We start from the raw sequence: 115,343 nt of genomic DNA, 5'->3' as shown, positions 1-115,343 counted from the left end.
GTGTTTCAGCCATCTCTTTTCTTACATTTTTTATAAGATCCTGCATAAGCGCAGAACGCCATGTATCAAATGTAGAATAAGCATCACGCGCAATATTTGGAACTTCTGTTAAAAACTTTTTACCGGTATCAGAATTGTAGAATGCCGTTATTGCATCAAGCTCTTTTTGAGTAAAATATTTTGCATAAACATGGGCAATCTCTTTTTCTAAATCAGAGCGTCGTTTAGCCAAAGCAAGTGCCTGCTTATCAACAATATCAGAAATAGCCGCTGCCAAATTGGGATCATCCCTCATCAGTTCAGTTTTGAGATCATCTGCTGCATTTGGTAAAAAACTATCAAATTGATCAGTTGCGTGAATGGCACTTATAGCTTTTCTAGCTGAATCTAAATGTTGATCACTCACACCTTGTGCATAAGCCATTCCAATATTCAAAACAAAAACGGCAACTACACCTAAATATACGACAAAACGCTGAAAAGAAAATATTGTTTTCATTTAATGATTACCCCGAAATTAATTATAATTCAAATGCGTTATTTATTCAAAATTTCAATACTCTTTGATTTATATGTGCTAACATATCGTCATGAAACTGTCTTCTCTAAAAATCAAAAGATTCTAAAATTTTTGTTTGACCATCAGCCATAGCTACAATTGCACGCGAAGCTAATCCCAAAAAAAGTCCATGCTCTACAACACCAGGAATTGCAAGAAGCGCTTCTGATAATGGTTTTGGTTGCAAAATACATCCCCAAAACGCATCAAGAATAAAGTGACCACCATCTGTCTCAAAAGGATTTTCTCCATTCATCCGTAATACAATTTTTCCAGAAAGCCCTAAATCATCAGCTACTTTTTCGATGGCTCTGCGTGTCGCATGCATACCAAACGGATTGACTTCTATTGGCAGTGCAAAAGCACCAAGTCTTTTTACTACCTTTGTTTCATCAGCGATAATAAGCATTGTATGAGATGCTGCTGCTACAATTTTTTCATACAACAACGCCCCACCTCCCCCTTTAATGAGAGACATCTCTGGACCAATTTCATCTGCCCCATCAATATCAAGATCTAGTTCAGGTATTTGTTCTAAAGTGCTAAGAGGCACTCCAAATTTACGACAGAGTTGTTCAGAATACCGTGAGGTAGCAACACCTGTTACGCGCAGACCATCTGCAACACGCTCACCAAGAAGGCGAATAAATTCATTGACTGTCGAACCAGATCCGATACCAAGCCGCATATCATCTTCAACAAATTCAAGCGCTTTAAGAGCCGCCATTTTTTTCAACTGATGAACATTCATAGATTATTTTACCTTTGTACCAACCGGATATTTATTAAAGACTGATAAAGAGTAGCCTATTGTATTAATCTGTCATAAATTTATTCGTTACCTTTGATTAAAAAAGTGTTCATTATTATAAAACAGAATAATTAACAATTTTATCTCTTTATAAAATTTATCGACATTTTCCATATCCAATAAGTCTTTTTAGCTTAATTTTTACTATCAAAAAATCGTTCGTTTTTTTGAAAAACCGCGATCAATCGGTTAGCTTTTGTGAAATTTACCTCAAAACAAAAGCATGATCAAAAAATGTGCCTATCATTTTCTATTCTATAGTTCTCTGGAAAAGATGGAAAATGCGATAAATTGTATAATTTTTGTGAATGCTGTCTATGTATATTCCATGGTCTATAAAACCCCATTGACGACCAAATGATATCCCCACTTTTGGTTATCATCACGCTCCCTCGTGATAACAATTGTAGACGCGTAAATATTATTTTTGTCTTTTTTTTGCAGGTTCGATCACTCATTGCAAATGACTTAATCAAAATGTCTGCCTCTACACATTGATCTGTTTCTCCATGTAAGACAATCACTCTTAATCCATTTTCTAATAAGGACGCACATACATGATTATCACAAACAAACTGTCCCTTAAACGAAGGACCATATTTTGTTGGCTTAATTGTCTCATTCACACGAAATGATTTTTCCCATATGGTTGTCGTGAACTTAGAAAGTTGGTAACGATCAACATATAATTTCTTTTTATCAATAACACCCACGAGCCTCATATTGTCTGCTATAATCAGTTGTACCGGTGGATGCATCCAGCAAATATAAAGACCAGCTAAAATAAAGAAACTAAAAAAGAGCCTGATGGATGTTTTGCAAAAAATCAGTCCAGTCAAACCCATGCTCAATAAAACCAACGCAGATAATGGCATAAATCCAGGATTCAAATCAGGGGAAATGGCCTTTATAGCGTGAGCAATTTTTATCACAAGACCAACACCAAAACCCATAATTTGAAGTGGTAACCATTCAAGTCCCCAAAACATTGCAAGAACTGCGATTAAACCAAAAGGTATGACGAGGATTGACACTATAGGTAAAGCTAAAGCATTGCTGATAATGCTAAAAAATGCAATATTGGAAAAATGATAAGCAGCGTAAATTCCGCTAGCAGTTCCAGCTACAAACGAAGACATGGATATTGAAAGTATCGATAAGAACGCAAAATGAAACACTCCACCTCCAACATAAGAGGGTGTTGTTTTTCTTTTACGAAAAAATGATCTTCCACTCCACCAGTCAAAAGAAGCAATTAAAGCTGCGGTTGCAGAAAAAGACATTTGAAAGCTGGGTCCTAATATTTCATGTGGCCTAACAGCCAGAGTTATCAAACCCGCAATAGCAAAATTACGCATTGTGACAGCAGAACGATTACACAATACAGCAACCAACATAACAGCAATCATCACAAAACTTCTCTGTGCTGATACAGCCATGCCAGACAGCAACAAATAAAAAGCTGTCATCATTAATGCAGCAATAGCTGCAAATTTTTTAGCAGAATAATAGGATGAAAAAACTGGGAAAAGTGCTAAAAAACTACGGATGCTCACAAGAACTATGCCACTCAATAAAGCCATATGCAAACCTGATATTGATAAAATGTGCGCTAATCCAGCTGTACGCAATGCTTCATTTGTATCACTTGAAATACCACCCCGCTGTCCCGTTATAAGAGCAGCCGCAACGCTGCCCTTTTCTTGGTCAATTGCTTTACGGATTCTCTGTGTCATGATGGTCCGTAAACTTTCAATCTTTTGTAGGACTATCCCTAATATTCCATCAGGCTGTGAAACTGATATTTTGATTGGCTTTCCCAAGTAAATTCCCTGTGCACCAATTCTTTTAAAATAATTATGGAAACTAAAATCATAGCCTCCTGGACGCACCGGCCCAGATAATGCACGGATTTTGACTTTCCCATAGAGTCCATCACCTATTGCCAATCCATATGGTAAATGTCTTGCCGACAAACGAACACGATGAGGAGCATGATGTAATACTGGCTTTTCTGTGCTCAAAACATCTAGAACTAAACGAAATTCCCCTTTTTTCCTTGATTCAATAGAAAAAATTCTTCCTGTTAACGTGGTAACAATATCATTGCTTAACATGGGTGTAGAAATACGCAGCGTTTCTATTTTTGCAGCCAAAGCACCTAATACAATACAAAATAGAAATCCCGCGATAATCCATACTGACCGATAAGAACGCAAAATAGAGAGTGTTCCAAGAAAGAAACTCACCAATATCCCAAACTGCTTCCAACTTGGCTCTTGCTCTAAACTAAAATAAAAAACGATGCCTATGGAAAAAAAGATTAAAATCAACGAAAAAAGAATTCCAAAAGAGATTTCTTTATTTATGCAATCTACCAACCATTTCCAGAAAAAAATGATTGTCTCTTTTAAAGACATCAACAAAAGAATCTTTTGTTTGGTAAAGCTGTTGTTATTTTCTTCATAAAAGGTAGAAAATGCATCTTGCCGTAGAAGACTCGATTTTTTTCTCTCTGTCACATTGCTTCTAGATAAACCATTCTTAACTTTATTGTGTTTAAACATCTGCAAATCCCCCACTTTACTTGCAATGCAACTATTGTACAGCCTATCATCTATGCTAACATAGTCTTTCCATAAAGTTCTATAAATAACATCTCAATTTTAAAGGAAGATATCCGTGTCTGTTATTACCCGCTTTGCTCCCTCACCAACAGGCTTCCTTCATATCGGAGGGGCCCGCACTGCCCTCTTTAATTGGCTTTATGCAAAACATACTGGTGGCAAAATGCTTCTCCGTATTGAAGATACTGATCGAGAACGCTCAACTGAAGCAGCTGTAAAAGCTATTATAGACGGCTTGCATTGGATGGAACTAAGCTATGACGGCGTTCCTATTTCGCAATTTGAACGAGCAGAACGCCATCGCCAAGTTGCTGAACAATTGGTAAAAGATGGCAAAGCTTATTATTGCTATGCTTCTCCTGAAGAATTAGCTGAAATGCGTGAGAATGCCCGTGCAGAAGGACGCCCACCGCGTTATGATGGACGTTGGAGAGATCGTGATGTCTCTCAAGCTCCTAAAGACATCAAGCCTGTTATTCGCATCAAAGCCCCCCAAGATGGGGAAACAATTGTGCACGACCGCGTTCAAGGTGATGTTCGCTTCCCTAATAAAGATCTGGATGACTTTATCATTTTGCGTTCTGATGGTTCGCCTACCTATATGCATGCCGTTGTCGTTGATGATCATGATATGGGTGTAACCCATATCATACGTGGTGATGATCATCTCACAAATGCAGCTCGCCAAACAATCATCTTCAATGCAATGGAGTGGGATATTCCTGTTATGGCACATATTCCACTTATCCATGGTGAAAATGGTGCCAAACTCTCAAAGCGGCATGGTGCATTAGGTGTCGATGCCTATCGCACAATGGGGTACCTTCCTGCTGCATTGCGCAATTACCTTGTCCGTTTAGGTTGGAGCCATGGTGATGATGAACTCATGTCAATCGAAGATATGATTTCTTGGTTTGATATTGATGATATTAATAAAGGTGCAGCACGGTTTGATCTCAAAAAGCTCGATGCTATCAATGGACACTATATACGCATAAGCAATGATCAAGACCTCTTTGATGCTACTCTTAACATTTTATCAGAAATTGAAGGTGGATTACACATAATTAAAAAGCTTGATGAAAAAGCCCGTGCTCAATTTCTAAAAGCGATACCAAATTTGAAAGAACGTTCAAAAACACTGTGCGAACTCATTGACAATGCCTCCTTCGTTTTTGCAGAAAGGCCATTACAGCTTGATGAAAAAGCACAAATGCTCCTAGATAAAAATGGAAAATCCATTTTGAAGGATCTTTATCTTATCCTGAAAGCATGCCCCTCTTGGGAACAAAAAACGCTAGATGAAACTCTCCGATCTTATGCACAAACACAGGATCTGAAATTTGGATCTATCGCTCAACCACTTCGAGCAGCTCTCACAGGGCGCGCCACATCACTCGGAGTTTTTGATGTCCTTCTTTTATTGGGACGAGATGAATCTCTCAACCGTATCAATGACCAACTCATAAAAATAACATGAAAATAACTTATCAATTCAAGAGGTATTTACAGTTAAATTATTAATTTTAAAGATATTTTTTTGTTTGATATGTTGAATAAGAAAGCCGAATGCTGTAAGGTTTTTTCATTTCAGGTTCATAGTGAATTAGAAAAAACTGCGCTTGCATATCACAAGAGAGCAATGTCTGGATAAAAACATTTAAGAATAGATGTAAAATTCCTCTTATCAGCGTCTATGCCAAAACCAGTCATAAATTGAAAGGAGGAATTAATGATACTATCGGTTTATTATTCATAAGTGTAAAGATGGTTGTACACAACGAATTTTACATTATACTATTAACCTACTAATACCTTCACACAAACAAAAAATTATCTTCTTTCTTAAGTCATTGAAATATACATTTTCTAAAATTGCAGATAAAAAGCATTTTTTAGATTGCATGTGTCAACTTTTAGGGTAAATCTACCTTTCAATATAGGAGGAGAAATTTCAATTATACGTCTCCCCACTTGATAAAGAAAAATCTTGATTTTTAGAAGCGGAGGATCTGAAAGGAATATCTAATGTCTGAGAATAAAACACATATTACAGTGAATAATAAAAAAATAGAACTTCCAGTGCGTAAAGGTACTCTTGGTCCTGACGTTATTGAAATTGCTTCTCTCTACAAACAAACTGATACTTTTACTTACGATCCTGGCTTTACATCAACTGCTTCTTGTGAATCAAAAATCACGTATATTGATGGCGATAAAGGAATATTGCTTTATCGCGGTTATCCTATCGAGCAACTAGCTGAAAAAGGGGACTTTCTCGAAAGCTGCTACCTTTTACTTTACGGTGAACTCCCAACAAAACAGGAAAAAAGTGACTTTGATCGTTGTATCATGCAGCACACGATGGTACACGAGCAATTTGCACGTTTCTTTCATGGATTCCGTCGCGACTCGCATCCTATGGCTGTCATGGTTGCGTGCCTTGGAGCTATGTCAGCATTCTATCACGACTCGATTGATATTACAGATCCTCAACAAAGAATGATTGCTTCTGTTCGCCTCATCTCAAAAGTTCCTACTCTTGCTGCTATGGCTTATAAATACAGTATCGGGCAAGCATTTGTTTATCCACGTAATGATCTTAGTTACGCTGCCAATTTCCTCCGTATGTGCTTTTCTGTTCCTTGTGAAGAATACAAAACCAACCCTGTACTCACACGAGCAATGGATCGAATCTTTATCCTTCATGCAGATCACGAACAAAATGCTTCCACATCCACTGTACGCCTTGCTGGATCATCAGGCGCTAATCCATTTGCATGTATCGCTGCAGGTGTCGCTTGTCTTTGGGGCCCCGCACATGGTGGAGCCAATGAAGCATGCCTAAAGATGTTACAAGAAATAGGTTCTGTTAAGAGAATTCCTGAATTTATTGCACGTGCAAAAGATAAAAATGATCCTTTCCGCCTTATGGGATTTGGTCACCGAGTGTATAAAAATTATGATCCACGTGCAAAAATCATGCAAAAAACCTGCCATGAAGTTTTAAAAGAACTGAATATTCAAGATGATCCACTTCTTGATATCGCTATAGAACTTGAAAAAATAGCCTTAAACGATGAATATTTTGTTGAAAAAAAGCTTTATCCGAATGTTGATTTCTATTCTGGCATTACACTAAAAGCTTTAGGATTTCCAACCGAAATGTTTACTGTTCTTTTTGCATTAGCACGTAGTGTCGGTTGGGTTGCACAATGGAAAGAAATGATTGAAGATCCTGCACAAAAGATTGGGCGTCCTCGCCAACTCTATACAGGTTATACCATGCGTGAATATGTTTCCATAGAAAAACGTATACGTTAAATGAAGTTAAAAAAACAAATATAAAGCTTCAATTTACTGGAGCTTTATTATAAATGGCTAAATGGTACAACCTAACAGTGTTTTTTATAAACCTTGATTTTGAAACCCTTTTTGCAAGTAAGACCATCATAGAAGTTGTGCAGAAAATTTTCGGATAATCTTTTCTCAATAAAGCGATAAAATTGAGAACATTCTTTGTTCATACTAGATAATAATAGCGGAATGACCTTAAATAAATTTTTGCATTGCTCTAGAAGAACTTACAGATTATAAAAAAACATGACAGTCTTATATTTTCCCGCTTATCCAATAGGAGATCATAATGAAATTATTAGCCATAGCTCTTATAATAAGCACAATACTGTTCAACCAATCTGCCAATGCTCAAACGCTGAAAATTGCGAGTGATGCCTCCTATCCCCCATTTAGTTACATTGACTCAAATAATAAACTTCAAGGTTTCGATATTGATATATCTTATGCGCTTTGTAAAAAAATGAACGTCGAGTGTATTCTCATCACTCAAGATTTTGAAGGCATGATCCCTGGTCTTCTTGCAAAAAAATATGATGCTATCATTTCTTCCCTTGCTCCTACACAAGAGCGCTTACAAAAGATTGACTTCACAGATCCTTACTACAACACAGAATTGGCTATCATTGTTACCAAAGATTCAGAAATTAAAGAGATCTCGGCAGAAGCTTTTAAAGGTAAAAATCTTGGTGTACAATCAAATACAACACAAGCTGCATATGCAGAAGATCATTATGCCTCTGAAGGGGCAAATATCAAACTTTATCCTACAATAATAGAAGTTAATCGTGATCTTTTGAGCCATCGGCTTGATGTTGTTATCTCTGATAAAATAAAAGCCCTGAACTGGCTCGAAAATGAAGGAAAAGATTGTTGCCAACTTTTAGGAATTTTAGAAGAGAAAAAATTCCCTATTGCAATTGCTCTACGTCAAAATAACGATGATCTTAAAAATAAGTTTAATAAGGCGATAAAAGAAATCCGGTTGGATGGTACTTATGATAAAATCATGAAAAAGTATTTTACATTCGATATTTATTAAATATCAATATGGATGATTATTAATCACACCGTTTATTTCTAAAAATAATATTCACATTTATCAAAAGATCAGTTCTTATGTGTTCTTCTGTGTTTAAGCTTTTCTATAATATCAGTGAGGCTGTAAGTTTATTTTTATCTTCCTGATATCTAAAATCTTTTTTATGTTTCAACTGGATAACCTTTTCTCAAAGCACAATTTTTGATTTTATAAATGAAATAGTAAAGATAAATCATCTCATGAAAAATAATCTGTAATATAATCAATGAAAAAGCTCTTCCTTCTCCGAATTTTATCGGAGCTACATTCATAAAAGATGTGCATCATCATGATATCAAAATGAACACTTCTAAATTTTTTGCATTGCTCCTAGAAGAGCTTACAGATTATAAAAAACATGACAGTCTTATATTTTCCCGCTTATCCAACAGGAGACCATAATGAAATTATTAACTATAGCTCTTATAATAAGCACAATACTGTTCAGCCAATCTGCCAATGCCAAAACACTGAAAATTGCGAATGAAGGCTCCTACCCCCCATTTAGTTACATTGACTCAAATAATAAACTTCAAGGTTTTGATATTGATATATCTTATGCACTTTGTAAAAAAATGAATGTCGAATGTATTCTTATCACTCAAGATTTTGAAGGAATGATCCCTGGTCTTCTTGCAAAAAAATATGACGCGATCATTGCTTCCCTTGCACTCACACAAGAGCGCTTACAAAAGATTGACTTCACAGACCCTTACTATAACACAGAATTGGCTATCATTGTTACCAAAGATTCAGAAATTAAAGAAATCTCGACAGGAGCTTTTAAAGGTAAAAATCTTGGTGTACAATCAAATACAACACAAGCTGCATATGCAGAAGATCATTATGCCTCTGAAGGGGTAAATATCAAATTCTATCCGACAACAATAGAAGTTAATCGTGATCTTTTAAGCCATCGGCTTGATGCCGTTATTGTTGATAAACTTCAAGCATTAAATTGGCTCAAAAATGAAGGAAAAGATTGTTGCCAACTTCTAGGAACTTTGGAAGAAACAAAATTTCCTATTGCAATTGCTCTCCGTCAAAATAATAATGATCTTAAAGACAAATTTAATAAAGCGATAAAAGAAATCCGGTTGGATGGTACTTATGATAAAATCATGAAAAAGTATTTTTCGTTCGATCTTTATTAAATATCAATAAATATCAATATGGTCTAAAATTGAATAAACTGTTTATTCCTAAAACATTTCTAACTCTTTGTGAGGAGCGAAAGAATGATTGAAAATTTAGCATTGCTATCATTTAGCAATGGTGGATGGGGTGTGGTTATACTTTCTAGTGCGGGGATAACATTATCGCTGGCTTTGTGCTGTGGGCTCTTGGGACTGCCTCTGGGACTTCTGTGTGCAATTATGATTCGATCCAATATTAAGGCAGCTAGAGCTATAGCAACCCTCTTTTCATCAGTATTTCGCAGCTTGCCAGAACTTTTAACCTTGTTTTTAGTTTACTATGGCTTACAAAATATTATTCAAATTGTTCTTGATTATTTTAATATTGAAATAATGTTCAGTATCAATGCTTTTGTCGCCGGTGTTGTTACACTCAGTATGGTGCTTGCAGCATTTTCTTGTGAGGTTTGGCTTGGCGCATTCAATGTTTTTGATAGAGGTCAATATGAAGCAGCTAAAGCTCTGGGACTTTCAAACTCGACTACATTTTTTCGTATTGTCTTTCCGCAACTGTTCCGAAATGCTTTACCAGGACTTTCTAATAATTGGCTTACTTTACTGAAAGATACATCCCTCGTGTCAACCATTTCACTTGTTGATCTCATGCGACAGACAAATTTAGCAGTTGCTGCAACTGATAAACCTATGCTGTTTTACCTTGTGGCATGCTTACTTTATTTGTTATTTTCAGCATTTTTTTCTGCAATCCTACACACTCTGGAGACATATACTCAAATGGGATATAGAAAGGTATTGGGCTAATGATTCCCGAGTGGCTTTATTTCCTTTTTAATCCTGCTCTTCTAAACCGTTATGGGCCCAAATTTATTGATGGCTTTATAGTTACTCTTGAGCTTGTTTTTATTGCTTGCTCTATCGGTTTTTTCCTTGGAATGCTTATTACATTTGCGCGTTTATCAAATAATAAGTTTTTGCAATATTCTGCATATGCTTATGTTTATTTTTTTCGCGGATCTCCTCTGTTAGCCCAACTCTTTCTTTTTTACTACGGACTTGGTTCAATGAACAATTTCTGGCAACAAATTGGCTTATGGTGGTTCTTTCAAAACGCATGGTATTGCTGCCTTTTTATTTTTACACTCAATTCTGCTGCCTATCAATCTGAAATCTTTAAAGGAAGTTTTCTCTCTGTAACAATTGGACAACGTGAAGCATCAAAAGCCTTAGGATTGAGTCGTTCTGTAACATTTTTTAAAGTTATCCTTCCGCAAGCAATGGTCGTAGCATTACGCCCTTTGGGAAATGAATTGATTTTAATGATTAAATCCAGCGCCATTGCTTCACTGGTTACTGTCTATGATTTAATGGGAATTGCCAAGCTCACTTATTCACGTACATTCGATTTCCAAGTTTATGTTTGGGCCGCTCTTATTTATCTTCTTATCGTTGAGCTCATTCGGCGGTTTGTTATTTTCATCGAAAATCGTCTAACCCGATATTTACGGTAAATAAAATGATCGCAAAAACCTTTACCAAATCAAGATATTGAATTAATTTATTTATTTATCAATGAAAGAATATAATAAAATGAATTTGGAAAATAATGAATTTGTCCATACCACTCAAAATTCCGTAATTTCTATTCGAAATTTAAATAAATGGTACGGAGATTTCCAGGTACTTTATGATATTAATTTCGATGTTCAAATTGGCGAACGCATTGTTATTTGTGGTCCTTCCGGGTCAGGAAAATCAACTTTAATTCGTTGTATTAATCAATTAGAAAAAGCGCAAAAAGGTTCAATTTGCGTTCATAATATTGATATTCATTCTGCCCCTCTATACCAGCAAAAAAATGTTCTACGTAAAATAGGAATGGTCTTTCAGAACTTTAACTTATTCCCCCATATGAGCGTTATGCAAAATTGCATTTTAGCACCTATGACAGTTCAAGGACTTTCTAAACAACAAGCAAAAGAACGAGCCATTCGTTATCTTACAGACGTTGGAATTGAAAAACACTGTGACAAATACCCTTTACAACTCTCTGGCGGACAACAACAGCGTGTTGCGATTGCTCGTGCACTCTGTATGGAACCTGAAGTGATGCTTTTTGATGAGCCAACATCAGCTCTTGATCCAGAAAGCGTTGGAGAAGTTTTAGAAGTCATGGTCCAATTAGCTAATACAGGGATGACAATGCTTTGTGTTACCCATGAAATGGGGTTTGCGCGCGAAGTTTCAGAAAGAATACTTTTTCTAGAAAATGGAACGATTATTGAAGATACAGCCTCTGAAAAATTCTTTACTAATCCTAAAAGCCAACGTGCTTGTGATTTTCTTGCTAAAATTAAACATTAACCATCAATGTTGTTTTATTGATACAATTTTAGTCTTGTCTTTTAAAAGAGTCATAATCGTTTGTGCACCAACGACCCCTGATGGTATTTTGGTTTTCATTTTCTGTTCTACCATCTCAAAAGCGTCGAGCTGTGCCTGTCTCACTAAAGAATTATACAAAAGTTGTTCTATCTGCCTTGCTAACATTCCAGGACGTAGAAATTCATTAAAATATTCTGGAACAATAGGCTTATCAGAAATAATATTGGGAAGAGCAGCACTCCACAACAGTATTTGGGGAAAAATGAATAATTTAGAAAAATAATCAAGTTTATAGCAAAGAACCATGGGAATTTTTGCTAATGCCAATTCAAGTGAGACCGTCCCCTGTGCTGCAAGTGCAACATCTGCTTGCGCAAAAGCATGCCATTTTTCATCTTCACCAACAACAATTTCTACATTGCTCTTCCAGCTTTGTACCAAATCACGAATCTCATCCACTAAATGTGGCAAGGTCGGTAAAATAATACGTAAATGAGAAACACGTTGCACAAGAATTTCTACTGCATCTCGAAAAATTGGCATTAAATAGCGTATTTCTAAATTGCGCGATCCTGGCAAAAGAACTAATGTTGGCGATGATATTTCTTTACCATGCAAATGTTTCTTTTCTGATTGGATAGACAAGAGTGGAGGATGAACTAAAAGACGATGCCCAACATAAGTAGTAGGAGGGCCTCCTAAATCCCGTATAATCTTCTCTTCAAAAGGAAAAACTGCTAAAATATGGTCAACGAATTTGCGCATAGCTTTAGCGCGTTTTGGACGCCATGCCCAAACAGTTGGTGCAACATACTTAATAATAGGAATGGAAGGGGCTAAAGCACGCACTTTTTTTGCAACACGATGCGTAAAGTCAGGGCTATCAATAATAATGAGACAATCAGGTTGTTCTTGTGCAATAAATTTAGATAAATTGCGTATATGCATTAACAATAATGGTAGTTTTTTTAAAACTGCGCCTAAGCCCATTAAAGCAATATCATGAGGATTAAAAAAACTTTTTAAACCTAGTGCCTTTAAATGCCTTCCACCAATGCCAATCAAATGAATGTTGCATCCTATCTGTTGTGATAAACAAGAAATTAAATCTGCTCCAAGTAAATCACCAGATTCCTCGCCTGCAACAACAGCAATTTTTAAAGAACAATCATTCATGATCAAACTTTTCAAATGTTTCTATAAAAAGAGAATATTTATTGGCTTTTTCTACCGTTGTTTTCACTGATAAGATCAAACTTTTATTTGCCTCAACCGCAATGCCAGACAGTCTACTCTTTGCAATATTCATTATTGTCGCAGGTCCAATTGACGGTAAATCAACGCGATGATCTTGTTGTGGTTTTGCACATTTAACAAGAACACCACCTTTAGGCGGAATTTGCCCTCTTTCTCGCATTTCACACACCCGCCAGAGCATATTATCAGTTCCCTCTGCTCCTTCAACCGCAACCACTCTTCCATTGATAGCCACAGCTGCTTGCCCAATATCTAATCGACCTAAAAGCTTTGCTGCTTCTACAGCCAAGAAAATATCTTTTTTCTCTTTTTGAGTAGCACGCCGTAAAGTTAGATTAAATTCTATTGGAGCTAAAAGATCAGGAACTATTTCGTGAGCACCAATAACACAAAAACCACGCGCTTCAATAAACCGTATAAAAGCTTTTAATAACGCATCATCCCCACCTCCTAAAGCTCTGATTAATTGAGGCAGAGCTAAAAATGTCGTCCAATCGAATCGTAATTGTGTAATAAGGGGCCGTTTTCTCACTCCACCTGCCAAAACAATATTACAAATTCCAGCTGTTTTTAAAATTTTAATGAGCCGCCCTAACTCCACAATGGATAACTCGCAATGCTCATAGCGATAAAGAACAGTATCCGCCTCACCACGCAAAAGTATAAGAAAAGGATTCTGTCCATCCTTCTCAAGAGCCTGAGCAACGCTGATCGGCAAAACACCATTTCCTGCTATAATAGCAGTGCGGCCGGAAAGAAAACTTCTGGCACCAGAAACAGACACTCTCAATCCTTATTTTCTTTTATTCTATTATCTTCAAATTTTGGTATGCAATAAAAACGTTTTCCTTCTTCTTTAATAAAATTAACGACGTCAATAACAGGCTGAGAAGTAGAATAGAAAGAAGCAACGTCGCTGACACGCTCTTTAAACGGCTTACTATGATCAAAAAGCATAGTAACTGCGTGACGTAAAGCATGAATATCTTTACGCTCAAGTCCTGCACGCTTCATACCAATAATATTTAATCCAGCAAGTTTTGCCTGTACACCTACAGCTGTCCCATAGGGAATCAGATCACCAACCAGCGCAGAAACACCACCAATAAATGCATGATGCCCAATACGAACAAATTGGTGAACAGCAGCACCACCACCAATAATAACGTGATCACCAACAGTAACATGACCAGCTATCATCGCATTATTTGCAAATGTTACACAATTCCCTACATGGCAATCATGAGCAATATGTGCATAACAAAAAAATTGGCAATTATCGCCAACTATCGTCATTCCTATACTCGAATCGGAGCCTCTATGCATTGTTACGCCTTCACGAATCGTACAATTTTTACCAATCGAAAGAGTTGTATGACCTCCCTTATGTTTATTATTTTGCGGATCGGCCCCCAAAACGGCATGTGAAAAAACTTTACTATTAGCTCCTAATGTTGTCTTCCCCATTATTACAACATGACTCATCAAACTGCATCCATCACCAATAACAGCCTGTGAACTAATATGACAAAATGGCCCAACTCGTACATTCTCACCAAGCTGCGCTCCCTGCTCCACAAGGGCAGTTGGATGGATTTTCGTACCGGACATATTTTTAAATTCCCATCAATATCGTTTACTCTTCTTCGATAATCATCGCAGCAATTTCCGCCTCAGCAACACGGACATCCTCTACTTTTGCAACACACGAAAAACGCCTCATACCAGACCTCTTTTTTAAAAGACGCACATGAATCTTTAGCTGGTCACCAGGAACAACCGGCTTACGAAATTTCGCATGATCAACAGTCATAAGATAAACTAAATTTGTTTGCTTATTCCCTAATTTTAAAAGCGAAATTGCCCCCGCTGTTTGTGCCATAGCTTCTAAAATCAAGACTCCAGGCATAACTGGTTTTGTGGGAAAATGTCCCGTAAAATGGGGTTCATTAATCGTTATATTTTTAATACCAATAGCTTCTTGCTCACCATCAATTCCAACAATGCGATCAATCAATAAAAATGGATAACGATGTGGTAAAATTGACAGCAATTTTTCAATATCTACTGCCTCTAAGCTTTTAATTTCTCCGGTGTTGACCATATTAGCCTTTCTCCTTTTTAACTTTGCCAATATTACGCAACGCCGCTACTTCACGGAACCACTGCTTAAATGGTCGGGCTGGACTTCCTCCCCATTTTTCTCCATCCGGAATATCATTCATAACACCACTACCAGCTGCAATCTGAACACATTTACCTATTACAATATGGTCAGCTACTCCTACACTTCCACCAAGTTGAGACATGTCACCTATCGATGTACTTCCAGCAATTCCGCATTGTGCAGCAATAAGACAATAGCGACCAATTTTTACATTATGGGCAATTTGTACGAGATTGTCGATCTTACTCCCTTCACCAATAATGGTGTCTTCAAATGTCCCACGATCAATCGTTGTATTCGCACCAATTTCTACACCATCCTCGATGATAACACGACCAAGCTGTGGAATTTTTTCAATTCCAGAAACACTGCCAACATAACCAAAACCATCTTGCCCAATACAAACACCAGGGTAAAGCTGAACTCTGTCTCCTATTAAAGAGTACTGAACTGTTACCTTTGGGGCAATATAACAGTCACGCCCAATACGACAATTTTCACCAATTACAGCAGTGGAGGAAATAAGTGTTCCAGCACCAATCTCAACATTACGGCCAATAACAGCCCCCGCCTCGATACACACATCATGCGCAAATTTAGCACTTGGATGAATATGTGCTTGTGGTGAGATTTCTTTCTGGCCAAACCAAGGCATTGGCTTTATAGAATCAGGAAATAGGATGCGACCAATCTGTGCAAAATCACGCTGCGGTGTGGATGTGACTAAAATTGCCATAGATTCCGGAACTTTAAAAACAACTTCACTCGTACAAAAAACAGCAACAGCAGAACTGCCTACTAGAGCATCAGAAAACTTCCGATGCTCCACAAACACAAGGGATCCTTCCACAGCCCCCTCAAGTGAAGAAAGAGTATTTATAACTGTGTTAGAAAACTCTGGATTAAGAAGTTTAGCACCTGTTAACTCTGCAACATTAGCAACTGTCAATCGCCGGGACGGCGTAAAAAAAAATGTATCCGCCATCAAAACACTTTCTCTCCCAGCCTAACCCATCCTCTTCAATTTTTCTTTCTCAAGAAAATTCAAATCAGAACTTCGTAGAAATACCAAAGTTTAATTTCTGCAAACGGTCACCTTCCTGCTTCTTTATTGGCCAAGCATAATCAAAACGCAGTGGACCAAAAGGCGAATCCCATATTAAACTTAAACCTGCAGACGCACGCCAAGCATTTTTGGTATGTGTAACAGGCGCCTCACCCTGAAAAACGGGTTGATATTTATTTCCATAGAGCGTTGCAACATCCGCAAATAAAGCACCACGCAATCCTAACCCTTCAGGCACAACAGGTACAGGAAATTGCACTTCAGCAGTCGCATTTATATATGTTGTTCCACCCAAGAAAGAAGCTTCACCTTTATTGGAAACCTGACGAGGACCTATTCCATTGTATTTGAATCCTCGAATCATATCAGTATTTGCTTTAAACATATCGAAGATACGAACACCATCATGACCCATTCCATGAATATAGCCACCTCCAAAAGAAAGCAAACCAACAAGATCCATTGGTTCAGAAAGCGTCTTATACATCATCGCTTTACCAGTTGTCTTCAAGAATTTTGCATTCCCACCAAGCCCCGCATATTCCTGAAGAACACGCACGTACCACCCATCATGTGGATTTTTCATATCGTCAATAGTATTATAGGTCAAACCATAACTAATTGACGAACGCTTCCAAGGACTGTGCTTAGCTGCTTGTACAATTGCCCCAGAATATTTCCCATATAATTCTTTTATATCGGACTCTTTGTTTAAGTCATATTCCTTACCAAAATCATATTCTTCCTGCACATAAGAATAAGCTAAATTAGCAGATAATTGATCATTAATAGGTACCGCAAATCGAAGCGATCCACCTGTTTGGCGTACATCATATGCTTTATCAGCACGGTAAGTACTGCGAAAAATATCCACACCAGCAGATAAGCGATAACCCAAAAAATAAGGGTCAACAAACGACAAATTATAATTACGAGACTTTTCTTGCCCAGCACCTAATCCTAACCGAACATATTGACCTCGTCCTCCAAGATTACGTTCGGTAACAGATACCTCAAGTGACATACCTGGACTTGTCCCACCCGTTGTATATCCTCCAGACAAGGAAAGATCCCCTGTCGGAGCTTCAACTACATCTATAACTAAGGTAACCTGATCAGACTGATCTGTTGGAACCATCGAAATATTAACAGCTTTAAAAAAGCCTAAACTTTCCAGACGACGCTTTGCTCGTTGCACTAGAGTTTGATTGTAAGCATCCCCTTCATTTAAATCAATCTCACGGCGAATAACATAGTCACGTGTCTTTTCATTGCCGCGCACTTCAATGCGTTGAATATAAGCTCGCGGACCTTGTTCAATATTATATAAAATTGAAATTGTATGATTTGCTAAATTACGATTTCCCCGTGGCTCAACCTTAGCAAAAGCATACCCCGAATCAGCAACCTTATTATTGATAATTGCAACAGACTGTTCAATGCTCTCTGCACTGTAAATATCACCTAATCGAGTTTTAAGAATCCCTTTTACAGATTGAACGTCAATCCCATCAACATCACTTTCAACCTGAATATCACTAATTTTATAGCGAACGCCCTCATCAAGAACAAAATAAATTTTATATGTATTACTCGATTCATCAAAAGCTGCTTTAGAAGAAACAACACGAAAATCTGCATAACCACGGTTATAATAAAAGCGACGGAGAGCTTCTTCATCAGCAGCTAAACGCTCTTCACTATAAACATCCCCCCCCAGTAACAAGGAGAACATTCCCGAAGACTTTGTCGAAATTACATCTCGCAAACGACGGCTTCCAAAAGCATGATTTCCCTTAAAAACAATATCACTAATTTTTGTTTTTCGCCCTTCAGCAACATTAAACACTACATTTACACGCCCTTTTCCCAAATTAATGGTTTGAACTTTCACTGCAACATTATTGCGACCAACAGTTTTATACGCTTCACGAATCGTATTAACATCAGCTGAAAGTTTAGCAGAATTAAACGGCTCATTTGGTTTTAAAGAAATAAATCGTTTAAGATCAGGATCTTTGAGAGATTTATTTCCCTGAAACAACACTTGGTTGACTACCTCATATTCTTTGACGAATACGACCAGCTTGTCACCGACCTGATTTATTTTCACTTCATAAAATAAGCCTAATCCGAAAAGCCGCTTTACCGCAGCATCAACATCACCACTGGAAAAGCTCTGTCCAGTTTTAATGTCCATATTGTCCCGAACTGCCTGAGCACTTACAAATTTATTCCCGCGAACCTCAATAGAACGAACCACAGATGCCTGTACTTCTCCAACCATTGCAATCGACATAAAGGCTGTTGTTGGAGCAACTATCCCCATACCTAACACTAATACAGATACTGCATTTAAAAACTTCGAATTTGTAGTCATTGGCTTCTTTTACCTTATCTTATTCCTTGGACATGATGCCTCAAAAGCTAACTGCCATAACAACTCTCTTATTCACAGCAAGACTTTCCACCCCTTAATTCATTATAACACACGATGCCACAATATTTTGTGGACATGGTAAATGACCTTTGATTTACTTTTTCCATTATTACTCTTCTACTATTACCTAATTTATAAAATATTTTCCATCATTTATTAGCTAAACCAACAAAAATAATCATTAAAGAACGCAAAAACCATAAAGAGGAGAACAATAAAAAAACCTATACGAAAAATAATTTCTCGAATTTTAGCAGATACAGGCCTCCTCGTAAAAACCTCAATGACATGAAGTAAAAAGTGTCCACCATCAAGTGGCGGAATCGGAAAAAGGTTGATCAATCCAATACCTATCGAGAGAAAAGCTGTAAAATTCAACAGAGATATAAAACCTGTCTCACTTATTTTCCACGCAATTTTAACGGTCTTAGAAGGCCCACTTAGCTGGCAATGATCTTCTTTTCCTCCTATTAAACGACCAATAAAAAAAATCGTTTGAGTAACAATAAACGTAGCTCGTTCCGATGCTTCTCTTATAGCTCTTACAAAACCATAGTGAATATGTTTTACATAAGCTGGATCTAAACGCGCAGGATTATCTGGATCAACGGGAACACCTACACCGATCATACTACTTTGAACTAAATTACCAAATCCATCATCTCTCTCAATCACTTTTGGTGTAATTATCGCCGTAAATACTTGCCCCATGCGTTCTATTTTAAACTCTATAGGATCTTCTCCATGGAAAGCTACATAATTCATCAAACTTTCAAAGCTTTCAACCCGCTGTCCATCCATCTCAACAAAACGATCCCCTATTTCCAAACCGGATTGAATAGCAGGGAAATCTTTTACCAAAGAACCAACAATTGGTTCAGTCGCTACACGACCATAAATAAAGAAAAAAAATGTTAAAATAACAATGGTAAAAAGAGCATTAAACAAGGGGCCTGCAAAAACAGTTACGGCTTTTTTCCAAGCATGCGCACTAGCAAATGAACCGTTAATAATCGGAGATAGCTGAGATGATGGCACATTCACTCCTTCTTCTTCATCTCCAATAAACTTAACATAACCTCCTAAGGGAATAAGCGATAAACGCCACTGTGTGCCGTGTTTATCTGTATATCCTACTATTTGGGGACCAAACCCAAGCGAAAAAACGGACGCTTTAATACCACACCACCGTCCAATAAGATAATGCCCAATTTCGTGCACAAAAATGATAATCATAACAACAAAAAGAACACTTAAAACTCTTAGAAGCAAATCGCCTACAGTGATCATATGATTTAAAAGTTCCAAAATATTTCCTCCCAATTAAACCATATAAAAGAGATTAAAAGGTGTATCCATATCAGACATAAATGAACCAATTAAATAAAGAAGGAAAGCAGCCCCTACTAAACCATCCATACGGTCCATAAACCCACCATGTCCAGGTAAGAAAGAACTGGAGTCCTTAACAGAAAACTGTCTTTTTAGCCATGATTGTCCTAAATCACTCAATTGCGAAACAATTGATAAAACAAGTGCGAGTAATGGTACAAAAAAATTCGTTAAATTGATGTCAAAAAACTGAAAGGCAATTAATATACCACCGGAGACTCCGACAACCGTACCACCAATCGCCCCTGCCCATGTTTTATTAGGAGAAAATTGTGGTGCTAATTTAGGACCACCAAATGCCCGTCCACTAAAATAGCCGGCAATATCCGTTCCCCATACGATCGTAAATAAAAAAATAACAGCTTGGAATCCTAATGTTTCATAGCCTCGTAAAAAAGATAAAGCAACAACTGGAAAAGATGCATATAAAAAACCTGAAAAAACCCAACCACTCTTTTTCATAGGTCCAATGGACAACACTGCTGCCAAAATTATCAAAACACAAAAAATCAATGAAGCAGAAACGCCCAATAGCAAAAAAGAACCAAAAATCAAATAAAAAATACTTGCTAATATTTTTTGTGAAACATACCACTTTTCTCTAGTAATACTCATCCATTCATAAAGAATAAAACCGCCAATACCCCATACAAACAAAAAAAATAAAGTTCCTCCAAACCATGTTAAATACAAAGCAATAATGCCAAAAACAAAAGCAGTCAAAATACGATAAATAAGATTAGACAAAACAATATCCAAACAATAAAAATAGAAAATACAAATCCAAAAACTGACTCAAACAAAAAACTTTATTATGCAGTCCCTTTGTACTCACACTTTTGCAGACTTTTTACAATCTACCATATATGATCTGATATACCAAGATGGCGTTTATAAGACTAAAAAGTGAAAGAAACATCAAAGATTTATGTATTAAAACTCATTCATACATATGTTTCTTAACATTCTGTCTATCTTAAAGAATGGAAAAACTGCTGTTTATTTTTTACGGGAATTGTGAAATTTAGATCTGATCTTTGCTTCATGTAAAAACATTTTTCTATCAACCTCTCAATCATCTGAAAATAAGCTGTACAAACTGCATTTTTTATAATGAAAAGTAGCAAAGTTAAGATATAGTTTTTACGTTACGTTCTTTTTAAATATCTACCATTCAAGATTTGAAGAACATCCAATGAAAATATTTTTATTACGTAATTCAAAGGAATACGTAAAATTTCTCATTTTCTTATGACATACCCCTCTTTTTAGCAGAAAATCTCTTTTAATATTTAGATAAACATCTAAAAAACGTCTGCTACTTCAAATCAATCTTTATTTTACAGCGCAGAACTGCGCTAAAATGCACGTCTTCCCGCCTCACGCTCTTTTATTAATAGAATATTTACTAGCCATTCTCATCCATAAAAAGATATTACACAAATATAGATATAATATTTTCTAGCGATAAAACCGCCTTAAACATGCATAATTTCGGCTTCTTTCACAGCCAAAATCTTATCAATATCAGCAATAGTTTCATCTGTGAGTTTTTGAACTTTGTCAGATAAGCCATGCGCTTCATCCTGCCCAATTTCACCTTCTTTTTCCAATTTTTTCAAATTATCCATACCATCGCGACGGACATGGCGGGTAGCAACACGCGCTTGTTCTGCATATTGATGTGCAATTTTTACAAGTTCTTTACGGCGCTCTTCATTTAATTCAGGCAAAGGAATACGCAAATTCATACCGTCAGTAATGGGATTCAAACCAAGACCAGAATCACGAATAGCACGCTCTACTGCTCCTACCATTGTTTTATCCCACACAGAAACTGAAAGCATTCGCGGTTCTGGAACAGAAATATTCGCAACTTGATTTATATGTACAACAGAACCATAAGCCTCAACCGTTAAAGGTTCTAATAAACTGACTGAAGCTCGTCCAGTCCGCAAACCACCTAATTCATGTTTAAAAGCGGAAACAGCACCATCCATGCGACGTTTCAGATCATCCATAATAGATATAACATTCATATTTCTGTCTCCTTCAATTACACCTTGAAGATTATCTTCATTCCGATACTATTGTAAACCGTCCAGTTCCATTCAACACTTTAGCTAAACCACCTTTTTCATGAATGGAGTATACAATAATCGGTACATTATTTTCGCGTGCTAAAGTAACCGCTGTTGTATCCATAACAGATAACCCCCATTGCAAAATCTCGACATGTGTTAATTGGTCAAAACGTTTAGCCGTAGGATCTAGCTTTGGATCTGCAGAATAAATACCATCCACTTGTGTTCCTTTCAAAAGAACATCTGCACCAATTTCTGCAGCACGTAAAGTAGCAGCAGAATCAGTGGTAAAAAATGGATTACCCGTACCACCTGCAAAAATAACGACTTTTCCTTGGTTCATATAACCTATTGCTTTACGCTGTGAAAAACTTTCACAAATTTGTGGCATAGCAATCGCAGACAAAACAACTGTTTCAACCCCTAGCTTTATCAATGATGTTCGCAATGCTAAAGAATTAATAGCTGTTGCAAGCATTCCCATATGATCACCTGTCACACGATCTCCACCATGTGAAGCAACAGCAACTCCACGAAAAATATTTCCCCCACCTATAACAATAGCAACTTCTACCCCTAACGCTCGCACTTCAGCAACATCAGCGGCAATACGGTCTGCAACGGAAACATCAATCCCAAAGCTCTGTTTCCCCATAAGGGCTTCGCCAGAAACCTTTAAAAGAATACGTTTATATTGTAGCGCTAATGTCATTGACAATCTCCCCAAAAGCACAGCTGTTTTTTTTGCTTTCGACACCACTAAGGGCACCACCTTATTACGTGACGCCCTCTCAATAATCATACATTTTACATCAGCGATTTTATAACCAATGGTATAATTTTAATCTCTGATAATAATTCACAAATCACTACCCCTTCGCGGCCGCTGCAACCTCTGCAGCAAAATCAGATTCCTCTTTCTCTATACCTTCCCCTAATGCAAAGCGAACAAACCCTGTAATTTTTGCAGGTGCACCAATCAATTGTTCAGCATCCTTTAAAGCAGCTTCAACACTCATATCAGGATTCATAACAAAAGCCTGAGAAAGCAAAACAACCTCTTCGTAAAACTTACGCATACGGCCTTCCACCATTTTTTCAATGATATTTTCAGGCTTTCCAGACTGGCGCGCCTGATCTGAAAAAATCGCTTTTTCACGCTCAACAGCACTAACATCAACATCTTTCGCTGTTAGAGCTAACGGATTAGTTGCAGCAATATGCATCGCAACCTGCCGACCAAAAACAGTAGCGGCTTCCTTATTTCCTGTAGTTTCAATAGCAACCAAAACACCAAGTTTACCAAGCCCATCAGCCACACTGTTGTGTATATAAGTCGCAACGACGCCATTCTCAACAGAGAGTTTAGCAGAACGCCGAAATGTCATATTCTCGCCAATAGTACCAATCGCATCTTTAATTGTAACCTCTACAGTCTTCTCAGAACCAGGATAAAGAGAAGCGGAAACAGCATCAACACCCCCTTTCGCACCTAAAGCAGCTGTAGCCACTTTACGCACAATGTCTTGGAATACGTCGTTGCGTGCAACAAAATCTGTTTCAGAATTAATTTCAACTAAAACCGCGCTTGAATCGTTTGATGCAACTCCGATTAATCCTTCAGCAGCCGTACGACCAGCCTTTTTATCTGCTTTGGCTATTCCTTTTTTACGAAGCCAATCAACAGCAGCCTCCATGTCACCATTGGTCTCCGACAGCGCTGCTTTACAGTCCATCATACCAGCACCTGACAATTCCCGAAGTTCTTTTACTTGTGCAGCAGTAATGCTCATATTTGCCTCTTTATTTTGTAACGATAAAAGCGTGCAAGAAGTAAAACTCTGTGCACGCCCATAATCTCTCTTTAGAAATAAGTACCTTAACAGGCGTTTTTTAATTTACTCAGAAACTGGAACAACATTTTCCAAAACAGGTTCCACAGGTGCATCAACTTGAGCTCCCAAATCAACTCCCATTGCGCCTTGTTGACGTGCAATACCATCAAGCGCTGCCCGAGCAAAAAGATCACAATAAAGGGAAATTGCACGTGAAGCGTCATCATTACCTGGTATTGGATGTGTAATGTTATCAGGATCGCAATTGGTATCAATAATAGCAATAACGGGAATACCTAAACGTTTTGCTTCTTGAATTGCAATATTCTCTTTGTTTGTATCGATAACAAATATAAGATCTGGAACAGAGCCCATATCCTTAATACCACCGAGTGCACGATTAAGTTTCTCACGATCACGCTCAAGATTCAAACGTTCTTTTTTGGTAAAACCCTGTGCTTCAGCAGCAAGAATTTTATCGAGCTTACGCAAACGGTGTATCGAATGGGAAATCGTTTTCCAGTTTGTGAGCATACCGCCAAGCCAACGCGCATTAACATAATATTGCGCTGAACGATTTGCAGCATCAGCAATAATGTCAGATGCCTGACGCTTAGTACCAACAAAGAGAATACGTCCACCACGTGCAACCGTATCGGAAACAAGCTTAAGAGCTTGGTGTAAAAGAGGAACAGTCTGAGCAAGATCAATAATATGAATATTGTTACGCTGACCGTAAATATAAGGAGTCATTTTCGGATTCCAGCGATGAGTCTGGTGACCAAAATGTACACCTGCTTCTAAAAGCTGATGCATAGTAAAATCGGGTAGTGCCATAGTTTATCCTTTCCGGTTTAACCTCCGCGGAAAAAGCAGAAAAACTGCTACCGGCGGACGTTTGCTAAATTTTTCTTGCAAACACCCAAACTCCGCGTGTGGAATAATGCCACCATACTAATATTTGATTCTTTTTCAAGTCATTTTCTGCAATCATTTAATATTTACATTGATCATGATTTTTTCCAAGATCGAGGAATTCAAGACTATTCAATTTTGCGCGCACTGCAAAAGTTCCATAATCTATATGGAGATCACGCATAACACCATTTTCATGTAAGAGAAAACTAGTACGATAGGTTGGTAAGCCATCTTTCTTTTCTACATCATCAAAATAAGAAATTGTAATAGGCCAATATTTTTCTTCATCCAATTTTCTCATTTCTTCCGTTTCACTATCAGACAAAAGTGTTTTCTTTTCCCCAATGACTACACTTTCCTTTATAACTTTATCTGCTTTATTTGTTCCATCAAATACCGTAACATAGTAAAAATTGTGGCCTGCTTTTGCATGGCGGATGATATTTTTAAGTTGCATAATTGGAAATTCAGCTGTTGCAAGTTTATATTCTTTTTCCTTTGGCTTTTTTAATTTAACGACAATCCCATCTTGAATACGCTCAGCTACTCCTTCAGAACGATGTGCAACCTCTTGCCCAACTTGATCTGTAACACTAAAACGGAACGTACGACTATCACCTGTTTCATAACTCGTTGTCTGTTGATCCGTTAAATGTACTGGCATATCTTCAGTATGAAGACGGCTGATAAAACGAAAACGTGTCGTATACCCCTGACATACTGAACCAGTGAGTTCGTAAACCATTCGCCCAGACATCCCTGATATTGTCATTTCATGAGAAACACTATCGAGTTGAAAATCGTAAATTGCTCGATGAGGCACAATAAAAACGGATTCTTCAGCCTTCGCAGGACATAAAAGAATAACATATAAAATTATTATAAATAATGATCTGTTCATTCCCAACTTCCAATTCTATCCCTGTTGCATAACACCATATAACAAGGCAAAAAAGGTTCACTTCTCAGTTAACCACACATTTCCTTAAATCAAAAATTAGTTTATGCAATGGACAACATATTGTAGAACAAGCTATGGAGTTTAAATTATGACCAACGTGATTGAAAACAACCTAAAAACATTTGGAATCACTCTTCCTGAGGCGACACATCCCATTGCTAATTACGTAACAGCCTTACAAAGCGGCAATCAACTCTTTATTTCTGGACAACTCCCTCTTGTTGAAGGAAAGCCACTAACAACTGGTAAAGTTGGCTCAACCGTTAGCGTTGAACAAGCAAAAAAAGCAGCCGAAGTTTGCGCACTCAACATTCTAGCACAAATCAAAACAGCTCTTGGTGATTTAAATAAAATAAAACACGTTGTAAAAATCACTGTTTTTGTGGCTGTAGCTCCTCATTTTACTGATATTCCTCTTGTTGCCAATGGAGCTTCTGATTTACTCGTCAATATTCTTGGTGAATCAGGAAAACATGCCCGTTCTGCTGTTGGGGTTGCCTCTCTCCCTATGGACGTCCCAGTGGAAGTTGAAGCTATTATAGAAATTTAAACTTTCATCGATTGCAGTACAGTTAAGCAACAACCGAATGTGAAATCTGTTTGTTAACCCTATACTAACCATCGCATGCTTCAGTCTTAAAATTAAAGTTCTGAATTAAACGTATAAAAGGAAACACTTGTATGAAACAAACTTATGACAATAATAATGTTTTTGCTAAATTGATTCGCAATGAAATCCCTTCTGTTCGTGTCTATGAAGATGATGATGTCATTGCCTTCATGGATATCATGCCACAAGCCCCAGGACATACGTTGGTTATCCCTCGTAAAGGCTCTAGAAACTTACTGGATGCAGATACTGAAACCTTGTTTCCAGTCATTAAAACGGTTCAAAAAATCGCCAATGCTGTAAAAAAAGCCTTTCAAGCAGATGGTATAACAGTCATGCAATTGAATGAAGCAGCAAGTCAACAAACTGTTTATCATCTTCATTTCCACATTATACCACGTATGGAAGGTGTAGAGCTTTCTCCCCATAATAATGTTATAACACCTACAGAAATCCTTGAAGAGAATGCAAAAAAAATCCGTGCAGCCCTTTAAAGCGCTCTTAAGTCGTGGAACTTTTTTTCTTGACATATTTTCTTGTAAAATGTGTCGTTTTTTTATTCCTTGAACCAACAGATGTACTGGAAGGTGAAATTTCTAACTTCAGCCTCTCTTTTCCCACGTTTGATTTTTGTGTTAATACGCGCACCATGCCACCATTGCGCAACTTTCCAAATAAAATTTCGTCAGCTAATGGCTTCTTAATATGCTCTTGTATAACACGACTCAACGGGCGAGCTCCCATCTGAGAATCGTATCCTTTATGAGCAAGCCAAATCATCGCAGAAGAACTTAATTCAAAACAAATTCCACGATCAGCTAATTGTGCTTCAAGCTGAAAAATAAATTTTTGCACGATCTGATTGATAATTAAATGAGATAAAGGTGCAAACGGAATGATCGCATCTAGCCGGTTACGAAACTCCGGTGTAAAGAGCCGATTAATTGCTTCAATATCATCACCATCGCGATACACTTTGCCAAAACCAATAGCCGACTTTGCCAACTCTGAAGCACCAGCATTCGTTGTCATAATTAAAATGATATTACAGAAATCAATTTTTTTGCCATTATGGTCTGTTAATTTACCATAATCCATCACCTGCAATAAAATATTAAATAACTCTGGATGCGCTTTTTCAATCTCATCGAGCAATAAGACTGCGTGCGGTTTCTGATCAACCGCATCTGTAAGGAGACCTCCTTGATCAAACCCTATATAACCTGGAGGCGCTCCAATTAAGCGCGCGACTGTATGCCGTTCCATATATTCTGACATATCAAAACGTAACAATTCAATGCCTAAAGAAGATGCAAGCTGTTTTGCAACTTCAGTTTTTCCCACACCTGTTGGCCCTGAAAATAAATAACTTCCTATTGGTTTTTCTGATTCACGCAATCCTGCTCGCGCCAATTTAATTGATGAAACCAATGCGGAAATAGCCTGATCTTGTCCATACACAACATGCTTGAGTTCTCTTTCAAGCTTACTAAGCGTCTTTTGCTCATCACCAGAAACTGTTTTTGGTGGGATCCTTGCCATAGTAGCAACAGTTGCTTCAATTTCTTTAACGCCTATACTCTTTTTCCTTTGCTTTTTTGGCAAAAGCTTTTGTGCCGCACCACTTTCATCAATAACATCAATTGCCTTATCAGGTAATCGGCGATCAATCATATAACGGGACGACAATTCTACAGATGCCTTCATCGCCTGATCAGTATATTTAATCTGATGAAAATCTTCAAAATAAGGCTTCAGCCCCTGCAAAATCTTAATTGTATCAGCAATAGAAGGCTCGTTAACATCAATCTTCTGAAAACGGCGCTCTAAAGCACGATCTTGTTCAAAAATTTTACGATATTCTCTATAAGTCGTCGAACCAATACATCGAATAGTTCCGGAAGATAATGCAGGTTTTAAAAGATTTGCTGCATCCATATTTCCTCCCAATGTAGCCCCTGCTCCAATTAAAGTATGAATTTCATCAATAAATAAAACAGCATTTGGAGACTGCTCAAATTCTTTAATAACGTGCTTTAACCGTTCTTCAAAATCACCACGATAGCGTGTACCTGCAACAAGCCCTCCCATATCAAGGGAAAATATTGTTGCATTTGATAAAACTTCAGGGACTTGCCCATCAACAATACGTTTTGCTAATCCTTCAATGATAGCGGTTTTTCCAACGCCAGGATCACCAACCAAAAGCGGATTGTTTTTGGACCTTCTACATAAAACCTGAATCATACGTGATATCTCTACTTCACGACCAATTAATAAATCAATTTTTCCATTTCGTGCCTTACAATTGAGATCAACACAATAAGCCGTCAGTGCACTTGTTACCTTCTCTTCATTGTCTAAAATCTGCTGATCCAATTGCTCTTCAAGCCCTTCAAGTAACATGGATAATCCCTCATCCCGAGTAATACCATGTGAAATGAAACGCACAGCATCATAGCGTGTCATTCCCATCTCTTGGAGGAAATATGCCGCATGACTTTCACCTTCAGAAAAAATTGCAACGAGAACATTTGCTCCTGAAACTTCATCTTTTCCAGCCGATTGAGCATGAATCACCGCACGTTGGATAACACGCTGGAAAAATGTTGTTGGTTTTGTATCCTCATCAGTTTTAATCTGTACATCCAGTTCTAACTGGATATAGTTTATTAAGCGCTCTCGCAGTTCCTCTACATCTACCTGACAAGCCTGAATCACTGAATTTGCATCAACATCATCTAGCAGAGCAAGCAGAAGATGCTCTAATGTTGCATATTCATGCCGCGCTTGAGTAGCAATTGTTAATGCCCGATGCAAAACTTCTTCAAGACTAGGTGTGAAAGATGGCATAACTCCTCACTTCCATTCTATTACACATTGTAATGGATGTTCATTTTGACGTGCACACTCTCTAACTTGTACTACTTTCATTTCAGCTACTTCATAACTGTAAGTCCCGCATTCACCTACCCCATTCTGATGAATATGTAACATGATACGTGTTGCTTCTTCGAAACTTTTTTTAAAAAAGTTTTTCAAAACAAAAACAACAAAATCCATAGGTGTATAATCATCGTTAAGTAAAAGAACACGATACAGCTTAGGCTTTTGAAGTTTTAGTCTAACCTTGGATATTATAAGGGCATCGCGCTTGTCTTCATTCCAATTCTTGCCCTTTTCATCATGCATAATGTGGGCTATAGAATTTGTTATTAGCTTTTGTACCATTACTATTTCCTGTGCTGCATATTTTTATTAATTTTAAGTTCTTTCATAACTATTGCAACAGCTGTTTGTGTAAAGAAAAAACTTTCTTTTGTGGGGTAGATTTAAAATAAGAGAAACGCACAAAATAATTTCTGTAAACAAATTAGTAACATCATTCCTCTAAATTGCATCAACGTAAAGATAAAGAGCTTTACAGAAGTTTTTCAGACTAAATGGAGAAATAGGATACTGCAAGTGTATATTAACTGCCAAAAAATTGCGTGTTTTTACAAAAAGGTAGCAATCGCTTTTATTATTTTAGCTCTTTCTTACTCTTGGGCATCAGCTACTCCCCAAGGAGCTTATCCGGATAAGTATGCTGCTATCGTTATAGATGCAAATACAGGAAAAACTTTATTTCAAGCCAATGCAACTCTGAAACGTTATCCTGCTTCTCTAACAAAAATGATGACACTCTACATGCTTTTTGAAGCCTTGCATATGCGTCGTGTCACACCCAATACACCAATTCCCGTCTCACATTATGCAGCAACAAGGCCACCAACAAAAATCGGATTTAAAGCAGGACAAACAATTTCTGCAGAAGCCGCTGCTAAAGCTCTCATTACAAGATCAGCAAATGATGTTGCAACTGCGATTGCAGAGTATCTTGGCGGTAATGAAAAAAAATTCGCTCGCATGATGACTGCTAAAGCCCGCAAACTTGGTATGGCACATACACATTTTGCCAATGCTTCAGGACTCCCAGATGTGCGCAATTATTCTACAGCACGGGACATGGCTACTTTATCATTAGCCTTGCGCAAAAATTTTCCACAACAGTATAAATTGTTCAAAATCAAAAGTTTTACTTTCCGTGGTCATACAATTAACAACCACAACAAGCTTGTCAAAATCATGAAAGGTGTTGATGGAATTAAAACCGGCTACACACAAATGTCAGGCTCTAACTTAGCGACTTCGATGCGTCTTGAAGGGCGCTCTATCGTTGCTGTCGTTATGGGAGGCAAATCATCTACCGCACGTGATGAGCATATGGCCAGCTTATTGAGCCAATATTTGCCAAAAGCAAGTAGGACGAAAAGTGGTAGCTATTTAATGGCTTCTGTACACTATAATTTACCTACAGGAAAAAATATTCCTATACCAAATGTTAAAGCTGAACCAACCAATTTCGATAACGAAATTTCCACTATGTTAACAGCATTTGCAGAACAGCCTAGAAATTCTAATATGGCAATAGCTGCTGTCAATCAAGCCATTATACCAATCCCTAATCCTCAAAAAGCTATACCCGTTGAAACTCATAAAATTGTTCCAGCTTCTTTGTCCACAAACGCCGGATGGGCTATCCAAATTGGTTCTCTTCCTAGTGAAGAACAAGCAAAAAAACTACTTTTAAAAGCAAAAGACACAGCTTATTCTGCTTTAAAGCGTACATCTTCACATATGCAACTTTTTGAGAAAAGTGGACGTCATTATTACCGAGCTCGGTTTATAGGCTTTCCATCAAAAAAAGAGGCTCTCAATGCTTGCTCTACATTAAAGAAAGCAAATTTTAACTGCTATACTGTAGCTTATTAAAAGTTTTTGAATTCGCGTTAAGGATAGTATCATGACCGATAATGCTCTTGCTTCATCTATTAAAAAAGAAAAATTATTGAAGCAATCATCTCTCCTCTCATTGCGTTCTCTTCACGATGCTGCAATAAAGCTTGCTGGTTTAAAGTATATTCCTATTACAACGCTAGATACGCAATCTCTTGTCAATCTTCTTATTTGTCAAACAACGCGAAATCGTCGTCTTGCCATGCCTCCTGTACGCATTCATTTACGCGTAGCGAGTCAAACCGGTAATGTACCTATTAAAATCCATCTAGGTGCAACAAACATCTAATTCTATAGATCGTTTCCGCAAGAGTTATTTTGTAAATAAGAAGACTCGCACATTGCCTACAGCTTTAAAAAAAATCTTTTGGCGCACACAACTGCTTCCTCAAATTTTAAGCTCACATTCGTAAGGCTCTCTCCAATTATCTGATTAGATTTTCAATAAAGCCATCACTTAAGACGCATAAAAATACCAAATGTTAGGCTTACCTTTAGATTTAATCTAAAAGATTATTCTTGATATTTTTTCATAAGAAAAAATGGTCCCATTGGATGCAAACTTCTGGCATTGTTTGGATACCATCATATAATTCAATGAAAAGAACTCTCTTCAATAAAGCATAATTTCACCCATGTAACATAAGTATTGTATGAAATTTCTTAAATGATTTGACTCAACTTGTGTTTTTTTCAAAAGCAAAACAACTTTCAAATACAACTTTTTATAGTTCCTCACTCCCCATTTCGCACGGTAAACTATAAATCTTATAATGCAGCATCCACTAAGCCTTTTCTCCTCACTCTTCACAGCCAGATCCAAGTACCACCCCTTTTGTATTTACTGGTACTGATGTGTCATCACTATTCTTGCACTTAAGCAATTTTTTGCACGAATGTTCATCCACTTTTGCACTGTAATTAAATGAGTTCTGGTGATTTATTGATGATAATGCGAAAAATAGAAACGTTTCACAATATCGAATGGTTTGGAATAACATGAAAATAATTAATTTGTTAGCTCCTACCGAAGACAGCTTTATAAAGCTCATTCATCATATTATAACTTGAATGAGACCCCAGAATGCAAGAATATTCTCTTACTATAAACTCTCTTATGATAAATTGATATTTGTTCTCTTGCACATTACACGTGAAATAGCTCTGAAGCACTTTAAGCAGAGACTCAATATCCCTCTTTATACACTGTTTTAATACAAAAGCTGCTAGCTAACGCTGGAAACTAACAAATACAGTGACAGTGTGCACTGTTGCTTTCATAAGCAATAGACAGCCTGTAAAAAATTTACCAGATTAAAACCCATTGCTCGCTTCAACAAGATATTGCATTGACTGCGAGACCAGCTTTACTTGTTTCTTTATAGCGTTCACTCATATCATGTCCTGTCTGACGCATTGTTTCTATACAAGCATCAAGAGAAACAAAATGATCCCCATTCCCGTGCAACGCAAGAGAAGAAGCTGTCACTGCTTTAACAGCACCCATTGCATTGCGTTCAATGCAAGGGACCTGCACAAGACCTGCAACCGGATCACATGTCATTCCCAAATGATGTTCAAGCGCAATCTCTGCGGCATTTTCAATTTGAGCCGGTGTACCACCCAACGCGGCTGTTAACCCTGCTGCTGCCATTGAAGATGCTGTCCCAACTTCACCTTGACAACCAACTTCTGCACCAGAAATAGAAGCATTATGTTTAATCACACCACCAATGGCTGCTGCCGTTAACAAAAAATTATGGATTCCCTCTCGATCTGAACCATCATTAAACTGGAGATAATAACGCAAAACTGCGGGCACAACTCCAGCTGCTCCATTCGTTGGTGCCGTAACAACACGACCACCTGCAGCATTTTCCTCATTTACTGCTATAGCATATACCGAAAGCCAATCATTGGCCAAAAGTGGATAATTGCTATTTTTCTTTCGATTTTCCAAAAGCTTTTCATACAGCTTTTTAGCACGCCTTGGAACATGCAATCCACCGGGCAACACACCTTCTTGTGAAAGACCTCTGTCAATACAATTTGACATAGCGGAAAAAATTTCATCAAGACCCGTATCAAGAGCCGAACGCTCCATCTTCGTCTCTTCGTTCATGCGCTTCATTTCAGCAATTGAAAATCCTGATTCTTCTGCCATTGCCAACATTTTACCTGCAGAATCAAAAGGATATGGCACATCAAATACTTCTTGTTGCATATTACCATTCATATGGCTTAATTCATCCTCAGTCACAACAAAACCACCGCCTATAGAATAATAAATCTGCCGCAAAAGAATATTTCCTTCATTATCAAGCCCTTCAAATGCAAGTCCATTAGCATGACCAGGTAGAACTTTCTTTCGTTCAAAAATAAGATCACTTTGCAAATCAAACTGATAAGTAGGATGGCCTTTTGGTTGCACTTTTTTTTCACGTATAACTTTTTCTAATAGGAATCCCATACAATCAGGGTCAACAGTAGAAGCTTTTTCTCCCAAAAGCCCTAATATAATAGCTCTATCTGTAGCATGCCCAATGCCCGTGAAAGCCAAAGAACCATAAAGGTAAACACGTATACGAGAAACTTCAACATCAAATGGCTGAGAGAAATTGCGTGCAAGAATCTCTTGCAAAAACATGTTAGCTGCCGTCATCGGCCCCATCGTATGTGAGCTAGAAGGACCAATGCCAATTTTAAAAAGTTCAAAAACAGATAAAAACACTCACGACCCCCAAATTCCAAAAGGTTTGAGTATACGCTTTTTTATTGCGCTTGTCCCATTCAAAATTAAATTGCAAGATAAGCTAAAAAAATAACAGCAATAAATATGAAAGTCGCTCGTCTTGCTACCACCCAACATTTTCTTTCTATAGCACTTTCCATAGCCAACCTTCAAAATGGACAATGATTACCTTGTTTATGTTATAAACGTAGTAAAACAAACGTTAACATGCAACTTTAAAGTTAATAAGAATGATAAATTCTCACCGAAATGTTTTGATAAATTCCAAGATCTAAAAAATAACACCCACTTACATAAAGCTTACAAAATTCTCAATTGGCTCGCGTTCAGTTTCAAAATTGTTTTCTGGAGCACTTATATCGCGGTAGCCAAGTGCCATACCACAAATAATTTGCCTATCAGAAGGCACTGATAAAAGTGCACGAATTTGCTTATGATAATCAGCAAAAGCAGCTTGGGGACATGTGTCCAACCCAAACCCACGCGCTGCTAACATAATGGTCTGCATAAACATCCCCAAATCAAGCCAGCTTCCCCTTTCCATGTCGTAATCCATTGTAAACAAAAGCCCTACAGGTGCACCAAAAAAGGAAAAATTTCTCGCTTTCTGGTGAAGTATTTTGTCCTGCTCATCTTTTTGAATTCCAAGGCTCTTATAAAGATCCAAACCAATTTTTCGTCGCCTTGAAAGATAAGGTTCACGCCATTGGCGTGGATAATAAGGAACTTCACGTTCGCCTTTTACACCTGAGAGTACGAGTTGTGAAAGCTCTTGCCCTACTTTCTGCAATAGATTTCCTGTAAGAACAATAACTTGCCATGGCTGAATATTTGTTCCAGATGGTGCACGTGCTGCAAGTTTTAAAATTTCTTTGATTGTTTCCTCTGAAACTGGCTGATTGGTAAAAGCTCGTATCGATTTACGTGACAGAATAGATTGGAAAACATTGATCAAAGAGTCATTTGTCATTATTTTTACTTTCTCTTTTGAAAAGTGAATTTTGCTGTTTGCTTGTTCAAAGCCAATGTGTTGCAAGAACACCTTTGCAACCCTTTTTATTCGTTCTACTCTTCCTGAAAAGCTTATACATTCCATACCTTGTCAATACTGACTATTAAAGAATATATAGCCATTTAATAATTAATGGAAAGAAAATCATCAAAAATGAATATGAAATAAATTTTATGACCAATGATTCACTCCTCATTCAGCTAAACTCTTAAAAAATTTCCTCGACGCGTTTTAAATCATATAGGAAATTATTAATATCACGCTGCATCTGCTAACCCGGGTTCTCCAACTCCAAGCCACACACACCGCTGCTGTGCTTGCAAATATCGGAATAATTTTTAGTACAATTTTAATCTGCCTTGTCATCATCAATTAACGGGGCTACTTTTACACGCTCCATCATTTTAATCGCCTCACCATACACACATACCCCGTAATGGCAACACCTGACCAAACAATGCTGAAGAAGCCGCTGGACAATCCATGGCTTGTTCTTCCAAATGAGAGATCAAACTTTCATTGCCTATTTATCGCAAGCATCCTCAGCAACCTTCACCACTACCACTTTACAAAATATAAGTCACTTCATTTGCGCAACCTTTGATAGGATTTTTATCTTTAAGATAAATTATGTTGCCATCTTTATCGCGATCAACCACAGCAATGAAATGCGCTTTGATAAACATGGTTTATAGGCTTCACCACTGTATTTAAAGCTTTCTTCCAGCAATTGAGTTGCCATTTCGCGGTTTTCAAAAACTATTTGTTCCAACTTGCCTATGTCTAGCGGTTATACACCCTGATACGCTGTAGCGCGATGCCGTGATTAAGGGAGGCGATTATTTTTCCCTGTCCCATCAATGTCTTTTTCCCTACTTCATCGATAATGATGATGGTGCTGATGGCGGATTTGGTTTCCTCTTCCACTGTATCCTGAGCTTTTCCATGATTTAAAGCATTTTTAGCGACATTTTTAGTGATGCCGTATGTGCTGTGATTGGTGATGGTGCTATGTCTGCCAGTTTGGACATGGGCACTGTTGGATAATATCCCTAGCTGTGATGCTTCCAGTGGTCAGGCTGTTTTTCCTATTGGAGCCGTGCTGGCAATCAAGACACCAATCAGCGTTGTTTTGTCTTTTTACAGTGATATCAAAACCTCCCGCCCCAGCTTTGCCCACCGATTGCTCCACAACGCTACTATAATGATTGAAGGATTTATCCTTTTTGAAGGAGAAGTTTTTGATGCTGTATCAGCCTTTTATCCGCCATTATAATCGCGTGAAACCGACTTCTGCTTACTAGAGGTTTGCCCCATACATTGCGGCTGGTGATGGTAAAAACATCCTCAACATCCATTTTACATGTTTACCAGAAACCATTACCTCAGCCAGTGTGGTATTTTTCTCACTGTTGGTGTGAACATGCTCGTACCAATGCAATGCCATCTCTCTAGCGATAAAAAAGATTGTAACGTGGTTAGACAAAAAAATATTGTAGAGGAATCGAAAAAACTTAAAGGATTCTATGACAGTATTAAGTTGCATGTCTCTGGTATCACCGAACCTCATGCAAGACAAAATCTCATTATCAAGCTTTATGAAAGTTTTTTTCCAAGGCATTTTAAAAGACAACCGATAAACTTAAGATTGTTTATGCTTTTATTGCGGGTGTGGATTTTATTATTCGTTCTGTTGATGATATTTCAGGAAAGGAATTTGGAAAAAACTTGGGATTACATGGTATTCCTATTCTTGATAAAGAATCAACGGAATGAAAAACCCCGAATTTTTATATAACCTATTGATTTAATTAAATATTGGCTGGGGTACCTGGATTCGAACCAGGGAATGCCGGTACCAAAAACCGGTGCCTTACCGCTTGGCTATACCCCAAAAAATACGATCACGCCTACTTTTGCACCTTATAGCGATTCCTATTAATGTACGCAATATCTGAAAATCAAAGCTTTTACTTTTTATTATAAAATTTTGAAATCTTACGCGTATTAAATTGCTGCAACACTGCAATAGAAAGCTTGCACTCGTTTACACTCCTAACATAAGCAATGGCTATTATCTATCTTTCATTTCATAGCAACATAAAACGTACATTTTATAATTTACCAATGTATTTTAAAAATCATTATAGCATGACATCTTTTCTTGATGCATTCAAATTCAAGCTCTTTAAATGAGACACCAAAACAGAGAGTTTATGTATTAACGGTCTTTTAGCTTCATTAATAGCATTCTTGCTTATTCAGTGTACAATAATTCATCTCTCTTCTACTCATAGATTAGAATAATAACGCATGATGAACACAATTGTTCATCACAGATAAATCCCTCTTTAGTTAATATGTATAAACTATCAGTTGTAATGAGAATTATAAATATCTCTAAGGTTTATTCAAAAGACACCCGCTCGTACTCCATTACAAACACTTAAAGTAACAACACATTTTAGGAATAGGGTAAGTGAAATTTTGCAAAAATTAAAAACATTTTAGATAACAACAATAAGGTATTGATAGCTCTCTACGTCCATTTTTACTTAATAAAGAGGATTACATTTTTTATGCGTTCATGGGTATTAAAGTTTTCTAAGTCATACAAACAGATACTCAACATTTGCTTTTAGATGAAGTAAATGGCACACTAGGTTCATGGAGTGAGCTTAACAAAATAGAATCGAGGAGATTTTCAAATGGCTTTTGAATTGGCCGCGTTGCCTTACGATTATGACGCCCTTTCGCCCTATATGTCCCGTGAAACGCTTGAATATCATCATGATAAGCATCACCTCGCTTATCTTACCAATACCAATAATTTTGTAAAAGAGTTAGGCTTAGAAAACGAAAGCCTCGAAAATATTATTAAAAAAAGCTTTGGAAAAAATATTGGGTTGTTTAATAATGCAGCGCAATATTACAATCATAACCATTTTTGGCATTGGATGAAAAAAGGTGGTGGTGGTCAAAAACTCCCTGAAAAACTAGCAAAAGCTATTGAAGCTGATCTTGGTGGCTATGACAGGTTCCGCACTGATTTTATCTCTGCTGCTACTGCCCAATTTGGTTCTGGATGGGCGTGGATTGCTGTTAAAGATGGTAAGCTTGAAATTATGAAAACACCTAATGGTGAAAATCCTTTAGTTCATGATGCTCAACCTATTTTGGGAATCGATGTGTGGGAGCATTCTTATTACATTGATTACCGCAATGCACGACCGAAATATATCGAAGCTTTCGTAGACCATTTAATTAATTGGGACTATGTTTTGAAACTTTATGAAGATTGTGCATTTTAAGCTATTTGCATAGTTTTTTATGAAAGGCTCCGTAATCTAATGAATTACGGAGCCTTTCTAAAAGAGAACGGAGTTTAAACTAACAGCAGTTTTTTCCTACTGTTTTTAGAATATATGCATAGATATATGCAACTTCTTCTATCTTTGAAAAACGTCCAGCCGCACCTGCATGGCCTGAGTCCATATTAATGCGCAATAAAATTGCATTATCATCTGTTTTCAAGTCTCGTAATTTTGCAACCCATTTAGCAGGCTCCCAGTAAGTTACACGAGGATCTGTTAATCCTGCCGTTACAAGTATAGGAGGATATTTTTGAGCTGTGACGTTATCGTAGGGAGAATAAGAACTGATAAGATTATAGTCCTCTTCTGATTCAAGAGGATTTCCCCATTCTGGCCATTCAGGAGGCGTTAGTGGTAGCGAAGCATCTAACATAGTATTTAAAACATCAACAAAAGGCACATTTGCTACGATTCCAGCAAAATCCTGTGGAGCTATATTAGCAATAGCTCCCATCAACATTCCTCCTGCTGAACCACCTTGGGCAATAAGACGGTCATGAGAAGTGAATTTGTTGTTCACAAGGTAGCGCCCACAAGCAATAAAATCTGTAAATGTATTGTATTTAAAAAGGTGTTTTCCCTTCTCATACCATTCAACTCCTTTTTCTTTCCCTCCACGAATATGGGCTATGGCATAAATAAAACCTCTGTTAACCAAAGAAAGTACATTGCTATTAAAACTGGCTGGAATGGAAATTCCATAGGCTCCATAACCGTAAAGCAAACAGGGTGCACTACCGTTAAGAGCGGTAGTTTTGTGATAAAAAAGTGAAATAGGAATTTTTTCACCATCATCTGCTATCGCTGTAATACGCTGCGTTACATAGTCATCTTTATTATGCCCAGAAGGAATAGTTTGTGTTTTTAAAAGCATCCGTTTGCGACTCTTCATCTCATAGTCAAACACTTGATCAGGTGTTGTCATAGAGGAATAGGAAAAACGAATGGTTTGACTGTTGTATTCTGCAGCACCTTGTAAACCTAAAGAATAAGCCTCCTCATCAAAAGCAATGGAATGAATTTGATTAGTGGTACGCTCCATTATTTTTATACGAGGCAGCCCTTCAAAACGCTCCAGCCAGATAAGAAAATCTTGATAAGCATCATGGGATAGTATCAAGCCTCCACACTGATGTGGCACGAGTTCAGACCAATTTTCTGATTGCGGAGATGCATACGGCGCTACCATAATTTTGAAATCTTTTGCATTATCCAGATTGGTTAGAATATAAAAGACATCACCACCTTCTGTAAGTGAATATTCAATACCTTTTTGCCGCTTCCGTACACATTGGGGAACAGAGAGAGGCGCTTCAGCTGGAATCAACCAAATCTCTGACGTTTCATGATCATGAATATTAATATAAATAACGTCATTCAGTTTAGAACCGCTTACATGTAAAAAAAATCCTGGGTTATCTTCACGAAAAATAAGCTTATCTTGTGATTGATTGGTGTTTAATCGGTGATAATAAAGCTCTGAAGGCCGATGATTTTCATCCATCTTAGTATAGAAAAAACCTTCAGATTTAGCATCCCATACGATTTGTCCTGATGTGTTCGTAATTGTGTCCATACAATCAGATAATGTTTCCAAATTACGAATTTTAACTGTATAAAATTCTGATCCTTTGTCATCATAGCTCCAAACAACATGTGTATGATCAGGAGATTCTTGAACTGAACCAAAATTAAAATATTCTTTCCCTTCAGCCAAAGCATCACCATTAAGGTAAACGTTTTTTTCTTCTCCATTCCTTAAAGTACGAAAATAATGTGGTTGTTGGCCTCCGGTAACATAAGAAAATCCATAAGCAAAAGGACCATGTTTTATAGGAACGGAACTGTCATTCTCTTGGATACGTCCTTTCATTTCGGTAAAAAGCAAATCTTGTAATGACTTTGTATCAGCCATTTGAGCAGCCTGATAAGCATTTTCATTTTCGAGATGATATCGGATATTTAAGTCAAGACAATGAGGCTTTTTTAAAACATCTTGCCAATTAGACGCACGTAGCCAATGATAGGGATCATTACGACTAATACCATGATATATTTGTTCATGTGTGATTTTAGATGCTTTTGGGGGAATTACAGAAAAGAGAGTCATGCATGATCCTAATGTTAAGTAAAAATCATGATTTCGTATATGTTAGAATCGTATTGTTTATGCAAGTGTGTAAATCTATAAATTCCGCTTACTTACAAAAATACAGCTGTAATAATTTCTACAATGACATCATATACTTTCTGTTTATCCACATTACAGGATTACAGGCATTGTCTTCTATGTGTAATGCCCCTTTTATAAAAGTGACAAGCTAGGAAAATAAGGCTATTTTGTAGCAAAATTGAATTTTTCTTCAAATAATAGAACTAACCTTCTGATATAAAAATAGAATTAACTTTAATAATATATCTAGATATGTTGCTCTTACTTTTTAGTAAACAATGATTTACTGTGCCATATTGATAGTTAATTGTATACTATATATTGCACAATCTGATTTTTAAATATATTTTATTTTTTTGATTTATTAAAAGTATTTTTAAAATAAAAAAATATATAATTTAATATTATATTTAACTATATTATTTTTAAATAATAATTATATAAATATAAACAATAAACATTATAAAATAAAATATTAATTTATGTGTTATATTTTTATTTTTGTGATCTATATAAAATAAATTGATTCATATTATATTATTTTTTACATTTATAATATACTTTATTTATGAGATTTTATATAAAAAACTATATTCTAACAGGTCAATAAGTTGGTTCTTCTTGTTGTATATTATGACCAAAAAGAGGTATTTATTTGATTTTTTTGTGTTTTCGCAATTTTATAGAATAATTGAATTGACAAAAAAGATTTTTGTACAATATGAAACCTATGTGCATGGGATCTCATGTCATGAGTATATGTGCTGTATCTAGATTTTAAATTACTCGATTTTAAGTTAAAGGAAAGAAGAATGGAACATCGTCCAGTCTTAGAGACTGAAAGCAATTTAGTTATTACATTGGTTGCTGATATTGTTGCTGCCTACGTGAGTAATAATTCTATTCGACCGACTGAAGTACCAAGTTTGATTGCTGATGTTCATGCCGCTTTTCGTAAAGCGGGGAATGTGGAATTAACAGAAGTAGAGGTTGAAAAGCAGAGGCCCGCCGTTAACCCAAAGCGTTCAATCTTTCCGGATTATCTTATCTGCCTTGAAGATGGGAAAAAGTTTAAATCTTTAAAGCGTCATCTCATGACACATTACGGAATGTTGCCAGAAGAATATCGTGAAAAATGGCAACTGGATAGTTCTTACCCTATGGTTGCACCTAATTACGCCAAAGCACGCTCAGCTTTGGCAAAAGAGATGGGGCTTGGGCGCAAAAGCAAACGGAAGAAAGCAAAATAATAGCGTCTTCTAAAAAACTGGTCGTCTCTAGTATATATGAAATATTTTTTTACATTGTATGTTTTTAAGGGCATTTGTTGTAGTTTTTACAAGATGTTGATTTTTATAGATAACTTTCTTTACGAATCCGTTCAATCATCGATTTAAGACCATTTGACCGTTGTGGTGTAAGATTTTCCTTTAAACCAAGTGTTTTAAAAAGGCCTTCAGCATCAGCATTACGGATTTCAGAGGCTTTTTTTCCTGAATAAAAGGTGAGAAGAATGTAAATAAGTCCACGCACAATATGGGCATCAGAATCGCCTTGAAATGTTATTGTTGGATTATCCGAAGTATTATTACGTGATGATAAAAGCCATACTTGGCTAACACACCCCGACACTTTGTGATCATCATTGCGAGCACTTTCTGGAAAAGGTGGTAATTCGTGTCCAAGTTCAATGACATAACGATAACGATCTTCCCAATTATCCAAAAGAGAAAAGTTTTCTATAATATTCTCAATCGTTTCTGCCATAATCTCAGTCCTGTCTTGCCATGTGTTTTCTTGACAGATAAGTAATTACTCTTCTTATTAGCATAATATCTATAATGCGCGTTTAAAAAATTATTTTAAGGTGATGCTGTATACTTCTGTTTTTGTGTAGGCTCTTGTCCCTCCCTCTTAGACATAATATTTGGAGAGGTTTCCATATTCTTATCATCCAGTATACGTCCAAAATATTCGTAAGCTGCTCTAGCACCATAATAAGCACGCTCGCCAAGTGAACTTAAAAAGGACTTTCCCACTTTGCAGGCTTCTATATTACGATCACAAAATGTTCCTAAATCACTTAAAGCTTCCTTAAAAGCAATAATCACATCGCTCGTTATTGTCTCATTATCTTTTTGAGAAAAGGAATGTTTATTACTCGGCTTTTCTACAAAAAATGAAATGATGACAAAAACAAAAAACAAAAAAAAGAATAATTTGATTAAAAAACGTATCATGAGCAACCAATGCACCGCAGTTGTAAATGAGACAAAAGCAGCAGTCTACACTCTTCTTCTTTATAAAAAATTTATGAAATTGAACATTTGTTTATCAGATATACAGCATTCATTATTTTGTAATAAGACATGATGCAGCTGTACAAAAATGAGAACGCATGAGCTTTTCCTTAAAAAATGAGCGTCAAAATTGCACCGTAAAAAAATAAACGTTGAAGTATGCGAGATTATACTCTCATAACATATCATAAACATACATGTAGTGCGAAAGACAGAATGATACCTCATAACCATGACAAAGTGAGGATTACGGTACTTACCATGTTGTCATTTTCTATTTTATAAAAAAGCATGAATATAAAATTATAAGGATTAAGCCTCCAACCACTTTTCCTGCAGATATTTTAAAAATCACTTCTGTTTATCTTTATGAAATTTATCGAATATTAGTAAAATAAATTTATGCTAGAATATATATGATATGAGAAAAAATTATTCTCATCAACATTGTATGGAAATACAGGTTTATGTACGTACGAGATATTTGAAAAAGATACAAAACTGTTCTCAGCTTGCAGCGTGATAAGGAAATGTGTTTCCATTTGATTTCAAAGACTAGTAAATATATACGCAAAAAATAAAAAATGAGGAAATGACGTAGCACTTTCAATTTAGATGATAATACGTGACGATGTAGTTTTAAGCGTAAAAACGGTGTTGCATAAGCGGAAGCTTTTTATACATACTAGAATGCTGTAGAATGTGAAACTAAGAAAATTGGGTAAGGACTATTGTTAATTTATCAGTTTATAGATTCATATGACGAATTTGTTCATTTTAACAATTTGAAAGGAAAGAGCAACAATATAAAACTCTCTCCCTCTCGTTGGAAGTAAAAATAATTTATATCCTTTTCTGTATAAAAACAATTACTCTTTAAAATAAAAAAATAATGGCAAAAAAACGAAAGATGCGCAGAACAAAAACCACAAAAAAGCGTAAACACTATAGTAGTATTGTTATAACATTTTTTCTTATAAGCTGTCAGTTTCTTTTTTGGATAGCAAAAACACTTTATTTCTATACACGGAAAAATACTCTGTTTTTCATTGGATCACTTCTTTTCATCATTAGTTTTGGATTTGTTTCATTTAATGCTTTATTTTCGCAAATGATAATGCATCAAGATGTCTTTACAAAAATGAAATTTACATTTGCTCCAGAGAGAGAAAAGAACTCTCCTTCATCTGCAAAAGAAGCAAAACTTAGCGCAGTTTCTCGTGATCCTTCTGTAGCTTTTCCAAGCCATCTATACAAAAACTTATCTTCACATGCTTTGTCAGAAAACACATTAAAAATGCAAAAAAAGCTGGCAAAACTGGGGCTTTATGATGGTCCTTTAGATGGAATAGAGGGACCTAAAATGCGTCGTGCTATAGCACTTTGGAAACAACAAACCACTCACGGAATGCAACGCAATATTTTACCCAATACAGAAACGGATGAAATTACAGTATTAATTAAGCGTAGTGAAATAGAAATAGCCAATGAAACAACAAAAACAAAAGCTATGCCACACTCAAAAGAAACTGTTTTAGAGCCTCCTGTTTCAGATATTATGCAAGTGCAAAAAGCTTTGCGTATTTTTGGTAATCAAGAGGTTATTGTTACGGGCATAGAAGACCAAAAGACAATAGATGCCTTAAAACAGTTTCAACAAATTTTTGATCTTCCCATAACAGGTAAGATTGATCATACTGTTCTGATAAAAATGAAAGAAGTTGGTTTGTTAAACTGAAGGAAAATTCTATCTTATAAAGTAAACACTGCAAACATGGTAAGAATATATTCCTCCACTTTATGCTTTTTCTCATAAAGACATCAAAACTATAGCTTCCTTTCTCTCTCCCATACAACTTAGAGTGTATTCTCATTTTTTTCTTTTAGTAAAGAAAAATACGCATTTATTCTGCGTACTGCAATCAACACATTGATTTACAAAGAAAATTCGTCGTTCTTACCAGCAAAAAATTTTGGAATACAATAAGATTCTCTTATTATACTTCCTTTCTCATGAAACAGAAAAAAGGGTATTTTCTTGCAGGTTACAAAAAGGACAAGCGTGTGGGTAAAAATACAAAAAAGTAAACACGCCTCTTATGAACTCTCTAAATGCAAAAACAGTTGCTTCATAATGAAAATTACCTCAAAAAACCTCTATGTTTTTTTGCAATAGCCGACTGTGCCGCTGCTAAACGTGCAATTGGTACTCGGAAAGGAGAACATGAAACATAATCCAGATCATTTTCTTCACATAAAGCAATAGAAGCAGGATCACCCCCGTGCTCACCACAAATACCCAGTTTAATTTTTGTACGCTGAGAACGACCACGCTGTGCAGCAATAGAAATAAGCTCCCCTACTCCATCACGATCAATGGTTACGAAAGGATCTTGTTCTAAAAGCCCTTTTTGAAAATAAGTTGCTAAAAAAGGAGCCGCATCATCACGTGAAATTCCAAAAGTGGTTTGTGTCAGATCATTGGTTCCAAATGAAAAAAACTCGGCAGTTTCGGCAATTTCATCTGCCCGAAGAGCTGCTCTAGGAAGCTCAATCATCGTCCCAACCATGTACTGAATACTCCTCCCCTTTTCCTTCATTACCTCATTAGCAACCTGATCAATACGCGCTTTGACAAAATCAAGTTCAGATTTCAGTGCAACAAGTGGCACCATAATTTCAAGCATAACAGGAGATCCAGATTTTTGATCAGCTTCTGCTGCTGCTTCAAAAATAGCTCGCGCCTGCATTTCTGCAATTTCGGGATATGTAATAGCTAAACGGCATCCTCGTAGTCCAAGCATAGGGTTAAATTCATGTAACTGCTGCGCACGTTCAGAAAGTACATCTACTGACACTCCCATAGCCGTTGCAACCTCAAGAATTTCTGCATCCGTTTTTGGCAAAAATTCATGGAGTGGCGGATCTAGCAAGCGGATAGTAACAGGCAAACCACTCATAATTTCAAACAATTCGCTAAAGTCTGAACGCTGCATGGGCAAAAGTTTATCTAATGCTTTACGACGGCCGCTCTCATCATTACTTAAAATCATTTCACGCATGGCAACAATACGTTCACCAGAAAAAAACATATGTTCCGTACGGCAAAGTCCAATACCTTCAGCCCCAAAGGAACGCCCCATACGTGCATCAGTGGGCGTTTCAGCATTGGCACGAACTCTTATACGCCGCATCCCATCAGCCCACTCCATCAATTTTGCAAAATCGCCACAAAGCTCAGGCTGCAACATCGCAACCTTTCCTTTGAGAACCTCTCCACTTCCACCATCAATCGTGATGACATCACCCTTTTTAAAATTCTGCCCTGAAGAAAACATTGTGTTTGTGTTATAATCAATCCGTACATTGCCAGCACCAGAAATACACGGCTTTCCCATACCACGCGCTACAACAGCTGCATGACTTGTCATACCACCGCGCGTTGTTAAAATCCCTTCTGCAGCATGCATCCCATGAATATCCTCTGGACTTGTTTCTACACGCACCAAAATAACTTTGCGGCCTTCTGCCAACGCAGCTTCTGCTTCTTCCGAAGTAAAAACAATTTCTCCTGTTGCCGCTCCAGGAGAAGCAGGTAATCCACGTGCAACGACAACACGTTCTGCTTTGGGATCAAGTGTCGGATGCAAAAGCTGGTCAAGCGATTTTGCATCTATTCGCATCACCGCTTCTTCACGGCTTATCAACCCCTCCTCAACCATTTCTATTGCCATCTTTAGAGCAGCACGTGCCGTTCGCTTTCCCGAACGAGTCTGCAACATCCACAATTTACCTTTTTCAATTGTGAACTCGAGATCTTGCATATCTCGATAATGCTGTTCAAGTTTCTGGGCAATTTGATACAGCTTCAAAAAAGCTTCTGGCATAATCTTTTCTAAAGATGGCTTATTTGATCCCGCAACAATACGCGCATTTTCTGTAATATTTTGAGGAGTACGAATTCCCGCTACAACATCTTCACCTTGGGCATCAACTAAAAACTCACCGTAAAGTTCTTTTTCTCCTGTTGAGGGATTGCGTGTAAAAGCAACACCAGTTGCCGAATCCTCACCCATATTGCCAAATACCATTGCCTGTACATTAACTGCCGTTCCCCAACTTTCAGGAATATTATGTAAACGACGATAAGTAATAGCACGTGCTGTCATCCAACTTGAAAAAACCGCTCCAATCGCTCCCCACAACTGTTGTTCAGGATCTTGCGGAAAAGGTTTATCTAACTGTTCTTGAACATATGCCTTATAAGAAACAATAACATCTTTCCAATCGTCTGCTGTCATTTCTGTATCGACAACATAACCTTTGCGCGCTTTTGACTCATCAAGAATCTCTTCAAAATACGAATGATCTAAACCTAAAACAACGTTAGAATACATTTGGATAAAACGGCGATAACTGTCGTAAGCAAAGCGTTCATTATTAGTTTGTAAAGCAATTGCTTTTACAGCTTCATCATTCATACCAAGATTAAGTACTGTGTCCATCATCCCTGGCATAGAAGCTCTTGCACCTGACCGAACAGAGAGTAAAAGTGGCCTTCTTTCATCTCCGAATTCGCGCCCTGTTTGTTCACCAATGCGTTTAAGCGCTTGTTTAACAGCTTCCTGTAATTCTTCTGGATATGATCCACTATGTGCGTAATAAAAATTACAAACTTCTGTCGTAAGAGTAAATCCTGGAGGGACAGGCAAACCAAGATTACTCATTTCTGCCAAATTAGCCCCTTTCCCACCAAGAAGATTGCGCTTACTTGCACTCCCTTCCGCATGCCCATCACCAAAACTGTAAACCCATTTCGTCATAGTACAAATCCTCCCATATCAGCATCAAAACATCCTTTGATCTGAGCTAATATCATCAAAACAATATTCGATTCAAAATTGGCTAAAAAAATATTGCTTCATAAATGCATGAAATCAATCCTTCCAAAAGAAAAACGACTACAAGTATCAATACCCATCTCTTGGAAAGAAGATTTAGTCTTTAAGAAAACTATCAATCACCGAAAAGAAGGATTCCACGGACATTGCACCTTCATACTTGTTACCATTAATAAAGAAGGTAGGCGTTGCTGTAACACCAAGCTCTTTACCACGTTCAAAAGAAGCATTCACTTCATCTAAAATGGACTGATTTTTCAGGCAAGCAGTAAAACTTTCATCCGTAAAACCAGCCATTAAGCCAATTTTTTTCAATGGTGTGAGAGCGTCTTTCTCCCAGACCCACTCCTGCTGTTTTTGAAATAAAACCTCTATCATAGGAAAATAACGATCTTCTGGTGCACATCGCGCTAACATAAAACCTGCCGTTGCTCGCGGATCAAAAGCATAATCTCGAAAAATAAGTTTTACTTTTCCCGTTTTGATATATTTTTTACGAATTTGTGGAAGTACATCATTATAAAAATGTGCACAATGGATACATGTCAATGAAGCATATTCAACAATTGTTACTGGTGCGTTTTCCTCCCCCTCAAACCTATCTTTAACCTTGCCTGATTGAAGAAGTTTATCCATATCAACAGTTGAAACTGGCTTCGTGCCACTAGCAATAACAACAGTTGTACTGATTGGCATAGAAGCCATGAGAAAAATTATTGCAAAAGATAAAAAAGAACGGCAGCTCATCATAAATAATACTTTTCTTTTGTTATTAACAGACAAAAATCCAACAGTTCTTATACACTAAAAAAACGTATAAAACAGCTTTCTCTATTTATTATTTTTTTCTGCAAAAATGCAACAACCAAGTTCATAAAGCGATTGACGTAAATTTTCATCTTCAATCTCCTTAAGCATTTTTTTTATACATTTTTTCTCTGTTTCATTTAGATCTGCCTTCATTGGCAAATGTTTCTTCAGAGCACATATAGATCTTTGTTCAATCTTAATGCGACCGACAGCAATATATCCAAAAAAAACATTTATTTTATGCAGCAATTCATCTGTTTCATGCATCAATTTTAAAGCAGAAACCCCTTCACACGCCACCACAAGTGTTGCTGGCTGGAAAACTTCATCTTGATCAGCCCGTCGTTTCCAAATAATTTTAAGCGGCATTGTATGTTCACCGATATCATAACCTACAATCTGTGGCCAATACTCTATCAATGCGACATTAAGCCCTGTCCGTTTACATAAAACAGGATCAAGTATTTTGGATACCGTCTCAGAAAGAGAATAAAAATGGCGCTTTTTAAATTGTTTGCTCATTTTTTTAGATCAACATTCAGTCATGTTCTGAATTATAAGGGATTCTTTCATCTAAAAACCATTTCCCCACATATCTCATCAAATATCAAAAAAATACAATTCTCGTCTAACAAAAGTTTTTATAATTAAAGGAGAAAAAGTAAAATATGAATTGTATGATAAACGCTTTTTTCTTTTGTATTTTATATCTTCCTATGGTGCAAAACAATCATGCATGAAATTTCTTCATACCTCCTTTCTTGGTACGACCAAAAGCACCGGCATTTACCGTGGCGTATTACCCCCGAAGAACAAAGGCAAGGCATCCGCCCTGATCCCTATCGCGTTTGGCTTTCTGAAATCATGCTTCAACAGACAACTGTCGAAGCCGTAAAACCTTATTTTCAAAAATTTCTGAAACTTTGGCCTGACCTCTCTTCTTTAGCAAAAGCCTCACAAGACGATATCATGAAAGCATGGGCTGGACTTGGTTATTATTCACGCGCCCGTAATCTGAAAAACTGCGCTAGGCAGCTTGTTGAAAACTACGGAGGACAATTCCCACAATCCGTAAAAACATTGCGAACCCTTTCAGGTATTGGAGACTACACTGCCGCAGCTATTGCCGCAATTGCTTTTAACCACCCTGTAGCAGTTGTTGATAGTAATGTTGAGCGCGTTGTAACCCGCTTATTTGCTATCGCTTCAATTTTGCCAAAAGCAAAAGCCGAAATCAGAGAAAAAACACAAAAAATTACCTCTTTAAATCGCCCTGGTGACTTTGCTCAAGCGATGATGGATCTGGGAGCAACCATTTGTACACCACGTAAACCATCTTGTTATCTCTGCCCTCTTCAAAATTTGTGTAAAGCTGCAAAGATGAAAATAACAGAGTCTTTTCCTGTTAAAGCTCCTAAAAAAGAACGCCCTTCAAAAACTGGTGTTGCTTTTGTTGTACTGAATAAAAACAAACAAATTTATTTAGAAAAACGACAGGATAAAAAACTTCTCGGTGGAATGACCCAAATTCCCAACAATATTGGAATAAATAACGAAAATGGACTTCAAAACGCACCCTTTATCGCTAACTGGCAGTTCAAAGGACAAATTACACACATTTTTACCCACTTTTCTCTAAAACTCGATGTTTACTATACTAACAGTACACACGAAATGAATCATGAAAATGGCTGGTGGTGCGATATCCATCATCTTGCCCAAGAAGCACTTCCTACTGTTATGAAAAAAGCTATTTCTGTAGCAATCCCTCATTCTTTTCGCTTAAAATAATTCTCATCACTGAAAAAATATTCTTTAATTCACAATGTTTTTTTCATAAAAATTGATTTATAATGACAATTCATACCCTATAGCTTGAATGGAAACCTCAAATACAGTGGACTTTCCCCTTTCAAACCCCTCTCATAAGGTATCACCCAAAAAACGCTCACTTTTACATCACAAGCAGAGTTAACATATGAACAAAAAAACATTTAAGAAAAAAATAAATATACCAAAACATCTAAATACAAGAGTGCTATACTGAAGCTGGCTAACAAATAGTGAGGCAGCTAGCGTAGTTCTTCATATAACACCAGTTTTTAACATCTGTGTACGTATAACCATTCTTAAATCATCTATGGGTTTCAAGCGTCCATTTTCCTCATAATACCAAAAGGTCCATCCGTTACAGCTTTGTGAAGCTTGAGCCTTTCGTCCCATTGCATGAATAGAACCAGCTTCACCACCATGCATGACCGTACCATCAGCCCTTACAATAGCAGATACTTGCTTCTTGCGGTCATAAAGAACTTCTCCAGGATGAAGTAAACCTGCTTCAAGTAAACTGTTGAATGCAACACGCGGCTCTGCTTTCTTTTTATCCAAAATTGCTAATTCTGGTTTAGCTAAAGGTTTAACCGAAGCAATTCTCTCACATGCTGCATCAATGTAGTCTTGCTCACGTTCAATACCCACAAAATCACGCCCCAAAAGTTTGGCAACAGCGCCTGTCGTCCCCGAACCAAAAAACGGATCAAGGATGACATCACCAGGCTTACTAGAAGCCATAATAATACGGGCTAATAAAGCTTGTGGTTTTTGTGTTGGATGTAATTTACGCCCTGCCTCATCTTTTAAACGTTCAGCACCAGTACACAGAGGAAAAAGCCAATCTGAACGCATTTGTAGATCTTCATTCGCAGCTTTTAAGGCATCATAATTAAATGTATATTTTTTATCCTTTTGATCTCGAACAGCCCAAATAAGCGTCTCATGAGCATTTTGAAAGCGACGACCTCGAAAATTAGGCATAGGATTATTTTTACGCCAAATGATATCATTCAACATCCAAAAACCTAAATCTTGTAAAGCCGTGCCCACCCGAAAAATATTATGGTAAGACCCTATAACCCAAATCGTCCCGTTGGGCTTCAACACGCGACGACAAGCAAGCAACCATGCACGCGTAAAAGCATCATAAGCAGCAAAACTCTCAAACTGATCCCATGCATCATCAACCGCATCAACAAGCGAATAATCTGGACGATATAAAGCACCATCCAATTGCAAATTATAAGGAGGATCGGCAAAAATCACATCAACTGAATGTTTCGGAAGTTTTTCCAGTACTGCAACACAATCCCCTTTGAAAATTTTATTGCGCCATGGTATCCGCGAAAAAGTGTGACTGAATTCTTTTTGAAGCTGAATAACTGTCATGAAAAACCCAACGAAGTGAACTGAATTTGCCCTATAATCAATTAAAATAGTTTATAGGCCCGCATTACCACACCATATTTACAAAATAGAGTAAACGTATCGTTAAAATTCCACAAAATTAATATGAATTTTTTCTGTTTCAAGAAAAATAAGAAAGTCTATACTGGTGAATCCTTATTTTTCTTCTCTTCAAGACACCGTTCTTGTATCTTTATTTCATCGCATAAATTAAGAATCACTTTCAAAGCATGTTTTTATGCAATAAAATCCTCTCAATGGCATTTTCATGAAAGTTTTTAAGCTATAATAATATGTAAAGGAATATCTCATGCCTCAGATAGATCTCATTATTTTTGATTGTGATGGAGTTTTAGTAGACTCTGAATATCTCGCAGCAAAAATTGGATCTCAATTACTTAAACAAACAGGATATCAAATATCACCTGAAGAATTGAGTGAACGTTATGCAGGACTTATTTTTCGCGATATTCTTAGACAAGTTGAACAGGAAACAGAAAAACCAGTTTCTGCTCATCTCATAGATCAAATGTCAAATCTTTTTCGAGCACAAATAGCAACTGAATTACAAGCTATTGATGGTATAAAAGAAGCAATAGAGATCATTCAAACGCGTTATCCCTACTGTATTTGCTCTAACGCAAAGAGCGTAGATATAAAAGAGATGCTCTCTACTGTTGGTCTTTACGATCTTTTTGATGATAAAGATAAAATATTTTCTGCCCCTGAAGTCGGAACAAAAAAGACTAAACCCGCCCCTGATGTTTTTCTTTTTGCCGCACAACAATTACATGTAGAGCCTCAAAATACTATTGTGATAGAGGATTCACTTCATGGCGTACATGCTGCATCAGCAGCGGGCATGCGCGTTATCGGTTTTACTGGAGGATCACATACTTATCTTGGTCACTCTCATGCCCTTGCAGAAGCTGGTGCAGAAACCGTTATCACCAAACACGCCCATTTACCAGAAGTCCTAGAAGCAATGGCAGTGTGGCGCGATTTATCATAAAAAGGTCTCTTCGACATTTATCAATTTAAACTCTCTTAAGGAACACTTTTTTCAAGATAGCTTGTCTTGGTAAGGCATATCTACATGAGCTAAAACACAGCTGTATTGGTTATATACAATTAAAGTATATACCATTGTCATACTCTATGAAGTCTTGATCTCTCCTCAATTGGAATTCCCTATTGTGAGAAAACTATTATATTTTACTTCGTATTATAACAAACCACAAAATTCATACACTTAAGAATTGAAATATACTCTTTTCTTCAATATAAATACAGCAATTAAATATTTACTTTTAAATATATAACCTATGATAACTATCATTCTGGATAAAACTCTATAAATCTAGTGTTTTATTAAAGAACCTATTGGTAAAAATTCTATCACATTTTTCAGCTCTATTTCTTATACTATACTCAATAATAAATAAGCATCCATCAGATTATCCTCTCAAGGTTCTGAAACGAAACTTATAAAATCTCTTTTATATCTGATAATCTAAGGTTTTTTTGTTTTCTGCTATTGTTTTATGTTTCAATACTAAATTTTACTTATACGACGTATTGTATACTCCATCTTATGCCAAACACAGCTTGAAATATAGATCACAAAAATAGCACAAAAAGCTTCCTCTTCCCCCCCGGATAGCTCACCTCTCTCTTACAAACTCATCTAGCAACCACTTTAAAAACAGCCTTTTTGTAAATTATATTATATTCAATACATAAATATCTTTAGTAAATTTTTGAACATACTTGTAGTAAATAAAATATAATCTAAAGACATATTATGTACATTTTATAAAAATACATAATGTAAATATTTTATTATTGACTATAAATTCATAATGAAGTATATACACGCGGATTGTGCAGTGATATGATACAATTTGTATTTATTTTATTATACATATTAAGTATCTAAAAATGCACTTGTCTCTTACATATTAATAAAAAAGTATAGAATATTTGAGGTAAAAAATATGGTAAAATTATTTAAGAATTATGTGTTAAATATTTTTATAGTATCCGCTTTTTTTCTTTCACAAATTGCAAGCGTTAACGCAAACTACTTGAAAAATAGTTCTCAACACGATGATGTTACTAATTGCGCATTGGAACAAGTAGCAACTGTAACATCTACAGCAGTTAGTACGACTGCTTCCTATGTTCCAGCTGTAAGTTATGGAACGATAAATGGGGATAGCATTGAAGGAAAAGTTGAAAAGGTTGTTGAACCTATGACATTAGGAGTGGGACTTTTATTTGCTGGATATGCAATAAGCTTCGTAAGCTCAATAATCGGATGGATAAAAGACATAGTCTTAATGTTCAAATAAAACCATCTACTATAAAGCTACAAGAAATAGCTTCACTATGAATTTAATAAAAATATTTAAACAACATAGTGAAGCGATTCAGCCATAACAAATATAGATAATACAGACTATCCTTTATGTTTATTTACTAATGCAATCATAAATTCACATTAGAGGTAGAAAGTATTTGAGGTAAAATTATGACAAAACTTTTTAAAAATTATATATTAAATATTTTTATAGCGATTGTTTTTATTCTCTCGCAAATTGTGAATGTTCATGCAAATCATTTGAGCAATAATGCACAACGAGAAGATATTTCTATCATAGAACAAGCAAAAAAGAAGGTAACTCATATGGCTACTCTCTATGTTCCAAGTTTAAATCATGGAGCCAAAAATGAAGCTACCGTTGAAGGAAGAGTTGAAAAGGTGCTGGAGCCCCTTACACTGGGAACTTTTGGTCTTTCGGTGTTAGTTGGATATGGGACATCTATAGTGGGTATGTTCTTAGCATGGATGATAAAGGGCATAGTATCACTCACAAAATCTCGTGCTTAAATATTTGAAACGTTTATAAAAACAAAATCTTTCAACATCACACCAGAGTACAGCCGCATTACTTGTTCATTATTTAAAATAAAAATGCACAGCGGCCCCCTCTGTCAAAAGCAACAAGAGCCACTCACATTTCCTATAGTGAGCGTGTTGAGCAGCTCTATCAATATATTTGCTTCATTAAAGATAAAATTAAAAAATATTTGAGGTGGAATTATGATTAAAGTTCTTAAAAATCATATGTTAAGTATTTTAATAGCAAGTGCTTTCTTTCTTTCACAAGTTGTAAATGTTCATGCAAACCATTTGAGCAATAACACACAACAAGAAGATGTTTCTATCATAGAGCAGGTAAAAAAGAAGGCAATCAATATCGCTACTCTTTATGTTCCAAGTTTAAATCATGGAACAAAAAATAAAGATGCCACGGAAGGAAAAATTGAAAAAGTATTTGAACCTATTACACTAGGAACTTTTACTACAATAGGATCCATGCTCTTTGGTTACTTTACTGGGTTTCTTATGGCTATCTTCAGTGGGCTAATCGGTATAGGAATAGGAAAAACCAAAAAATAAACCTAAAAAACCAAATAATTCCAAAACATTTTTAAATTCCAACCTGCTTCAAAGAATTGGGGCAGGCTTTTTTTGTGCTTTCTATGGATAAATTCTCTCATTACGCATAATACTACGTAATATAAATAAATACCTCTTAGCATAAAAATAGATAATTTAAACTGAACAAATAACTCTTTCGATACACAGCTTACGCACGAAATACCATGAAATTCTCTCATAAATCCCTCAACATAAATCATAATTGCCATTTTGCAGAGGTTTATTGTCATACGCATTTTGATTATACAAGGTTGAAGAAAAAAGTAAGCACTAGAAATTAAATTTCTCGAGAAATATTGCTTTGTATATTGAGAAAAGTATTTATAAATCAACATAAATTATAAAAGAATTATTTTTTCAAATGTAAAAAATTTTTCTTTATTATTCAATATGTTATTTTGAAACATCTAAAAACGCTAAAGTTATTTATTCTTCTGGCATTGATTTTTCATTATTTACAAGCATAAGCAAATAAACTTTCATTCATTTAATAATTTAAATCTTGTTAAAAACATGAAATATAGAATTTTATCAGCTTACTGAAAATAAATGAAAGAAAAAACTTATGAAATATATCAGCACAAGAGGTGAAGCCCCTAGTTTAGGCTTTACTGAAACTATCATGACTGGTCTAGCTCATGATGGCGGCCTTTATCTTCCAGAAAAATTCCCTCAATTATCACCCGATACATTACGAGCGCTCCGCGGAAAATCTTATACGACAATCGCTAAAACAGTTCTTTGGCCCTTTGTAAATAATGAAATTGAATATACCTCTTTTGAAAATATGATTGCTGAATCTTATGATACGTTCCATCATCCAGCGATCTGTCCGTTACAACAAACTGGAGAAAATGAATTTATCCTTGAACTTTTTCACGGTCCTACTTTGGCATTTAAAGATGTTGCAATGCAATTTCTCTCTAGATTGATGGATTATGTTCTCACTAAAAAAAACAAACGGGCAACAATCATTGCTGCTACATCAGGTGATACTGGTGGTGCCGCGACACAAGCCTTCGCTGAAAGAGAGCATTCAGACATTTTTATTTTATTCCCTCAAGGACGTGTATCACCTGTTCAACAACGACAAATGACTACCAATCAAAGCAAGAATGTTCATGCTATCGCCATCGACGGAAATTTTGATGATTGCCAAGCTCTCGTTAAAGCAATGTTTAACGACCATAATTTTCGACAAAAAAGAGCGCTTTCAGGTGTTAACTCTATAAACTGGGCACGTATCATGGCGCAAATTGTTTACTATTTTTCATCTGCACTCTCCCTCGGTGCTCCTGATAGATCCGTCTCATTTACTGTTCCTACTGGAAATTTTGGTGATATTTTTGCAGGGTATGTTGCAGCCCGTATGGGGTTACCGATTACACAACTGGTCATTGCAACGAATGATAATGACATTCTCGCACGTACATTAACCAGCGGTATTTACGAAACACGGCCGATAACCCACACAACATCACCGTCCATGGACATTCAAATCTCTTCTAATTTTGAACGCTTGCTCTTTGAAAGTGGCGAACGTGATCCGGAATGGATTCGCAATGCGATGAAAAACTTGAAAGAATCAGGACGTTTTTATCTTGAGGAAAAACAACTTAAGAATATTCGTTCTCTATTTTCCGCTGGAAAAAGTAGTATAGCTGAAACAGCACAAATGATTGACCATATTTACAAAGAAAGCGGTTATCTTGCTGATCCACATACAGCTGTTGCTCTTAAAGTAGCGCGCGAAAACAAGCAGCCACATATTCCAATGATTGTCCTTGCCACTGCGCATCCTGCCAAATTTCCTGATGCTATAAAAAGTGCCTGTGGACTTAATGTTCCCCGTCCTTCTTGTCTGAATAATTTAATGGAACGCGAAGAACATTTTATAAGTCTTGCTAATAACGAAAAAATAGTAAAAGATTATATTTCTTTAAAATCATGTGCATCTTATTGAAGTTAGCTGCATTGAGTCAAATCAACAATATTCCAATGCCCTTACAAATAAGGTATTTGGCTTATTAATGGAGTCATAAACACATGCGTGTAGACATCAGTCGCCTTAGTAATGGTTTGACTATCGCCACACATACAATGCAACAAATTGAGAGTGTAGCTCTCGGAATATGGGTTAAGGTTGGCTCTCGCAATGAAATCTGCTCACAACACGGCATTGCACATCTTCTCGAACATATGGCTTTCAAAGGAACGGAAAACCGTACAGCTTTTCAAATTGCAGCTGATATCGAAGATGTTGGCGGTGAAATCAATGCTACGACCAGTACGGAGACAACTGCTTATTTTGCACGCGTCCTCAAGAACGATGTCCCGCTTGCCATTGATATTTTAGCCGATATTTTGATGTGTTCAAAATTCGATGAAAATGAATTAGAACGAGAAAAACAAGTAGTTGTTCAAGAAATTGGTGCCGTTCGTGATGTTCCTGATGATATTGTTTTTGATCACTTTACTGAAACAGCTTTTCGTCACCAATCGCTTGGGCGCTCTATTTTAGGTACCCCAAAAACAATTCAATCATTTACATCTGCTGACCTCCACAATTTCATGAAGCAACAATATAGTGCAGACCGTATGATCGTGGTTGCAGCAGGAGCTGTACAACATGAAAATTTTCTGCAAGAAGTCGAAAGTCGCCTTAGCACTTTTCGTCCCCATGCAACAGCCCCCCTCACCAATCTTGCAAATTATGTTGGTGGCGATTTTCGTGAATATCGCGATTTAATGGATACACAAGTTGTGCTTGGTTTTGAAGGGCGCGCTTATCATGCACGTGACTTTTATGCTGCTCAAATTCTTTCAATTATTCTTGGCGGAGGCATGTCATCACGCCTCTTTCAAGAAGTGAGAGAAAAACGTGGATTATGCTATTCTGTTTACGCTTTTCATTGGGGGTTTTCAGATACTGGACTTTTTGGAGTTCATGCTGCCACTGGACAAAAAGGACTAAAAGAACTGCTTCCCGTAATTCTGGATGAGCTTTCTAAGGCAAGCAAAAATATTTATGCTAATGAACTTCAACGCGCACAAGCGCAATATCGCGCTAACCTTACAATGGCACAGGAAAATCCATCTAGTCAAGCGCACCTCATTGCTCGCCAAATGCTTCTTTATGGTCGACCAATTCCAATATCTGAAACAATGGAACGTTTAGATCTCATTACTCCTGCAAGATTAACTGATTTAGCACATCGTCTTGTTAACAATTCCACTCCAACATTAGCCGCTGTCGGTCCTGTTGGATCCCTCATGAATTTTGATGATTTAACATCAATTCTTTCATACAAAATGAAGTAAGATTAAAAAAGGTTTCTCAAAATATTTTCGTGCATAGTGGAGATGTCATGTCTTATAAAGCAGCAACATCATAACATGCCCAGATTTTATAACAAAATTTACCACAAAAGTTCTTCTCACTAAATAAGTTTGGGAAATATTTATCAAAGCGCTGTACAAAACTACCCAACTTCTGCTTCATGTGATAAAATATTTGATAAGCAAAGGTATATCTATGAAATCTAAAAACTCATGGTTTAATTTTGCCTTACAAAAATATAGGATTCTATTAACTTTAAGCTTCACTGAAGCAAATGAAAGGTTAACTTATTTTTGTATAAAATCGTATAACTTTTCAAAAGAAAATAATAACCGCTTGTTATGTAAAACAAATTATAAAAGGTGGACGTTTTTTCTCGAAAATCTAAATTAAAATGAAATATCCTAAAATACTGAGAGTGGGACATTGTGAAGAGTTTGCGTAAAATCATTGACATCATTTTCATTGTAATCGTCAGTTCTTTTATCCACCTTACGTCAGCACAGGCAGTCGAGCCTGTTAAAATTTCTTCTCAAGATGCTGCTCTTGATCTTTCAAAAGCAATTGAAATTCACCATACAAATAGCTCTATCTTTCAAACAAGTACAGCACCAGGACCAGATGGTATTGTATGGCGCATTGAGGTTCAGGCAAAAAGTGAAAATTTTTCTGGAAACTGGGCTGTATTTTCTCTTGCAAATCCAACAGATGAACAAATTGACCGTCTTATTGTGGCCCCCCATTATCGTATGGCGCATTCAGGATTTCTTTGGCCAGACCTCGGATCAGCACGAATTCAATCCATTACCCCAAGTGAAGGCTTTTCTCTCGATCGCCAGCCTAGTGCAAACTCTGATATCTTTCGTATTACACTGAACCCTGGTGCTGTTATCACATTTGTTGCCGAGCTTAACTCTGCAAATCTACCACAAATCTATTTATGGCAACCTGAAGCCTATAAAGATGCAATCAATTCTTATACGCTTTATCATGGTATTCTTCTTGGTATATCAGGTCTTTTAGCGCTCTTGTTAACCGTTCTTTTTGTCGTTCGTGGAACAGGACTCTTTCCTGCAACAGCAGCTATCGCTTGGGCAGTACTGTTTTATATTGGTATCGACTTTAACTTTTTAAATAAATTCTTTGCAATTACCCTAACAACGCAGCCGATCTGGCGCGCTGGTACAGAGGTAGCACTTGCTGCTACACTCTTCATTTTCCTTTTTACCTATCTCTGTCTTAATCGTTGGCACTATCACTTCAGTTATGGTGCAATTATATGGACCATTGCTCTTTGCGGTCTGGGAGCATTTTCTATTTATGACCCAACCAGAGCAGCTGGCATTGCCCGTCTGTCTTTTGGCCTCACTGCTGTACTTGGTATAATTTTAATCAGCTATTTTTCTATCCGCAACTATGACCGCGCAATTATGCTTATCCCAACATGGTTGCTTATTAGCTTCTGGTGTATCGGAGCTTATGCCTGCATAGCAGGGTATTTAAACAATGATATTATCCAACCGGCATTAGCAGGGGGATTGGTACTCATTATTCTTCTTATCAGCTTCACTGTCATGCAACAAACTTTTTCCAATGATGCTTTCCATGAAGGAATATTTTCCGACCTTGAACAACAAGTGCTTGCAGCAAAGGGAGCTGGAAATATTATTTGGGACTGGAATGTCGAGCGTGACCGCATTGTTGTACATCCAAATATGACCACTCTTTTTGGTATTGAAAGCCACAAACTTAATGGTCCTATGCACAACTGGATTTCAGCCTTGCACCATGATGATCGTGAGCGCTTTCAAGCTATATTGGATATTATTCTTAAAAATAAAAAAGGACGTATCGATCAAATTTTTCGACTGTCTTCCGGTGGTGGCTATTATCATTGGTTTTCTCTTCGCGCACGGCCAGCTATGCAAAAAGATGGAAAGATTACACGTGTTATTGGTACCATTGTTAATATTACCAATCATAAAAAATCTGAAGAACGCTTATTGTGTGACGCCATTCACGATAGCTTAACAGGTCTTCCTAACCAGCAAATTTTCTTCGATAGACTACAAAACTATACTTCTTTAGCTAAAGCAAATATCAAAATTAGACCAACTGTCTTTATGATTGACTTTGATAATTTCCGTCAAATTAATCGCAAATTAGGTATCGCTGTTGGTGATACTGTACTACTCATCATTGCACGTCGTTTGAGCCGGCTTATTAACTTTCAAGATACCTTATCACGCCTTTCTGCAGACCGTTTTGCAATCATTTTACTCAGTGAGACAGAGCCACAGAAAATTGCAGCATTTGCGGATCACCTGCATAAAACGATCTCAGCACCTATTTCACTCACAGAAAAAAAAATAACGCTTTCAACATCAATTGGATTGGTCACATGGAATGAAAGTAGGTCGACGGCTAAAGATATTTTAAATGACAGTGAACTCGCGATGATCCGTGCAAAACAAATGGGTGGTAACCATATTGAACCTTTTAGCCCTAGTTTTCGCACGTTAGGCATTGAACATAACACCATGGGGAAAGACATTCATACTGCCATAAAACGTAATGAAATAAAAATCCTCTACCATCCTATCCTTAATTTATCAGATGGACACATTATTGGTTGTGAAACAATTATAGAATGGCATCACCCAAGTTACGGAAATTTAAATGTCTCTGATTTTATTAAGATCGTAGAAAATGAAAAAATCGTTATGGATTTGGCGCAATTTATTATCGATCATGCTGTTATTGATCTTACAAATATACAAGAAAAATTTTCTCAACAGTCTTTCTTTATTTCAATTAATTTACCAAGTACAGAAATGATTCATCCGCGCTTTATCAGTCAATTGCGCTCGGCTTTACTTCGCCATCCCCTCAACAAAGGAGGCTTGATGATAGAAATATCCGAGTTTGTCTTAAGAAAAAACCCTGAACAATCAGCGCACTTTCTTGAACAAATTAAAGCTCTTGGAATTAATCTTGCACTCGATAATTTTGGAACAGGATATTCGTCACTTGCTTATCTCGTGCGTTATCCATTCGACATGGTTAAATTGGATCGCTCGCTTATCTCAATAGACTCTGTCAAGAAAAAGCTGGTCCTTAAGTCTATTATTAATATGGCAATTGACCTTAATTTGCAAATTATCGCAGAAGGCGTTGAAAATGAAAAAGAAGCAATCTTCCTACGCCAAGAAGGATGTAAATATGTTCAAAGCACACTTGTGACTAAGCCAATTGCCATCGAAGAATTAATCATTCTTATTCAAAATCATTTCCCTTATACAACCAAAACATAGTGAATAGGATACTGTGCACAATCAAATACTTAGAAAATAGTAAAACTCTACGCATGCCCCATTTCAGAAGCGAGATAGGTTGGGTTGATTCCCATGCGATTTAGGCTCTCATCGTATTTGCGACTTAAATCGCTTCCAAAAAGAAAACTAGGCGATGTAGAGCTAATTAACCAACCATTCGTAGAAATTTCTGCCTCGAGTTGTCCAGCTTTCCATCCAGCATAACCTAATGCTATCAATGCATGCTGCGGGCCTTGTTCACAACTAATCGCTTTTAATATATCAATCGTTGCAGTAAAACAGACCTTATCTGCAATAGAAACAGTTTCTTCACAAGCATAATCATCAGAATGCAGCACAAAACCTCGTGAGGGATCGACAGGTCCACCATAGCGTACTGGAAACTTTTTTATCGGTTCAGAAAGTCCTTTTTTTTGACCACTGTTTATAACCCCAAGATGAAGCAAAAGCTCTGGAAAATCAATATGATGCAATTGATTGAGAATAATCCCCATAGCACCAGCATCAGAATGCGCACAAACATAGATAACAGAACGAATAAAACGTTTGTCATTCATCCCTGGCATTGCTATGAGTAACTGTCCCCCTAAAAAGCCATTACACTGCTTCATAACTCTGCTATTCTCCATAATTTACATGATAAAAGTCACTTTAGTGAGTACAATAGGAAAATAAAGCTCCAATGAAAAAAATTCCAATATTTATAAGGTTACAAGATATCGTAATTTCCCTTTATAAAAAACTTTTAGTTACTTTTAGCTTAACGTTCATAATTTTAGAATTACTTAACTTCCCTGTTAGAGCTCACACAAAACAAAACGCATATCTTTTGGCAACATCTTGGTATGAATCAGATGGTGGACGTATCAGATTAGCTCTTACTGAACCCTCTCTTTCTGGAATAAGAGAGGGTATTATTGAAATTGTTCTTAAACCCAAGTGGAAAACCTACTGGCGTAATCCTGGTAATTCCGGAATGGCACCATTTTTTACTTTCAACCAACAGGTTTCTTATGAAATCTTTTATCCCACACCACAGCTCTATGAAACAGAAAATGACTGGTCATTAGGCTACAAAGACAAAGTCGTCTTGCCCTTCACTATTACCGGTTCAAGCAAAAATTTAAGTGGCACTTTAACACTTGGATTATGTCACAAAATCTGCCTTCCCTTTACTGTTCACTTTGATTTTTCTCCATCAGTTCAAAAAAACAAATATCTTCCTTTATCCTTGTTAAAGAAAGCTCAAGATACTTTACCTCGTACAACGCATGATGCATTTAAAATAAGCACTGAAAAAAAAGAAAACACGCTCTTCATTACAATACAAAATAAACATAAAATTACTCCTCGCTCTCTCTTTTTAGATGGAGGAGAAATGCAAATTGGACCAACAAAAAAAGTAACTGAAAATGCAGACTATACACTCTTTAGCGCTCCAATCTATTTCATCACAGATGAAGCAAATCATACAATCTTTTATACAGTTTCTTTTAAAAGCCATGCTTTAAGTGGAACATTTACACTTTATGCACAACCAACCCCTCTTTCTACTCCGCGATAAAAGAGAAAGGCCTGAACAAAAGGGCTCTTTCTAAAAAGATCCGTTTTCACGATATTCACTAATTGCTTTCCGAGCAAGAGCATCTGCCCGCTCATTCTCTGGATGCCCTGCGTGCCCTTTTACCCAATGCCATCTGACAGTATGGCGAGAACAGGCATCTTCAAGATCCTGCCATAATTCCATGTTTTTCACAGGATTTTTTGATGCCGTACGCCAATTATTTTTCTTCCAATCTTCAAGCCACATAGAAATACCATTGCGTACATAAACTGAGTCCGTATAAAGATCGACTAAACAAGGTTCTTTAAGCGCCTTCAATGCATGAATTGCTGCCATTAATTCCATTTGATTATTGGTCGTGTGCTCTTTTCCACCATAAAGCTCACGTTCATGACCATTCCAGCGTAAAATTGCTCCCCATCCTCCTACTCCAGGATTACCCGAGCAAGCCCCATCTGTATAAATTTCAACGACTTTTTGTTGATTTAACATAGAATTCAAAAACCCACTTCACTCAAGGAATCTACATTACTGAAAAAACAAAGCTTATGCCAATATTCCCACGGATCTTTCTTAACGACAAAGCTCTCTGGTGGTGTATTGAACCAATCATAAAGACGTGTGAGTAAAAAACGTAAAGAAGCACCTCGCGCTAATAAAATAATTGCTTTTATTTCTAAAGGTATCAATGGCCTTATTTTTTGATAATTTTCCAATAACTTGCGTGCTTTGGTAAGATTATAGGAATAATCCTGTTCAAAACACCAAGCATTCAAACAGATAGCTAAATCATAAGCCAAAAAATCATTACAAGCAAAATAGAAATCTATAATACCAGAAAGACGATGATCCAAAAAAAACACATTATCGTTAAATAAATCAGCGTGAATAACACCTGTTGGTAAATTTGACGGCCAATTTTCTTGTAAAAAAGACAATTCCGTACCAATTTTTTTTTCAAACTCTTTTAGCAACGCATCTTTGCTCGTTTGACAATGTTCCCACAATAATTTCCAATCCATAACAGAAAGAGTATTTTTACGACTCAGTGTAAAATCCTCTCCTGCTAAATGCAATTGCGCTAAACCAGATCCCACTTCACCACAATGATATATATTGGGCTGACGAATCCACACTCCTTCCAGAAAAGTAATAATAGCAGCAGGGCGTCCTGCTAATTCACCAATCATTGTCCCATCATTTTGTACTACTGGTTGTGGGCAAGGAATTCCACGCTGCTTTAAATGCTGCATAAGGTTGCAAAAAAAGGGCAAATCATCTTTTGAAATACGTTTCTCATAAAGCGTTAAAACAAACCTTCCTTCTGTTGTATACAACATAAAATTAGAATTTTCGATTCCCTCCGCTATGCCTTGATAGGATAAAAGTGAACCTATCGAATAACGTGTTAAAAATGCCTTCAAATCATTTGGATGAATATCTGTATAAACTGCCATTATTTTGCTTTCGTTAAAGGCATATCCTGATTGTCATTTTTCAGCATCTCAGCTCGACCATTGACAAAAGCCGTATCTTGAGGAGTTAAAATGACATCACGTAACTCGCGACTTACCAAAAATGTTTCCGTTTCCACCACTGTTTCAACCAATTCTATTGTAACATCATAACGTTCCCGAAAAGCTGAAATAATTTCTTCAATAATAATTTCAGGAGCAGAAGCTCCTGCTGAAAGACTTACAACAGAAAGAGCACCCAGATGATCAAAATCAATTTCATCAACCCTCTGAACTAAGACAGCTCGCTGCGCACCAGACCTTTCAGCAACTTCTACCAACCGTCGTGAATTAGAAGAATTCGGTGCTCCAACAATTAAAAATAAATCGCTCCCTAATGCCGCTGCCTTAACAGCATCTTGTCGATTTGTAGTGGCATAACAAATTGATTCAGCAGCCGGAGCTTCTAATGTAGGAAAACGTCGTTGTAACACATTAAGAATCTCTGCTGTATCTTCAACAGAAAGTGTTGTTTGCGTCACGAACCCTAATTTATCCGGATCATGAGGTTGATAATGTAAAGCATCCTCAATCGTTTCAATTAATGTCACATCTCCTTTTTCAAGCTGCCCCATTGTTCCTATTACCTCAGGATGGCCAGAGTGACCAATTAATATAACATGACGTCCATGCCGTTTATGCCGTATCGCTTGTTTATGAACTTTAGAAACTAACGGACATGTTGCATCTAGATAAAACAAATTATAGCGACGTGCTTCTTCTGGTACAGACTTTGGCACACCGTGAGCAGAAAATACAACAGGTTGGTTGTGGTGTTTTTCTGGAATCTCATCAAGTTCTTCAACAAACACAGCCCCACGTTGTTCCAATCCTTCAACGACATAGCGGTTGTGTACAATTTCATGACGAACATATACTGGAGCACCATATTTTTTTAATGCAAGAAGAACAATCTGAATAGCACGATCAACTCCTGCACAAAATCCACGTGGACCACAAAGACGCATTGTTAAAGGAGGACGTAGAGACATAAACCATCCTTAATATCTATAACTTTTATCACAATTTTAAACGAACTCTTGTTATGCATGACACAAGTGGTGTAAAGAAAAACACTGAAAAATACTACCTTTTCCGTAAAAACACTTAATATATGGCAGTTTCTTATCGTATTTTTCTGCAGACAAAGCTGTTTTTAAAGCTCGCTCTTTCATTTTTCTATGCTAGAAGATGATAGAATATCAAAGTTTCAATTAAAAGAGTGCCAAAGAGAGCTGCCAAATAAAATAACGAAAAGAAAAATGTTTTTTTTGCCATTAAAAGAGTTGCATCATGTGTATCAGCTTTCCACAAACGATAAGCAAAATAAATAAAAATAACGCTTAAAATTAATGAAAAAATACCATAAAAGATTCCTGCAAGACCGATAATGTAGGGCCCAGCAGCGCATATGGCCATAAGAACAGTATAAAACAAGATCTGTTTTTTTGTTGAATGTTCGCCTCGTACATTAGGCATCATAGGAATGCCCGCCGCATCATAATCGAGAGATGAAAATAAAGAAAGAGACCAAAAATGTGGTGGTGTCCACATAAAAATGATTAAAAATAATAAAAAACTCTCAATACTCACTGTACCCGTTGTTACAGCCCATCCAATCATTGGTGGGAAAGCTCCAGATGCACCGCCAATAACAATATTTTGTGGCGTTATACGCTTTAGCCAAATTGTATAGATAACGACATAAAAGAAAATTGTAAAAGCAAGAAAAAATGCTGCAAACCAATTAATGAAGCTCCCCATAATAAACACGGAAAGCACAGAAAGAACCATACCAAAAATAAACGCCTTCTGTGAGCTGATTTTACCAGTGGGAATAGGACGATTTTTGGTACGTTCCATCACTGCATCAATATCAGCATCATACCACATATTAAGTGCTCCTGCACCACCACCCCCTAGTGCAATACACAAAATTGCTAAAAAACCATAAAATGGATTAATAGAAACTGGTGACACCACAAGTCCAACTAAAGCTGTAAATACAACGAGTGACATAACCCGTGGTTTTAAAAGCGTGATATAATCACCAATACCAGATTTTGGCGGAATTGATTTATCACTTGCTGCTGATAATTCTTCTGAAACAAACATTCCACTCAAAGACCTTTTCTATTTCTGTCATCCATAAACAAATACTGCTTAGCATATGGGAATGACCAATGAGGAGCACAGTGTTTTTGAAAACATATATCTTTCAAAAACAGATGAAGATTTTTGCAACAAAAATACATTTTTTCAACATACATTATTTCTTAAACAACAAGCATACTTTATACATCATACTAGGCATCATAACGCAACGCTAAAAGCCTTGTTTTCTATGACATATTTTATCTTGTGCATATGGATTAATATATTTGGGGAGATAATAGTTTTGTGTTATAACTTTGGTTAGAGAGTTCATTTTTTATACAGAGCTATATAGTATATTGTAGTGCTAATGCGGTTAGGGTTTTCTGTGGTACTTTATAAATTGCTAAAAAAAACTTTCTTTGTTGGTGTTATTCTTTGTGCACTCTGTAATATCTCTGCTCATCTTGCATTTGCACAAACATCTCGCGTACAAAGTGTTCCTGCCCCACAAACCTACGGTGCATGGACAAAAGTTTGTTCTCTCCCACCAGGTACACCTAATATGCAATGTGAAGTTGTCCAAAATGTACACACACAAAATCGTCATGACATTACTCTTCGTGTTACATTTTATAAACTCCCTAAAGATCAAGGAGCTTTGATGCGTGTGTTTGTTCCGATCCGTGTAGAGTTACGTCCTGGTGTTGGTCTCAAAATTGACGATAAAAATATGGGAAGAGTAGAATATCGCCGATGCCTTGGTGATAATTGTGTTGCTGAAGCTGTCCTTAAAAAAGACATATTACAGCTCTTTTTTAAAGGTAAAATAGCAACCTATTTTATTTTTACAACTCCTGAGCAAGCAATTGGAGGAGCCATTGATCTCAAAGGGCTTAGCGATGCTTATGCAACTCTACCAACTTAACAAATTTATGCATATTGAATAATTAAAACCTCATAACGCGCTCTACAGCTTCTAAAAAAGATAACTAGAAGTTTTCCAATCCTCTATGAAAATAGGATATAACCACTATGAAATCACTGATTGACCATTTTGATATTGCTTCATCTAAAGTGCAATCACTTGTACAAGAAACACTTCATCATGCTGATGATGGAGAACTTTACCTTGAGTATACAGAAAGTGAAACACTTTTATTTGATAATGGACAGCTTAAAAATGGCTCATTTCATCAAGATATGGGATTTGGTCTGCGCGTGGTTGCTGGAGAAGCTACTGGATATGCGCATTCTAGTGAATTAACAGCTGCTGCACTCAAACGTGCCAGTGAAGCAGCTAAAGCTGTTACCTATAATAATCACACAGGACCTTATAGTGTAGCACCTCAACAGACAAACAAAAGACTCTATCAACCCCATAATCCTCTTGACGCACCATCATTTGAAGACAAAAGTACGCTTTTGCAAACAATTGATGCCTATTTACGTGCAAAAAATGATAAGTTGCACCAAGTGACTGTTTCTCTTTCCGGTTCTCTCCAGCATGTTGAAATTTTACGCGCAGATGGTCATTTGATTCGTGATGTTCGTCCTCTTGTACGACTGTCTATATCTGTAGTTGCTGCTGAGGGTAATCGGCGTGAAAATGGCTTCTATGGATGTGGTGGGCGACAAGCATTTAGCCAGTTTATACATGAAGAAAACTGGAAAAAGGCTGCTGATGAAGCTTTGCGTATGGCTCTCATAAACTTAGACGCAGAAGCAGCGCCAGCTGGAACGTTTGATGTCGTCTTAGCCAATGGATGGCCCGGTGTTATGCTCCATGAAGCTGTAGGCCATGGTTTGGAAGGTGACTTTAACCGCAAAAAAACCTCTGCCTTTGCTGGACTTTTGGGCCAACAAGTTGCTGCAAAAGGTGTTACAGTTGTTGATGATGGTACAATTCCTCAGTGCCGTGGCTCACTCACTGTCGATGATGAAGGAACCCCATCAGGATATAACGTTCTTATTGAAGATGGAAAACTTATTGGTTTCATGCAAGATAGGCTAAATGCCCGTCTTATGGGTGTTAATCCAACCGGAAATGGACGGCGTGAATCCTATGCACATGCACCAATACCGCGGATGACCAATACGATCATGCTAGGAGGCGATAAAACACCTGAAGAAATTCTATCCTCATTAAAAAATGGTATTTATGCTGTTTCATTTGGTGGAGGGCAAGTTGATATCACTTCTGGAAAATTCGTCTTTGAATGTACTGAAGCTTACAGAGTAGAAAATGGCAAAATTACAGCACCTATTAAAGGTGCAACCCTTATCGGAAACGGACCAGACGCCATGAAACATATTACAATGATTGGCAATGATAGCAAACTTGATAATGGTATCGGTATGTGCGGGAAAGCTGGACAAAATGTTCCTGTTGGCGTCGGGCAACCTCATCTGCGAATTAATAATATGACAATTGGTGGAACAGCAGTTTCGTAAAATATACTCAATCAACTCATTATAAAAATCTCAATAAGATTCAAAAGACTCTTCAATTGAGGCTAAAGTTTCCAGCTTGCCTTTGCTTTGCGTTTGCTCAAAAGTGCAACAATTTCAACATGGGGTGACCATAAAAATTGGTCAATTGGTATGATTTTTTCTACTGTATAACCACCTGCTACAAGAAGAGATAAATCACGCGCAAATGTAATAGGATTGCATGAAATCGCCACGACACGAGGTATTGTTGTTTTTGCCAATTCACGTACTTGTTGTTCTGCACCAGCACGTGGAGGATCAAAAACAACACACTCAAAACATTCAAGTTCCTTCACAGAAAGTGGACGACGGAAAAGGTCGCGTTTCTCACAAGTTACTGTTTTTAATCCCGTTGCAAAACGTGCAGCAGAATCTAAATTTGCTAACGCTCGCTCATCATTTTCCACTGCATGGACATTCATCTTTCTCGCCATGCGGAATGTAAATGTTCCTACCCCAGAAAATAAATCAAGAGCATTTTTTGCTTTTTTTAAATGGGACAAAATAATATTGCCCATCATATTTTCTGCTTCAAAAGTCGCTTGGAGAAATCCACCAGCCGGAAATTCAACACAGACATCTCCGAAATAAATCAATGGTTTTTCTTGTTCAACTAGAACTTCCCCTTCAACTGACAGACGCGTAATTCCACACAAAAGAGCTATACGTACCATTTTCTGACGAATTGACTCATTGTGTATAGCACAACCACTTAAAGCAACATCAAAACCATTTTCAACAAGTGTGATCGTGATATGAAACCGTTTAGCATAATTGCTTAAACAAGCACAAAGAATCCTGATATCATTTAGCTTAGATATAAGCTCTGGTCGGCTTACTGGACATTCCTCAAGAGCTACAATCTCATGAGAGAGGTAACGATTAAAACCAACTCTCTGACCTTGTGGAGTCATAAATGCTGTTAAAGTCATTCTCCGTCGGCTATGGGGCTTACATTCGATTAAAGGAGAAACGGCAACATCAATCCCATACTCTTTAAGCGCATCAACAACCAATTGTCGTTTCCATTCGCGATAAACATCAGGATGCCAATGCTGAAGTGCACACCCCCCACATTCTCCAAAATGCTGGCAAAGAGCATCAATGCGTTCTGATGATTTTTCCTTTAATGCTCTGAGAGTAGCATATTTTCCATGAATGGTGATTTCAACACGCTCTCCTGGTAAAGTAAAAGGAACATAAACCAAACCATGTAATGTTTTGACAACACCATGACCATTCATCCCCATATAGTCGATTATGACATTGTCATTCACTTTTTTTTTTCTCCAAATAACAAATATTCTAAATTACCATCACCACCTGCAATAGGTGAAGGAAGCAAACCTTTTGCAATCCACCCTCTTTGTGTGTTTAACCAATTAAAAAGTCTTTCAGCACTTTCCTTCGCCATTAATGGATCTTTTAATACTCCCCCCTTGCCAAGAGCTTGTCGACCAACTTCAAATTGAGGCTTTACTAATAAAATGGCTTGAGCTCCCTTTTTGGCTAAAGACAAAACAGGAGGTAATGCAAGTTTAAGAGAAATAAAGCTGACGTCTGAAACGATGAGATCAATTTCGCGTCCTCCTAAATGTTCTTGTTTCAAATCTCTAACATTTAAACCTTCTAATAAGGTTATCGCACTGTTGCTCAATAAACGCACATCCAATTGATGATGACCAACATCAACCGCAATAACATGAGCTGCTCCACGTTCTAAGAGAACTTGTGTAAAACCGCCTGTTGATGCACCAATATCAATGGCAGTCACTTGGTCTGTTATAATTGGAAAAGCATCAAGTGCACAAATCAATTTTAACGCTGCACGTGAAACATAATTCTGTGCTGGATCACAAACGACAATTTCTGCATCATCAGGAATGATTTGCCCAGCTTTAAAAACTGCTTTACCATCAACCTTAACAGTTTGGCGCATAATAGCATCACGCGCTCGTGAGCGTGTCGTAAAAAAGTTTTTTTCAACTAAAAGAACATCAAGTCTTTTCCTAACAGCCATCTCATACTCGAAATTTCTGCACTGTTCGAATCTTGCGTCCTAAAGCAGTAAAAACCGTGTTGATAATACCAACAGCATCAAGTCCTACACGAGAAAGAACTTTCTCTGGTGAACCATGGCTTAAATATTCATCAGGAAGTTTTAATGTGCGAACTTTCAAACCATGATCTAAAAGCCCTTCTTGCGCCAAAAATTGTAATAAGTGCGCTCCAAATCCACCTATTGCACCCTCTTCAATTGTCACTAATACTTCATGCTCACGTGCTAAACGACGCATCAAATCCTTATCCAAAGGCTTTGCAAACCGTGCATCTGCAACCGTCGTAGATAATCCTTCCGCAAGCAACTCCTCAGCAGCTACTAATACTTCTGACATCCGTGTTCCAAAACACACTAAAGCTATCCTGTTACCTTCACACAGAACACGCCCTTTTCCAATCTCTAATAACTCACCGCGCTGCGGTAAATCCATGCCAACACCTTCACCACGCGGATAACGAAAAGAAAGTGGACCCTGATCATAAGCTGCAGCAGTACGCACCATATGCATCAGCTCGACTTCATCAGACGGCGCCATAACAACAAATTCAGGAAGAGTGGTCAAAAAAACAATATCAAAACTACCAGCGTGCGTCGCACCATCTGCCCCCACAAAGCCTGCTCGATCAATCGCAAAACGCACAGGTAATTTTTGAATTGATACATCATGAATAATCTGATCATAAGCACGCTGTAAAAAAGTAGAATAAATTGCAACAAAAGGCTTATACCCTTCACAAGCAATGCCAGCAGCAAAAGTGACCGCATGCTGCTCAGCAATGCCGACATCAAACATTCTTTCAGGAAATTTTTTAGCAAAAGCATCAAGTCCTGTCCCCGTGGGCATTGCTGCTGTTATACCCACAATCTTGTCATCATGACTAGCTTCTTCTATTAAAGCCTTAGAAAATACCTTAGTATAGGGGAGAACACTGCTTTGCGCTTTAACCTGTTGACCTGTTATAATATTAAAACGATTAACACCGTGATATTTATCAGATGACGCTTCTGCAGGTGCATATCCCTTTCCTTTATGCGTAACCACATGTACCAAAACAGGCCCATGAGGATATTCACGAACATTTTTCAAAACAGGTAATAAATGCTTTAAATTGTGTCCATCTATTGGACCAACATAATAAAAACCAAGCTCTTCAAATAAAGTTCCTCCAACCAAAAAACCACGTGCAAATTCTTCTGAAAGACGTGCTTTATCTAAAAAGAACTTGGGCAATTTTTCGCCTAGTACCTTGATCCGTTCACGCAAACTACGGTAAGCAGGACGAGAAACCAATCGTGCAAGATGAGCACTCATAGCACCTGTAGGTGGTGCAATAGACATATCATTATCATTAAGAACAACAATCAAACGTGCATTCAAAGCACCCGCATTATTCATCGCTTCATAAGCCATACCAGCAGACATAGCACCATCACCAATCACAGCAATGATATTCCGCTTTTCCTCTGCTTTTAAAGCACTAGCCACCGCCATACCAAGTCCAGCTGAAATAGAAGTAGAAGAATGACCTGCGCCAAATGGATCATACACACTTTCTGAACGCTTCGTAAAACCTGATAATCCCCCCTCTTGACGTAATGTGCGAATTCTATCTCTACGCCCTGTTAAAATTTTATGCGGATAAGCTTGATGACCAACATCCCAAATAATCCTATCCTCAGGTGTATTAAAAACATAATGCAATGCAACCGTGAGCTCAATAACACCAAGTCCTGCACCAAGATGACCACCCGTTACGGAAACTGCATCAATTGTTTCCGTCCGCAACTCATCGGCTAATTTTACCAAATCAGACTCAGGCAATGACCGCAAATCATGCGGTACACAAATACGATCAAGCAATGGCGTTAAGACCTGAGACAAAAAAAACTCCTTAATATTATCGCATCAAGAAAGCAAAATAGTAAGAATAGACTTCCTCCCCTCTTCTATATATAATTTTGCATATTGTTACTGAAAAATGTTCTCTACTGGTGATGATTTATGGTTTTTCCTACTTTTAGCTTATTTCATAAAAAAGAAACTGATAAAATTCGTTCCTTTTAAATAAGACACTGCTTTCCTCTCTTGCAATAAATATCCCAAAATTACTTAATATTATTCAGAATCAAGAAGCTCTACTCCTTCTGGAGATCCTCCCTCTGAAAGCTGAATTTTCTCAACTTTAGCTTCAGCGACTTTCAAAAGTTTCTCGCAGTGTTTTTTAAGAGATTCACCACGTTCATAAATATCAATTGATTGTTCTAAAGGAATATCTCCGCGTTCCAAATTCTCGACAATCACTTCAAGTTGCTTAAGCGCTTCCTCAAAACTTAAAGCCGTAATATCCCCCTTGTTTATCTCTTGTTTCATGCGATCCTCACAAGATGTCTGTTCTGGATATACGAATTCCAAAACCTTCTAAACCTACATAATGGCGCTCTCTAGAAGCATATACAATAACAGAACGAATTCCCAAATGTTTTAAAATTTGTGATCCTAAACCAATTTGGCGCCATTCTTCTTCACGTTTAATTGCCTGCATGTGGTTTTCTGAACCTTCTTTAACCATCTCCTGAATGCCAATAGCTGATTGTACACCAACAGATCCTTCACGCAAATAAACAAACACTCCACGCTTTTCTCGTTCCATCATGCGTTGTATGATAGCCATAATCTCTGAAGATTGACAAAAAACATCATTTATAACGTTTTCACGGTGCAACCGCACAGGAATATCTACACCGTCACGGATTTCACCAAAAACAATTGCAACATGCTGAACTGTTTCCCAAGGAAGTTGATAACTTTGAACAACAGCGGGACCTACCGATGTCTCAATATGCATTTCTCCAACATGCCTGATCAACATTTCTTTACGCTGGCGATAAGCAATTAAATCTGCAACCGTTATGATATGCAAACGATTATCTTGTGCAAATTTTGTAATCTCATCTCCATGTTTAACGCTCCCATCATCATTGACCAACTCACCGATAACACCAACTGGCGGCAAACCAACCAATTTACATAAATCAACAGCTGCCTCGGTGTGTCCTGAACGCATGAGAACTCCTCCTTCATGTGCAATCAAAGGAAAAATATGTCCTGGACGGACAAAATCGTTCGGACCGGCATTTGAATTTGCAAGATTACGCACCGCTAATGTACGGTCATGCGCTGAAATCCCCGTTGTTATCCCATGTTTAAAATCGACAGTAACAGTAAACTGGGTACGATGCGCTGAATTATTATCTGGCACCATAGGAACAAGATTAAACCGTTGGGCTTCTTCTTTGGGTAGAGGGGCACAAATAATACCCGTTGTATGACGAATGATAAATGCCATCTTTTCTTCTGTACAATGGACAGCAGCAACAATTAAATCACCTTCATTTTCACGGTCATCATCATCGGTAACCACAACAATTTCACCGCGTTCAAAAGCTTGAAGTGCAGAAACAATTTTGTTCTCATCATACGCCATTACTTACCTCTCAAAGCTCCCAACCTGACCGCGATGTCTTAAATAATGGTCAGCAATAGCACAAGCAACCATCGCTTCACCAACAGGAACCGCACGAATCCCAACACAGGGGTCATGACGTCCCTTCGTTATAACCTTTACATCATGACCATCAACATCAATGGAACGACGAGGTGTTAAAATTGATGAAGTAGGCTTCACAGCAAAACGTGCAACTATTGGCTGCCCACTCGATATTCCACCTAAAATACCGCCCGCATGATTGGATAAAAAAAGTGGCTTTCCATCACTGCCCATCCGCATTTCATCTGCATTTTCTTCTCCTGTCAGACGAGCTGCTGCAAAACCATCCCCTATTTCAACACCTTTCACTGCATTAATCGACATAAGTAGTGAAGCAATGTCTTGATCAAGTTTTGCATAAACAGGTGCTCCTAAACCTGCAGGAACATTTTCTGCAATAATTTCAACAACAGCACCAACAGATGACCCCTCTTTGCGTATTCTATCTATGTAATCACTAAAAACCTGTACCATCTCTACATCAGGTGTAAAAAAAGGATTGTTATCAACCTCTGTCCAGTTCCAACGATCACGATTAATCGTATGAGAACCAATGGCTATGACAGCTCCCCGTACAATCAAATCAGGAACAATTTTACGTGCAAGCGCACCTGCGGCAACACGTGCTACCGTCTCACGCGCTGAAGCACGCCCACCACCTCGAAAATCACGAATGCCATATTTAACATCATAAGTATAATCTGCATGACCAGGGCGATACTGATGGGCAATCGAACCATAATCTTTCGATCGCTGATCCGTATTTTGAAACAACAGAGAAATTGGAGTCCCTGTTGTCACCAATGTCGTTCCATCATCCTGAACAACAACACCTGAAAGCACTTCTACTTGGTCTGGTTCTTGCCGCTGCGTTGTATATTTGCTTTGTCCCGGTCGGCGCTTATCAAGATAAGCTTGGATCTCTGCAAGCGTAAAAATAATTCCCGGAGGACAACCATCGATAACACACCCAAGAGCAGTGCCATGACTTTCACCCCATGTTGTTACACGAAACAAATGACCAAATGTATTATGCGACATGAAAAATGATCCGTTTCTTCGTCAAATATACGCAACAACAACTTTTATTAAGTTGTATAAAACAACCTCTCTTTAAAAATACCCTTGGCCGTTTTAAATTCGGTCAAATTACCGCTGTTGAGTAAAGTTTTATAAACCAAACTTTATTCTTTAACGACGGAAATATCTGGGGCATCAACAGCTTTCATGCCTATGACATTATAACCTGAATCCACATGATGCACTTCACCCGTAACAGAACGAGACAAATCTGAAAGAAAATAAAGAGCAGAATCACCTACTTCTTCAATTGTCACCGTACGACGTAAAGGAGCGTTATATTCATTCCATTTTAAAATATAACGGAAATCACCAATGCCAGAAGCGGCTAATGTTTTAATCGGACCAGCAGATATAGCATTAACACGAATATGCTGAGGACCTAAATCCACTGCTAGATATTTCACGCTAGCTTCAAGAGCTGCTTTTGCAACTCCCATCACATTATAATTGGGAACAACCTTTTCTGCACCATAATAGCTCAGTGTTAAAATTGAACCACCATCTGACATTAATTTCTCTGCACGTTTGGCTAAAGCCGTTAAGGAATAAACGGAAATATTCATGGTCATCATAAAATTTGATTCGCTAATATCAATATAACGACCGCTTAACTCATCTTTATCAGAAAAACCAATAGCATGAACTAGAAAATCGAGTTTACCCCATTTCTTCTCTATTACTTTAAAAACTGTATCAATCGATTCACTGTCAGAAACATCGCAATGACCACAAACAATCCCACTTACTTCTTCAGCCAAAGGTTCCACACGCTTTCTCATCGCCTCACCCTGATAGGTAAAGGCAAGCTCAGCCCCCGCACTACTCGCCGCTTTAGCTATTCCCCAAGCGATAGAGCGATTATTAGCCAATCCCAAAATTAAACCACGCTTGCCGTACAATAAACCATTACCCTTAGCCATTAGCATTGCCCCATTGTTACTTAAAAATTAATATTATTTACCTGCCTATGGCATAGGTCAACTTTTTCTTCAAGCAATTGGTTTAAAATCAAAACAAAAACTACGCTTTACATCTCATTCAAAAATTAACCTTTTTGCATTTGCAAGAATTGTTCTAACGCAGCATCTCCACCTTCCGGTAACATGATACGAACATGCACATAAAGATCGTCTCTTGTGCCATTTTTTAAACGAAGACCTTTTCCTTTCAACCGTAAAACACGATCAGAACTTGACCAAGCGGGAAGGGTTAAAACTACACGCCCTTCCAAAGTTTCAACTTCTTCTTTTGCTCCCAAAACAGCATGTTGAAGCGAAACAGGTAAATCAAGATGGAGAGCCCTTCCTTCAACTCGAAAACGAGGATGTTTTTGAATCTGAATGGTTATCAACGCATCTCCTGCTTGCCCAAAAGGCACCTCTTCTCCTTGGCCTTTTAAACGAATAGTTTGTCCATCTTCAACGTAATCTGGTAATTTAATTTTTAACTTTTTTCCATTAGGAAAAACAGCTTCCACCTTTTCTGCTCCAACCATCTGCTCCAATGTTATGGCAAGATTGGCACGAACATGAGTACCCTGTTGAGAATGCGTATATTGTCTAGAATTTGAAAAGCTCCCTCCTCTACCAAACAAATCGCGAAAAATATCACTTGCATCAAAACCTGCACCGCCCGAAGAGCTAAAATCAAAACCTTTCGCCCCTCCAGAAAAAGGATTGTGACTATTGCCAAAGTTTTCACCAGCACCATAAGCTTGATAAAGCGGTTTTCCTTCCATATCAATTTCACCGCGGTCAAATTGGGCTTTTTTGTCTTTATCACCTATAATTTCATAAGCTTGATTAATTTCAGAAAACTTTTCTTTAGCCTTTACATCATCCTTATTGTGGTCTGGATGATATTTCTTTGCTAATTTCCTAAATGCCGATTTAATCTCTTGCGGTCTTGCGGTACGTGACACACCCAGAATTGCGTACGGATCACGCATATTGCCCTCTTTTCAATTTTTTCGTTTTGCAAATATCAAAACTGGTATGTTGTTAATATCTCTCACAGCTTTATCAAACTACTCTCAAGAATAACTTTTTCTCTCTTTATATGTCTATAAAGAGACCAAAATACCAGATAATAGAGATATTTTATTTTATAACTTATTGCATTTATACTAGAAACAAAAATGATTAAGATATCATAAGGGTACATGGTGGTGCTGTTTTTTTTAAGAAGAAAAAATAGCATTTTATTTCTTGGCAACAATGTAAATTAAAGAGCTTGCCACTATGCTCACTGAAACTCGGAGTTATTATGAACGATAAAGTAAAAAAAGACGATGGTTTTATGCAAATGCAAAAACCTTTTGCACTTTTTACAAAATGGCTTGAAGAAGCAACAGTGCGTGAAATAAATGATCCCAATGCTATGGCACTCGCAACAGTTGATGAAACGGGCTTGCCTAATGTTCGTATGGTTCTTCTCAAAGATTACAGTCCTCAAGGTTTCGTCTTCTATACAAACTATGAAAGTTGCAAAGGACAAGAAATTTTAAAATCAATGAAAGCATCCTTAGGTTTTCATTGGAAATCGCTACGTCGTCAAATTAGAATTCGGGGAATTGTTGAAAAAGTCAGTCCTCAAGAAGCAGATGCATATTTCCAATCGCGACCACGGGGTAGTCGAATTGGTGCATGGGCATCTAAACAATCTCGACCATTAGAAAACCGTTTTGTCCTCGAAAAAGCAATTGCTCAGTATACTACACGTTATGCGGTAGGAAATATTCCACGCCCACCTTATTGGTCTGGATTCCGTGTTAAACCCCTTTCTATCGAATTCTGGCGGGATCGCCCCTTTCGTCTACATGATCGCCTACTCTTTACACGCGATTCTGTTGAACATGACGATTGGCAAAGGCAAAAACTCTACCCCTAATTCTTCAAAATTTAAAATATAAAACTCTGTCTTCTTAATGATTAAACAACTCTTTGCAAACAAACGAGGAAAGCGTTGAATTCAGTTTAAACTGGAGAGTTAAAATCTTCACCATGAAGATTTGATTGATAACAATCTTATGCATCCTGTTCCGCTTGTAAACAAGTTATAATTATGCGTCCATCCGAGTACAAAGCCGTTTTAGAAATCCTTTATTAAAGTAATCAGCAATATTAAAAACAGAGCAGAGAAAAGGAAAAATAATTTTGCGCATTTCAACTTTGAGGACATAAATGGAAATGCAGAATTTGGATTCAAGCAAGAGTGATTAAAATGAGGATATCCTCACTCCTATTGTTAAATAACAGGATGAAATATCATCCATATACCACCGCATATTAAACCAACAAAAACCGCAAAACCAATAAATGAATTAGACTTAAAAAGCTTTAAGCATTGTGAATTGTCATCTATATCAAGGGTTTTAATTTGAATAAACATGTGAATACTTGCAATAATAACACCCAAAAAGCTGAGAAGAGGAACCTGTGCCAAATAAAATGCTAGGCTGATGAAAATCACAAAACCACTATACAAAAATACCAGAGCACGTTTCGTGCCTTTACCAAAAAGAAGTGCCGTGGAACCTACACCAACAGTAGCGTCATCCTCCTTATCTTGATGCGCGTAAATTGTATCATACCCTATCGTCCATAAGATAGATCCTACATAAAGTGAAATTGGTGCCCAACTCAAACTCCCACACACAACTGCCCACCCCATTAATGCTCCCCAATTAAATGCAACACCTAGAAAAAACTGCGGCCAATATGTTATACGTTTCATAAAAGGATATACCGCAACTGCTATCAGTGATGAGATCCCTAGAAAAAAACTGTATCTATTAAATTGCGATAAAACACCTAAACCAACCAAACATTGCACCAATATAAAAACTTTTGCTTGAAACCGACTCACATGCCCTGTCGGCAATGGTCGAGAGCGTGTTCTTTCTACCTGAGAATCAATTTTATGATCTATAAGATCGTTCCAAGTACACCCTGCACCCCGCATAGCTATAGATCCTAGGAAAAAAAGAAAAAGATACCAGAACCAATGAAAGAGCATGGTTAAAAAAGGCAATTTATGCATTTCATAAGAGACAAAAGCCATTGTTGTTGACCAAAAACAAGGCCACATCAACAACTGCCAGCCAATAGGTCGATCCCAACGTGCCAATTGAGCATAAAACCATAAAGAAGATGGTAGAAAATAATAAACCCATTGTTTAGAGGATGCATCCATCACACGCCCCTGTTTCTCAGGAGATTGAATATGTGTAATATTTTTATTTTTTTTCATCAAATAGTTTTACCTTTAGTCTTGCGATACAGACATTTCATTCTTATGACAAGAAAACGTATTTAATCATCTTCTATGATAGGAGCAAACAATGAACATCCTTCTTATCGGCTCAGGTGGACGCGAACACGCTTTAGCATGGAAAATAGCAGCTTCACCACTGCTAACAAAATTATATTGTGCTCCTGGAAATCCTGCAACAATGGAACTGGGTGAAAATATTGATTTGAACATTAATGATCACTCTCTCGTTATTAACTTTTGTAAAACCCATTCTATTGACTTGGTCGTTGTTGGACCAGAAGCACCACTCGTTGCTGGTATAACAGACTCCCTTAACAACGCTCACATATGTGTATTTGGACCGACTCAAAAAGCTGCTCAGCTAGAAGGTTCAAAAGCTTTTACAAAAGACCTCTGCCATAAGAATAACATTCCTACAGCATCCTACCAATGTTTTAATGATGCTGTAAAAGCCAAAGCCTATATTCGTCAACAAGGTGTTCCTATTGTTATTAAAGACGATGCCTTAGCTGCTGGGAAAGGTGTTGTTGTTGCAACAACTATGGAAGAAGCATTTAACGCCGTTGATGCCTGCTTCAAAAATGCCTTTGGTAATGTAGAAAAAAAAATTGTTGTAGAATCTTTTCTTGAAGGTGAAGAAGCGAGCTTCTTTTGTCTTTGTGATGGTAAAACTGCTCTTCCCTTTGGATCTGCACAAGATCATAAACGTGTGGGTGATGGTGATACAGGAGCAAATACTGGTGGCATGGGAGCTTATTCACCAGCTCCTATCATGACACCGGAAATGGTTCATCGTACTCTCAAAGAAATTGTCGAACCAATTCTCTACAGCATGAATGCAATGGGATCTCCTTTTAAAGGTATCCTCTTTGTCGGATTGATGATAACGAAAAAAGGACCTGAACTCATTGAATTTAACGTACGGTTTGGTGATCCTGAATGTCAGGTTTTAATGATGCGTCTCAAAGAGGATATTCTTCCGCTTCTTCTTGCCGCAGCTCAAGGAAATCTGGAGCAAAAACCCCTTCAATGGTCTAAAAAAACTGCTTTAACTGTTGTTATGGCTGCCAAAGGTTATCCAGACTCTCCTCAAAAAGGTACGGTTATCCGCAATCTTGATCAGGTAAAGGATCTCCCTAATGTGAAAGTTTTTCAAGCTGGCACAGCATTATACAATGGAAAACTCATTGCTCATGGTGGACGCGTTTTAAATATAACGGCAACAGGAGAAACCGTTACGCAAGCTCAAAAACGTGCCTATGAAGCTGTCGATTCTATTGATTGGCCAGAAGGATTTGTCCGCCGCGATATTGGATGGAGAGCCGTTGCACGAGAAAATTAAATCCTTCGAGAAGTTTTTTATAATTTAAATTTGATCGTGATAACATGATGCGTAAATCTGCTCACTATCTTATATTTCTCGCGATTAAAAAAATATCGAACTTTCCTGTAAAAAATAAAGCGCATAAATAAGCTATTCATGCCTATTACAAAGTAGGCAAAACAAAAAGATTCTGATTATGAAAGTGTGATCTGTATCCATGCAGTTCTCTTTGCATATTTATTTAAAATTCATTTGCTTGCCCAAGCTTTAAAATCCCTGTTATTGTAAAGCAACTCGATTTCCGATCACCAGACGCAAACCCAAGGGATTGCTATAACGAAGTAAAAAACGCTTTTGTTTAGAATGCAGTGTTGTCCCCAAAAAACGACGTAAATCAGAGCGATCTTTAACAACCATAATGCGATTATCTTCATCAATCATAAGCATAGGAAGATCATAAATATCCGCCCATAATCGCCAATCCAGAAGAACATTATTTAAATCTCGAGAAACTAAAAGTGGGATGCAAAATTCTTTATCTGTATGAAATAACTCTAATGCAACGGCTCTCTCTCCTGAACGTGTTTTTACAGTACGTGCCGCAATACCTTTGAAATAATAAGAGGGTACTAAATGTGACAAGCTTGAGGGAGTATCGGTTTTAAAAAAAACACCACGCTCACTTAACGAACAAATTATTTGATTGCCCGTTTTTGAGGAGGAATATGTCGTCGTTTGTGGCAAATGGCACGGATCTAACCGAAATTCAAGCACCGCTTTTGCCTGATTAAAGCATTGATTAGCCATATATAGTGTCCCAATTTATTTTAATACTACACCCCCTTTAACAGCTTTTTCCCACTGGATTATTAAAAGATTGAATAAAAAACAACTGGTTTCTTTTTTGGTTATTAAAATCTAAACAAAAACACGCAATAAAATTCATCTCTCTTTGAATTATAATATTTTTCCAGGATTCATAATCCCTAAAGGGTCGAGAATTTTCTTAATCCCTTGCATAATATCCAAGGCAACAGGTGATTTGAAAGTGCGAAGTTCCTCACGCTTTAATTGACCAATTCCATGCTCAGCAGAAAAAGCACCCTGATAGTACACCACTAAATTATGAATATGATGATTCATTCGTGACCATAACTGCAAAAACGCTGCAGGATCAGCTCCTACAGGTTGGGTGACATTATAATGCAAATTTCCATCACCCATATGACCAAAACAAACCACCCGTGCTCCTGGAGCAATTTCTTCAACAATCCGTGCTGCTTCAGCAATAAAATCAGGAATAGCAGCAAGAGGCACCGCAATATCGTGCTTAATAGACCCTCCTGCTAACTTTTGTGCAAATGATATACTTTCACGCAATTGCCAAAAAAAATCTTGCTGCTTTAATGATTGTGCAATAACTGCATCCTCTATCACAGCATTTTTTAAAGATTCTTCTAAAATAATACTGAGCACTGATAGTGCCTCATCATCACCTTGTAATGACGAAATATTGATTAATACATACCATTCATGCTTATGCTCAAAAGGCGATCTTTCATACTTCTTATAGTCTAAAGCCATTTGTAAGCTCAGTTGTCCCATAAGCTCAAAGCCTGTTAACATCTCCCCTCCATGACATTGAGAAAGAGATAAAAACTCAAGAGCTTTAGCTGGACTACGTAACCCCACCAAAGCAACTGCTTTTCCTTTGGGCCTTGGAAAAAGCTTTAAAACTGCTGCTGTTATAATTCCTAAAGTACCTTCTGCACCAATAAAAAGATTTTTCAAATCATAACCGCTATTGTCTTTTTTGACAAAACGCAAATCATCCAAAATACGGCCATCAGGTAAAACAACTTCCAAGCCAAGACAAAGTTCACGCATATTACCATAAGCTAAAACAGCTGTCCCTCCAGCATTAGATGAAAGGTTTCCCCCTATCTGGCAAGAACCTTCTGAAGCCAAAGAAAGAGGGAAAAAACGACCTGATTCATCTGCTTTTTTCTGTAAATCCTGTAAAATAACACCAGCCTCTACCACGGCAAAATTACCCTCAAGATTTATACATCTTATCTTGTTCAATCTTTCCATGGATAAAAGAACGCCCTTCCCACTCTCATCTGGTTGTTGACCACCCACAAGACCTGTATTTCCTCCTTGAGGCACAATTGGTGTGCGCGTTTGACTGGCTAATTGCATAATTGACGATATCTCTTCACTAGAAGACGGACGTAAAAGTAATGGAGTTTTTCCATGAAAAAGTCCGCGTTCTTCAAGCAAATAGGGGGCAATCAGCGCTTGATCTGTTATAGCGTGCGCAGTGCCAACAATTTTTCTAAATCTTTCAATTAACGCCTGCTCCATCTTCATTTCTTCCTTGGAGCCGCAGCACGTATAAGACGATCATTAATCGCCTCACCTAATCCGTATGATGGAATAGGTTCTACCGCGATAGATCTCACTTTATATGAATCCAATTTCTTCATGTATTCAAATAAATGAGAGGCAGCCTCTTCCAACTGTCCACTCTCGCTTAGATTTAAAATAGAAACAGCATTTTCAATACCCATAATACGTTTGGGACCAAATGCTAAAAGCGCTTCACCACTCTCCACCTTTTGTACATTCAAACGAATTACAGCATTGGGTGCATAATGCGATTTTAACATCCCTGGTGCCTCAATCGCAGCCCGCTGATCTATCCGTTTTAGCGATTTTCCAGCAATTTTCTCAATCTCTTCAACCGAAAGTCCTCCAGGACGCAAAAGATAAATACTTTCACCACATATTTTAATAATTGTTGACTCAAGTCCTATTTTAGAAGGTCCTCCGTCAAGTATCAGAGGAACAGATCTCCCTAAAGATTCTAAAACAGCTTCAGCAGAAGTCGGGCTAAGACGTCCCGACTGATTTGCACTCGGAGCAGCGAGAGGACGACCAAAACATTGTACAACTTCTGCAAAACGACTATCTGGAAAACGAACAGCCAATGTATTCAAACCCGAAGTGGTTAAAGGATGAATATCATGATGTGCCTTTAAAGGTAAGACAAATGTCACTGGGCCTGGCCAAAATGCCTCCATCAATCTACGTGAAACAACATCAATGTCGACGTAGCGTTCTGCCATTTTGATACCACTTACATGAGCAATCAAAGGATTAAATTGAGGGCGATTCTTTGTAGAAAAAATAGAAGAGACTGCCCTCCCATTGGTTGCATCACCCGCCAATCCGTAAACAGTTTCTGTCGGCAGTGCTACTAACCTCCCTTGTTCAAGAAGTGCAACGGCCTCCTTTATCGAACTACTATTAAGAGGCAAAATTGTCATGACACATCATCCCTATAGTTTTCTTTGAGTGGTGAAAAACTATAACGATGTAATCCTACAACTGGTCCATATTTATTAAGAGCTACGCGATGTGCTAGCGTTGCATAACCTACGTGCTTCTCTAAACCATAATCCTTATAAACCTGTCCCGCACATTCCATCATCCTATCCCGTGTTACTTTAGCAATAATAGATGCTGCTGCAATTGAAACCGAACGTTGATCACCTTTAATCAAAGCAGCTGCTGGACATGGTAATTCAGAGGGAATATCACGTCCATCAATCAGTGCATAATGGATTGGAATTGCTAGCCCTATAATACAGCGACGCATCGCTTCCAAAGTTGCTTTTCTAATATTAGACTGGTCTATCGTATGGGCACAAAGACTAGCAAGTGAAACCGCTAATGCATTTCGCAAAATTTCATCGTACAGTTTTTCACGTTGTAAAATAGAAAGCTTTTTTGAATCATTCAGCCCTTCAGGAATATGATCTTTATCCAAAACAACGGCTGCTGTTACAACAGGACCAGCGAGAGGTCCACGTCCTACTTCATCAACACCCACTATATGAAAAAAACCTTGGCTTTGCAAATCCAATTCATACGAAAAATTTGGCTGAAGTGGTAAATTAAACATTCTTGATAAACACAAATATAATGGAACAGACACCTATTTTTGCGTATAGCCTCTTTTCTATAAGCTCTACAATAAAAATAGATCAGCAAACATCCTCATAAACTCTTGCACGAGCATTAGAAATAAAAAACTCAATTCCGCAGTCTTCCATATTGCTATCCGAGCCTTCTCCTAAAACATCATCTTAGCATGTAAGAATTTGATCTGGAAAACAAAAAAATATGTCATTGCTTAATCTCTCTATTACTATGTTGTGTCTTTACAAAAAAAGTCTTTTACCTTTAATTTATTTTTCAAACTTTTCCTAAAGTCACAATAGGTTTTACAAACCAACTTGGGTGCGTCGATTTGATAAAGAGAGCTGCTTTTTGAGCTGCTTTCTGATCTTCAAAAATACCAAAGCAAGTCGCTCCCGTCCCTGACATACGGGAAAAAAGAGAGCCACTCTCATCTAAAAGAGACAACACTTGCGTTAATTGAGGTGCAATTTTTAATGCAGGTGCAAAAAGATCATTACGCATTTCTTGTAAAGCCTCAACCAATGAATAAACTGTTTTAAGAGATTCTGGATTAATTTTTAAGGAAGGATAATTATGCTTCTCCAAAGCCTTAAAAACAGCTTTCGTTTCAATCTGTTGACCATGATTTACTAACACCATTGCAAGAGGGCAAGCCTCTTTTAATCGTATAATATCTTGGCCAATTCCCTGCACAAAAAGTGGCTGCTGATATTCTAATGCAAAAAGACACATTGGCACATCAGCACCAAGAATTAAGCTCATTTCTGCTAATTTTTCACAAGAACAATCAAGGTGCCACTGTTGACGTAATACGCTTAAAACACCAGCAGCATTACCAGATCCACCACCAATGCCTGAAGCAATAGGTAAGGTTTTAACAAGTTGAAAAGAAACCGGTTGAACACTTTTGGGAAATGCCTTGTGCATAAAGTCCCGTGCGCGAATAACCAAATTATCTGAATGAGAAACAAGCTTATTGGCAAATGGGCCTGTTAAAACAAAGTGATCCCTTTCACAAGGTGCATAGTCTAGACGATCCCCGCTGAGACTAAAATAAACCAAACTTTCTATTAAATGATAACCATCCGTGCGTTGCCCAACAACGTGCAAAGCTAAATTCAGCTTAATAGGCGTAAATATATAAGAATGCCTTTTGAATGAAGCTTGTACATCTGATATCATCTTACGTAATATTCACCTGTACAGGGATCTTTTATTAATGTGTCTCTTTTTCTTATATTGGGTTTAGATTCACCACGATAAGCATCTTGGAACACCCTCTGTAACCGTTTCCTAAACAAACGATAAATATAAAAAGCTGATATACATAACAAACTGAATGCAATCATCCGTATCATTTCATGATTTCTCTTTCTCATAATCGCTTTTCAAGCAAAATGATTAACTCTCTTGAGAATTATCGAAATGATACTTCTCATCACAAACCATAACGTTGCCAAAGCGCTCGCTCTTCTGCTAGCATCAAAGCACTATCAACCGCTGTATAAACCGCTTGAGCAGTAACTCCTGAAGGAACTTTAGGTCCTAAAAGGCTTTTTGGAGGTGTGATTAATCGAAGCTTTGTATCATCTCCAAATCGCTCCTTAATAACAGAACGCACATCATTCAATCCATCAATAAGCCCAAGTTCAATGCTTTTCTTTCCGCTCCAAAACATTCCTGTAAAAATATCTGGATCATTTGATAGCTTCGCAGCACGTCGCTCTTTAACCAAATCAATAAAAGTTTGGTGAACTTCGAGTTGTAGAGATTTCAAATGCTCAATATCTGCCTTCTTTTCAGGCTGAAAAGGATCTAAGGTAACCTTGTTCTTTCCTGCTGTGTAAACACGCCGTTCAACACCAATTTTTTTCAACAGCTCAGGAAAACCAAAGGAGGCTGAAACAACCCCGATAGAACCAATAATCGAAGAAGGATCAGCAAAAATCTCATCCCCTGCACAAGCAATCATATAGCCACCTGACGCTGCTATATCTTCAACAAATACAAGAACCTGTTTATTTTTTTCTTCTGCCAAATCACGAATACGCTTGAAAATAAAACGCGATTGCACAGGCGACCCTCCAGGAGAGTTGATAATAAGTGCAACAGCCGGCGCTTTTTTGCATGCAAAAGCCTTCTCCAAAAGATTCGCACACCTACCTAATGAAAGCGACCGTGCCATCGGTGATGTTGAATCCATAATTGCCCCATGAAGGCGCACCACAGGAATTTCAAGTTTACTAGAACAAAAACGACGCGGAACAAGATTTTTAATAACGTCCAACAAAACAAAATCTCCTCATGAATTAAGACAAACTAAATAAGCAAGGACAACAGAAAGGAAGAACGCCGTAACCTCCAAAAGCAATAACTCCCACCCACATTACAATTAGAAATAAAACTTCATACAAAGTTTAAAGTCTCCTAAAAAAACGAAGCTTTAGTTTGAATTTAAGCAATAAACCGGAAAACACAAGAGATCATTTAAAAAGTTCCCACAAACTTATACAGCCATTATTAATTGCATCCACCCGCGGTGAAAAAGTATGATCATCATCCTCATGTATAACCAACGCCGGCAATATAGATAAAGTCGCTCTACTACCCCGTTTTGCATAAAATAAAAGTCGAATTGCCGCTGTTTTCGCGCGTGCATGAACGGGAATTATACAAACACCACCAAAGCGCCCTTCTAAAGCGCGCAAGATATCAGGCAGTGATTGTGGACGGGCAATTAACCCTAAATATCCACTTGGCTTAACAATTGCTGCTGCACTCCGCAACCAATGATCAAACATCGCTTCAGACATAACATGTGCCTCAGATTTTTGTTTATCAGGTGTCTTGCGATCGGTAGGACTGTTAAAAGGTGGATTCATAATTGCAAAATCAAAAGAATTATCTGCTAATCCTGCTTTTAAGCGATTTTTGCCTTTCAAAGTGACATCTGCTTCTAACAAACAAATTCGTTCAGCAAGTTTTTCATTTTGTTTTAGCATAAGCGTTTTTTGCGCGTAAGATGCCATAAAAGCTGATCGCTCAACCAATGTCACATGAACCTTTAGACAACGCGAAGCAACCGCCAATCCTGCTGCACCAGCACCAGCCCCTAAATCAACAACCTTTCCCTTTAAATCATTGGGAACTAAACTGGCTAATAACATGGCATCCATACCAGAACGATGACCATATTTACGTGGTTGAACCAAATAAAATTTCCCGCGATGAAAACTGTCTATTGTTTTATCACTCTGATTCGTTATTTCATCCATTTAAAAACCTAATGTTCATCTTTATGAATTACACTTTTTCCTATCAACAGTTGTTTAAAAAGCTGTTTCAAATTTTTCCCACAACTTCATAACAATAACCTCACGCAAGCTTTTAAAATATTCCTTGCCAACATCATCAAAGACTTCTGCTCCCAAATGGCATCAAAAGCTTGAGTCAAAACAAAACCCACTTTATGCTAGCAAATAAAAATAAAATTCATATATGTCCATTGCAATACTTCTAGGAGCAAACACATTGAGTGTCGCCATAAAATCAAATCAGACAAGCAATAATCAAATATCTCTCCAATCCCTTGTCAATCTTACCCAACATGATATGGAGCGTGTAAATCAATTTATCCTCTCTATGGCAAAATCAGAGGTTGAAATGATCCCTGAAATTTCCAATCATCTGATTTCATCAGGTGGAAAGCGGTTACGCCCAATGATTACATTAGCTTCCGCTCATATGTTCGGTTATCAAAGTGATGGACATATAAAACTCGCCACAGCTGTTGAATTTATGCATACGGCAACCTTGTTACATGACGACGTGATTGATGAAAGTAATTTACGACGCGGAAAATCTACTGCACGAATGATCTGGGGAAATCAAGCAAGCGTTCTTGTTGGAGATTTTCTTTTAGGACAAGCTTTTAAAATGATGGTTGATGTTGGTTCTATAGAAGCGCTCTCTGTCCTAGCAAATGCTGCTGCAATTATTGCTGAGGGAGAAGTAATGCAACTATCTGCAGCAAAAAATCTAGAAACAAGTGTTGCAGACTACCTCAAAGTTATCAACGCAAAAACGGCAGCACTTTTTTCAGCTGCTGCTGAAGTGGGACCAATTATCGCAGGCTATAAAGAGAAAGAGCGTTCTGCATTGCGTGAATATGGAACATTGCTAGGTCTCGCCTTCCAATTGATTGATGACGCACTTGACTATGGTGGTGCTACACAACATTTTGGAAAAAACATAGGGGATGATTTTAGAGAAGGCAAAATTACAATGCCTGTTATCCTCGCATATGCACGGAGTAATTCAGTAGAAAAAGCATTTTGGAAAAAAGCTCTTGAAAACGGCAATAACGATGATGAAGCCTTCGCACATGCGCAACACTTAATAGAAAAATATGACAGCCTCGCAGATACAATAGAGCAAGCACGCATTTATGGTAAGCGTGCAACCAATGCGCTTGCTTCAATAAACAAAAGCCCTGCTCACCATGCTCTCATTGAAACTGTTGATTTTTGTATTGCACGCGTAAACTGATTATTTGCAAGAATCACAATATTTTTCAATAAAGTAATCGGATATGATCTATAACCTATACAATCGATTGATTATCTTGAAAAGGATTAACTCTATGTGCAGTGCAGCAGTATCCCGCTTTTTTCCCCTCTTTATCGCGGCTATCGTACTGATGCCATCAGCAACCTACAGCAAAATAAACTCCACAATTAATACAACCTCATTTACAGGTGCTTATCTAGCTGGAAGAATTGCGGGTTATGAAAATAAAACAGATCTTGCCATCAATTACTTTAAACAAGCACTTATTTATAAACCTGATAATATCCAAACACAAAAAGAACTCTTTGAGTCGATACTTTCCGTGGGAAACTTCAAAGAAGCTGTTCAACAAGCAAAAAAACTTAAAAAGCAAGGTATTATAACTCCCTTTGTTTCCTTAACCTTATCGATAGAAAATCTCATCAAAAAAAACTACGAAGACGCCAGACTTCTTCTACAATTAAAAGCACCTCCCGCTGCAAACAATCCAATACCTGAACTCATCGGAGCTTGGGCTACATTTGGGTCTGGGCAACACTCTCAAGCAATAGCTGATCTTGAAAAAATCCAAGGACCTGCTTGGTATGACCTTTTTATACGCTACCATCTTGCACTCATGAGTGATCTAGCAAAACACACACAGGATGCAGAAAAATATTTCACTCAAGCACTTAATAACCGACAAGCTATTCTCATAGCTCCCAATACCTACGAACGTATTATTATAGCTTATGCCTCGTTCCAATTGCGTCATAAAATGCGCAATCAAGCTCTTCAGACTCTCAAACACGGCGAACAGATGTTGCCAGGTCGTGAGATACTTAAAAACATCCGAGAAAAAGTTGAAAAAGGCGCTTCCCTAGAAATATTGATTAAAACACCCCAACAAGGAGCGGGTGAAGTATTATATAACTTTGGAACAGCCTTAAACCACAAAAACTCAGGGCAAATTGCACGTATTTTTAAACAATTATCTTTTGCCTTATTTCCTCAAAATGAGGCAACACTGTTTCAACTAGCAAATATTTCTGTAAAATTGAATGATCTTAATCAAGCCATTAAACTGTACCAAGCTTTATCACCTAGCTCCCCTTATTATAAAGGTGGACAGTTGCGGCTTGCATTCATTCTTGCAAATAATAACAAGCATAAAGAAGCCATCAAATTACTTTACTCATTAAAGAAAAAGTTTCCTCACGATCGCCATATTTTGATAACATTAGCCGCTTTTTATATGCAAGAAGATAAATTTGCTGAAGCTGTCAGAACTATGGATCGTGCTATTGCACAAATCAAAAACTTTCAACGCGACGATTGGAAACTTTTTTATCAGCGTGGTATCGCTTTAGAGCGTTTACAGCAATGGCAAAAAGCCGAAATTGATTTGCGAAAAGCGCTTGAATTCTTCCCTGATCAGCCGCAAGTCCTTAACTATTTGGGCTATTCACTTGTTGAACGTGATCAAAAACTTGAAGAATCGCTCCGTATGCTGCAAAAAGCTTCCGCATTACAATCTCAAAATAGTCATATCCTAGATTCTTTAGGATGGGCTTATTACAAGCTTAAGCAATATAATCAAGCTGTTCAAATATTGGAGAATGCCGTCAAATTGCAACCTGAAGATCCAACATTGAATGATCATTTAGGAGATGCTTATTGGCAAGTTGGACGCAAACGTGAAGCAATATTTCAGTGGAATCATGCAATTGATGGGGAAGCAAAAGACTCCCAAAAAATCCAAAAAAAACTAAAATGTGGCTTACAGTAAATAACGATTCTTGACCATAACCCTATGAGACAATAGACAAGTATAAAAGATGAAGTCCTTTTGATTGCTGTCTATTAGTTAAATATTAAAAGAGTATAAAGCGTGAAACTGCCTGAACATCTCAATCCTAAACGTTCTTTTCAAGGACTTATCTTAACTTTGCAAAATTATTGGGCTCATTATGGATGCGCAATTTTACAACCCTACGATATGGAAGTTGGGGCTGGAACTTTTCATCCGTCCACAACATTGCGTTCACTAGGACCGCGCCCTTGGAAAGTAGCTTACGTCCAACCCTCTAGACGTCCAACAGATGGACGATATGGTAAAAATCCAAATCGTTTACAGCACTATTATCAATTCCAAGTGCTCATCAAACCTTCTCCGCCCAATTTACAAGAACTTTACATTAAGTCCCTACAAGCCATCGGTCTTGATACAAAGCTTCATGATATTCGTTTTGTTGAGGATGATTGGGAAAGTCCAACTCTTGGTGCTTGGGGACTTGGATGGGAGTGTTGGTGTGATGGAATGGAAATTTCTCAATTTACTTATTTTCAGCAGGTTTGTGGCATAGAATGCGCTCCAGTTTCAGGAGAACTCACCTACGGACTTGAACGCTTAGCAATGTATATACAAGGCGTGGATAATGTCTATGATCTTAACTTTAATGGTTTAGATAACGAAAATAAAATAAGTTACGGAGATATTTTTTTACAAGCAGAGCAAGAATATTCATACTATAATTTTGAATTTGCAGACACTAAATTGTTACACCAGCATTTTATCGATGCAGAATGTGAATGCATTGCACTTCTTGAAGCTGGGAAACCAAATAAAGAACATGATTTGCATTTGTGTGTTTTTCCAGCTTATGACCAATGTATTAAAGCAAGCCACCTCTTTAATCTTTTGCAAGCACGTGGCGTTATTTCTGTGACTGAACGACAAAGTTATATTCTTCGCGTTCGCGATCTTGCACGCCGTTGTGGAGAAGCTTTCTTACTCACAGAAGCTGGACAAATCGCACTAAAGGAAAAATCTCATGTCTGATCTTCTTCTTGAACTTTTCAGCGAAGAAATCCCTGCGCGTATGCAACGAAAAGCTGCTGCTGATCTCAAAAAATGTCTCACGGATCAACTTGTAAAAGCAGGTTTAACCTATAAAGCTGCTCAAGAGTATTGGACACCCCGTCGGTTAACATTAGACGTACGAGGTCTTTCTCTATGCTCAAAAGATACCCTTGAAGAACGTAGAGGCCCCAGTACAAAATCACCACAGCATGTGATTGATGGTTTTTTGCGTTCAACAGGGCTGAGTGATATTTCTGAATCAGATATTGCACATGATAGTAAAAAAGGCGATTTTTATATCGCTAAAATCATCAAAAAAGGTCGAAAAGCAGAAGAAATTATAGCTGATATTTTACCAGATATTATTCGTAATTTTCCATGGCCGAAGTCCATGCGTTGGGGAGAAGATTCAGCAAAAAGCGGAGCAGTAAAATGGATTCGATCTTTACAAAATATTCTTTGCATTTTCGGACCAGAAATCGGTGAAACGCACGTTATCCCATTTACCGTTGGTTCTCTCAAAAGTAATAATCTAACTTATGGTCATCGTTTCTTAAGTGATGGAAAACCTCTCCAAATCCGCCGCTTTGATGATTATGTTACTAAACTTGAGTCCCATAAAGTTATTCTCGATGCAGAAAGGCGAAAAAATATTATTTTGGCTGATGCTCAAAATCTTTGCTTTGCAAATGGTTTAGAACTCGTCCAAGATAATGCTCTCTTAGAAGAAGTTGCAGGACTCGTTGAATGGCCTGTTGTCCTTATGAGCAATTTTGACAAATCTTTCCTTGAGATTCCTCCAGAAATTATTCGTTTGACCATTCGAGCTAATCAGAAATGTTTTGTAACTCGCAAACAAGGTGAAAATATCATTCTCTCTCATCATTTTATTCTGGTTTCTAATATCCTTGCAAGCGATGAAGGAAAGGAAATTTCTAAAGGAAATAGTAAAGTTGTCTGTGCTCGTCTTTCTGATGCCCTTTATTTCTGGCAAACAGACCAACATAATTTGCCCGATATCAAAGATTTAGAGTCTTCTGCAAAAAAATTTGACCTTGATTTAACAAAACCTCTCGATCAGAGAATGGCACGATTGGATCATTTAAATGTAACTTTCCATGCAAAATTAGGGACACAAGGTGCAAGAATAGAACGCATCGCTGCCCTAGCACAAAAAATTGCCCCCTTAGTGCAGGCAGACCCTCTCTTAGCCAAACGTGCAGCAATACTTGCAAAAGCTGATTTGCAAACAGAAGTTGTCGGAGAATTTCCTGAACTACAGGGACTCATGGGACGAAAATACGCGCTTCTTCAAGGAGAAGATCCTCGAGTAGCTGAAGCAATTGAAGACCACTATAAACCCCTAGGACCAACAGATCGTATTCCGCAAGAACCTCTTGCTATAACAATTGCGCTGGCTGATAAAATTGACATGCTCGTCGGTTTTTGGCTCATTAATGAAAAACCTACCGGCTCCAAAGATCCTTACGCATTAAGACGAGCTGCATTGGGAATTATTCGGCTTGTACTTTTGCGTGACTGGAAAATTAATCTTATGCCACTGCTTAAACTGGCAACGAGTCTTTTTTCACAACAAAAAACACAGTATGAAACATCTCAAAATGGAGATACACAATCACAAAATTTATTTCTGGAAAAAACAGAATATATTTTATCAGATCTGTTACTTTTCTTTCATGAACGTCTGAAAATCTATTTAAAAGAACAAGGAGCCCGTCATGATGCTCTTGACGCAATCTTAAACAAAGATGCTGATGATCTTTTGTTAATTGCCCGCCATGTTGAAGCACTTATTGCCTTTATCAATACAAATGATGGAAGCAGCTTTTTATCTGCTGTAAAACGGACCGTAAACATTCTTGAAAATGAAGTTCAAAAAGGGACAATCATAACAAATAAAATTAACCCTGAACTCTTTATTGAAGCAGAAGAAAAACAACTCTATCAAGAAATTACGAAGATAGAAAAAAAGGTTTATGATTACATCAATGCAACAAACTTATCGTGCACACTCAATACACTAGCGCCACTTGGAAAATTTATTGATATATTTTTCGAAAAAATATTGGTGAATGATAAAAATCCCGATATTCGCACTAACCGTCTCGCTCTTCTGAAACAGATCCATAGCATTACAGAAGCAGTAGCAGACTTTTCAAAACTTGTAGTCTAAAAATAAACACTCTATAAATTGAAAAATAATAAAAAAGCAATTTTTCTATTTTTTTAATATTTTTATTATTGAACCTTAAAAAACATTATGATTAATGAAGTTTGAGACACTTTGTAAGAGTTTGTAAAATTTGTAGCGTAAATGATACTTTATAATAACTGATCAAAAAATCGAGTAAACTATTATAATATAACCATTTAATTTATAATAATAGTTTATTCCTTTATACATTAAATGAAAAAATCAAAAACAATACGAATTGAACTGTCTCCGTACAAAAGCCGTCGCGATATTTTGAGGCGATAATACATAATACTGACTTATGGCTTTATAAGCGTAAAATGATGATATCCTAAGATACTTTGCATGATTACCTTCACAGACAGCAAAAAAATAAACTCAAAAGCTGAGAAGATACCTTTCATAAAATTAAAATAAACACGCGCATTAGAAGTGTGAGACAAAGTTGAAAGAAATACTCAATTTTGAAAAGAAACCACTCTCCTAAAGGAGTAGCTTAGTGCTTTAGACGTCATTAATTAAGATATGCTTTCATTTTATTAAAAGATTCTTCACAAAGAGACTCCTTAATAAGTTCATTCGCTTTATGAGAATCTAATTCTTCTGCGATAAGCGTACGAGCAGCAGAAACCGCCAAATCAATAGCAGATGAAGAAACCATACGTATCGCATCGGCTTCCGCTTGAGCAATTTTTTGCTCTGCCAATTTATTGCGGTTTTTTACATATTCTTCTGCTTTTGTACGAGCTTCAGCGATAATAGCTGCAACTTCATGCTTAGCTGCTGCAATAATCTCCTGTGCATCCTTCTCTGCTTCTGCATGTTTGCGCTGATATTCAGCAAGAACTTCCTGAGCCTCTTCACGAAGACGAAGGGCTTCATCAAGCTCATCTTTGATACGCTTCGCACGCGCATCAAGATGACGCACAGCTATCTGCGGAATTTTGAAATAAACCAAAAGAGCTAAAAAAAGAACTAACCCAACAAACGCCCAAAAAGTATCTGACATTCTTGTATCCTTCAGTAATCCGTAACTTTAATAACTGAACGAACAGCCTCTTTGCTGACATTAACATCAGTCAACTTCTTTACGATTTCAAGAGCCACTTCTTCAGCGATAGAACCAACATTTTGCATAGCTTTATCTCGAATTTTTGTGATCTGTTTTTCAGCATCGGCCAATCTTTTTTCTAAACTTTCTTCAACTTCCTTTCGTTCAAGCTCCGCCTTCTCTTTTAATTCCTCACCAGCTGCTTGCGCTATAACATGAGCCTGCAAACGCGCTTCTGCTAACTTCCGCTCGTAAGTTTCAACTACAATATCTGCTTCCTGCTTCATACGCATCGCCTGATCTAAATCAGATGCGATTCGATCTCGACGTGTTTCAATAACACCACCAATACGAGGCACAATCACACGAGAGATGAAAAGATAAAAAAGCCCAAAAGAAATTGCTAACCAAAAAAAGTGCGAAGCAAAATGCACAAAATCAAAAGGCGGAAACACACGATCTGTATGCCCTGCCACGTTTTGTATATGTTCTATCGGCTTATCAGTGGTTTGTGCATAAGCGCTGGAAACAAACATCTTCTCTCATCCTTCAACAACTCACTCCCCCTAAAACCGACGGCAGCTAACTAACACTCTTTTCGCTAAGAAACAAAAGGCATACCTCCCTCTTATACAAAAAACAGGTATACCCTTTGGATGATAATTAAACTCCGAAAAGAAGCAATAAAGCAATGAGCAATGAAAAAATGCCCAAAGCTTCTGTCACAGCAAAACCAAAAACAAGACGACCAAACTGACTATCTGCTGCTGATGGATTGCGTAGCGCGCCAGAAAGATAGCTACCAAAAATATTTCCAAGGCCTAAAGCCGTCCCCGCCATACCAAAGCAAGCAAGACCAGCACCAATATATTTTGCTGCAAGCACTAATTCCATATTATTCTCCTTTAAAGCGAAATTGCACCATTTGACGGAAAACCGCCAGTTTTATTAATGTCCTGGATGAACTGCATCATTAAGATACATACAAGTTAAAACCGTAAAGACATATGCCTGAAGAAATGCTACCAAAAATTCAAGAGCAGTAATCGCTACGGTCATGATAAGCGGTAAAATTGAACCACCAACACCTACAACCCCTACTCCAATCATTGAGACAACGAAACCAGAAAATACTTTGAGAGTAATATGACCAGCAAGCATATTAGCAAAAAGACGAAGTGAAAGACTGATAGGACGAGAAAGAAAAGAAATTACCTCAATCATCGTCACCAAAGGCAAAACCACAACAGGCACACCGCTGGGAACAAACAATTTCAAAAAATTGACCCCGTGCTTATAAAAACCATAGCTAATAACTGTCAAAATTACCACCATAGCCAATGAAAACGTAATCATAATCTGAGAGGTAATCGTATAAAAATAGGGAAAAAGACCAATAAAATTTGCAACCAAAATAAAAGTAAACAGAGAAAAAACTAGAGGGAAAAATTGCATCCCCTGCACACCAGCTGATTCCCGCAAAGTCGTTGCTACAAACTCATACGCCATTTCTGAAAGAGACTGCATCCGTGTTGGAACTAACCCGCGACTTGATGATGAAATAAAGAGAAAAACCGAAGTTATAACGACTGTAGCTACTATAAAAAATGATACATTTGTAAAGGACAAATCCATGTTCCCTATGGAAATCTTAATCAGTCGTGAAATCTCAAACTGATGGATAGGATCTGGAGCGTGTGATGTCACTTCAACCTCATTTATCGGTCCTTTTTATCGGACCTTTTGTCTTGGCGTAATACGCCGTTTTGCCTTAATGGACTGGAGGCAATATACCCCACAGACCGAAGAATACTCAATACACCAGCAGCAAATCCAAGAAAAAGAAAGAATACCAATCCCCATGGCCATGAACCTGCTAACTTATCAAACCCCATCCCCAAAACCACACCTACAATAATACTTGCAAGAAACTCACTCGAAAGCTTAATCGCATGTGTCATCTTTCCTTGTGACTCTCCCCCCTCATTCTCATACTCCTGCTTCTTTAATGCTTTTTTGCGCATTAAAGCTTTACCTAACTCCTTACTTCGACATTCTAAATCCTCTGAATGAAGACAGTCTTTTTGCCCTTCTTCTTCCGCTTCAATTTCCTGCAGTGGCACAATGGGTTTACTCCCCTTTGCCATCATTGGCTCCTTAATCAAAAAGCAAAGTAAAAGGCTAATCTATAAAACCGTGCGCATCATATTGTTCTCGAATTTATTCGTCAAGACGCTAAAAGAAATCTATCACAATTTATCCCATAAATAACGTGTCTTTTAATTTTATGAATCCCCATCCCTTATGCACTCTTAAATAATCACTCCAACTTATAGAAGATACATCGCTATTCAGCTTTAGCAAACCATACAAGTCCTCATGTCAAGACATCAAGAAATATATTAAGAAAACACCCTCTTTTACAGCGTTTATCTCTGTTAACAAATAAAGTGTGAGATTTATGAAACTTCTATATCCTTTAATGTACGATATAAGACTGCAATGAATTACGTTATATAAAGAAGCCTATATAAACAAAGTTTTAAATACTAGAGCACTACACCACTTTATATAAGTGTAACTAACTTTCTGCATCTTTCTCTTTAATAATTATAGATATGAAAACTTTTTTACACAGCACTATAATTACACTCTCTAATCCTCACTTGTTGCAACTCCTCTTGTATCAAATGCTTTATTAAAGAAACTTTTGCTTTAAACAATTCTGATTCATACATTTATTCCTTTCAATAACGCATTAATAAAGATTTTTTTGTTTTAGATTAAAAGAAATTGCAACGAGAGAAGATCATCATATAATGATCTCATTTCATTCAATAGAGAGAATGATAAACTTATTTTTATAAATCAATATATTGCTCAATAAAATGTTTTTTCTTTTATTGAAAATAACATCATTCTTTATTGATATTAAAAAGTAATCATTTACGAAAAATGCCTATTTTTTAAAACTGTTTCTTAAATGTAAACTTCATTCACTTAAAAAACAGAGAAGAATCATTTCTTTTTGGAACGTACCGCAAAAGGATTATCAGATGTACGTAATGATATACGAATTGGTACACCAGGCATATCGAACGCATCACGTAATCCATTGGAAAGGTAACGTAAATACGATTGAGGCATTACCTGCGGTCGCGAACAAGAAATCACAAATCCAGGAGGACGCGTCTTAATCTGTGTTATATATTTAACCTTAAGTCGACGCCCAGAAACTGCAGGCGGTGGATGATGCGCAACAACTGTTTCAAGCCATCGATTCAATTTTCCCGTGGAAATACGGCGATTCCACACACGGTGCATCATCATGATATTTTCCATCAGTTTATCAATCCCTTGACCATATTGGCCCGATAAAGGAACAGCTCTCAAACCACGAACCTGAGGAAGAAGGCGGCTACATTTCTCATGTAAATCAATCAATGTCACCTGACTATTTTCAATCAGATCCCACTTATTAAAAGCAATCAGTGGAACTCGCCCTTCACAAATCACAAGATCAGCAATTTGCAAATCCTGCTTTTCAAACGGTGCCGTTGCATCAAAAACAATCACCACTACCTCTGCGAAACGAATTGCACGTAAAGTGTCTGCAACGGAAAGTTTTTCTAATTTTTCTTGTATTTTTGATTTTCGTCTCAAACCTGCTGTATCAAAAAGTTTAATATGACGGCCACGCCATTCCCAATCTACAGAAATAGAATCACGTGTAAGCCCTGCCTCTGGTCCTGTTAACAACCGATCTTGTTTCAACATGCTATTGATAAGCGTTGATTTTCCTGTATTTGGACGCCCTGCAATTGCAATCCGAATAGGTTTACTTTCATCGTAAACCAATCCCTCTTCCAAATCACCCACATCATCACCAACGGATGCAGGTTGTATAGAAATATTTTCTTCTTCTTTGTTGCTTTCAAAAGCGCGCTGCGTACCAATAGCATCTACAATTGCATCACGAAGATCCGTAAGCCCTAAACCATGTTCAGCAGATATTGGACAAGGCTCCCCCAAACCTAATGACCATGCTTCATACTCTCCCCCTGTAGCTGCTTTTGACTCAGACTTATTGGCAACAAGCACAATCGGTTTCCCTGACTTGCGAACCAATGAAGCAAAATTTAAATCACTTGGTGTTATTCCACTTTTGGCATCAAACACAAATAAAATAAGATCCGCTTCCTCAATGGCAGCTTTTGTATGGGAACGCATACGGCCTTCAAGTGTATGATCGCCTGCTTCTTCCAGACCAGCCGTATCAATCACATCAAAACGCAGATCTTGAAGTTTTGCTGCATGAATACGCCGATCACGTGTGACGCCTGGCTTATCATCAACCAAAGCCAACTTTTGTCCAACCAAACGATTAAAAAGCGTTGACTTCCCAACATTGGGGCGACCAACTATAGCAATGGTAAGGCTCATAAATTCATTCCTTATTTGCCTTGCCCTCTGCTTGCATAAGCTCAAGCATCATATGAGCCCGATCTGCTACTTTCAATCCTAAAGCACCTTCTTCAGAAATTTTCCTAAAATAATCAACCGCCTCTTTCACCTTATCAGCTTTATATGCAGCTAAGCCCAAAGCCTCTCTTGCAGACATACGCATAGGATCACTATCATTTGCCATATCTTCAACGCGCTTCTTGACTTCATCAAAAGTCCCTATATCAACCAAAATATAAGCTGCCCGAATTTTCGCAACTTGCCGCAAAATTTGCGGTGCTTTTTCATCAGCCGCAACAGAATCAAAGACTTCTACTGATTTAACAGCATCCCCTTGCTCCATGAGTAAAGAAGCCTCACGCAAACGAGCCAGAAAAGGGTATCCCCCAAAATGAGAGATTTTAACATTTTCTAATTGCTTCATTGCTTCATCAAAATGCCGTGTCTCTGCAAAATCGAGGCTTTTTACAAAGGCATCACCAATATGACCGGCTTTCTTTATTTGTTCATGATGGTAAATTTGATAAGCCACTACCATCAAAATGAAAACAATGACTGCACTAATAATCGAAAAACCATAACGTCTCCAAAAAGCAAGAGCTTTTTCCTGACGAACTTCTGCATTAACTTCAGCAATAAAACTATCATACGACATGAATCATACCTTGGAAAAAATTTACTTTCTGTGCTTTTACGCATAAATGCATAAAGATGGTAGCCCTCATGAACTAAAAAACTTCAAATTTCTAACTTATTAATTTCAAATCAATTCGCTTCAGACTGTTGCAACAGCATCAATCAAAAACGATGTAACTGCCTTTTAGTTCATAATATAACTTTTTCATTCCCTTTTTCTAAAACAGTTCCCACAGCTCTCATGTCCACCACACAAGCCTCTCTATACTCTCAAAAAGTATCCTTAGCCTCTCCTCTTAGGTATTAGTTATATATACAAAAATTACCTTTAAAAATCTTAAAAGCAACAATCCTATTGCACTTTTCAAAACCTTCAATTGTGGGATAACGTTGGGAAATGTAATTCATTAAAAAAACTTTAACAAAAAGATATCTTTAATTTCTATGTTTGAAAATATCTATAACCAAATAAACAAGTTTTTTATCCAAAGTAAGAGAATGTATGAACTCTAAAAGAAAACTCTATTTGGAATTTAAAATCCATACAAAACTCTTTGTACAAAGTATTTTTCTTTAACTTACCTTCACTTGATTGATAATCTTTTGAGGCTGTTACTTACAGTTTCTAAAAATGTTTTATTGTAATGGCCAAATCCACATGAGCATTGGAACAGCAACAATGACTATCAATACCGCTAACGGAGCACCAAAGCGTGGATAATCACTAAAACGATATCCCCCTGGCGCCATCACAAGCATATTACTTTGGTGCCCAATAGGTGTGAGAAACTCACACCCCGCACCAATTGCAACAGCCATCAAAAAAGCTTCTGGCTTATAATGAAGAGAATGAGCAAAACTTGATGCTATTGGTGCTACCATCATAACTGTTGCTGCATTATTTAAAAATGGCGTTACCAACATAGCTGTAACCAACATTAGTGCTAATGCGCCAGAGGGTGGGAAAAACACCGCCAATTGGCTCAGCCATTGACCTATGAGATCCGTACATCCTGTCTTCTCTAGTGCTTCACTCACTGGAATAAGAGTTGCTAATAAAACTAATATTTGGCCATCTAATGCTTGATACAAGTCACGCGCCGGTAAAACTCGAAAGATAATCATAGCAGTAGCAGCAGAGAAAAAAGAAAGGGAAACTGGAACAATATGAAAAGCTGTACAAATGATCGCTATAAAGAGAATAGCTAAAGATACAAAACCATGACGTAAATTGCCAAACACAATATTACGTTTTGCTAAAGGTAAACATTTTAGTTCCCGTAATAAATTTGGAATAACCCTCTCTTGTCCCTGCAAAACAATCACATCTCCAAGATGAAAAACGATATCCTCAAGCCTCCCCCGCACCCTTTCATGTTGCCGACTTAATGCAAGAAAATTCACATCATAGCGATCAAAAAACGAAAACTCTTTTGCACTGATACCAATAAGGGGTGAATTATGTGTGACAACTGCCTCAATAATATCAACGTCGCTGTCCTTGTCTCCCGTAGAAATAGTACGACCAGAGAAAAATTCCAAACGAGCAGAATTCATCACACTATCTAGCCCTGTATGCGAACCCTCTAACAAAACAATATCGTTTTCAGACAAAATAAAATCTGGCAACGGCGAAATAGAGACTTTGTTTCTGATAACTTGAACCACCATGACATCACCACCTGATGGCTTAACAAGATCCACTATCGTTTTTCCTACAATCGGTGAATTTGTTGGAATATATACTTCCGAAACATAATTACGAATATCAATAGCATCATCAAACGATACACCTGAACGTACACGTACAGGTAAACGCCAAGAAAAAAAGACCAGATATAGTACACCAGCAGTAGCAACAGCTGCACCAACCGGTGTAAAATCAAACATGGTAAAAGGAGCCCCTGTTAAACGTTCTTGCATAGCTGAAATAACAACATTAGGAGAAGTTCCTATCTGTGTCATAAGACCACCCAATAAAGAACCAAATGCCATGGGCATCAAAAAGACAGAAGGAGAAACCTGAGAACGACGAGCAAACTGAAAAGCAATAGGAAGCATTATAGCCAAAGCACCAATGTTTTTAACAAACATTGATAAAAATACTACAGAAATAACTAAAAAAGCCAATTGAAGACGCACTGATCTCACATCTGGCCATATCCGTTGAATAATAAATTCCATTATACCAGAACGCGATACAGCCGTACTGACAACAAACACACTCCCCACAATAATAACAATATCATTACTAAAACCGCTAAACGCCTCCTTTGGGCTGACAAGTCCTACGATGCAAGCAATCAATAATGTACAAATAGCGACAAGATCATAACGGAATCGATCCCAAATAAAAACAACCATCATGAGACCAATGATAGAAAAAGCCATTATTTGATTTCCTGTCATGATACCCATCTCTCCCCATTAGATTATAATAAACACATATATTGTTTTAACTTGTCCTATAAAAAGCGGCAAGATAAAAGCAAACGTTGGCACACTTTAAAGTGATAAATGGTATACACTTCTCTCTGCTTATTCTTTAAGTGTTTTGTTGAAATTAAAGAAAATTGATAACAGTTAATAAAAGCGTATTGCAAAAAAAACAGAAATGACTCTACATGTAAAAGAGAGTAGATAACTGTTGAACCTGATGCGCACTTTATCTTAACTTTTGTTGTTGCTTAAAGGAATTTATCTCCACTCTCACGAGGGAGTGATAAAGATGAAAGAAGAAATGATGGACAATCTTAATAATGGGTATAGAAGTAATCTAAAATACTGGTTGACTTGTATTATTGGATTTGTCGCTATCTTGGCAATTATAGTTGTCGGTGCTTTTTATATGGCAAAACCCTATCTTGACAGCTTTGTGAGACGAGAAATAGCCCGCCGTTCTATAAAAGCAGAAACAGCCGAAGTTAGCATCATGGGAAAAGTCAATTTAACAAATGTTACACTGCCAGTTCCTGCAGATACATCACTTAAAATTGGTGCCATTTCAGCCCGCCCCCCTCTTTCTTTTATTCCAGGGACGTTTACATTTTATAATGTTGATTTAAAGCATAAGAATATTCATGTACACATTCCCCAGATTTCTCTTAAAAGCGTATCATTAAAAGAAAAGGATACTGCGATTACATCACACCTTTTGCAAACAATTATGCGTATTGAACTTGCATCAATCTTTGCTCCTAATATACAGCTTTCTGTAAAAGATAAAAATAAAGAAACAGAAAAAGTTGACGTAAAGAATTTTCAGCTTTCTGGTTTTAGAAACGGTCATATTCGTTCTGTTAGCGTTAAGAATATCGACCTTACAACGATCGCTGCAAATGGCGCTGAACAGATGTCTCTTATTGCCAAAAGTGATACAATGAAAATGCATGATATTGACATCAATTACGCTTATTCTATCATTTTTGGAAAAAACAACGCGCTCAATCAAGGAAAAATCGTTACTGGTCCCATTTCTTTGAATAACATAAGTGTCAATATTTTCAAAGAAACAGAAAAAAATGCTTCTTTTTCTCTCGGTCAATTTAAAACGTCTGGTCTAAAGATGAAACCGCTCGAACAAACACCAGAGAAATTGATTAAAGCTTATCTTGATGCAAGAAAAGAAAATAATCCAGTTGCTGAAAAAACAGCACGAAATGGTATCCTCTTAAACACACTGCTCGCTATTACCTCAGCTGATGCGAAAATTGATAATGTTGTCGTTGATATACCGCGGTTGAAAACAACGCTCCAATCCTTCCAATTTAAACCAAGTCTGTGGAAACATCCTATACCCAAAAAAATGCTTCTTTCTCTTGATAACTTTTCGATTTTACCGAAAAAAATAGAAGAAAAAGACTTAGATCTCTTCAAAAAAATGAACCTTGAGCGTTTTGATATTTCAGGAAAACTCGATATTGCTTATGATGAAGGGAAACGTACGCTCTCTCTTAATGGAATGTCTTTCAACATAAAAGGTGTTGGTTCTGGAAAAATATCTGCTAAAATTATTGATGCTGATGAAAAACTCTTTTCTGGTCAGAAAGATGTGATGATTGCAGCCTCTCAGGACCTTGGCATCAATGAAATTGACATACGCTATACAGATGCTGGTTTCATTGATAAGTTTTTCTCTTATCTTGCTCAAAATCTTAATGATGGCAAACATGATCTCAAAAAGGAACTCTATGACGATTTCTATGTGTTGATGACACAAAGCCCAAAAATATTTCTAAAAAATCATGATAAAGCTGAAGATCTTTCAAAAGCTTTTGGTGACTTTGCTAAAAATCCCAAAACATTGGTTATTCAAATAAAGGCTAACGATAACAAAGGGCTTACAATAGCTGATCTCGAAACCGCACTACAAAACGATTTGTCCACAGTTTTGAGAAAAGTGCATCTCACTATCAAGAATGAAGCATCACCTTAAAAAGCATTATTTAACTTTGAACATGATGATTTTGTCTGTGGATTTAAGAGCCTTATTCCCCTTTTTTCTTTTGTATGATATAAAAAACATCATACAGAGTGGTTTATATAAAAAATATCATTGGTAAAATTGTCGACACTTGGAGTTGTTCATGTCTGATTTATCTTCAAATCGTTTGCCCAATCGCGCGTCTCGTGTCACAAATCAAGCGCTTTCTGCTATTGAGCGCTTTCTTCATATTGAAGCTCTCAGCGGTATTGTTCTTTTGTTAGCAGCGGCGACAGCACTCATTTTTGCCAATTCTAAATATGCTTCTCTCTATGAATCCTTCTGGCATACACCTTTTGGCTTTAACTTTGGTCATTTTACCCTCTCATGGGATTTACATTTCTGGGTTAATGATGCTCTCATGACTGTTTTCTTTCTCGTTGCGGGAATGGAAATCCGACGCGAAATTCATGAAGGTGCTCTCGCTGATTTTAAACAAGCAGTTTTGCCAATTGTTGCGGCAATAGGTGGAGTTTGTCTCCCTGCAGTTATTTATCTCAGCTTTAATTTTAATGGGGGGCATACGCATGGTTGGGCGGTACCAACAGCTACAGATATTGCCTTTGCGCTCGGAATTCTGGCTCTTCTAGGGAAAAGAATTCCTTCTAATCTTCATATCATTCTTTTATCTTTAGCAATTATTGATGATATTATCGCTGTTCTTATTATTGCTTTCTTCTACTCAACGAACATTGATCCTAGTGGTCTCATTATTGCAGCAGCAGGTATTGCTTTAGTGTTATTTTTTCAATGGATTGGTCTCGCTTCGGCATGGCTTTACATTCTACCTGGCGCAATCATCTGGTGGGGCTTAATGGCAACAGGTGTTCATCCATCACTTGCTGGCGTGATTTTAGGCATGATGACTCCAGTTTTTCCTACCCGTACTTTGGTAGCTCCTCTCACCATGTTAAGCAATGCAATGCAAGTTCTCCAAGAAAAAAATACAAAAACAGATCTGCATCATATCTCAACTGCATTAAAAAAAATGCGCAAAGGACAACGTGATATGATTGCGCCAGTAACACGTGTTCAGAAAGCATTGCATCCGTGGGTTGCCTACGGTGTAATGCCAATTTTTGCCTTTGCAAATGCTGGTGTTAGTTTTGCAAACTTCGACCTTTCTTCTCATGAATCATTCTTGATTGTGCTTGGCGTCGTTATTGGTCTCTTTGTTGGAAAACCTTTGGGAATTATTGCTGCTAGCTATCTGGCCGTAAAATCAGGGTTATGCCGCCTACCTCCTCATATGACATGGACAGGTATTTTGCTCATTGGATTTTTAGCGGGTATTGGCTTTACAATGTCTATCTTTGTTTCAATGCTTGCTTTTAAAGATGTTATCCTGCTTGATTCTGCAAAAATTGGTGTCCTTTGTGGATCCGGTTTATCTGCTCTTATCGGCCTTGGATATGGAGTTATTTACATAAAGCGTAATCAAAAAGCTCCTCATAGTTCCCAGTAAACAAAATGAACATGTGATTTTGCATATTATACTATGTCTTCAAATGATCAAAACATTGAAATCTTGACCGATCAATGCGCATGTATAATGTATTGCGAAATAATGAACAGACAGAAAATATAGAACAAATTGTTCATTGTAACTGTTTGTACTAAAACTGTAGATGGTAATTTTACACGTCTCAACTTACTATTACTATCACTGTGCAAACTTCTGATTTCTAATAATAAAGTGCACATTATTTTGTTTACTGAGAACTATAAAGAGTTTGTTTGTTGTATTTGACGTAAATAATCCCTTATCCAAGGCTAACAAGAGAAGACAAATCAAGAACCATAAAATCCTGTATGCCAAAAGAAAAAAAGCCTTGGCATATTACCTCACAATTGAAGTATTTCTTTATGAGTGATTGTCGCACCAACCATTTGGATATTTATCCCCCCTCAAACGAGAATAAAATTAAATCTGTAGAAAATATAGAAAAATTTAACCAATCTTTTAAGAAAAGTAAATATCTAAGGACTATATCTTATCGAATCTATTTTACATCATTGCGTGAATAATAAAATCTACGAGCTCTATAACCTAACTCAGCTTTTACAAAAATTCCTCTAATAGACTTATTTGAAACAATAGCGTACTTTTCTCTCTCACTAAACACTTATATAAGGAGCCTCCCGTTTCCCCTACATATATGCATACTTTATATGACGTGGAAGTCTTTTTAGAACCCCAAAATACTTACCCCTTATCAAGCCCATAAACAGCATGTAATGTTCTAACTGCAAGTTCAGTATAAGCACTATCAATCAAAATAGAAATCTTAATCTCAGAAGTCGTGATTGCTTGAATATTAATACCTTTTTCAGCCAAAGCCTGAAATGCTGTAGCGGCAACACCTGCATGACTGCGCATACCAATCCCAATAACAGATACCTTGGCAAGATCGCTTTCAAATTGGATAACATCAAATCCAATCTCTTTGCGATTTTTCTCAAGAAGTGCAACGGCTTTCTCTACATCCCCTGACGGCACAGTAAAAGTCATATCGGTTTTTGAGCCGTCTTCAGAAATATTTTGCACAATCATATCGACATTAATTCGCTCTTCAGCTAAGGGACCAAAAATTGCTGCAGAGATCCCTGGACGATCTGCAAGTCTACGGAGAGAAATTTGTGCTTCATCCTTAGCAAAAGCAATGCCAGTAACATTTTGTTGTTCCACGATTTCATCCTCATCGCAAATAAGTGTTCCAGAAAAATTCATTGAATCACCCATGCCTAATGCATCGGGATCCTCAAAACTTGAGCGTACGAAGGTACGGACTTTATGAACCATTGCCAATTCAACAGAACGAACCTGTAAAACTTTCGCCCCAAGAGAAGCCATTTCTAGCATTTCTTCAAAAGCAACTTTTGGTAAACGACGTGCCTTAGGTTCTATACGCGGATCCGTTGTATAAACACCATCCACATCTGTATAAATATCGCAGCGATCAGCTTGTATCGCTGCCGCTATAGCCACAGCACTTGTATCTGATCCCCCACGCCCTAAGGTAGAAATCCGATTATCTGGAGCTAATCCCTGAAAACCAGCAATCACTGCTACTTGACCTTCCTGAAAACGCTGTATCAAAAAAGATCCATCAATATCTGTAATACGTGCACGACTATGCGCGCTATCCGTGTGAATAGGAATTTGCCAACCAAGCCATGAACGCGCATTGACTCCCATTGCTTGGAGTGTAAGAGCCAACAAACCCGCTGTTACCTGCTCACCAGAAGCAACCACAACATCATATTCATAAGCATCTCTCTGCATTGGTGAAGCATCACATGTCCATTGAACAAGCTCATTGGTTTTTCCAGCCATCGCGGATACTATAACCGCAACCTCATTACCTGCATCCACCTCTCTTTTAACATGCCGCGCAACATTCTGAATACATTCAATGTCTGCTACAGATGTTCCGCCAAATTTCATGACAATGCGTGCCATCAATAATACTCTTACCTTTACATTTCTTATCTCAAATGACAGTGAGAATAAGAACTTACTCCCATATCAATAAACCACTTTTTCACATATAGAATATCTACCATTTGTGCAAGTTTAGTTATATTTATATTATTTTCTCTTGACTTTAAGATAAAATCTATCTGACTTGAGTATTAAAAATACAAGGAAAGCGATATGATACATGAAACGCATACCACAATTGATCAGGATGAAATTGATCACTTCTCACATATTGCTTCTGAATGGTGGAATCCACAAGGAAAATTTCGCCCACTTCATCAATTTAATCCAACACGTCTTGCTTACATTAGAGAAAAAATCTGTTTAGAATTTAATCGCGATCCTATCTCACTTATGCCCTTCGAAAATTTAAAAATTCTTGATATTGGCTGTGGAGGTGGTTTGTTATGTGAACCAATGGCACGTCTTGGCGCTACGGTTGTAGGAGCTGATGCTGCGCAAACTAATATTGAAGTCGCAAAAATCCACGCAGCCCAAAATGGCCTATCTATTGATTACCGCACCACTACTGCAGAAGCACTGGCTAATGAAGAAGAACAATTTGATATCATCCTCAATATGGAAGTTGTTGAGCATGTGGCTGATGTTAACCTCTTCATGGCAGCCACAGCAGAACTCCTCAAACCACAAGGATTGATGTTTGTCTCAACACTCAACCGTACGTGGAAAGCATGGGGACTCGCTATTGTAGGTGCTGAATATATTTTACGTTGGCTTCCAAAAGGAACTCATGACTATAAAAAATTCTTAAAACCTCAGGAACTTAAAAACCTTTTATCAAAAAGTACTCTGACTGTCATTGATCAGGTCGGCATTACCTATAATCCCTTAACCGACAGCTGGAATCGCTCAAAAGATATGGACGTCAACTATATGCTTCTCGCAAAAAAATCTTAAGCGAATATAATCTACAATAATTATACACCTTGCAACAAAGAATTGAGCTTCCCTTCATTTTCTAAAGCGTAAAGATCATCACAACCGCCGACATGATAATCACCTATGAAAATTTGTGGAAATGTATTACGTCCATTAGCACGCTGCACCATTTCTTGGCGAAGAGACGTTGATGCATCAATATCTGTATATTTTACTCCTTTTTTATCAAGCAAATCACGTGCTTTCGTACAGTAAGGACAGTTAGGACGTGTATAAAGTGTTATCTCTTTCATAGTTATTCTCCAATGGTTTCAAAATACTATCAACTTTAAGCTTCTCTCAAGAACTAGGAAAGATAGAAGCCTCTTTTAGTACGCGCGAAAATGTTAACACATCTACCTGTCGCGCACCTGCGCGTTTCAATGTTGCAGCCGCTGCTGTAACTGTCGCACCGGTTGTGAAAACATCATCAATCAACAAAATAGAACGCCCCTTTAGATATTTTTTAACTTTACGCGGCACCTCAAAAGCATTCAGTACATTTAATTTTCGTTCTCTAGCAGATAAACTGACTTGTGGACGGGTATGTCGACAACGCACAAGCCAACCGGGCTTAAAATTTTTTTTCTGTGCAAAGGCAATATAACGAGCAAGCTCAGCAGATTGATTATAACGCCGCTTCAAAAAACGACGAAAATGCAAAGGAACAGAAATAATAATATCACAATCATTAATAATCTCGCGCCCAGCAAACACCATCCAATTCGCCATAAAAGATGCCAACTCTATATGATCACCATATTTCAATCGCGTTACCAAAGTTTGCGCCACCCCTTTATGAACAATGGCCGAGCGAACACGCGAAAAAGGAAGAGAATTTTGAAGAGCTTCACCACTGAGAAAACCATCCCCCATATCACAAACAAAAGGGGTTCCCATAACAGGACAATAAGGTTTTGTGATAAATTGAAGATCTTTCCAACACTCAGAGCAAATTGTACCATAAGCAGAAACGCTTTGCTTACATCCAGGGCAAATCGGCGGATACAAAATTGTTAGAAAGCGCTCAATGAACCTGCTTAATATATTTCCGCTATTTAAAGCCATTTCTTGAAAGCATAACATCATTAATTTAGGCTTTTACAGCTTCCCTGTACAAAAACATTCTTTTGTATTTTTTAATTTTAATTCCTTTAAAAACCCTTACTTCTTATAAATTTGTTCTTTTTCCACATCATAAACTTGACAGAGCTTGTGCAAAAATGAACCTTTGCAAAATAGACTCTGAATCATAGATCGAAAGACCTTAACAATATGCCGCATCCTTTAATTTTTGATCATGACCGTATTGAGCAATTCCGCAAACGTGCTTTCAAAAAAGCAAAAAGAGGGTGTGACTTTTTATTGTCCTACGTAGCCGAGGATCTTTGTAAACGTCTCAGTACTGTTGATCGTTTCTTTACATTAGCTCTCGATTTACACAGCCATACAGATCTTGCAGCAAAAGCTCTATTGCAATCTGGAAAAGTCCATTCCATAGAACGCGTTGAAACCGATATCCTTTATCAAAGTCATGACAAAAAATTTCATTTACGCCCTCGAGAATTTCTCAACTTTCCTCAAAATTATTGTGACCTTATCGTTTCACTTCTTTCATTACAATTGACCAATGATACCCCTGGTGTTCTTCGTCAGATAAAAAATACCCTTAAAGCAGATGGTTTATTTCTGGCGGTTATGGTGGGAGCAGGTACACTTGTAGAATTGCGTGAATGCTTACTAGAAGCTGAAATGGAAATCTATGGTGGGGCAAGCCCTAGAATTTATCCTTTTGCCGACATTCGTGATGTAGGTGCTCTTTTACAACGTGTTGGTTTTGCTCTTCCTGTAGCAGACATTGAAAATATCACAATACGTTACGATACAATGTTTGACCTTATACATGATCTTAAAGCTATGGGAATGCAAAATGCGCTTATCAATCGCTCACGACGCCCTGTATCTAAGCGCTTTTTTCTCCGCGCAGCTGAAATCTATGCACAACGTTTTAGTGATCCTGATGGGCGCATTCGCGCGCATTTTTCTTTCATCTGGCTCTCTGGTTGGTCACCTCATCCAAATCAGCAAAAGCCTCTCCAACCTGGATCGGCACAAATATCTCTTGCAGATGCTTTAGTAAAACAGCCAAAAAAAGCATAGCCTCGACATAGAAAATTATTTTTCAAAAATACTTTTATCCGTTGTCCGTAACATTTGACTGGTTATAGTTCCTGCCAACATTGAATCACTTACATTGAGAGCTGTACGCCCCATATCAATTAAGGGTTCAATAGACATAAGGACAGCAACCAAAGAAACAGGAAGCCCCATAACTGGCAAAACGATCAATGCAGCAAAAATAGCACCACCACCAACACCGGCTACACCAATAGAACTCAACGTTACAACACCAACAAGAGTAGCAATCCAAGTAGGATCAAGAGGGTTAATACCCACAGAAGGTGCTATCATGGTCGCAAGCATCGCTGGATAAAGTCCTGCACAACCATTTTGTCCAATTGTTGCCCCAAAAGAGGCTGCAAAACTTGCAATTGACTGCGGTACACCAATCCATTGCGTTTGAGCCTCAATATTCAAAGGAATACTTGCAGCACTTGAACGACTGCTGAAAGCAAATGTCAAAACAGGTAAAACTTTTTTGAAAAAACGAAACGGATTAATTCCTGATATACCAAGCAACACAGCATGAATTCCAAACATAAGGAGAATACCAACATAGGAAGCGATGATAAAAACAAATAAATCTAAAATATCTGCAACATGTGAGGTCGCTCCAACTTTCGTCATAAGGGCAAAAATACCATAAGGCGTCAAAGCAATTACAATACGAACTAATCGCGTAATCCAAGCTTGTGCTACTTGAATGAATAAAAGTGCTTTTTCCCCCTTTTCTAGATCATCTTTCTTTAAAAGAAGAACCGCAGCTCCTAAAAAGGATGCAAAAATAACAACACTGATAATTGATGTGCGCTTAGCTCCACTTAATTCAGCAAATGGATTTTTAGGAATCAAAGATAAAATCATCTTTGGAACATTCATATCTCCAAGTTGAGCAATACGATCATCGAGAAAAGCAGAAACATTTTTCCCTTCATGTACCAAACCATTCGCTGTTAACCCAAAGAAATTAACCACAAAAATGCCTACCAATGCTGAAAGAGCAGTTGTAAAAAGCAATATTGAAATGGTCATTGTACTCATTTTACCAACAGCATAAACAGAATGTAAATGAGCGACCGCTGAGACGATAGAGACAAAAACTAATGGCATAACAATCATTTGTAGTAATAAGATATAGCCATTACCAACAATGTTAAACCATTCAACAGATTTCAACAAAGTAGCTTCGCCTTCTCCATAAACAATCTGTAAAACACTTCCAAAAATCATGCCAAGGATGAGCCCCAGCATAACACGGAGTGAAAGGCTCCATTTCATTCTCTTGCTTTGAGCAAGCCATAACAAAAAAATAACAAATAGAAATAAATTGATGAAAAAATGAAATACCATTGTTTATGCCCACTATTGTTATGCTTGATATTGAATAATATACATAGCTCAAAATCAATGTCTGATATCGGAAAACGGAATATAAAGCGTGCAACGCTTTTACAAAATCATTATTTTTTTAATTTATAAGTTAGAAGAGAATTTTTTGTCTATTAATCACTCTTTAAAGGAGATAAAAAATCAAATAAAATTATTTTCAATTCTATTTGCAAATAAAATGTTTCTCATCAGAAATAAAATACCAACAGCTCTCTTTCACGTTCTAATACTAAAAGAATACTTTCAATAGGCCTTGTCATTTGAATGATATTTCACCATTCCCGCTCTATTTAAAGCAATAAAATCTTTCGAGAAAGAAATATCCCTACAAAATATAGTAACAGGCTGTTTTAAAATATTTAAGAGAATTACAGCGTGCCCCTCCCGAATTAGATATTTGAAAGTATGATCATATAATGCTTGTCTTTCACGGATGCTTTGCCAATTTGTGGCAAGAAGATAAAGAAAGATCAACGCGAATAGATAAAAAATTAAAAACAAAACTTAAAACAAACTCTTATGATCCAATATTTGCGTACACAAAAAGTTTTTGGATTCTCCGATGTGCATTTCTTCAGAATTAAAAAGAGAATTTTTGTTTCAAAATTTAATAGGCACATTCTAAAAATATAGGTTCCACAGTCCCATTCCAAATAGAATGATAAAGAGACAAAAACCTCTCAGCATTTGTTTGTCCCATTGCAATCACCTCTTCTAAGGGAACCAAAAAATTTGTCTCATCTAAACCATCAGCATCATACTGCCTGCGATTTTTTAACCCCTTGCGTGAAATAGCAACGACCTGACGAGCTATTTCTAAAATTATGGTCTGGCGAAAAGGTGTTCTTAATCCTT

Annotated in this window: 97 protein-coding genes, 1 tRNA gene and 1 pseudogene (2 of these 99 only partly in view); 37 read left to right on the top strand and 62 right to left on the bottom strand. The window is 37.4% G+C overall.

Going from position 1 to position 115,343, the window contains the following annotated elements:
• From ME1_RS06225 to ME1_RS06215, 3 genes are all read right to left on the bottom strand, one after another.
• Window positions 1-499 carry the 5' portion of a DUF2059 domain-containing protein gene (locus ME1_RS06225; protein WP_004864668.1) on the bottom strand. It extends 59 nt beyond the left edge of the window, so the window shows 499 of its 558 coding nt (coding positions 1-499); its start codon is at window positions 497-499; the stop codon falls past the left edge of the window.
• Between the two features lie 106 nt (window positions 500-605).
• Window positions 606-1,310: a ribose-5-phosphate isomerase RpiA gene (gene rpiA / locus ME1_RS06220; protein ID WP_004864666.1), complete on the bottom strand. Its 705-nt coding sequence runs from the start codon at window positions 1,308-1,310 to the stop codon at window positions 606-608.
• 287 nt (window positions 1,311-1,597) lie between these two features.
• Entirely contained in the window at window positions 1,598-3,937 is a 2,340-nt protein-coding gene (locus ME1_RS06215) for a ComEC/Rec2 family competence protein (protein ID WP_004864664.1), read from the bottom strand.
• Window positions 3,938-4,052: 115 nt separating this feature from the next.
• On the opposite strand from ME1_RS06215, the gene gltX reads away from it, so the two are divergent.
• The 7 genes from gltX (at window position 4,053) to ME1_RS06180 (ending at window position 11,953) form a co-directional block, all read left to right on the top strand.
• Window positions 4,053-5,477, top strand: coding sequence for a glutamate--tRNA ligase (gene gltX / locus ME1_RS06210; RefSeq protein ID WP_004864662.1), 1,425 nt, complete (start codon window positions 4,053-4,055; stop codon window positions 5,475-5,477).
• Between the two features lie 548 nt (window positions 5,478-6,025).
• Complete coding sequence (gltA, locus tag ME1_RS06205; RefSeq protein ID WP_004864660.1) at window positions 6,026-7,321, top strand: citrate synthase; 1,296 nt, start codon at window positions 6,026-6,028, stop codon at window positions 7,319-7,321.
• A gap of 322 nt (window positions 7,322-7,643) precedes the next feature.
• On the top strand, window positions 7,644-8,396 hold the full coding sequence (locus ME1_RS06200; RefSeq protein ID WP_004864658.1) for a transporter substrate-binding domain-containing protein: 753 nt from the start codon (window positions 7,644-7,646) through the stop codon (window positions 8,394-8,396).
• Window positions 8,397-8,836: 440 nt separating this feature from the next.
• On the top strand, window positions 8,837-9,589 hold the full coding sequence (locus ME1_RS06195) for a transporter substrate-binding domain-containing protein (RefSeq protein ID WP_004864655.1): 753 nt from the start codon (window positions 8,837-8,839) through the stop codon (window positions 9,587-9,589).
• 84 nt (window positions 9,590-9,673) lie between these two features.
• Entirely contained in the window at window positions 9,674-10,393 is a 720-nt protein-coding gene (locus ME1_RS06190) for an ABC transporter permease (protein WP_004864653.1), read from the top strand.
• On the top strand, window positions 10,393-11,100 hold the full coding sequence (locus tag ME1_RS06185) for an ABC transporter permease (RefSeq protein ID WP_004864652.1): 708 nt from the start codon (window positions 10,393-10,395) through the stop codon (window positions 11,098-11,100). Before ME1_RS06190 ends, ME1_RS06185 begins: the two co-directional genes overlap by 1 nt.
• A gap of 79 nt (window positions 11,101-11,179) precedes the next feature.
• Entirely contained in the window at window positions 11,180-11,953 is a 774-nt protein-coding gene (locus ME1_RS06180; protein ID WP_035008876.1) for an amino acid ABC transporter ATP-binding protein, read from the top strand.
• Window positions 11,954-11,956: 3 nt separating this feature from the next.
• Here ME1_RS06180 and lpxB read toward each other — a convergent pair whose 3' ends face one another.
• The 13 genes from lpxB to ME1_RS06115 form a co-directional block, all read right to left on the bottom strand.
• Window positions 11,957-13,150: a lipid-A-disaccharide synthase gene (lpxB, locus tag ME1_RS06175; RefSeq protein WP_004864647.1), complete on the bottom strand. Its 1,194-nt coding sequence runs from the start codon at window positions 13,148-13,150 to the stop codon at window positions 11,957-11,959.
• A complete protein-coding gene (locus tag ME1_RS06170; protein ID WP_004864645.1) occupies window positions 13,143-14,015 on the bottom strand; it encodes an LpxI family protein in 873 nt (290 codons plus the stop codon). Before ME1_RS06170 ends, lpxB begins: the two co-directional genes overlap by 8 nt.
• Before the next feature lie 2 nt (window positions 14,016-14,017).
• Window positions 14,018-14,842, bottom strand: a complete 825-nt coding sequence (gene lpxA / locus ME1_RS06165) for an acyl-ACP--UDP-N-acetylglucosamine O-acyltransferase (RefSeq protein ID WP_004864643.1) — start codon at window positions 14,840-14,842, stop codon at window positions 14,018-14,020.
• Window positions 14,843-14,867: 25 nt separating this feature from the next.
• The gene (gene fabZ / locus ME1_RS06160; protein WP_004864642.1) at window positions 14,868-15,335 is read right to left on the bottom strand and encodes a 3-hydroxyacyl-ACP dehydratase FabZ; all 468 of its coding nucleotides are present in this window, start codon (window positions 15,333-15,335) and stop codon (window positions 14,868-14,870) included.
• 1 nt (window position 15,336) lies between these two features.
• Window positions 15,337-16,383: a UDP-3-O-(3-hydroxymyristoyl)glucosamine N-acyltransferase gene (gene lpxD / locus ME1_RS06155; RefSeq protein ID WP_004864640.1), complete on the bottom strand. Its 1,047-nt coding sequence runs from the start codon at window positions 16,381-16,383 to the stop codon at window positions 15,337-15,339.
• A 64-nt stretch (window positions 16,384-16,447) separates the two neighbouring features.
• Complete coding sequence (gene bamA / locus ME1_RS06150; RefSeq protein ID WP_004864638.1) at window positions 16,448-18,844, bottom strand: outer membrane protein assembly factor BamA; 2,397 nt, start codon at window positions 18,842-18,844, stop codon at window positions 16,448-16,450.
• A gap of 216 nt (window positions 18,845-19,060) precedes the next feature.
• A complete protein-coding gene (locus tag ME1_RS06145) occupies window positions 19,061-20,212 on the bottom strand; it encodes a M50 family metallopeptidase (RefSeq protein WP_004864636.1) in 1,152 nt (383 codons plus the stop codon).
• Between the two features lie 15 nt (window positions 20,213-20,227).
• Window positions 20,228-21,043, bottom strand: coding sequence for a phosphatidate cytidylyltransferase (locus ME1_RS06140; protein WP_004864634.1), 816 nt, complete (start codon window positions 21,041-21,043; stop codon window positions 20,228-20,230).
• A gap of 731 nt (window positions 21,044-21,774) precedes the next feature.
• Window positions 21,775-22,335: a ribosome recycling factor gene (gene frr / locus ME1_RS06135; RefSeq protein ID WP_004864632.1), complete on the bottom strand. Its 561-nt coding sequence runs from the start codon at window positions 22,333-22,335 to the stop codon at window positions 21,775-21,777.
• Between the two features lie 37 nt (window positions 22,336-22,372).
• Window positions 22,373-23,092: a UMP kinase gene (gene pyrH, locus ME1_RS06130; protein WP_004864630.1), complete on the bottom strand. Its 720-nt coding sequence runs from the start codon at window positions 23,090-23,092 to the stop codon at window positions 22,373-22,375.
• Between the two features lie 157 nt (window positions 23,093-23,249).
• Window positions 23,250-24,173, bottom strand: coding sequence for a translation elongation factor Ts (gene tsf / locus ME1_RS06125; RefSeq protein WP_004864628.1), 924 nt, complete (start codon window positions 24,171-24,173; stop codon window positions 23,250-23,252).
• A gap of 105 nt (window positions 24,174-24,278) precedes the next feature.
• Entirely contained in the window at window positions 24,279-25,052 is a 774-nt protein-coding gene (gene rpsB, locus ME1_RS06120) for a 30S ribosomal protein S2 (protein WP_004864627.1), read from the bottom strand.
• Window positions 25,053-25,209: 157 nt separating this feature from the next.
• Entirely contained in the window at window positions 25,210-26,034 is an 825-nt protein-coding gene (locus ME1_RS06115) for a cell envelope integrity EipB family protein (protein WP_004864624.1), read from the bottom strand.
• 148 nt (window positions 26,035-26,182) lie between these two features.
• Here ME1_RS06115 and ME1_RS06110 point away from each other — a divergent pair, with 148 nt between their 5' ends.
• Both ME1_RS06110 and ME1_RS06105 read left to right on the top strand, forming a co-directional pair.
• Entirely contained in the window at window positions 26,183-26,644 is a 462-nt protein-coding gene (locus tag ME1_RS06110) for a RidA family protein (RefSeq protein ID WP_004864621.1), read from the top strand.
• A gap of 131 nt (window positions 26,645-26,775) precedes the next feature.
• Entirely contained in the window at window positions 26,776-27,198 is a 423-nt protein-coding gene (locus tag ME1_RS06105; protein ID WP_004864619.1) for an HIT family protein, read from the top strand.
• A gap of 7 nt (window positions 27,199-27,205) precedes the next feature.
• Here the strand turns inward: ME1_RS06105 and clpA are convergent, their stop codons facing one another.
• Both clpA and clpS read right to left on the bottom strand, forming a co-directional pair.
• Window positions 27,206-29,557: an ATP-dependent Clp protease ATP-binding subunit ClpA gene (clpA, locus tag ME1_RS06100; RefSeq protein ID WP_004864617.1), complete on the bottom strand. Its 2,352-nt coding sequence runs from the start codon at window positions 29,555-29,557 to the stop codon at window positions 27,206-27,208.
• 6 nt (window positions 29,558-29,563) lie between these two features.
• Window positions 29,564-29,935, bottom strand: a complete 372-nt coding sequence (gene clpS / locus ME1_RS06095) for an ATP-dependent Clp protease adapter ClpS (protein WP_004864615.1) — start codon at window positions 29,933-29,935, stop codon at window positions 29,564-29,566.
• A gap of 234 nt (window positions 29,936-30,169) precedes the next feature.
• On the opposite strand from clpS, the gene ME1_RS06090 reads away from it, so the two are divergent.
• Entirely contained in the window at window positions 30,170-31,519 is a 1,350-nt protein-coding gene (locus ME1_RS06090; RefSeq protein ID WP_004864614.1) for a D-alanyl-D-alanine carboxypeptidase, read from the top strand.
• A gap of 31 nt (window positions 31,520-31,550) precedes the next feature.
• Window positions 31,551-31,832, top strand: a complete 282-nt coding sequence (locus ME1_RS06085) for a hypothetical protein (protein ID WP_004864611.1) — start codon at window positions 31,551-31,553, stop codon at window positions 31,830-31,832.
• A 1,044-nt stretch (window positions 31,833-32,876) separates the two neighbouring features.
• Here the strand turns inward: ME1_RS06085 and ME1_RS06075 are convergent.
• Window positions 32,877-34,274, bottom strand: a complete 1,398-nt coding sequence (locus ME1_RS06075; protein ID WP_004864609.1) for an L-serine ammonia-lyase — start codon at window positions 34,272-34,274, stop codon at window positions 32,877-32,879.
• Window positions 34,275-34,584: 310 nt separating this feature from the next.
• Window positions 34,585-35,265, bottom strand: a complete 681-nt coding sequence (locus tag ME1_RS06070) for a nitroreductase (RefSeq protein WP_004864607.1) — start codon at window positions 35,263-35,265, stop codon at window positions 34,585-34,587.
• Between the two features lie 1,045 nt (window positions 35,266-36,310).
• On the opposite strand from ME1_RS06070, the gene ME1_RS06065 reads away from it, so the two are divergent.
• Window positions 36,311-36,583, top strand: coding sequence for a hypothetical protein (locus ME1_RS06065; protein ID WP_155815199.1), 273 nt, complete (start codon window positions 36,311-36,313; stop codon window positions 36,581-36,583).
• A gap of 157 nt (window positions 36,584-36,740) precedes the next feature.
• Window positions 36,741-37,065: pseudogene (locus tag ME1_RS08290) on the top strand (hypothetical protein); the annotation flags it as partial.
• A 61-nt stretch (window positions 37,066-37,126) separates the two neighbouring features.
• Here the strand turns inward: ME1_RS08290 and ME1_RS06055 are convergent.
• A tRNA-Gln gene (locus ME1_RS06055) sits at window positions 37,127-37,201 on the bottom strand.
• A gap of 814 nt (window positions 37,202-38,015) precedes the next feature.
• Between ME1_RS06055 and ME1_RS06050 the strand changes: the two genes are divergently transcribed.
• Complete coding sequence (locus ME1_RS06050) at window positions 38,016-38,618, top strand: superoxide dismutase (RefSeq protein WP_004864604.1); 603 nt, start codon at window positions 38,016-38,018, stop codon at window positions 38,616-38,618.
• A gap of 79 nt (window positions 38,619-38,697) precedes the next feature.
• On the opposite strand, the gene ME1_RS06045 is transcribed toward ME1_RS06050, so the two are convergent.
• On the bottom strand, window positions 38,698-40,791 hold the full coding sequence (locus ME1_RS06045; protein ID WP_004864601.1) for a S9 family peptidase: 2,094 nt from the start codon (window positions 40,789-40,791) through the stop codon (window positions 38,698-38,700).
• Window positions 40,792-41,666: 875 nt separating this feature from the next.
• On the opposite strand from ME1_RS06045, the gene ME1_RS06040 reads away from it, so the two are divergent.
• The gene (locus ME1_RS06040) at window positions 41,667-42,104 is read left to right on the top strand and encodes a Ros/MucR family transcriptional regulator (RefSeq protein WP_004864599.1); all 438 of its coding nucleotides are present in this window, start codon (window positions 41,667-41,669) and stop codon (window positions 42,102-42,104) included.
• Window positions 42,105-42,207: 103 nt separating this feature from the next.
• On the opposite strand, the gene ME1_RS06035 is transcribed toward ME1_RS06040, so the two are convergent.
• Window positions 42,208-42,621 carry a SufE family protein gene (locus tag ME1_RS06035; RefSeq protein ID WP_004864598.1) on the bottom strand — a complete coding sequence of 138 codons (414 nt, stop codon included), beginning with the start codon at window positions 42,619-42,621 and terminating at the stop codon, window positions 42,208-42,210.
• A 95-nt stretch (window positions 42,622-42,716) separates the two neighbouring features.
• Window positions 42,717-43,094 carry a DUF5330 domain-containing protein gene (locus tag ME1_RS06030; RefSeq protein ID WP_004864595.1) on the bottom strand — a complete coding sequence of 126 codons (378 nt, stop codon included), beginning with the start codon at window positions 43,092-43,094 and terminating at the stop codon, window positions 42,717-42,719.
• Window positions 43,095-44,046: 952 nt separating this feature from the next.
• Here ME1_RS06030 and ME1_RS06025 point away from each other — a divergent pair.
• On the top strand, window positions 44,047-44,892 hold the full coding sequence (locus ME1_RS06025) for a peptidoglycan-binding domain-containing protein (RefSeq protein ID WP_196792785.1): 846 nt from the start codon (window positions 44,047-44,049) through the stop codon (window positions 44,890-44,892).
• 403 nt (window positions 44,893-45,295) lie between these two features.
• Here the strand turns inward: ME1_RS06025 and ppdK are convergent, their stop codons facing one another.
• The 3 genes from ppdK to ME1_RS06010 form a co-directional block, all read right to left on the bottom strand.
• Entirely contained in the window at window positions 45,296-47,977 is a 2,682-nt protein-coding gene (ppdK, locus tag ME1_RS06020; RefSeq protein WP_004864591.1) for a pyruvate, phosphate dikinase, read from the bottom strand.
• A gap of 174 nt (window positions 47,978-48,151) precedes the next feature.
• Window positions 48,152-48,805, bottom strand: coding sequence for a DsbA family protein (locus tag ME1_RS06015; protein WP_004864590.1), 654 nt, complete (start codon window positions 48,803-48,805; stop codon window positions 48,152-48,154).
• An 81-nt stretch (window positions 48,806-48,886) separates the two neighbouring features.
• Window positions 48,887-49,387 carry a DUF721 domain-containing protein gene (locus ME1_RS06010; protein ID WP_004864587.1) on the bottom strand — a complete coding sequence of 167 codons (501 nt, stop codon included), beginning with the start codon at window positions 49,385-49,387 and terminating at the stop codon, window positions 48,887-48,889.
• Window positions 49,388-49,597: 210 nt separating this feature from the next.
• Between ME1_RS06010 and mutY the strand changes: the two genes are divergently transcribed.
• The gene (mutY, locus tag ME1_RS06005; protein WP_004864585.1) at window positions 49,598-50,656 is read left to right on the top strand and encodes an A/G-specific adenine glycosylase; all 1,059 of its coding nucleotides are present in this window, start codon (window positions 49,598-49,600) and stop codon (window positions 50,654-50,656) included.
• 294 nt (window positions 50,657-50,950) lie between these two features.
• On the opposite strand, the gene ME1_RS06000 is transcribed toward mutY, so the two are convergent.
• Window positions 50,951-52,087, bottom strand: a complete 1,137-nt coding sequence (locus ME1_RS06000) for a site-specific DNA-methyltransferase (RefSeq protein ID WP_004864584.1) — start codon at window positions 52,085-52,087, stop codon at window positions 50,951-50,953.
• A gap of 328 nt (window positions 52,088-52,415) precedes the next feature.
• Here ME1_RS06000 and ME1_RS05995 point away from each other — a divergent pair, with 328 nt between their 5' ends.
• The 7 genes from ME1_RS05995 (at window position 52,416) to ME1_RS05960 (ending at window position 62,267) form a co-directional block, all read left to right on the top strand.
• Window positions 52,416-53,117 (top strand): HAD family hydrolase, encoded by a 702-nt coding sequence (locus ME1_RS05995; RefSeq protein ID WP_004864582.1) that lies wholly within the window; start codon window positions 52,416-52,418, stop codon window positions 53,115-53,117.
• 985 nt (window positions 53,118-54,102) lie between these two features.
• Window positions 54,103-54,459: a hypothetical protein gene (locus ME1_RS05990; protein WP_004864580.1), complete on the top strand. Its 357-nt coding sequence runs from the start codon at window positions 54,103-54,105 to the stop codon at window positions 54,457-54,459.
• Between the two features lie 179 nt (window positions 54,460-54,638).
• Window positions 54,639-54,998 carry a hypothetical protein gene (locus ME1_RS05985; protein ID WP_004864577.1) on the top strand — a complete coding sequence of 120 codons (360 nt, stop codon included), beginning with the start codon at window positions 54,639-54,641 and terminating at the stop codon, window positions 54,996-54,998.
• 213 nt (window positions 54,999-55,211) lie between these two features.
• Window positions 55,212-55,571: a hypothetical protein gene (locus tag ME1_RS05980; protein ID WP_004864576.1), complete on the top strand. Its 360-nt coding sequence runs from the start codon at window positions 55,212-55,214 to the stop codon at window positions 55,569-55,571.
• 607 nt (window positions 55,572-56,178) lie between these two features.
• Complete coding sequence (gene thrC, locus ME1_RS05970; protein WP_004864572.1) at window positions 56,179-57,576, top strand: threonine synthase; 1,398 nt, start codon at window positions 56,179-56,181, stop codon at window positions 57,574-57,576.
• A gap of 83 nt (window positions 57,577-57,659) precedes the next feature.
• Window positions 57,660-58,934 carry a M16 family metallopeptidase gene (locus ME1_RS05965; RefSeq protein WP_004864569.1) on the top strand — a complete coding sequence of 425 codons (1,275 nt, stop codon included), beginning with the start codon at window positions 57,660-57,662 and terminating at the stop codon, window positions 58,932-58,934.
• A 447-nt stretch (window positions 58,935-59,381) separates the two neighbouring features.
• Window positions 59,382-62,267 carry an EAL domain-containing protein gene (locus tag ME1_RS05960; protein WP_004864568.1) on the top strand — a complete coding sequence of 962 codons (2,886 nt, stop codon included), beginning with the start codon at window positions 59,382-59,384 and terminating at the stop codon, window positions 62,265-62,267.
• Between the two features lie 47 nt (window positions 62,268-62,314).
• Here ME1_RS05960 and ME1_RS05955 read toward each other — a convergent pair whose 3' ends face one another.
• Window positions 62,315-62,899: a YqgE/AlgH family protein gene (locus tag ME1_RS05955; protein ID WP_004864566.1), complete on the bottom strand. Its 585-nt coding sequence runs from the start codon at window positions 62,897-62,899 to the stop codon at window positions 62,315-62,317.
• A gap of 71 nt (window positions 62,900-62,970) precedes the next feature.
• On the opposite strand from ME1_RS05955, the gene ME1_RS05950 reads away from it, so the two are divergent.
• Window positions 62,971-63,852 carry a protein-disulfide reductase DsbD domain-containing protein gene (locus ME1_RS05950; protein WP_004864563.1) on the top strand — a complete coding sequence of 294 codons (882 nt, stop codon included), beginning with the start codon at window positions 62,971-62,973 and terminating at the stop codon, window positions 63,850-63,852.
• Between the two features lie 30 nt (window positions 63,853-63,882).
• Here ME1_RS05950 and rnhA read toward each other — a convergent pair whose 3' ends face one another.
• From rnhA to cyoE, 4 genes are all read right to left on the bottom strand, one after another.
• The gene (gene rnhA / locus ME1_RS05945; RefSeq protein WP_004864561.1) at window positions 63,883-64,344 is read right to left on the bottom strand and encodes a ribonuclease HI; all 462 of its coding nucleotides are present in this window, start codon (window positions 64,342-64,344) and stop codon (window positions 63,883-63,885) included.
• Window positions 64,345-64,349: 5 nt separating this feature from the next.
• Window positions 64,350-65,309 (bottom strand): homoserine kinase, encoded by a 960-nt coding sequence (locus ME1_RS05940; protein WP_004864560.1) that lies wholly within the window; start codon window positions 65,307-65,309, stop codon window positions 64,350-64,352.
• A complete protein-coding gene (gene ispH, locus ME1_RS05935; protein WP_004864557.1) occupies window positions 65,309-66,358 on the bottom strand; it encodes a 4-hydroxy-3-methylbut-2-enyl diphosphate reductase in 1,050 nt (349 codons plus the stop codon). The genes ME1_RS05940 and ispH overlap by 1 nt, the downstream gene beginning before the upstream one ends.
• Window positions 66,359-66,545: 187 nt before the next feature.
• A complete protein-coding gene (gene cyoE / locus ME1_RS05930) occupies window positions 66,546-67,481 on the bottom strand; it encodes a heme o synthase (RefSeq protein WP_004864554.1) in 936 nt (311 codons plus the stop codon).
• A 349-nt stretch (window positions 67,482-67,830) separates the two neighbouring features.
• On the opposite strand from cyoE, the gene ME1_RS05925 reads away from it, so the two are divergent.
• Both ME1_RS05925 and tldD read left to right on the top strand, forming a co-directional pair.
• Complete coding sequence (locus tag ME1_RS05925) at window positions 67,831-68,388, top strand: invasion associated locus B family protein (protein ID WP_004864552.1); 558 nt, start codon at window positions 67,831-67,833, stop codon at window positions 68,386-68,388.
• A 107-nt stretch (window positions 68,389-68,495) separates the two neighbouring features.
• A complete protein-coding gene (tldD, locus tag ME1_RS05920) occupies window positions 68,496-69,914 on the top strand; it encodes a metalloprotease TldD (protein ID WP_004864550.1) in 1,419 nt (472 codons plus the stop codon).
• Window positions 69,915-69,976: 62 nt separating this feature from the next.
• On the opposite strand, the gene ME1_RS05915 is transcribed toward tldD, so the two are convergent.
• The 8 genes from ME1_RS05915 to ME1_RS05880 form a co-directional block, all read right to left on the bottom strand.
• Window positions 69,977-71,230 (bottom strand): class I SAM-dependent RNA methyltransferase, encoded by a 1,254-nt coding sequence (locus ME1_RS05915; protein WP_004864548.1) that lies wholly within the window; start codon window positions 71,228-71,230, stop codon window positions 69,977-69,979.
• On the bottom strand, window positions 71,227-71,973 hold the full coding sequence (locus tag ME1_RS05910; RefSeq protein WP_004864546.1) for a TlyA family RNA methyltransferase: 747 nt from the start codon (window positions 71,971-71,973) through the stop codon (window positions 71,227-71,229). The genes ME1_RS05915 and ME1_RS05910 overlap by 4 nt, the downstream gene beginning before the upstream one ends.
• A 1-nt stretch (window position 71,974) precedes the next feature.
• On the bottom strand, window positions 71,975-73,897 hold the full coding sequence (gene dxs, locus ME1_RS05905) for a 1-deoxy-D-xylulose-5-phosphate synthase (protein ID WP_004864545.1): 1,923 nt from the start codon (window positions 73,895-73,897) through the stop codon (window positions 71,975-71,977).
• Between the two features lie 234 nt (window positions 73,898-74,131).
• Window positions 74,132-74,386 carry an exodeoxyribonuclease VII small subunit gene (locus tag ME1_RS05900; protein WP_004864543.1) on the bottom strand — a complete coding sequence of 85 codons (255 nt, stop codon included), beginning with the start codon at window positions 74,384-74,386 and terminating at the stop codon, window positions 74,132-74,134.
• A gap of 7 nt (window positions 74,387-74,393) precedes the next feature.
• On the bottom strand, window positions 74,394-75,500 hold the full coding sequence (gene ribB, locus ME1_RS05895; protein WP_004864541.1) for a 3,4-dihydroxy-2-butanone-4-phosphate synthase: 1,107 nt from the start codon (window positions 75,498-75,500) through the stop codon (window positions 74,394-74,396).
• Between the two features lie 3 nt (window positions 75,501-75,503).
• Window positions 75,504-76,604, bottom strand: a complete 1,101-nt coding sequence (gene aroC, locus ME1_RS05890; RefSeq protein WP_004864540.1) for a chorismate synthase — start codon at window positions 76,602-76,604, stop codon at window positions 75,504-75,506.
• 143 nt (window positions 76,605-76,747) lie between these two features.
• Window positions 76,748-77,566: an enoyl-ACP reductase FabI gene (fabI, locus tag ME1_RS05885; protein ID WP_004864537.1), complete on the bottom strand. Its 819-nt coding sequence runs from the start codon at window positions 77,564-77,566 to the stop codon at window positions 76,748-76,750.
• A gap of 125 nt (window positions 77,567-77,691) precedes the next feature.
• Window positions 77,692-78,594 carry a DnaJ C-terminal domain-containing protein gene (locus ME1_RS05880; protein ID WP_004864536.1) on the bottom strand — a complete coding sequence of 301 codons (903 nt, stop codon included), beginning with the start codon at window positions 78,592-78,594 and terminating at the stop codon, window positions 77,692-77,694.
• A 317-nt stretch (window positions 78,595-78,911) separates the two neighbouring features.
• Here ME1_RS05880 and pdxH point away from each other — a divergent pair, with 317 nt between their 5' ends.
• Window positions 78,912-79,535 (top strand): pyridoxamine 5'-phosphate oxidase, encoded by a 624-nt coding sequence (pdxH, locus tag ME1_RS05875; RefSeq protein WP_004864534.1) that lies wholly within the window; start codon window positions 78,912-78,914, stop codon window positions 79,533-79,535.
• Between the two features lie 357 nt (window positions 79,536-79,892).
• Here the strand turns inward: pdxH and ubiA are convergent, their stop codons facing one another.
• A complete protein-coding gene (gene ubiA / locus ME1_RS05870; RefSeq protein WP_004864531.1) occupies window positions 79,893-80,897 on the bottom strand; it encodes a 4-hydroxybenzoate octaprenyltransferase in 1,005 nt (334 codons plus the stop codon).
• A 91-nt stretch (window positions 80,898-80,988) separates the two neighbouring features.
• Here ubiA and purD point away from each other — a divergent pair, with 91 nt between their 5' ends.
• On the top strand, window positions 80,989-82,263 hold the full coding sequence (purD, locus tag ME1_RS05865) for a phosphoribosylamine--glycine ligase (protein ID WP_004864529.1): 1,275 nt from the start codon (window positions 80,989-80,991) through the stop codon (window positions 82,261-82,263).
• Between the two features lie 261 nt (window positions 82,264-82,524).
• On the opposite strand, the gene ME1_RS05860 is transcribed toward purD, so the two are convergent.
• The 7 genes from ME1_RS05860 to ME1_RS05830 all read right to left on the bottom strand — a co-directional run bounded on the left by ME1_RS05860 (window position 82,525) and on the right by ME1_RS05830 (window position 89,510).
• Window positions 82,525-83,052 carry a DUF6101 family protein gene (locus ME1_RS05860; RefSeq protein ID WP_004864527.1) on the bottom strand — a complete coding sequence of 176 codons (528 nt, stop codon included), beginning with the start codon at window positions 83,050-83,052 and terminating at the stop codon, window positions 82,525-82,527.
• A 150-nt stretch (window positions 83,053-83,202) separates the two neighbouring features.
• Window positions 83,203-84,612, bottom strand: a complete 1,410-nt coding sequence (locus ME1_RS05855; protein WP_004864525.1) for an FAD-binding oxidoreductase — start codon at window positions 84,610-84,612, stop codon at window positions 83,203-83,205.
• 2 nt (window positions 84,613-84,614) lie between these two features.
• Window positions 84,615-85,577, bottom strand: coding sequence for an L-threonylcarbamoyladenylate synthase (locus ME1_RS05850; protein WP_004864523.1), 963 nt, complete (start codon window positions 85,575-85,577; stop codon window positions 84,615-84,617).
• On the bottom strand, window positions 85,574-86,215 hold the full coding sequence (locus ME1_RS05845; protein WP_004864521.1) for a ribonuclease HII: 642 nt from the start codon (window positions 86,213-86,215) through the stop codon (window positions 85,574-85,576). The genes ME1_RS05850 and ME1_RS05845 overlap by 4 nt, the downstream gene beginning before the upstream one ends.
• Before the next feature lie 293 nt (window positions 86,216-86,508).
• Window positions 86,509-87,417, bottom strand: a complete 909-nt coding sequence (locus tag ME1_RS05840) for a 4-(cytidine 5'-diphospho)-2-C-methyl-D-erythritol kinase (RefSeq protein ID WP_004864520.1) — start codon at window positions 87,415-87,417, stop codon at window positions 86,509-86,511.
• Between the two features lie 256 nt (window positions 87,418-87,673).
• Window positions 87,674-88,525: a S49 family peptidase gene (locus tag ME1_RS05835; protein ID WP_004864516.1), complete on the bottom strand. Its 852-nt coding sequence runs from the start codon at window positions 88,523-88,525 to the stop codon at window positions 87,674-87,676.
• A gap of 193 nt (window positions 88,526-88,718) precedes the next feature.
• Window positions 88,719-89,510: a tRNA1(Val) (adenine(37)-N6)-methyltransferase gene (locus ME1_RS05830; protein ID WP_004864513.1), complete on the bottom strand. Its 792-nt coding sequence runs from the start codon at window positions 89,508-89,510 to the stop codon at window positions 88,719-88,721.
• A 223-nt stretch (window positions 89,511-89,733) separates the two neighbouring features.
• Here ME1_RS05830 and ME1_RS05825 point away from each other — a divergent pair, with 223 nt between their 5' ends.
• From ME1_RS05825 to glyS, 4 genes are all read left to right on the top strand, one after another.
• The gene (locus tag ME1_RS05825) at window positions 89,734-90,783 is read left to right on the top strand and encodes a polyprenyl synthetase family protein (RefSeq protein WP_004864511.1); all 1,050 of its coding nucleotides are present in this window, start codon (window positions 89,734-89,736) and stop codon (window positions 90,781-90,783) included.
• Between the two features lie 94 nt (window positions 90,784-90,877).
• The gene (locus ME1_RS05820; protein ID WP_004864508.1) at window positions 90,878-92,572 is read left to right on the top strand and encodes a tetratricopeptide repeat protein; all 1,695 of its coding nucleotides are present in this window, start codon (window positions 90,878-90,880) and stop codon (window positions 92,570-92,572) included.
• 102 nt (window positions 92,573-92,674) lie between these two features.
• Window positions 92,675-93,625: a glycine--tRNA ligase subunit alpha gene (locus tag ME1_RS05815; RefSeq protein WP_004864506.1), complete on the top strand. Its 951-nt coding sequence runs from the start codon at window positions 92,675-92,677 to the stop codon at window positions 93,623-93,625.
• Window positions 93,618-95,840: a glycine--tRNA ligase subunit beta gene (gene glyS, locus ME1_RS05810; protein ID WP_004864505.1), complete on the top strand. Its 2,223-nt coding sequence runs from the start codon at window positions 93,618-93,620 to the stop codon at window positions 95,838-95,840. Before ME1_RS05815 ends, glyS begins: the two co-directional genes overlap by 8 nt.
• Before the next feature lie 535 nt (window positions 95,841-96,375).
• On the opposite strand, the gene ME1_RS05805 is transcribed toward glyS, so the two are convergent.
• From ME1_RS05805 to ME1_RS05770, 8 genes are all read right to left on the bottom strand, one after another.
• On the bottom strand, window positions 96,376-96,870 hold the full coding sequence (locus ME1_RS05805; RefSeq protein WP_004864502.1) for a F0F1 ATP synthase subunit B: 495 nt from the start codon (window positions 96,868-96,870) through the stop codon (window positions 96,376-96,378).
• Window positions 96,871-96,881: 11 nt separating this feature from the next.
• Window positions 96,882-97,448 (bottom strand): F0F1 ATP synthase subunit B, encoded by a 567-nt coding sequence (locus ME1_RS05800; protein ID WP_004864500.1) that lies wholly within the window; start codon window positions 97,446-97,448, stop codon window positions 96,882-96,884.
• Window positions 97,449-97,575: 127 nt separating this feature from the next.
• Entirely contained in the window at window positions 97,576-97,806 is a 231-nt protein-coding gene (locus ME1_RS05795; protein ID WP_004860748.1) for a F0F1 ATP synthase subunit C, read from the bottom strand.
• A 54-nt stretch (window positions 97,807-97,860) separates the two neighbouring features.
• Entirely contained in the window at window positions 97,861-98,619 is a 759-nt protein-coding gene (locus ME1_RS05790; protein WP_004864498.1) for a F0F1 ATP synthase subunit A, read from the bottom strand.
• 11 nt (window positions 98,620-98,630) lie between these two features.
• On the bottom strand, window positions 98,631-99,059 hold the full coding sequence (locus ME1_RS05785; RefSeq protein WP_004864496.1) for an AtpZ/AtpI family protein: 429 nt from the start codon (window positions 99,057-99,059) through the stop codon (window positions 98,631-98,633).
• Window positions 99,060-99,930: 871 nt separating this feature from the next.
• Window positions 99,931-101,355, bottom strand: coding sequence for a ribosome biogenesis GTPase Der (der, locus tag ME1_RS05780; RefSeq protein WP_004864494.1), 1,425 nt, complete (start codon window positions 101,353-101,355; stop codon window positions 99,931-99,933).
• 4 nt (window positions 101,356-101,359) lie between these two features.
• On the bottom strand, window positions 101,360-102,031 hold the full coding sequence (locus ME1_RS05775; protein WP_004864492.1) for a DUF2659 family protein: 672 nt from the start codon (window positions 102,029-102,031) through the stop codon (window positions 101,360-101,362).
• Window positions 102,032-102,648: 617 nt separating this feature from the next.
• On the bottom strand, window positions 102,649-104,421 hold the full coding sequence (locus ME1_RS05770; protein WP_035008926.1) for an SLC13 family permease: 1,773 nt from the start codon (window positions 104,419-104,421) through the stop codon (window positions 102,649-102,651).
• Window positions 104,422-104,740: 319 nt separating this feature from the next.
• Here ME1_RS05770 and ME1_RS05765 point away from each other — a divergent pair, with 319 nt between their 5' ends.
• On the top strand, window positions 104,741-106,447 hold the full coding sequence (locus tag ME1_RS05765; RefSeq protein ID WP_004864489.1) for a hypothetical protein: 1,707 nt from the start codon (window positions 104,741-104,743) through the stop codon (window positions 106,445-106,447).
• Between the two features lie 151 nt (window positions 106,448-106,598).
• Entirely contained in the window at window positions 106,599-107,960 is a 1,362-nt protein-coding gene (gene nhaA / locus ME1_RS05760; RefSeq protein WP_004864486.1) for a Na+/H+ antiporter NhaA, read from the top strand.
• 741 nt (window positions 107,961-108,701) lie between these two features.
• On the opposite strand, the gene ME1_RS05755 is transcribed toward nhaA, so the two are convergent.
• A complete protein-coding gene (locus ME1_RS05755; protein WP_004864484.1) occupies window positions 108,702-109,958 on the bottom strand; it encodes an aspartate kinase in 1,257 nt (418 codons plus the stop codon).
• 195 nt (window positions 109,959-110,153) lie between these two features.
• On the opposite strand from ME1_RS05755, the gene ubiG reads away from it, so the two are divergent.
• Window positions 110,154-110,897 carry a bifunctional 2-polyprenyl-6-hydroxyphenol methylase/3-demethylubiquinol 3-O-methyltransferase UbiG gene (ubiG, locus tag ME1_RS05750; RefSeq protein ID WP_004864482.1) on the top strand — a complete coding sequence of 248 codons (744 nt, stop codon included), beginning with the start codon at window positions 110,154-110,156 and terminating at the stop codon, window positions 110,895-110,897.
• Between the two features lie 20 nt (window positions 110,898-110,917).
• On the opposite strand, the gene grxC is transcribed toward ubiG, so the two are convergent.
• On the bottom strand, window positions 110,918-111,172 hold the full coding sequence (grxC, locus tag ME1_RS05745; protein ID WP_004864481.1) for a glutaredoxin 3: 255 nt from the start codon (window positions 111,170-111,172) through the stop codon (window positions 110,918-110,920).
• 46 nt (window positions 111,173-111,218) lie between these two features.
• On the bottom strand, window positions 111,219-112,004 hold the full coding sequence (locus tag ME1_RS05740) for a ComF family protein (RefSeq protein WP_004864479.1): 786 nt from the start codon (window positions 112,002-112,004) through the stop codon (window positions 111,219-111,221).
• 189 nt (window positions 112,005-112,193) lie between these two features.
• On the opposite strand from ME1_RS05740, the gene ME1_RS05735 reads away from it, so the two are divergent.
• On the top strand, window positions 112,194-113,078 hold the full coding sequence (locus tag ME1_RS05735; RefSeq protein WP_004864477.1) for a methyltransferase domain-containing protein: 885 nt from the start codon (window positions 112,194-112,196) through the stop codon (window positions 113,076-113,078).
• A gap of 15 nt (window positions 113,079-113,093) precedes the next feature.
• On the opposite strand, the gene ME1_RS05730 is transcribed toward ME1_RS05735, so the two are convergent.
• Both ME1_RS05730 and ME1_RS05715 read right to left on the bottom strand, forming a co-directional pair.
• On the bottom strand, window positions 113,094-114,449 hold the full coding sequence (locus ME1_RS05730; RefSeq protein WP_004864475.1) for an L-cystine transporter: 1,356 nt from the start codon (window positions 114,447-114,449) through the stop codon (window positions 113,094-113,096).
• 646 nt (window positions 114,450-115,095) lie between these two features.
• A protein-coding gene (locus ME1_RS05715; RefSeq protein WP_004864473.1) for a glutamate--cysteine ligase crosses the window boundary here: on the bottom strand, window positions 115,096-115,343 show its end. 1,126 nt of this gene lie beyond the right edge of the window; 248 of the gene's 1,374 nt are visible here — the last part of the coding sequence; its start codon lies off the right edge, out of view; it ends in the stop codon at window positions 115,096-115,098.

This window comes from Bartonella vinsonii subsp. arupensis OK-94-513 (genome assembly GCF_000278235.1).
Lineage (GTDB): Bacteria > Pseudomonadota > Alphaproteobacteria > Rhizobiales > Rhizobiaceae > Bartonella > Bartonella arupensis.
This window is presented reverse-complemented; position numbering and strand designations above follow the sequence as displayed.

Excerpts from the sequence above, each read along its gene's own strand:
- rpiA (WP_004864666.1), bottom strand. The coding sequence starts at position 1,310 with ATGAATGTTCATCAGTTGAAAAAAATGGCGGCTCTTAAAGCGCTTGAA.
- ME1_RS06215 (WP_004864664.1), bottom strand. The coding sequence starts at position 3,937 with ATGTTTAAACACAATAAAGTTAAGAATGGTTTATCTAGAAGCAATGTG.
- gltA (WP_004864660.1), top strand. The coding sequence starts at position 6,026 with ATGTCTGAGAATAAAACACATATTACAGTGAATAATAAAAAAATAGAA.
- ME1_RS06200 (WP_004864658.1), top strand. The coding sequence starts at position 7,644 with ATGAAATTATTAGCCATAGCTCTTATAATAAGCACAATACTGTTCAAC.
- ME1_RS06195 (WP_004864655.1), top strand. The coding sequence starts at position 8,837 with ATGAAATTATTAACTATAGCTCTTATAATAAGCACAATACTGTTCAGC.
- ME1_RS06190 (WP_004864653.1), top strand. The coding sequence starts at position 9,674 with ATGATTGAAAATTTAGCATTGCTATCATTTAGCAATGGTGGATGGGGT.
- ME1_RS06185 (WP_004864652.1), top strand. The coding sequence starts at position 10,393 with ATGATTCCCGAGTGGCTTTATTTCCTTTTTAATCCTGCTCTTCTAAAC.
- ME1_RS06180 (WP_035008876.1), top strand. The coding sequence starts at position 11,180 with ATGAATTTGGAAAATAATGAATTTGTCCATACCACTCAAAATTCCGTA.
- lpxB (WP_004864647.1), bottom strand. The coding sequence starts at position 13,150 with ATGAATGATTGTTCTTTAAAAATTGCTGTTGTTGCAGGCGAGGAATCT.
- lpxA (WP_004864643.1), bottom strand. The coding sequence starts at position 14,842 with ATGTCCGGTACGAAAATCCATCCAACTGCCCTTGTGGAGCAGGGAGCG.
- fabZ (WP_004864642.1), bottom strand. The coding sequence starts at position 15,335 with ATGGTCAACACCGGAGAAATTAAAAGCTTAGAGGCAGTAGATATTGAA.
- lpxD (WP_004864640.1), bottom strand. The coding sequence starts at position 16,383 with ATGGCGGATACATTTTTTTTTACGCCGTCCCGGCGATTGACAGTTGCT.
- bamA (WP_004864638.1), bottom strand. The coding sequence starts at position 18,844 with ATGACTACAAATTCGAAGTTTTTAAATGCAGTATCTGTATTAGTGTTA.
- frr (WP_004864632.1), bottom strand. The coding sequence starts at position 22,335 with ATGAATGTTATATCTATTATGGATGATCTGAAACGTCGCATGGATGGT.
- pyrH (WP_004864630.1), bottom strand. The coding sequence starts at position 23,092 with ATGACATTAGCGCTACAATATAAACGTATTCTTTTAAAGGTTTCTGGC.
- tsf (WP_004864628.1), bottom strand. The coding sequence starts at position 24,173 with ATGAGCATTACTGCTGCACAAGTAAAAGAACTTCGGGAATTGTCAGGT.
- rpsB (WP_004864627.1), bottom strand. The coding sequence starts at position 25,052 with ATGGCACTACCCGATTTTACTATGCATCAGCTTTTAGAAGCAGGTGTA.
- ME1_RS06115 (WP_004864624.1), bottom strand. The coding sequence starts at position 26,034 with ATGAACAGATCATTATTTATAATAATTTTATATGTTATTCTTTTATGT.
- ME1_RS06110 (WP_004864621.1), top strand. The coding sequence starts at position 26,183 with ATGACCAACGTGATTGAAAACAACCTAAAAACATTTGGAATCACTCTT.
- ME1_RS06105 (WP_004864619.1), top strand. The coding sequence starts at position 26,776 with ATGAAACAAACTTATGACAATAATAATGTTTTTGCTAAATTGATTCGC.
- clpA (WP_004864617.1), bottom strand. The coding sequence starts at position 29,557 with ATGCCATCTTTCACACCTAGTCTTGAAGAAGTTTTGCATCGGGCATTA.
- clpS (WP_004864615.1), bottom strand. The coding sequence starts at position 29,935 with ATGGTACAAAAGCTAATAACAAATTCTATAGCCCACATTATGCATGAT.
- ME1_RS06085 (WP_004864611.1), top strand. The coding sequence starts at position 31,551 with ATGACCGATAATGCTCTTGCTTCATCTATTAAAAAAGAAAAATTATTG.
- ME1_RS06070 (WP_004864607.1), bottom strand. The coding sequence starts at position 35,265 with ATGACAAATGACTCTTTGATCAATGTTTTCCAATCTATTCTGTCACGT.
- ME1_RS06065 (WP_155815199.1), top strand. The coding sequence starts at position 36,311 with ATGGTGCTATGTCTGCCAGTTTGGACATGGGCACTGTTGGATAATATC.
- ME1_RS06050 (WP_004864604.1), top strand. The coding sequence starts at position 38,016 with ATGGCTTTTGAATTGGCCGCGTTGCCTTACGATTATGACGCCCTTTCG.
- ME1_RS06045 (WP_004864601.1), bottom strand. The coding sequence starts at position 40,791 with ATGACTCTCTTTTCTGTAATTCCCCCAAAAGCATCTAAAATCACACAT.
- ME1_RS06040 (WP_004864599.1), top strand. The coding sequence starts at position 41,667 with ATGGAACATCGTCCAGTCTTAGAGACTGAAAGCAATTTAGTTATTACA.
- ME1_RS06035 (WP_004864598.1), bottom strand. The coding sequence starts at position 42,621 with ATGGCAGAAACGATTGAGAATATTATAGAAAACTTTTCTCTTTTGGAT.
- ME1_RS06030 (WP_004864595.1), bottom strand. The coding sequence starts at position 43,094 with ATGATACGTTTTTTAATCAAATTATTCTTTTTTTTGTTTTTTGTTTTT.
- ME1_RS06025 (WP_196792785.1), top strand. The coding sequence starts at position 44,047 with ATGGCAAAAAAACGAAAGATGCGCAGAACAAAAACCACAAAAAAGCGT.
- ppdK (WP_004864591.1), bottom strand. The coding sequence starts at position 47,977 with ATGACGAAATGGGTTTACAGTTTTGGTGATGGGCATGCGGAAGGGAGT.
- ME1_RS06015 (WP_004864590.1), bottom strand. The coding sequence starts at position 48,805 with ATGATGAGCTGCCGTTCTTTTTTATCTTTTGCAATAATTTTTCTCATG.
- ME1_RS06010 (WP_004864587.1), bottom strand. The coding sequence starts at position 49,387 with ATGAGCAAACAATTTAAAAAGCGCCATTTTTATTCTCTTTCTGAGACG.
- mutY (WP_004864585.1), top strand. The coding sequence starts at position 49,598 with ATGCATGAAATTTCTTCATACCTCCTTTCTTGGTACGACCAAAAGCAC.
- ME1_RS06000 (WP_004864584.1), bottom strand. The coding sequence starts at position 52,087 with ATGACAGTTATTCAGCTTCAAAAAGAATTCAGTCACACTTTTTCGCGG.
- ME1_RS05995 (WP_004864582.1), top strand. The coding sequence starts at position 52,416 with ATGCCTCAGATAGATCTCATTATTTTTGATTGTGATGGAGTTTTAGTA.
- ME1_RS05990 (WP_004864580.1), top strand. The coding sequence starts at position 54,103 with ATGGTAAAATTATTTAAGAATTATGTGTTAAATATTTTTATAGTATCC.
- ME1_RS05985 (WP_004864577.1), top strand. The coding sequence starts at position 54,639 with ATGACAAAACTTTTTAAAAATTATATATTAAATATTTTTATAGCGATT.
- ME1_RS05980 (WP_004864576.1), top strand. The coding sequence starts at position 55,212 with ATGATTAAAGTTCTTAAAAATCATATGTTAAGTATTTTAATAGCAAGT.
- thrC (WP_004864572.1), top strand. The coding sequence starts at position 56,179 with ATGAAATATATCAGCACAAGAGGTGAAGCCCCTAGTTTAGGCTTTACT.
- ME1_RS05965 (WP_004864569.1), top strand. The coding sequence starts at position 57,660 with ATGCGTGTAGACATCAGTCGCCTTAGTAATGGTTTGACTATCGCCACA.
- ME1_RS05955 (WP_004864566.1), bottom strand. The coding sequence starts at position 62,899 with ATGAAGCAGTGTAATGGCTTTTTAGGGGGACAGTTACTCATAGCAATG.
- ME1_RS05950 (WP_004864563.1), top strand. The coding sequence starts at position 62,971 with ATGAAAAAAATTCCAATATTTATAAGGTTACAAGATATCGTAATTTCC.
- rnhA (WP_004864561.1), bottom strand. The coding sequence starts at position 64,344 with ATGTTAAATCAACAAAAAGTCGTTGAAATTTATACAGATGGGGCTTGC.
- ME1_RS05940 (WP_004864560.1), bottom strand. The coding sequence starts at position 65,309 with ATGGCAGTTTATACAGATATTCATCCAAATGATTTGAAGGCATTTTTA.
- ispH (WP_004864557.1), bottom strand. The coding sequence starts at position 66,358 with ATGTCTCTACGTCCTCCTTTAACAATGCGTCTTTGTGGTCCACGTGGA.
- cyoE (WP_004864554.1), bottom strand. The coding sequence starts at position 67,481 with ATGTTTGTTTCAGAAGAATTATCAGCAGCAAGTGATAAATCAATTCCG.
- ME1_RS05925 (WP_004864552.1), top strand. The coding sequence starts at position 67,831 with ATGCGGTTAGGGTTTTCTGTGGTACTTTATAAATTGCTAAAAAAAACT.
- tldD (WP_004864550.1), top strand. The coding sequence starts at position 68,496 with ATGAAATCACTGATTGACCATTTTGATATTGCTTCATCTAAAGTGCAA.
- ME1_RS05910 (WP_004864546.1), bottom strand. The coding sequence starts at position 71,973 with ATGGCTGTTAGGAAAAGACTTGATGTTCTTTTAGTTGAAAAAAACTTT.
- ME1_RS05900 (WP_004864543.1), bottom strand. The coding sequence starts at position 74,386 with ATGAAACAAGAGATAAACAAGGGGGATATTACGGCTTTAAGTTTTGAG.
- ribB (WP_004864541.1), bottom strand. The coding sequence starts at position 75,500 with ATGGCGTATGATGAGAACAAAATTGTTTCTGCACTTCAAGCTTTTGAA.
- aroC (WP_004864540.1), bottom strand. The coding sequence starts at position 76,604 with ATGTCGCATAATACATTTGGTCATTTGTTTCGTGTAACAACATGGGGT.
- fabI (WP_004864537.1), bottom strand. The coding sequence starts at position 77,566 with ATGGCTAAGGGTAATGGTTTATTGTACGGCAAGCGTGGTTTAATTTTG.
- ME1_RS05880 (WP_004864536.1), bottom strand. The coding sequence starts at position 78,594 with ATGCGTGATCCGTACGCAATTCTGGGTGTGTCACGTACCGCAAGACCG.
- pdxH (WP_004864534.1), top strand. The coding sequence starts at position 78,912 with ATGAACGATAAAGTAAAAAAAGACGATGGTTTTATGCAAATGCAAAAA.
- ubiA (WP_004864531.1), bottom strand. The coding sequence starts at position 80,897 with ATGAAAAAAAATAAAAATATTACACATATTCAATCTCCTGAGAAACAG.
- purD (WP_004864529.1), top strand. The coding sequence starts at position 80,989 with ATGAACATCCTTCTTATCGGCTCAGGTGGACGCGAACACGCTTTAGCA.
- ME1_RS05860 (WP_004864527.1), bottom strand. The coding sequence starts at position 83,052 with ATGGCTAATCAATGCTTTAATCAGGCAAAAGCGGTGCTTGAATTTCGG.
- ME1_RS05855 (WP_004864525.1), bottom strand. The coding sequence starts at position 84,612 with ATGGAGCAGGCGTTAATTGAAAGATTTAGAAAAATTGTTGGCACTGCG.
- ME1_RS05850 (WP_004864523.1), bottom strand. The coding sequence starts at position 85,577 with ATGACAATTTTGCCTCTTAATAGTAGTTCGATAAAGGAGGCCGTTGCA.
- ME1_RS05845 (WP_004864521.1), bottom strand. The coding sequence starts at position 86,215 with ATGTTTAATTTACCACTTCAGCCAAATTTTTCGTATGAATTGGATTTG.
- ME1_RS05840 (WP_004864520.1), bottom strand. The coding sequence starts at position 87,417 with ATGATATCAGATGTACAAGCTTCATTCAAAAGGCATTCTTATATATTT.
- ME1_RS05830 (WP_004864513.1), bottom strand. The coding sequence starts at position 89,510 with ATGGATGAAATAACGAATCAGAGTGATAAAACAATAGACAGTTTTCAT.
- ME1_RS05825 (WP_004864511.1), top strand. The coding sequence starts at position 89,734 with ATGTCCATTGCAATACTTCTAGGAGCAAACACATTGAGTGTCGCCATA.
- ME1_RS05820 (WP_004864508.1), top strand. The coding sequence starts at position 90,878 with ATGTGCAGTGCAGCAGTATCCCGCTTTTTTCCCCTCTTTATCGCGGCT.
- glyS (WP_004864505.1), top strand. The coding sequence starts at position 93,618 with ATGTCTGATCTTCTTCTTGAACTTTTCAGCGAAGAAATCCCTGCGCGT.
- ME1_RS05805 (WP_004864502.1), bottom strand. The coding sequence starts at position 96,870 with ATGTCAGATACTTTTTGGGCGTTTGTTGGGTTAGTTCTTTTTTTAGCT.
- ME1_RS05800 (WP_004864500.1), bottom strand. The coding sequence starts at position 97,448 with ATGTTTGTTTCCAGCGCTTATGCACAAACCACTGATAAGCCGATAGAA.
- ME1_RS05795 (WP_004860748.1), bottom strand. The coding sequence starts at position 97,806 with ATGGAATTAGTGCTTGCAGCAAAATATATTGGTGCTGGTCTTGCTTGC.
- ME1_RS05785 (WP_004864496.1), bottom strand. The coding sequence starts at position 99,059 with ATGGCAAAGGGGAGTAAACCCATTGTGCCACTGCAGGAAATTGAAGCG.
- der (WP_004864494.1), bottom strand. The coding sequence starts at position 101,355 with ATGAGCCTTACCATTGCTATAGTTGGTCGCCCCAATGTTGGGAAGTCA.
- ME1_RS05775 (WP_004864492.1), bottom strand. The coding sequence starts at position 102,031 with ATGTCGTATGATAGTTTTATTGCTGAAGTTAATGCAGAAGTTCGTCAG.
- ME1_RS05770 (WP_035008926.1), bottom strand. The coding sequence starts at position 104,421 with ATGACAGGAAATCAAATAATGGCTTTTTCTATCATTGGTCTCATGATG.
- ME1_RS05765 (WP_004864489.1), top strand. The coding sequence starts at position 104,741 with ATGAAAGAAGAAATGATGGACAATCTTAATAATGGGTATAGAAGTAAT.
- nhaA (WP_004864486.1), top strand. The coding sequence starts at position 106,599 with ATGTCTGATTTATCTTCAAATCGTTTGCCCAATCGCGCGTCTCGTGTC.
- ME1_RS05755 (WP_004864484.1), bottom strand. The coding sequence starts at position 109,958 with ATGGCACGCATTGTCATGAAATTTGGCGGAACATCTGTAGCAGACATT.
- ubiG (WP_004864482.1), top strand. The coding sequence starts at position 110,154 with ATGATACATGAAACGCATACCACAATTGATCAGGATGAAATTGATCAC.
- grxC (WP_004864481.1), bottom strand. The coding sequence starts at position 111,172 with ATGAAAGAGATAACACTTTATACACGTCCTAACTGTCCTTACTGTACG.
- ME1_RS05740 (WP_004864479.1), bottom strand. The coding sequence starts at position 112,004 with ATGTTATGCTTTCAAGAAATGGCTTTAAATAGCGGAAATATATTAAGC.
- ME1_RS05735 (WP_004864477.1), top strand. The coding sequence starts at position 112,194 with ATGCCGCATCCTTTAATTTTTGATCATGACCGTATTGAGCAATTCCGC.
- ME1_RS05730 (WP_004864475.1), bottom strand. The coding sequence starts at position 114,449 with ATGGTATTTCATTTTTTCATCAATTTATTTCTATTTGTTATTTTTTTG.